This window comes from Synechococcus sp. Minos11 (genome assembly GCF_014279855.1).
Taxonomy (GTDB): Bacteria; Cyanobacteriota; Cyanobacteriia; order PCC-6307; family Cyanobiaceae; genus RCC307.
Genome location: NZ_CP047953.1, coordinates 1 through 110,809, shown reverse-complemented (window position 1 = coordinate 110,809; position 110,809 = coordinate 1). Strand labels below are relative to the sequence as shown.

General features: G+C 61.4%; 112 protein-coding genes and 2 tRNA genes (1 of these 114 cut by a window edge). 47 read left to right on the top strand and 67 right to left on the bottom strand.

Going from position 1 to position 110,809, the window contains the following annotated elements:
• From lysS to SynMINOS11_RS00545, 6 genes are all read right to left on the bottom strand, one after another.
• Nucleotides 1–1,191 carry the 5' portion of a lysine--tRNA ligase gene (gene lysS / locus SynMINOS11_RS00570; RefSeq protein WP_186549109.1) on the bottom strand. Its footprint begins 318 nt before the window's first position, so only the first 1,191 of its 1,509 coding nucleotides appear in the window; its start codon is at nt 1,189–1,191; its stop codon lies beyond the left edge, outside the window.
• A gap of 2 nt (nt 1,192–1,193) precedes the next feature.
• Complete coding sequence (gene rpaB / locus SynMINOS11_RS00565) at nt 1,194–1,964, bottom strand: response regulator transcription factor RpaB (RefSeq protein ID WP_186549107.1); 771 nt, start codon at nt 1,962–1,964, stop codon at nt 1,194–1,196.
• A gap of 114 nt (nt 1,965–2,078) precedes the next feature.
• On the bottom strand, nt 2,079–3,353 hold the full coding sequence (locus tag SynMINOS11_RS00560; RefSeq protein ID WP_186549105.1) for an ABC transporter substrate-binding protein: 1,275 nt from the start codon (nt 3,351–3,353) through the stop codon (nt 2,079–2,081).
• Nucleotides 3,343–3,849 carry a hypothetical protein gene (locus SynMINOS11_RS00555; protein ID WP_050815424.1) on the bottom strand — a complete coding sequence of 169 codons (507 nt, stop codon included), beginning with the start codon at nt 3,847–3,849 and terminating at the stop codon, nt 3,343–3,345. The genes SynMINOS11_RS00560 and SynMINOS11_RS00555 overlap by 11 nt, the downstream gene beginning before the upstream one ends.
• Nucleotides 3,849–4,586, bottom strand: a complete 738-nt coding sequence (gene mreC, locus SynMINOS11_RS00550) for a rod shape-determining protein MreC (RefSeq protein WP_186549104.1) — start codon at nt 4,584–4,586, stop codon at nt 3,849–3,851. The genes SynMINOS11_RS00555 and mreC overlap by 1 nt, the downstream gene beginning before the upstream one ends.
• Nucleotides 4,587–4,589: 3 nt before the next feature.
• On the bottom strand, nt 4,590–5,636 hold the full coding sequence (locus SynMINOS11_RS00545) for a rod shape-determining protein (protein WP_043737577.1): 1,047 nt from the start codon (nt 5,634–5,636) through the stop codon (nt 4,590–4,592).
• A 154-nt stretch (nt 5,637–5,790) separates the two neighbouring features.
• Between SynMINOS11_RS00545 and SynMINOS11_RS00540 the strand changes: the two genes are divergently transcribed.
• Nucleotides 5,791–6,165, top strand: coding sequence for a single-stranded DNA-binding protein (locus SynMINOS11_RS00540; RefSeq protein ID WP_011934526.1), 375 nt, complete (start codon nt 5,791–5,793; stop codon nt 6,163–6,165).
• A 2-nt stretch (nt 6,166–6,167) separates the two neighbouring features.
• On the opposite strand, the gene SynMINOS11_RS00535 is transcribed toward SynMINOS11_RS00540, so the two are convergent.
• Nucleotides 6,168–6,827, bottom strand: a complete 660-nt coding sequence (locus SynMINOS11_RS00535) for a DedA family protein (protein ID WP_011934525.1) — start codon at nt 6,825–6,827, stop codon at nt 6,168–6,170.
• Between the two features lie 50 nt (nt 6,828–6,877).
• A complete protein-coding gene (ahcY, locus tag SynMINOS11_RS00530; protein WP_186549102.1) occupies nt 6,878–8,314 on the bottom strand; it encodes an adenosylhomocysteinase in 1,437 nt (478 codons plus the stop codon).
• 71 nt (nt 8,315–8,385) lie between these two features.
• Between ahcY and tsaE the strand changes: the two genes are divergently transcribed.
• Complete coding sequence (tsaE, locus tag SynMINOS11_RS00525) at nt 8,386–8,829, top strand: tRNA (adenosine(37)-N6)-threonylcarbamoyltransferase complex ATPase subunit type 1 TsaE (protein ID WP_186549100.1); 444 nt, start codon at nt 8,386–8,388, stop codon at nt 8,827–8,829.
• Here tsaE and SynMINOS11_RS00520 read toward each other — a convergent pair.
• Nucleotides 8,804–9,775 (bottom strand): carbohydrate kinase family protein, encoded by a 972-nt coding sequence (locus SynMINOS11_RS00520; protein WP_186549098.1) that lies wholly within the window; start codon nt 9,773–9,775, stop codon nt 8,804–8,806. The two genes, tsaE and SynMINOS11_RS00520, sit on opposite strands and share 26 nt — an antisense overlap.
• Nucleotides 9,775–10,878, bottom strand: coding sequence for an A/G-specific adenine glycosylase (mutY, locus tag SynMINOS11_RS00515; RefSeq protein WP_186549096.1), 1,104 nt, complete (start codon nt 10,876–10,878; stop codon nt 9,775–9,777). Before mutY ends, SynMINOS11_RS00520 begins: the two co-directional genes overlap by 1 nt.
• Before the next feature lie 20 nt (nt 10,879–10,898).
• Between mutY and SynMINOS11_RS00510 the strand changes: the two genes are divergently transcribed.
• A complete protein-coding gene (locus SynMINOS11_RS00510) occupies nt 10,899–11,792 on the top strand; it encodes a DMT family transporter (protein WP_186549094.1) in 894 nt (297 codons plus the stop codon).
• Here the strand turns inward: SynMINOS11_RS00510 and SynMINOS11_RS00505 are convergent.
• Together SynMINOS11_RS00505 and mgtE are read right to left on the bottom strand one after the other, a co-directional pair.
• Nucleotides 11,758–12,732 (bottom strand): RpoD/SigA family RNA polymerase sigma factor, encoded by a 975-nt coding sequence (locus SynMINOS11_RS00505; protein ID WP_011934516.1) that lies wholly within the window; start codon nt 12,730–12,732, stop codon nt 11,758–11,760. The genes SynMINOS11_RS00510 and SynMINOS11_RS00505 overlap by 35 nt on opposite strands.
• Nucleotides 12,733–12,811: 79 nt before the next feature.
• On the bottom strand, nt 12,812–14,194 hold the full coding sequence (gene mgtE / locus SynMINOS11_RS00500) for a magnesium transporter (RefSeq protein ID WP_186549092.1): 1,383 nt from the start codon (nt 14,192–14,194) through the stop codon (nt 12,812–12,814).
• 71 nt (nt 14,195–14,265) lie between these two features.
• Here mgtE and SynMINOS11_RS00495 point away from each other — a divergent pair, with 71 nt between their 5' ends.
• Nucleotides 14,266–14,736 (top strand): glutathione peroxidase, encoded by a 471-nt coding sequence (locus SynMINOS11_RS00495; RefSeq protein ID WP_186549090.1) that lies wholly within the window; start codon nt 14,266–14,268, stop codon nt 14,734–14,736.
• Here the strand turns inward: SynMINOS11_RS00495 and SynMINOS11_RS00490 are convergent.
• Genes SynMINOS11_RS00490 through gyrB form a run of 4 tightly spaced genes read right to left on the bottom strand, consistent with a single transcriptional unit; the run spans nt 14,705 to nt 17,819 of the window.
• Complete coding sequence (locus SynMINOS11_RS00490) at nt 14,705–15,118, bottom strand: fluoride efflux transporter FluC (protein WP_186549088.1); 414 nt, start codon at nt 15,116–15,118, stop codon at nt 14,705–14,707. The genes SynMINOS11_RS00495 and SynMINOS11_RS00490 overlap by 32 nt on opposite strands.
• Nucleotides 15,111–15,533 carry a fluoride efflux transporter FluC gene (locus tag SynMINOS11_RS00485; protein ID WP_186549086.1) on the bottom strand — a complete coding sequence of 141 codons (423 nt, stop codon included), beginning with the start codon at nt 15,531–15,533 and terminating at the stop codon, nt 15,111–15,113. The genes SynMINOS11_RS00490 and SynMINOS11_RS00485 overlap by 8 nt, the downstream gene beginning before the upstream one ends.
• Nucleotides 15,526–15,846, bottom strand: coding sequence for an SH3 domain-containing protein (locus SynMINOS11_RS00480; RefSeq protein WP_186549084.1), 321 nt, complete (start codon nt 15,844–15,846; stop codon nt 15,526–15,528). Before SynMINOS11_RS00480 ends, SynMINOS11_RS00485 begins: the two co-directional genes overlap by 8 nt.
• Complete coding sequence (gyrB, locus tag SynMINOS11_RS00475) at nt 15,846–17,819, bottom strand: DNA topoisomerase (ATP-hydrolyzing) subunit B (RefSeq protein WP_186549082.1); 1,974 nt, start codon at nt 17,817–17,819, stop codon at nt 15,846–15,848. The genes SynMINOS11_RS00480 and gyrB overlap by 1 nt, the downstream gene beginning before the upstream one ends.
• Before the next feature lie 131 nt (nt 17,820–17,950).
• Here gyrB and miaA point away from each other — a divergent pair, with 131 nt between their 5' ends.
• The gene (miaA, locus tag SynMINOS11_RS00470) at nt 17,951–18,841 is read left to right on the top strand and encodes a tRNA (adenosine(37)-N6)-dimethylallyltransferase MiaA (RefSeq protein ID WP_186549080.1); all 891 of its coding nucleotides are present in this window, start codon (nt 17,951–17,953) and stop codon (nt 18,839–18,841) included.
• A gap of 47 nt (nt 18,842–18,888) precedes the next feature.
• On the top strand, nt 18,889–19,536 hold the full coding sequence (gene infC, locus SynMINOS11_RS00465) for a translation initiation factor IF-3 (protein WP_011934508.1): 648 nt from the start codon (nt 18,889–18,891) through the stop codon (nt 19,534–19,536).
• On the opposite strand, the gene SynMINOS11_RS00460 is transcribed toward infC, so the two are convergent.
• On the bottom strand, nt 19,533–20,261 hold the full coding sequence (locus SynMINOS11_RS00460; protein ID WP_255445427.1) for a dienelactone hydrolase family protein: 729 nt from the start codon (nt 20,259–20,261) through the stop codon (nt 19,533–19,535). The two genes, infC and SynMINOS11_RS00460, sit on opposite strands and share 4 nt — an antisense overlap.
• A gap of 91 nt (nt 20,262–20,352) precedes the next feature.
• On the opposite strand from SynMINOS11_RS00460, the gene SynMINOS11_RS00455 reads away from it, so the two are divergent.
• A complete protein-coding gene (locus SynMINOS11_RS00455) occupies nt 20,353–21,360 on the top strand; it encodes a GntR family transcriptional regulator (protein ID WP_043736386.1) in 1,008 nt (335 codons plus the stop codon).
• A 2-nt stretch (nt 21,361–21,362) separates the two neighbouring features.
• Nucleotides 21,363–22,064 carry a serine O-acetyltransferase gene (gene cysE / locus SynMINOS11_RS00450; protein WP_186549078.1) on the top strand — a complete coding sequence of 234 codons (702 nt, stop codon included), beginning with the start codon at nt 21,363–21,365 and terminating at the stop codon, nt 22,062–22,064.
• 7 nt (nt 22,065–22,071) lie between these two features.
• Here the strand turns inward: cysE and secA are convergent, their stop codons facing one another.
• On the bottom strand, nt 22,072–24,912 hold the full coding sequence (gene secA / locus SynMINOS11_RS00445) for a preprotein translocase subunit SecA (RefSeq protein ID WP_186549076.1): 2,841 nt from the start codon (nt 24,910–24,912) through the stop codon (nt 22,072–22,074).
• Nucleotides 24,913–24,968: 56 nt separating this feature from the next.
• Here secA and SynMINOS11_RS00440 point away from each other — a divergent pair, with 56 nt between their 5' ends.
• Nucleotides 24,969–25,430: a GNAT family N-acetyltransferase gene (locus SynMINOS11_RS00440; RefSeq protein ID WP_186549075.1), complete on the top strand. Its 462-nt coding sequence runs from the start codon at nt 24,969–24,971 to the stop codon at nt 25,428–25,430.
• Here SynMINOS11_RS00440 and SynMINOS11_RS00435 read toward each other — a convergent pair.
• The 7 genes from SynMINOS11_RS00435 to psbZ all read right to left on the bottom strand — a co-directional run bounded on the left by SynMINOS11_RS00435 (nt 25,422) and on the right by psbZ (nt 29,721).
• Nucleotides 25,422–25,493: transfer RNA gene (locus tag SynMINOS11_RS00435), tRNA-Gly, on the bottom strand. The genes SynMINOS11_RS00440 and SynMINOS11_RS00435 overlap by 9 nt on opposite strands.
• Nucleotides 25,494–25,559: 66 nt before the next feature.
• Nucleotides 25,560–26,645, bottom strand: a complete 1,086-nt coding sequence (gene rfbB / locus SynMINOS11_RS00430) for a dTDP-glucose 4,6-dehydratase (protein ID WP_186549074.1) — start codon at nt 26,643–26,645, stop codon at nt 25,560–25,562.
• 25 nt (nt 26,646–26,670) lie between these two features.
• Nucleotides 26,671–27,549: a dTDP-4-dehydrorhamnose reductase gene (rfbD, locus tag SynMINOS11_RS00425; protein WP_186549072.1), complete on the bottom strand. Its 879-nt coding sequence runs from the start codon at nt 27,547–27,549 to the stop codon at nt 26,671–26,673.
• Complete coding sequence (rfbC, locus tag SynMINOS11_RS00420) at nt 27,546–28,127, bottom strand: dTDP-4-dehydrorhamnose 3,5-epimerase (RefSeq protein WP_186549070.1); 582 nt, start codon at nt 28,125–28,127, stop codon at nt 27,546–27,548. Before rfbC ends, rfbD begins: the two co-directional genes overlap by 4 nt.
• Entirely contained in the window at nt 28,117–29,007 is an 891-nt protein-coding gene (rfbA, locus tag SynMINOS11_RS00415; RefSeq protein ID WP_186549068.1) for a glucose-1-phosphate thymidylyltransferase RfbA, read from the bottom strand. Before rfbA ends, rfbC begins: the two co-directional genes overlap by 11 nt.
• A complete protein-coding gene (gene ribH / locus SynMINOS11_RS00410) occupies nt 29,004–29,483 on the bottom strand; it encodes a 6,7-dimethyl-8-ribityllumazine synthase (RefSeq protein ID WP_011934498.1) in 480 nt (159 codons plus the stop codon). The genes rfbA and ribH overlap by 4 nt, the downstream gene beginning before the upstream one ends.
• Before the next feature lie 49 nt (nt 29,484–29,532).
• A complete protein-coding gene (gene psbZ / locus SynMINOS11_RS00405) occupies nt 29,533–29,721 on the bottom strand; it encodes a photosystem II reaction center protein PsbZ (RefSeq protein WP_011934497.1) in 189 nt (62 codons plus the stop codon).
• Nucleotides 29,722–29,852: 131 nt separating this feature from the next.
• Here psbZ and mutS point away from each other — a divergent pair, with 131 nt between their 5' ends.
• Entirely contained in the window at nt 29,853–32,510 is a 2,658-nt protein-coding gene (gene mutS / locus SynMINOS11_RS00400; protein ID WP_186549066.1) for a DNA mismatch repair protein MutS, read from the top strand.
• Here the strand turns inward: mutS and SynMINOS11_RS00395 are convergent.
• A complete protein-coding gene (locus tag SynMINOS11_RS00395) occupies nt 32,492–33,127 on the bottom strand; it encodes a precorrin-8X methylmutase (protein WP_186549064.1) in 636 nt (211 codons plus the stop codon). The genes mutS and SynMINOS11_RS00395 overlap by 19 nt on opposite strands.
• Between SynMINOS11_RS00395 and holA the strand changes: the two genes are divergently transcribed.
• Together holA and SynMINOS11_RS00385 are read left to right on the top strand one after the other, a co-directional pair.
• Nucleotides 33,121–34,086: a DNA polymerase III subunit delta gene (holA, locus tag SynMINOS11_RS00390; protein WP_186549062.1), complete on the top strand. Its 966-nt coding sequence runs from the start codon at nt 33,121–33,123 to the stop codon at nt 34,084–34,086. The two genes, SynMINOS11_RS00395 and holA, sit on opposite strands and share 7 nt — an antisense overlap.
• A gap of 23 nt (nt 34,087–34,109) precedes the next feature.
• A complete protein-coding gene (locus SynMINOS11_RS00385; RefSeq protein ID WP_186549060.1) occupies nt 34,110–35,912 on the top strand; it encodes an aspartate kinase in 1,803 nt (600 codons plus the stop codon).
• A gap of 3 nt (nt 35,913–35,915) precedes the next feature.
• Here SynMINOS11_RS00385 and uvrB read toward each other — a convergent pair whose 3' ends face one another.
• Nucleotides 35,916–37,922, bottom strand: coding sequence for an excinuclease ABC subunit UvrB (gene uvrB, locus SynMINOS11_RS00380; RefSeq protein WP_186549058.1), 2,007 nt, complete (start codon nt 37,920–37,922; stop codon nt 35,916–35,918).
• Between the two features lie 33 nt (nt 37,923–37,955).
• Complete coding sequence (locus SynMINOS11_RS00375; RefSeq protein WP_186549056.1) at nt 37,956–38,711, bottom strand: DUF561 domain-containing protein; 756 nt, start codon at nt 38,709–38,711, stop codon at nt 37,956–37,958.
• A 15-nt stretch (nt 38,712–38,726) separates the two neighbouring features.
• Between SynMINOS11_RS00375 and tilS the strand changes: the two genes are divergently transcribed.
• Nucleotides 38,727–39,740 (top strand): tRNA lysidine(34) synthetase TilS, encoded by a 1,014-nt coding sequence (gene tilS, locus SynMINOS11_RS00370; protein ID WP_186549054.1) that lies wholly within the window; start codon nt 38,727–38,729, stop codon nt 39,738–39,740.
• Nucleotides 39,740–40,660 (top strand): hypothetical protein, encoded by a 921-nt coding sequence (locus SynMINOS11_RS00365; protein ID WP_186549052.1) that lies wholly within the window; start codon nt 39,740–39,742, stop codon nt 40,658–40,660. The genes tilS and SynMINOS11_RS00365 overlap by 1 nt, the downstream gene beginning before the upstream one ends.
• Here SynMINOS11_RS00365 and SynMINOS11_RS00360 read toward each other — a convergent pair.
• From SynMINOS11_RS00360 to SynMINOS11_RS00350, 3 genes are all read right to left on the bottom strand, one after another.
• On the bottom strand, nt 40,657–42,516 hold the full coding sequence (locus SynMINOS11_RS00360; protein WP_186549051.1) for a ribonuclease J: 1,860 nt from the start codon (nt 42,514–42,516) through the stop codon (nt 40,657–40,659). The genes SynMINOS11_RS00365 and SynMINOS11_RS00360 overlap by 4 nt on opposite strands.
• Nucleotides 42,517–42,577: 61 nt before the next feature.
• On the bottom strand, nt 42,578–43,477 hold the full coding sequence (dapA, locus tag SynMINOS11_RS00355) for a 4-hydroxy-tetrahydrodipicolinate synthase (RefSeq protein ID WP_186549049.1): 900 nt from the start codon (nt 43,475–43,477) through the stop codon (nt 42,578–42,580).
• Nucleotides 43,474–44,502 (bottom strand): aspartate-semialdehyde dehydrogenase, encoded by a 1,029-nt coding sequence (locus SynMINOS11_RS00350; RefSeq protein ID WP_186549047.1) that lies wholly within the window; start codon nt 44,500–44,502, stop codon nt 43,474–43,476. The genes dapA and SynMINOS11_RS00350 overlap by 4 nt, the downstream gene beginning before the upstream one ends.
• A 154-nt stretch (nt 44,503–44,656) precedes the next feature.
• Between SynMINOS11_RS00350 and tig the strand changes: the two genes are divergently transcribed.
• The 5 genes from tig to SynMINOS11_RS00325 all read left to right on the top strand — a co-directional run bounded on the left by tig (nt 44,657) and on the right by SynMINOS11_RS00325 (nt 50,689).
• Nucleotides 44,657–46,111, top strand: coding sequence for a trigger factor (tig, locus tag SynMINOS11_RS00345; protein ID WP_186549045.1), 1,455 nt, complete (start codon nt 44,657–44,659; stop codon nt 46,109–46,111).
• Nucleotides 46,112–46,152: 41 nt separating this feature from the next.
• On the top strand, nt 46,153–46,776 hold the full coding sequence (clpP, locus tag SynMINOS11_RS00340) for an ATP-dependent Clp endopeptidase proteolytic subunit ClpP (RefSeq protein WP_011934484.1): 624 nt from the start codon (nt 46,153–46,155) through the stop codon (nt 46,774–46,776).
• 84 nt (nt 46,777–46,860) lie between these two features.
• Nucleotides 46,861–48,210, top strand: a complete 1,350-nt coding sequence (gene clpX, locus SynMINOS11_RS00335; RefSeq protein ID WP_186549043.1) for an ATP-dependent protease ATP-binding subunit ClpX — start codon at nt 46,861–46,863, stop codon at nt 48,208–48,210.
• Nucleotides 48,211–48,214: 4 nt separating this feature from the next.
• A complete protein-coding gene (locus SynMINOS11_RS00330) occupies nt 48,215–48,865 on the top strand; it encodes a lecithin retinol acyltransferase family protein (RefSeq protein WP_186549041.1) in 651 nt (216 codons plus the stop codon).
• Between the two features lie 9 nt (nt 48,866–48,874).
• A complete protein-coding gene (locus tag SynMINOS11_RS00325) occupies nt 48,875–50,689 on the top strand; it encodes a DNA polymerase III subunit gamma/tau (protein ID WP_186549040.1) in 1,815 nt (604 codons plus the stop codon).
• Here the strand turns inward: SynMINOS11_RS00325 and SynMINOS11_RS00320 are convergent.
• Both SynMINOS11_RS00320 and SynMINOS11_RS00315 read right to left on the bottom strand, forming a co-directional pair.
• Nucleotides 50,686–52,008: a glycosyltransferase gene (locus SynMINOS11_RS00320; protein WP_186549038.1), complete on the bottom strand. Its 1,323-nt coding sequence runs from the start codon at nt 52,006–52,008 to the stop codon at nt 50,686–50,688. The two genes, SynMINOS11_RS00325 and SynMINOS11_RS00320, sit on opposite strands and share 4 nt — an antisense overlap.
• Nucleotides 52,009–52,070: 62 nt before the next feature.
• Entirely contained in the window at nt 52,071–53,669 is a 1,599-nt protein-coding gene (locus tag SynMINOS11_RS00315) for a SpoIID/LytB domain-containing protein (protein WP_255445426.1), read from the bottom strand.
• On the opposite strand from SynMINOS11_RS00315, the gene rpmI reads away from it, so the two are divergent.
• The 3 genes from rpmI to SynMINOS11_RS00300 are packed head-to-tail and all read left to right on the top strand — an operon-like array spanning nt 53,668 to nt 54,788.
• The gene (rpmI, locus tag SynMINOS11_RS00310; protein WP_011934478.1) at nt 53,668–53,868 is read left to right on the top strand and encodes a 50S ribosomal protein L35; all 201 of its coding nucleotides are present in this window, start codon (nt 53,668–53,670) and stop codon (nt 53,866–53,868) included. The genes SynMINOS11_RS00315 and rpmI overlap by 2 nt on opposite strands.
• 42 nt (nt 53,869–53,910) lie before the next feature.
• The gene (gene rplT / locus SynMINOS11_RS00305) at nt 53,911–54,258 is read left to right on the top strand and encodes a 50S ribosomal protein L20 (RefSeq protein WP_011934477.1); all 348 of its coding nucleotides are present in this window, start codon (nt 53,911–53,913) and stop codon (nt 54,256–54,258) included.
• Nucleotides 54,259–54,269: 11 nt separating this feature from the next.
• Complete coding sequence (locus tag SynMINOS11_RS00300) at nt 54,270–54,788, top strand: tetratricopeptide repeat protein (RefSeq protein WP_011934476.1); 519 nt, start codon at nt 54,270–54,272, stop codon at nt 54,786–54,788.
• A 3-nt stretch (nt 54,789–54,791) separates the two neighbouring features.
• On the opposite strand, the gene SynMINOS11_RS00295 is transcribed toward SynMINOS11_RS00300, so the two are convergent.
• Nucleotides 54,792–55,331: a hypothetical protein gene (locus SynMINOS11_RS00295; RefSeq protein ID WP_186549034.1), complete on the bottom strand. Its 540-nt coding sequence runs from the start codon at nt 55,329–55,331 to the stop codon at nt 54,792–54,794.
• Nucleotides 55,332–55,465: 134 nt separating this feature from the next.
• On the opposite strand from SynMINOS11_RS00295, the gene SynMINOS11_RS00290 reads away from it, so the two are divergent.
• The 4 genes from SynMINOS11_RS00290 (at nt 55,466) to SynMINOS11_RS00275 (ending at nt 58,919) form a co-directional block, all read left to right on the top strand.
• Nucleotides 55,466–56,272: a thiazole synthase gene (locus SynMINOS11_RS00290; protein WP_186549032.1), complete on the top strand. Its 807-nt coding sequence runs from the start codon at nt 55,466–55,468 to the stop codon at nt 56,270–56,272.
• A gap of 69 nt (nt 56,273–56,341) precedes the next feature.
• Entirely contained in the window at nt 56,342–56,512 is a 171-nt protein-coding gene (gene psb34 / locus SynMINOS11_RS00285) for a photosystem II assembly protein Psb34 (protein ID WP_011934473.1), read from the top strand.
• Between the two features lie 64 nt (nt 56,513–56,576).
• A complete protein-coding gene (locus tag SynMINOS11_RS00280) occupies nt 56,577–57,767 on the top strand; it encodes an NAD-dependent epimerase/dehydratase family protein (protein WP_043736370.1) in 1,191 nt (396 codons plus the stop codon).
• A gap of 6 nt (nt 57,768–57,773) precedes the next feature.
• Entirely contained in the window at nt 57,774–58,919 is a 1,146-nt protein-coding gene (locus tag SynMINOS11_RS00275) for a glycosyltransferase family 4 protein (RefSeq protein ID WP_186549030.1), read from the top strand.
• Between the two features lie 10 nt (nt 58,920–58,929).
• Here SynMINOS11_RS00275 and mrdA read toward each other — a convergent pair whose 3' ends face one another.
• From mrdA to cbiD, 6 genes are all read right to left on the bottom strand, one after another.
• Complete coding sequence (mrdA, locus tag SynMINOS11_RS00270; RefSeq protein WP_186549029.1) at nt 58,930–60,729, bottom strand: penicillin-binding protein 2; 1,800 nt, start codon at nt 60,727–60,729, stop codon at nt 58,930–58,932.
• Nucleotides 60,726–60,938: a hypothetical protein gene (locus SynMINOS11_RS00265; protein ID WP_011934469.1), complete on the bottom strand. Its 213-nt coding sequence runs from the start codon at nt 60,936–60,938 to the stop codon at nt 60,726–60,728. The genes mrdA and SynMINOS11_RS00265 overlap by 4 nt, the downstream gene beginning before the upstream one ends.
• 42 nt (nt 60,939–60,980) lie before the next feature.
• A complete protein-coding gene (locus SynMINOS11_RS00260) occupies nt 60,981–61,595 on the bottom strand; it encodes a hypothetical protein (RefSeq protein WP_186549027.1) in 615 nt (204 codons plus the stop codon).
• A 1,235-nt stretch (nt 61,596–62,830) separates the two neighbouring features.
• Entirely contained in the window at nt 62,831–63,931 is a 1,101-nt protein-coding gene (locus tag SynMINOS11_RS00255) for a hypothetical protein (protein ID WP_186549025.1), read from the bottom strand.
• Nucleotides 63,932–64,179: 248 nt separating this feature from the next.
• Nucleotides 64,180–65,775, bottom strand: a complete 1,596-nt coding sequence (guaA, locus tag SynMINOS11_RS00250; RefSeq protein ID WP_186549023.1) for a glutamine-hydrolyzing GMP synthase — start codon at nt 65,773–65,775, stop codon at nt 64,180–64,182.
• Between the two features lie 25 nt (nt 65,776–65,800).
• On the bottom strand, nt 65,801–66,922 hold the full coding sequence (gene cbiD / locus SynMINOS11_RS00245) for a cobalt-precorrin-5B (C(1))-methyltransferase CbiD (RefSeq protein WP_222929709.1): 1,122 nt from the start codon (nt 66,920–66,922) through the stop codon (nt 65,801–65,803).
• 68 nt (nt 66,923–66,990) lie between these two features.
• Between cbiD and SynMINOS11_RS00240 the strand changes: the two genes are divergently transcribed.
• The 3 genes from SynMINOS11_RS00240 (at nt 66,991) to SynMINOS11_RS00230 (ending at nt 68,800) form a co-directional block, all read left to right on the top strand.
• On the top strand, nt 66,991–68,142 hold the full coding sequence (locus tag SynMINOS11_RS00240) for a pyridoxal-phosphate-dependent aminotransferase family protein (RefSeq protein ID WP_186549019.1): 1,152 nt from the start codon (nt 66,991–66,993) through the stop codon (nt 68,140–68,142).
• Between the two features lie 59 nt (nt 68,143–68,201).
• Nucleotides 68,202–68,645 carry a hypothetical protein gene (locus SynMINOS11_RS00235; protein ID WP_186549018.1) on the top strand — a complete coding sequence of 148 codons (444 nt, stop codon included), beginning with the start codon at nt 68,202–68,204 and terminating at the stop codon, nt 68,643–68,645.
• Nucleotides 68,646–68,728: 83 nt separating this feature from the next.
• Nucleotides 68,729–68,800: transfer RNA gene (locus SynMINOS11_RS00230), tRNA-Gly, on the top strand.
• A gap of 16 nt (nt 68,801–68,816) precedes the next feature.
• Here the strand turns inward: SynMINOS11_RS00230 and SynMINOS11_RS00225 are convergent.
• From SynMINOS11_RS00225 to SynMINOS11_RS00205, 5 genes are all read right to left on the bottom strand, one after another.
• The gene (locus SynMINOS11_RS00225; RefSeq protein ID WP_255445425.1) at nt 68,817–69,056 is read right to left on the bottom strand and encodes a hypothetical protein; all 240 of its coding nucleotides are present in this window, start codon (nt 69,054–69,056) and stop codon (nt 68,817–68,819) included.
• Nucleotides 69,057–69,159: 103 nt separating this feature from the next.
• Nucleotides 69,160–69,366 (bottom strand): hypothetical protein, encoded by a 207-nt coding sequence (locus SynMINOS11_RS00220; protein WP_050815422.1) that lies wholly within the window; start codon nt 69,364–69,366, stop codon nt 69,160–69,162.
• A gap of 91 nt (nt 69,367–69,457) precedes the next feature.
• Nucleotides 69,458–70,738: a Y-family DNA polymerase gene (locus tag SynMINOS11_RS00215; RefSeq protein ID WP_186549016.1), complete on the bottom strand. Its 1,281-nt coding sequence runs from the start codon at nt 70,736–70,738 to the stop codon at nt 69,458–69,460.
• Between the two features lie 6 nt (nt 70,739–70,744).
• Complete coding sequence (locus tag SynMINOS11_RS00210) at nt 70,745–71,110, bottom strand: LexA family protein (RefSeq protein WP_011934460.1); 366 nt, start codon at nt 71,108–71,110, stop codon at nt 70,745–70,747.
• A gap of 24 nt (nt 71,111–71,134) precedes the next feature.
• Nucleotides 71,135–71,374, bottom strand: a complete 240-nt coding sequence (locus SynMINOS11_RS00205; RefSeq protein WP_011934459.1) for a hypothetical protein — start codon at nt 71,372–71,374, stop codon at nt 71,135–71,137.
• Between the two features lie 131 nt (nt 71,375–71,505).
• Between SynMINOS11_RS00205 and SynMINOS11_RS00200 the strand changes: the two genes are divergently transcribed.
• A complete protein-coding gene (locus SynMINOS11_RS00200; RefSeq protein WP_186549014.1) occupies nt 71,506–71,886 on the top strand; it encodes a DUF6554 family protein in 381 nt (126 codons plus the stop codon).
• Between the two features lie 6 nt (nt 71,887–71,892).
• Nucleotides 71,893–72,231 (top strand): hypothetical protein, encoded by a 339-nt coding sequence (locus SynMINOS11_RS00195; protein WP_186549012.1) that lies wholly within the window; start codon nt 71,893–71,895, stop codon nt 72,229–72,231.
• On the opposite strand, the gene SynMINOS11_RS00190 is transcribed toward SynMINOS11_RS00195, so the two are convergent.
• Nucleotides 72,228–73,826, bottom strand: a complete 1,599-nt coding sequence (locus SynMINOS11_RS00190) for an SNF2-related protein (protein ID WP_186549010.1) — start codon at nt 73,824–73,826, stop codon at nt 72,228–72,230. The genes SynMINOS11_RS00195 and SynMINOS11_RS00190 overlap by 4 nt on opposite strands.
• A 124-nt stretch (nt 73,827–73,950) precedes the next feature.
• Here SynMINOS11_RS00190 and SynMINOS11_RS00185 point away from each other — a divergent pair, with 124 nt between their 5' ends.
• Complete coding sequence (locus SynMINOS11_RS00185; RefSeq protein WP_050815502.1) at nt 73,951–74,373, top strand: HNH endonuclease; 423 nt, start codon at nt 73,951–73,953, stop codon at nt 74,371–74,373.
• 5 nt (nt 74,374–74,378) lie between these two features.
• Here the strand turns inward: SynMINOS11_RS00185 and SynMINOS11_RS00180 are convergent, their stop codons facing one another.
• Nucleotides 74,379–74,549, bottom strand: a complete 171-nt coding sequence (locus SynMINOS11_RS00180; protein ID WP_011934454.1) for a hypothetical protein — start codon at nt 74,547–74,549, stop codon at nt 74,379–74,381.
• A 15-nt stretch (nt 74,550–74,564) separates the two neighbouring features.
• Between SynMINOS11_RS00180 and SynMINOS11_RS00175 the strand changes: the two genes are divergently transcribed.
• From SynMINOS11_RS00175 to pdxA, 3 genes are all read left to right on the top strand, one after another.
• The gene (locus tag SynMINOS11_RS00175) at nt 74,565–75,476 is read left to right on the top strand and encodes an SDR family oxidoreductase (protein WP_186549008.1); all 912 of its coding nucleotides are present in this window, start codon (nt 74,565–74,567) and stop codon (nt 75,474–75,476) included.
• A gap of 210 nt (nt 75,477–75,686) precedes the next feature.
• A complete protein-coding gene (locus SynMINOS11_RS00170; RefSeq protein ID WP_186549006.1) occupies nt 75,687–76,025 on the top strand; it encodes a hypothetical protein in 339 nt (112 codons plus the stop codon).
• 3 nt (nt 76,026–76,028) lie between these two features.
• Entirely contained in the window at nt 76,029–77,015 is a 987-nt protein-coding gene (pdxA, locus tag SynMINOS11_RS00165; RefSeq protein WP_186549004.1) for a 4-hydroxythreonine-4-phosphate dehydrogenase PdxA, read from the top strand.
• On the opposite strand, the gene accB is transcribed toward pdxA, so the two are convergent.
• Both accB and efp read right to left on the bottom strand, forming a co-directional pair.
• Nucleotides 77,012–77,485 carry an acetyl-CoA carboxylase biotin carboxyl carrier protein gene (gene accB, locus SynMINOS11_RS00160; protein ID WP_011934450.1) on the bottom strand — a complete coding sequence of 158 codons (474 nt, stop codon included), beginning with the start codon at nt 77,483–77,485 and terminating at the stop codon, nt 77,012–77,014. The genes pdxA and accB overlap by 4 nt on opposite strands.
• Nucleotides 77,486–77,490: 5 nt before the next feature.
• Complete coding sequence (efp, locus tag SynMINOS11_RS00155) at nt 77,491–78,051, bottom strand: elongation factor P (protein WP_011934449.1); 561 nt, start codon at nt 78,049–78,051, stop codon at nt 77,491–77,493.
• 58 nt (nt 78,052–78,109) lie between these two features.
• Between efp and SynMINOS11_RS00150 the strand changes: the two genes are divergently transcribed.
• Nucleotides 78,110–79,186, top strand: coding sequence for a peptidylprolyl isomerase (locus SynMINOS11_RS00150; RefSeq protein ID WP_043737547.1), 1,077 nt, complete (start codon nt 78,110–78,112; stop codon nt 79,184–79,186).
• Nucleotides 79,179–80,156, top strand: a complete 978-nt coding sequence (gene thiL / locus SynMINOS11_RS00145; protein WP_011934447.1) for a thiamine-phosphate kinase — start codon at nt 79,179–79,181, stop codon at nt 80,154–80,156. Before SynMINOS11_RS00150 ends, thiL begins: the two co-directional genes overlap by 8 nt.
• Nucleotides 80,157–80,171: 15 nt before the next feature.
• On the opposite strand, the gene gap is transcribed toward thiL, so the two are convergent.
• A complete protein-coding gene (gene gap, locus SynMINOS11_RS00140; RefSeq protein ID WP_011934446.1) occupies nt 80,172–81,197 on the bottom strand; it encodes a type I glyceraldehyde-3-phosphate dehydrogenase in 1,026 nt (341 codons plus the stop codon).
• A gap of 209 nt (nt 81,198–81,406) precedes the next feature.
• On the opposite strand from gap, the gene murC reads away from it, so the two are divergent.
• From murC to SynMINOS11_RS00125, 3 genes are read left to right on the top strand one after another with little or no spacing between them, the layout of a single operon-like run.
• Nucleotides 81,407–82,780, top strand: a complete 1,374-nt coding sequence (gene murC, locus SynMINOS11_RS00135; protein ID WP_370586206.1) for a UDP-N-acetylmuramate--L-alanine ligase — start codon at nt 81,407–81,409, stop codon at nt 82,778–82,780.
• A gap of 3 nt (nt 82,781–82,783) precedes the next feature.
• The gene (murB, locus tag SynMINOS11_RS00130; protein WP_186549000.1) at nt 82,784–83,701 is read left to right on the top strand and encodes a UDP-N-acetylmuramate dehydrogenase; all 918 of its coding nucleotides are present in this window, start codon (nt 82,784–82,786) and stop codon (nt 83,699–83,701) included.
• Nucleotides 83,702–83,725: 24 nt separating this feature from the next.
• The gene (locus SynMINOS11_RS00125; protein WP_011934443.1) at nt 83,726–84,061 is read left to right on the top strand and encodes a YbaB/EbfC family nucleoid-associated protein; all 336 of its coding nucleotides are present in this window, start codon (nt 83,726–83,728) and stop codon (nt 84,059–84,061) included.
• Between the two features lies 1 nt (nt 84,062).
• Here SynMINOS11_RS00125 and rsgA read toward each other — a convergent pair whose 3' ends face one another.
• The 4 genes from rsgA to grpE are packed head-to-tail and all read right to left on the bottom strand — an operon-like array spanning nt 84,063 to nt 86,939.
• Nucleotides 84,063–84,923 (bottom strand): ribosome small subunit-dependent GTPase A, encoded by an 861-nt coding sequence (rsgA, locus tag SynMINOS11_RS00120; RefSeq protein WP_186548998.1) that lies wholly within the window; start codon nt 84,921–84,923, stop codon nt 84,063–84,065.
• Nucleotides 84,916–85,143 (bottom strand): sulfurtransferase TusA family protein, encoded by a 228-nt coding sequence (locus SynMINOS11_RS00115; protein WP_011934441.1) that lies wholly within the window; start codon nt 85,141–85,143, stop codon nt 84,916–84,918. The genes rsgA and SynMINOS11_RS00115 overlap by 8 nt, the downstream gene beginning before the upstream one ends.
• A complete protein-coding gene (gene dnaJ / locus SynMINOS11_RS00110; protein WP_186548996.1) occupies nt 85,144–86,253 on the bottom strand; it encodes a molecular chaperone DnaJ in 1,110 nt (369 codons plus the stop codon).
• The gene (gene grpE, locus SynMINOS11_RS00105; RefSeq protein ID WP_186548994.1) at nt 86,253–86,939 is read right to left on the bottom strand and encodes a nucleotide exchange factor GrpE; all 687 of its coding nucleotides are present in this window, start codon (nt 86,937–86,939) and stop codon (nt 86,253–86,255) included. The genes dnaJ and grpE overlap by 1 nt, the downstream gene beginning before the upstream one ends.
• Nucleotides 86,940–86,950: 11 nt before the next feature.
• Here grpE and SynMINOS11_RS00100 point away from each other — a divergent pair, with 11 nt between their 5' ends.
• From SynMINOS11_RS00100 to SynMINOS11_RS00090, 3 genes are read left to right on the top strand one after another with little or no spacing between them, the layout of a single operon-like run.
• Complete coding sequence (locus SynMINOS11_RS00100) at nt 86,951–88,444, top strand: GspE/PulE family protein (RefSeq protein ID WP_186548992.1); 1,494 nt, start codon at nt 86,951–86,953, stop codon at nt 88,442–88,444.
• Between the two features lie 17 nt (nt 88,445–88,461).
• On the top strand, nt 88,462–89,538 hold the full coding sequence (locus tag SynMINOS11_RS00095; protein WP_043736353.1) for a type IV pilus twitching motility protein PilT: 1,077 nt from the start codon (nt 88,462–88,464) through the stop codon (nt 89,536–89,538).
• Nucleotides 89,538–90,767, top strand: a complete 1,230-nt coding sequence (locus SynMINOS11_RS00090) for a type II secretion system F family protein (RefSeq protein WP_186548990.1) — start codon at nt 89,538–89,540, stop codon at nt 90,765–90,767. Before SynMINOS11_RS00095 ends, SynMINOS11_RS00090 begins: the two co-directional genes overlap by 1 nt.
• Here the strand turns inward: SynMINOS11_RS00090 and SynMINOS11_RS00085 are convergent.
• Nucleotides 90,760–92,016 (bottom strand): NAD(P)/FAD-dependent oxidoreductase, encoded by a 1,257-nt coding sequence (locus tag SynMINOS11_RS00085; RefSeq protein WP_186548988.1) that lies wholly within the window; start codon nt 92,014–92,016, stop codon nt 90,760–90,762. The two genes, SynMINOS11_RS00090 and SynMINOS11_RS00085, sit on opposite strands and share 8 nt — an antisense overlap.
• Nucleotides 92,009–92,497 carry a peptide-methionine (R)-S-oxide reductase MsrB gene (msrB, locus tag SynMINOS11_RS00080; protein ID WP_255445424.1) on the bottom strand — a complete coding sequence of 163 codons (489 nt, stop codon included), beginning with the start codon at nt 92,495–92,497 and terminating at the stop codon, nt 92,009–92,011. Before msrB ends, SynMINOS11_RS00085 begins: the two co-directional genes overlap by 8 nt.
• Before the next feature lie 33 nt (nt 92,498–92,530).
• On the opposite strand from msrB, the gene dusA reads away from it, so the two are divergent.
• The gene (dusA, locus tag SynMINOS11_RS00075; RefSeq protein WP_186548985.1) at nt 92,531–93,538 is read left to right on the top strand and encodes a tRNA dihydrouridine(20/20a) synthase DusA; all 1,008 of its coding nucleotides are present in this window, start codon (nt 92,531–92,533) and stop codon (nt 93,536–93,538) included.
• Between the two features lie 3 nt (nt 93,539–93,541).
• Here the strand turns inward: dusA and SynMINOS11_RS00070 are convergent, their stop codons facing one another.
• The 7 genes from SynMINOS11_RS00070 to SynMINOS11_RS00040 all read right to left on the bottom strand — a co-directional run bounded on the left by SynMINOS11_RS00070 (nt 93,542) and on the right by SynMINOS11_RS00040 (nt 100,480).
• Entirely contained in the window at nt 93,542–93,997 is a 456-nt protein-coding gene (locus tag SynMINOS11_RS00070; RefSeq protein ID WP_186548983.1) for an RNA recognition motif domain-containing protein, read from the bottom strand.
• A 112-nt stretch (nt 93,998–94,109) separates the two neighbouring features.
• Entirely contained in the window at nt 94,110–95,516 is a 1,407-nt protein-coding gene (argH, locus tag SynMINOS11_RS00065; protein WP_255445423.1) for an argininosuccinate lyase, read from the bottom strand.
• A 9-nt stretch (nt 95,517–95,525) separates the two neighbouring features.
• Nucleotides 95,526–96,899, bottom strand: a complete 1,374-nt coding sequence (locus SynMINOS11_RS00060; RefSeq protein WP_011934430.1) for a PP2C family protein-serine/threonine phosphatase — start codon at nt 96,897–96,899, stop codon at nt 95,526–95,528.
• Nucleotides 96,900–96,941: 42 nt separating this feature from the next.
• Complete coding sequence (gene ftsY, locus SynMINOS11_RS00055) at nt 96,942–98,414, bottom strand: signal recognition particle-docking protein FtsY (RefSeq protein WP_186548981.1); 1,473 nt, start codon at nt 98,412–98,414, stop codon at nt 96,942–96,944.
• Between the two features lie 3 nt (nt 98,415–98,417).
• Complete coding sequence (gene nusB, locus SynMINOS11_RS00050; RefSeq protein WP_186548979.1) at nt 98,418–99,029, bottom strand: transcription antitermination factor NusB; 612 nt, start codon at nt 99,027–99,029, stop codon at nt 98,418–98,420.
• 3 nt (nt 99,030–99,032) lie between these two features.
• The gene (locus SynMINOS11_RS00045; RefSeq protein WP_011934427.1) at nt 99,033–99,776 is read right to left on the bottom strand and encodes a DUF502 domain-containing protein; all 744 of its coding nucleotides are present in this window, start codon (nt 99,774–99,776) and stop codon (nt 99,033–99,035) included.
• Between the two features lie 53 nt (nt 99,777–99,829).
• Nucleotides 99,830–100,480 (bottom strand): HpsJ family protein, encoded by a 651-nt coding sequence (locus SynMINOS11_RS00040; protein ID WP_011934426.1) that lies wholly within the window; start codon nt 100,478–100,480, stop codon nt 99,830–99,832.
• Here SynMINOS11_RS00040 and queG point away from each other — a divergent pair.
• Genes queG through SynMINOS11_RS00025 form a run of 3 tightly spaced genes read left to right on the top strand, consistent with a single transcriptional unit; the run spans nt 100,464 to nt 104,840 of the window.
• A complete protein-coding gene (gene queG / locus SynMINOS11_RS00035; RefSeq protein ID WP_186548977.1) occupies nt 100,464–101,423 on the top strand; it encodes a tRNA epoxyqueuosine(34) reductase QueG in 960 nt (319 codons plus the stop codon). The two genes, SynMINOS11_RS00040 and queG, sit on opposite strands and share 17 nt — an antisense overlap.
• A gap of 20 nt (nt 101,424–101,443) precedes the next feature.
• A complete protein-coding gene (locus SynMINOS11_RS00030) occupies nt 101,444–102,328 on the top strand; it encodes a tetratricopeptide repeat protein (RefSeq protein ID WP_186548975.1) in 885 nt (294 codons plus the stop codon).
• A gap of 49 nt (nt 102,329–102,377) precedes the next feature.
• Nucleotides 102,378–104,840 (top strand): DNA gyrase/topoisomerase IV subunit A, encoded by a 2,463-nt coding sequence (locus SynMINOS11_RS00025; RefSeq protein WP_186548974.1) that lies wholly within the window; start codon nt 102,378–102,380, stop codon nt 104,838–104,840.
• A gap of 9 nt (nt 104,841–104,849) precedes the next feature.
• Here the strand turns inward: SynMINOS11_RS00025 and purF are convergent, their stop codons facing one another.
• From purF to dnaN, 4 genes are read right to left on the bottom strand one after another with little or no spacing between them, the layout of a single operon-like run.
• Nucleotides 104,850–106,349: an amidophosphoribosyltransferase gene (gene purF, locus SynMINOS11_RS00020; RefSeq protein ID WP_186548972.1), complete on the bottom strand. Its 1,500-nt coding sequence runs from the start codon at nt 106,347–106,349 to the stop codon at nt 104,850–104,852.
• Nucleotides 106,350–106,355: 6 nt separating this feature from the next.
• Complete coding sequence (gene purL, locus SynMINOS11_RS00015) at nt 106,356–108,728, bottom strand: phosphoribosylformylglycinamidine synthase subunit PurL (protein WP_370586169.1); 2,373 nt, start codon at nt 108,726–108,728, stop codon at nt 106,356–106,358.
• A 39-nt stretch (nt 108,729–108,767) separates the two neighbouring features.
• Nucleotides 108,768–109,496 (bottom strand): hypothetical protein, encoded by a 729-nt coding sequence (locus SynMINOS11_RS00010; protein WP_011934420.1) that lies wholly within the window; start codon nt 109,494–109,496, stop codon nt 108,768–108,770.
• A complete protein-coding gene (gene dnaN / locus SynMINOS11_RS00005) occupies nt 109,497–110,636 on the bottom strand; it encodes a DNA polymerase III subunit beta (RefSeq protein WP_186548970.1) in 1,140 nt (379 codons plus the stop codon). It abuts the gene before it with no gap.
• Between the last annotated feature and the right edge of the window lie 173 nt (nt 110,637–110,809).

Here is a 110,809-nt window from a genome sequence, read left to right as displayed (position 1 = left end):
ACGCTCCACCAACCCTGGCTTGCTGCGGTGGGGGCGCGCCAACGGTGATATCTCAACGGGATAGTCAGTGACGAAGGTGGGCTGAATCAGGGTTTCTTCAACGGCCTGCTCAAAGGCCTCATTCAGCAAACGGCCCACCGAATCCGCCAAGGCCTGGGTCTGCAGACCCTTGGCTTCCATCGCTGCGGCGGCATCTTCGCGGCTACTGAAGCCCGTGAAATCAAGCCCAGTCGCTTCTTTCACCAGCTCATGCATGGTGGCCCGGCGCCAACCGGGGGCCAAATTGATCTCGGTGCCTTGGTAGTTGATCAGGGTGCTGCCGCAGACCTGCTGGGTCACCGAGCTGATCAGCTCCTCGGTGAGATCCATCATGTCGTTGTAATCAGCGAAGGCTTGATAGATCTCCACTGAGGTGAATTCAGGGTTGTGGCGCGTGCTGACGCCCTCATTTCTGAAAATCCGGCCCAGCTCATAGACGCGCTCAAAACCACCCACCACCAAGCGCTTGAGGTGGAGCTCGGTCGCAATGCGCAGCGTTAAAGGCAGATCGAGCGCGTTGTGGTGCGTTTCAAATGGCCGGGCATCGGCGCCTCCGGGCTCGCTTTGCAGCACAGGGGTTTCGATCTCCAGGAAATCGCGCTCATCCAGCCAGCGGCGGATGCCGCTCACCAGCTGCGCGCGGCGGCGAAAGGTGTCGCGGGTATCAGGAGAAACGATCAGATCGAGGTAGCGCTGGCGGTAGCGCTTCTCGACATCAGCCAGGCCATGCCATTTGTCCGGTAGCGGCTGCAGGCTTTTGCTGAGCATCTGCCATTCGGCTGCCTTCACCGACAATTCACCGCGATCGGTGCGGCGCAAGGTGCCCTTGACTCCGATCCAGTCGCCGGCATCCACCAGGCTGGTGATCTGCTTGAACGCATCTCCCAGCGCTGCTTTTTCCAGAAACAGCTGAATGGGGCCGCTCTCATCGGCCAGGGTGAAAAACGCCAACTTGCCCATGACCCGGCGCGTCATCACTCGGCCAGCCACAGCAACTGAGACGTCACGCTCTTCGCCATTGGGCAGATCGGCGTGGGCTTGCTGCAGCTCAGCGGTGCGATGGCTGGGCTCAAAACGCAGGGCGTATGGCACTTGGCCGCACTCAATCAGTGCCTGGGCTTTCTCCAGGCGGGTATCACGCAGCTCGCTCACGCTCAGGCTCCGGCTGCGCTGAGTTCGCCGAGACGCTGAGAGGCATAACCCGTGCCCCGCACCGTGAGGATCAATTCAGGATTCCGGGGGTCCGGCTCAAGCTTGCCCCGCAGGCGAGCCACATACACATCCACGACGCGTAGATCAGCTGTGCGTCTGGGAGGGTAACCCCACAGCTGCTCAAGGATCTCCGCGCGAGGCACCACCCGGCCCGGTTCACGGAACAGAAGCTCCAGCAAACTGAATTCGGTGTAGGTGAGGGCAATCCGTTCGCCACCACGGCTCACTTGGCGGCGATTGGTGTCCACCACCAAATCGCCAAGGCGGAGCACACCCAGGCCAGCCACGGGCTCACGGGGATCTTGGCTCGCTGTGCCGCGGCCAACACGACCCAGAATCCGGCTAATGCGCGCCTCGAGCTCTTTAGGGCTGAAGGGTTTGGAGAGGTAATCGTCAGCGCCGAGATCCAAACCAGCCACCTTTTCGGCAATGGCATCAAGAGAAGAGAGGAAAACGATCGGCACAGCCGATTCAGCGCGAAGCCTGCGGCACACCGCAAAGCCATCGAGCTTCGGCATCATTACGTCGAGCACCACTAAGTCAGGCTGCTCACTGGCAAAGAGCTCGAGCGCTTGCTCGCCGTCTTCAGCGCACACCACCCGATAACCCGAGAGCTGCAGACGCATCGAAAGGACGCGACGCACTGCCGGCTCATCGTCGACCACCAACAACGTTGCGGTCGGCTGATTGGGAGTGGACTCTCCCGATTGCATCAGCGAGCGGAATATTTACAGGACGCAACCCTACAGATGCGCAGACCCTGACCGAGCCGAAAAAAGAGGAGATATGGCTGTAACGGACACAACTCTTCCGATTCTCTTAAGGGATTAAGGCCAGCGGGCGGCCGCATAGGCATTCCACTGCCGCTCGGCCTCCGCGATGGCGGCATCACTGCTCATACGACCCAACATGGCCCTTTGCAGCTGTCCATAAATGATGGCTTGCAAGCGCTTAATGCCTGGATCAGCCGGCACCAGCACCCGCGCCCGGGCCAGGGTCTCAGCGCTCATCAACCGGGCTGCTCCGACCAGGCCATCACGGCCTTGGGCTCCAGCCAACTCCTGCTCGAGCTCCTTCAACGCAGGCTCACTGGATGGCAACACACGCGCTGCCTGGGCAAAGCGCAATTGATTCGCTGGGTTGGTGATGAAGCTGGCCAAATCCACTGCTAGCTGCGGCCGGCGGCTCTGGCGGCTCACCGCCAGATTCATCACAGCAACGTTGGCTGCCCCATCGGCGCCGGTCACCGGCGGATACGGCACCGTGTCAGCCGCCACCTGGGGTGCATTGGTCTGGATCGTGGCCAAGAATTCAGCTCCACTGGCCAATTGCGCCAACTCGCCGCTCTGATAGAGCTCAATCGCGCGCCGGAAGCCTTGGCTCACCACCTCTCTAGGCAGCAGGCCGCGCCGGTAGAGATCGGTCCAAAACGCAAACGCGCGTCGGCCTTCAGGACTGTTAAAGGTCGCTCGGTAGCGCTCATCGACGAGCTGCACACCCATCTGCACCATCGACTCCAGCAGCTCAGCTGAGCCATCAGGCACCACCGTCACAAAGAGGGCATAACGGCCCGTGCGCTTTTTCACAGCCTCGGCATAGGCCGGAACCTCCGCCCAGGTGGCAGGAGGCTGGCTGTAGCCCGCGGCTTTGAGCAGCCTCTGGTTGGCCAGGGTGATGCGAGCCGTGAGATACCAGGGCAGCGCATAGAGCTCACCGTCTTGCTCAGCGGCCTTCAGCACCCTGGGCAGATAGGACGCTTTGACCTCAGGGGTGAGCCGTTGCTGCAACGGCAGCAAACCACCTTTGCTGGCGAGATTGGCTGAAAACAGGGGGTTGAGGTTCACCACATCGGGCGCTGTGCGGGCAAAGACAGCCGCCAGCAACTTGCGCTCCACCGAGCCAAACGGCAGATCTGTCCAGCGCACGTTCACACCAGGGTTCTGCTCTTCCCACTCCGCCAACATCGAGCGGATCAAGGGATCGAATTTGGGCGACAGCTGAATCGTCCAGAACTGCAATTCATTGGGCTTGGGCCCAGGGCTACAGCCCCCCAATAGAGCCGCCAGCAAACCCAGCAACAGCAGCCTTTTTTTAACGGCCATCGTCAGGGGTGAGGCGCCTCCAAAGCAAAACCTGCACAGAGCAAACCACCGGCGCTAATAGGGCCGTGAGCAGCGCCTGCGCCAGGCTCACCTGCCACGCCAAAGCCACCGATCCACCGCGCCAGTGCAGCTGCAGCGCAAAGCTGGCACTCAGCAGCAAGCTTCCAAGCAAGGCCTGCAATCCAAGCGTGGTGCTGCGCTCCAAAGGCCGGCGCGCATCGCGGAACTGGCCCCACCACAGGGCCAACAACACGAGCACGGGGATGGAGCTGATGCCCTGGCCATAGAACGAATCAAAGCCAAGGCCCACCAACACCGCCGCCAGTGCCCCAGCGATCGGGCCTTCCACCACCGCCCACGGCAGCAGCCAAAGCACCGGCCAACTGGGAGGCATGCCATCGAGCCGCAGCCAAGCCGGGGTGGCGATCGTGAGCAGGAGCAACAGCAGGCTGGTGAGGATCAACGCCTGCAGCCGCCACCAGGAGCGATCAGCCATCAGCGCACCCGCACCCAATCGATCTGATCAGCTGGAGCTGAGAGCTGCACCAAGCCCTGAGGAGCTGGTCCGGCTTGGGTGTTGACGCTCTGCACAACGCCAATGATCAAGTTGGCGGGAAATACCGAGCTGGCCCTAGATGTGACCACCACATCACCGGGCTGAACGGTCGCATCGTTATTGAGGAATTTGACGAGCGGCCGGCTGGAGCCTTCACCAAAGAGCAGGCCATGGCCTTTGCCGCCCTGCAGCTCGACGCCCACACGGCTAGAGGGGTCGGTCAGCAACTGCACCCTGGAGGTGCTCGGAGTCACGCTGCTGATGCGGCCCAACACACCGCCAGGGCCGGTGACGACCGCACCGGTTTTGATGCCCTGCACCCGACCAGCACCCAATTCCAGTTGCTGCCACCAGCCTTCAATGCGGCGGCTGATCACAGGAGCGGTGATCCAATCACCGGCTTGATTGCGCAGCGGCTGATCTTGCTCAAGGCGAGCCAAGCGGCCCTCAAGGGTGGCAATGCGCTGCTGATCTTCCAATTGCTGGGACTCTTTGAGCCATTCCGATTGGGCTGAACCAGGCCAAAACGGGCGACTCAGCTGCGCATAGAGATCAGCCAACGGGGCGCCTTTAGAAACGCGCACCACCAGAAAGAAGAGCAGCAGAACCAGCCAAGGCCCTGTGCTCAGCAATAGAGACCGATCCAGCAGACGCGACAGCCGCCGACCCATCGCCATGGCTTAGTTGGCCAAACGGCTGAACTCGGAGGCATCCAGCACGCGACCGAGGCGCTTGAAGTCCTCCAGCACACGGCCGCAGCCATTCACCACACACAGCAGCGGGTCTTCCGCCACGTGGGTGAGGATCCCGGTTTCATTGCTCACCAGATCGCTGATGCCGCGCACCAGCGCGCCGCCGCCGGCCAGCATGATGCCGCGATCAACAATGTCAGCAGCCAGTTCAGGGGGAGTGCGCTCCAAGGTGCGCTTCACCGCCTCAACGATCACGTTGAGCGGCTCGATCATGGCTTCGCGGATATCGCCAGCGCGCACGTTGATGGTGCGGGGCAAACCAGAGAGCAGGTGCAGACCACGCACATCCATGGCGGTCTGATCGAACTCATCGTCGGGGAAGGCCGAGCCGATGCGGATCTTGATCTCTTCCGCGGTGCGCTCACCCACCACCAGGTTGTGGACCTTTTTCAGGTAGCTGGTGATCGAGTCACTGAGTTCATCACCGGCGACGCGCACCGATTCAGAGATCACAGTGCCTTGGAGGCTGAGCACAGCCACCTCGGTGGTGCCACCGCCGATGTCAACAATCATCGAGCCAACGGGTTCGGTCACCGGCAGACCGGCACCGATAGCAGCAGCCACCGGTTCATCAATCAAATGCACTTCCCGGGCGCCGCCCAAACCGGCTTCGCGCACAGCACGGCGCTCCACACCGGTGACGCCACTGGGGATGCCGATCACCAAGCGGGGGGCCACCATGCCGCGGCCTTCATTCCCCTTCTGGATGAAGTACTTGATCATCTGCTCAGCAGCGTCGAAGTCAGCGATGACGCCATCACGCAGGGGACGCACTGCGCGGATGTTTCCCGGCGTACGGCCGAGCATCAACTTGGCTTCTTCGCCAACCGCCAAAGGAACGCCTTTGTCGAGGTCGATGGCAACCACCGACGGTTCACGCAACACGATCCCCTTGCCTGTGGCATAGATCAGGGTGTTGGCGGTGCCCAGGTCAATCCCGATATCGCGGGAAAGCTGAAAACGACGCCAAAACATGAGATGTCAAGCCATTAAGCCGGCGAATCATAGATGTGATTTTCAATGCTGTTTGGGTACTGACATGCAACAACCGGACGCAGCGGTGGAACCACTGGGGATAGGCGCCCCTACCAGGTGGCGCATCATTGATCCATCGACAAAGGAGAGACCCATGGGCGTCAATTCCGTCACCCTCGTTGGCCGCGCTGGCCGCGACCCCGAGGTGCGTTACTTCGAATCCGGCAGCGTTGTTGCCAACCTGACCATGGCCGTCAACCGCCGCAGCCGCGACGACGAGCCCGACTGGTTCAACCTGGAGATCTGGGGCAAGCAAGCCCAAGTGGCTGCTGACTACGTCAAAAAAGGTTCCCTGCTGGGAATCATCGGCTCACTGAAATTGGATCGTTGGACCGACCGGGCCAGTGGCGAGGAGCGCTCCAAGCCAGTGGTTCGCGTTGATCGGCTCGAACTGCTCGGCTCCAGGCGCGATAGCGAGCAGAACGCCAACTTCGGCGGCGGCGCAAGCGACGACGACGTGCCGTTCTGAGCTCAATCGGCGGTGTGGCGGCGACGCCAAATGCGCAAGCCCAGCCACACCGCCACCGCCACGGCGGCCACCACCAGGCCCACTTTGATGACCTTGGAGACTGGCTCGATCCAGACCTCAACGTTGCTGTAGCCCTCACCGAGGGCAAAGCCAGCCAAGGTGAGTAACAACGTCCAAATCAAGCTTCCGGCCGTTGTCCACAGCAGAAACGGAACAAACGGCATCAACTCAATTCCCGCGGGCACGGAGATCAACGTGCGAATCCCGGGCAGCAAGCGACCCCAGAACACCAGCAAGGTGCCGTAACGGCTGAACCATTTGCGGCTGCGCACCAAATCAGCAGGGCTGATGCCAATCCAACGGCCATGGCGCTCAAGCCAGTGCTCAATGCGCTCTTCATTGATCAATCTGCCGATGCCATACCAAGGCAGGGTGCCGATCACCGTGCCGATCAAGCCCGCCAACACCACAGGGATGAAGCTCAGCTGACCCTGCTGCACATAAAACCCCCCCAGAGGCATGATCAGCTCTGAGGGGATGGGCGGAAACAGGTTTTCCAGAAACATGGCCGCCCCGATGGCGGTGTAACCCAACCACTGATTGGCTTCAACGGCCTGACCGATGAGCTCCGGTAGTTGGGTGACCAGCTCAGTGAGCCCCATGGAGCCTGCGCGATGTGAAACCGCGCAAGTCTTCCATGGGTTTAGCCCAATCAGTAGCGGTAGTGATCCACCTTGTAAGGGCCTTCCACCGGCACATTGATGTAGGCGGCCTGCTCGCTGGTCAGTTCGGTGAGCTTGGCGCCGATCTTGTCGAGGTGGAGGCGAGCCACCATCTCATCGAGGTGCTTGGGCAGCACATACACCTTGTTCTCGTACTGATCCCGCTTGGTGAACAGCTCAATTTGAGCCAGGGTCTGGTTGGTGAAGGAGTTGCTCATCACGAAGCTGGGGTGGCCGGTGGCGCAGCCCAGATTCACCAGACGACCCTCGGCCAGAAGGATGATCTTGTTGCCGCTAGGCAGGGTGATGTGGTCCACCTGCGGCTTGATGTTGTCCCACTCGTACTGCTTGAGGGAAGCCACATCGATCTCGTTGTCGAAGTGGCCGATGTTGCAAACGATGGCCTCATCCTTCATGCGCACCAGGTGCTCATGGCGAATCACCTGGAAGTTGCCAGTCGCCGTCACAAAGATGTCCATCTGATCGACCACGTCTTCGAGGCGAACAACGCGGAAGCCTTCCATGGCGGCCTGCAGAGCGCAGATCGGATCCACTTCAGCGATGCAAACGGTGGCCCCGAGGCCGCGCAAGGACTGGGCAGAACCCTTGCCCACATCGCCGTAGCCCATGACCAAGGCTTGCTTGCCAGCCACCATCACATCGGTGGCACGCTTGATGCTGTCGACCAAGGACTCACGGCAGCCGTAGAGGTTGTCGAACTTGCTCTTGGTGACCGAGTCGTTGACGTTGATGGCCGGGAAGGGCAGCTCACCGGTTTCCACCATTTGATAGAGACGGGCCACACCGGTGGTGGTTTCTTCCGTCACACCAAGGATGTTGGCCTTGATGCGGGAATAGAAGGTGGGATCAACGGCCAGACGGGCCTTGATGCTCTTAAAGAGAGCAATCTCCTCTTCATTGGAGGGGTTATCCAGCACCGAGATGTCTTGCTCGGCCTTGGAGCCCAGCATAATCAGGCCGGTGGCATCACCACCGTCATCCAAAATCATGTTGGGGGTGCCGCCATCGGACCACTCCATGATCCGGTGGGTGAAAGCCCAGTACTCATCTAGGGTCTCGCCCTTGTAAGCGAACACGGGGATGCCCCGCTCAGCAATGGCTGCCGCAGCGTGATCCTGGGTGGAGAAGATGTTGCAGGAGGCCCAACGCACATCAGCGCCCAGGGCCACCAGGGTCTCGATCAGAACAGCCGTCTGAATCGTCATGTGGAGGCTGCCGCAGATGCGCGCACCCTTGAGGGGCTGCTGGGCGCCGTACTTGTTGCGCAGCTCCACCAGACCGGGCATCTCGGTCTCGGCGATGGCAATTTCCTTGCGGCCAAAGGCGGCCTGAGCGATATCGGCGATTACATAAGTGTCTGTTGCTTGCAGGCCAGCAAACGACAGAGCTTCAGGTGCAGCGACCATGGAAAGAATGGGTAAGGGATTCTCTGCGGAGTCGCCGAGGCTTCGGGCTCGCGTCGGAGGAATCTACAGAGATGGATCTTTTTCTCGCTGACGCCGGTCAAACCCATGCCCGCGGCATCGCCTTAGCCCGCGAGCTGCCCAAAGGCTCGGTGCTGCTGCTCAGCGGTGAACTGGGTGCTGGCAAAACCTCTTTAGTGCAGGGGCTGGCCGCAGGCCTTGGCATCACAGAAGCAGTGACCAGCCCCACCTTTGCTTTGGCCCAGCACTACAGCCGGCCAGATGCACCCCAGCAGCCGGTGTTGGTGCACCTGGATCTCTACAGGCTCGAGCTGACCGAAGCCGCTGATGAGCTCTTCGCCCAGGAGGAGGAACTGGCCGCTGAAAGCGGAGCCTTGCTGGCGGTGGAATGGCCGCAACGGCTGAGCTTCACCCCTTCCCAGGCTTGGCAGCTGCAACTGCTCTATTTCGATGGCGGCCGCCAGCTGACGATCAGCCCGCCGGCTGCTGCTCAATAAACGCCAACACCGCTGCCTCGGCGGGCTGAGGATCAATGGCGCCAGCGCCTCGACACACCAGAGCGCCGCAGGCACTGGCGAATTGCAAAGCCTGTTTGACCCGATCGGGATCAGAACCAGCCAAGAGAGCCGGCTCTTTCACCAAGCGATGCAGCAAGCCAGCCAAAAACGCATCGCCGGCACCCGTGGTGTCGACAACGGGCACCCGGTAAGCGGGCAAAGCACCAGAGGCTGCCCCCATCGACCAACTCACCCCTTTGCCGCCATCGGTGACCACCACCGCAGGGCGTTGGGGCAACGCAGCGGCCACCGCTTGGGGGTCACGGCTGGAAAACAGGCCCTCGGCCTCCTCGGCAGCCAACTTGAGCAAATCGGCTTGCTGCAGCAGCGGCTGCATCTGCTGCTGGATCTCAGCGGTGGGTTCAGCATCTGCGGCCAAAGCCCAGAACGTGGGCCTCCAGTTCACATCCAGCACCAAGCGCCCGCCGCCAGCGCGATGCCGGCTGATGGCCTGCTCCAGAGCCAGCGCTGAGGCGGAAGTGGCCAAAGGAATGGTGCCGCAAGCCAGCCAGCCACTTCCAAGCCCAGCTGGCAGCTGATCGGCGGCCAAGGCTGTATCGGCAAAGCCTGCCCCAAGATCGCCATCAAAGCCGCCAAAACAGCGATCACCGCTGGCATCACGCTCGACCAACACCACCCGGCTCGGGCGCTGCTCATCCCACTGCAGACCGCTGGTATCCAGGCCCCGCTGCTCAAAGAGTTCTGCAAAAGCTGCACCGATGGGATCACGCCCCAGGCGTCCAACAAAGCCTGCGGCAGTTCCCAACCGAGCCAAAGCGCAGGCCCCATTGGCGGGCGCACCACCGAGACAATCGCGGCCAGGATCATCGCCCCAGGGGAGCAGACGATCGATCAAGGCCTCACCGAGGCAGAACACCTGGGCCATCAGGCCACCTTGCTGCTCTCCTCAGAGTGGCCAAAGCGCTGCAGTAAGGCAGCAATGATGCGCGCATTGGCGGCTGGGAACGGGAAGGCAGCCAAGCCCGTGGGGTGGACCCAACGCACCTGCTGACTGGCCAAAGGTTGCGGCTCGCCGCTGATCCAGCGGCAGAGGAAGACCTCAAAACGCAAGCGTTTGTGGCTGTAGGCGTGATCAAGGCTGATCAGGGGCTCCGTCACCTCCACCTCGATCGCCAACTCTTCCTGCAGTTCACGAACCACCGTGGCCTCAATGGCCTCACCGGGTTCCTGCTTGCCGCCAGGAAATTCCCAGAGGCCGCCCAAGAGACCTTCATTGAGGCGCTGATCAATCAAGACCTCGCCGGCTTCATTGAGCACCACACCCACACCAATGACCTGCAAGGGCAGCGGCTTGGGCGACTCCTTCACGGGGAATTGTTCGGGGGAGCCGGCAGCGTAAGCAGCGCAGTGGGATTGCCAGGGGCAGCGGGGGCAGTCCGGCTGGCGGGGGGTGCACAGCGTGGCCCCCAAATCCATCAGAGCCTGGTTGAAATCACGGGGCCTTTGCCGATCCAGCAGCTGCTCAGAAAGGCTCCAAAAGTGGGCGCTATGGCGAGCAGGCGGCTGCTCAAAGGCGGTCAGCCGCGCCAAGACGCGTTTGACATTGCCATCGAGGATCGCGAAGGGCCGATCAAAGGCTGAACTCAAAATGCTGCCGGCGGTGCTGCGGCCAATGCCGGGGAGCGCAAGCCAATCTTCAAGATCTTGGGGCCACAGCTGGCCTTGCAGTTGCTGCGCTGCCTGGTGCAAGCGCCGCGCCCGTGAGTAGTAGCCAAGGCCCTGCCAGAACAAGAGAACCTGCTGCTCATCAGCAGAGGCCAATGCATCAAGGGTTGGCAGCGCCTGCATCCAGCGCTGCCAATAGGGCAGCGCCACCTGCAGCTGGGTTTGCTGCAGCATCACCTCGGCAATCCAAATGCCATAAGGATCCGGCTGAGCGGAAGCAATCGCCTGCTTCCAAGGAATGTCGTGACGGCCATGCTCGTCCCACCAGGCGAGCAACAGGGCGCAAAGTGGGCCGGTAGGCATCAGCAAGCAACAAAGAGCGCATGGCACCCGGGAAGCTCCCGCCAGCTCAGGTGATGGTGGCGAGCGCCTTCAGCTTCAGCCTGATGAGCCTGTGCGTCAAACAGCTGGGAGGCCGCATCCCCGTTGCTGAGGTGGTGTTCATCCGGGCGTTGATCAGCTTGGGGCTCAGTTGGTGGGTGATCCAACGCCAGGGCGTGAGCCCCTGGGGCAATCGGCGGCCCATGCTGGTTTGGCGCGGGGTGGTGGGCACCCTGGCGCTGTTCTGCTTCTACGGCGCCATCAGCCAGTTGCCCTTGGCTGCCGCCACGGTGCTGCAATACCTCTACCCAACCTTCACTGCGGCCTTGGCGTGGGGTGCTTTGGGGGAGCGAGCAGGCAAACGGATCCTGCTGGCCATGGCGCTGGGCTGGCTTGGGGTGTTGCTCGTTGCCCAACCCGATTGGTTGGCGCAGCTCACAGGCGATAGCGCCATGGATCCCCTCCCCGCGGTCGCCGTCACGATCGGCATCACCGGTGCACTGCTCACCGCCTTGGCCTACGTCACTGTTAGGCACCTAGCCACTGACGAGCATCGCTCGGTGATCATTTTTTATTTCCCGCTGATGTCAGTGCCCATGGCGCTGCCCTTTGTGCTGGCCAATCCGGTGTGGCCGAACGCAGTGGACTGGGCCTGGCTGATCGGGGTTGGCCTCTTCACCCAATTGGGGCAAATTTTTCTCACTCAAGGGCTGGCGTCGATGCCGGCGGCACGGGCGACAGCCATTAACTACGTGCAGGTTGTGTTCGCTGCCCTTTGGGGACTGCTCTTTCTTGGCGAGAGCATCAACGAACTGATGGTGATGGGTGCTGTCTTGGTGCTGGGAGCCACCTTGATCAGCATCAAGCCACCACGTAGGCCTCAACCGCTTCACTAAGCCGGCGCAAACCAGCCAAGCCATCACGCTCCAGGTTGCGTACGCGATCGCGGCTCATGCCCAGCTCACGGCCAATGCCCGTGAGGCTCATCGGCTCTTCCACATCGATGCCGTAACGCATCTTCAACACGCGACCCTGCAGCGGAGGCAGCTGCTCAAGCAAAGAGCGCATGTCGCCCTTGAGGCAGTCGCCATCAACCAGCTCATGGGGCATGGGCGCGTCGTTCTGCAGCAATTCGCAGAGCTCGGTGTCGTCGCTATCGCCCACCTTCATCTCGAGGCTGACGGGCTGACGCGCACGGCTGAGCAGATCTTTCACCTCAGGCTCAGGAAGCTCAAGGAATTCGGCCAATTCACCCACCGTTGGCGTGCGGCCCAGCTCTTGGGACAGCTCACGCTGACCTTTCTTGAGCTTGTTGAGGGTTTCAGTGATGTGTATTGGCAGCCGGATCGTGCGGCTCTTTTCAGCGATGGCGCGGGTGATGCCCTGACGGATCCACCAATAGGCATAGGTGGAGAATTTGTAGCCGCGGGTGGGGTCGAACTTTTCGACGCCACGCACCAAACCGATCGTGCCCTCTTGAATCAAATCCAAGAGCTCCATGTTCCGCTTGGTGTATTTCTTGGCGACGCTCACCACCAGGCGCAGGTTGGCTGCCACCATCCGCTCTTTGGCCCGTCGGCCGTTGATCAGCCGGCGGCGTAACACAGCCGGCGAAATCCCAAAGCTGGAGGCCAGCTCTTCGCGACTGGGCTCATGGCCCTGACGCATCTTGAATTCAGCTTCGGCCTCTTCCAAGCGAACGAGTTCCTGAACCTGTCGGCCCAAGGTGATTTCCTGTTCGTGGCTGAGCAGCGGGACGCGGCCGATATCGCGTAAATAGGAGCGAACCAGGTCCCCATCGACGGGGGGACGCTGGTCGACGGCGGTGGTAGCCATGACCAGTTCGATAAAGATATGTAAACCGTAGCATTAAGAAGCGTAAATTCGCTCTCAGAAAACTCTGGTCTCTGGGGTCTCACGAGGCCGATGAGAACCGTTCCAGCAGGATCATCGCGGTACGCAAATAGATGAAAACGCCGGCCACGTCTGTGGCTGTGGCAATAAAAGGAGCCGACATCAAGGCTGGATCCAAGCCCAGACGGTTAAACAACAAGGGCAAGGCGGCACCAGCTGTGGCAGCCAGGGTGGTGATGCCCACCAGGGAAATGCCCGCGGCCCAAGCCACCAACCAGTTGCCGCCGCTGACATAGGCCGCCCAAGGAATCACCACCAGCATCAGCAGGAATCCCAGCAAGGCCCCAGCCACCGCCTCTCGCCAAATCGCCCGCCAGCTGCCGAGGCTTTGCAGCCTCTGGGTGCTGAGGCCACGAATGATCACCGTTGAGCTTTGCGCGCCCACATTGCCGCCGGTGCCAATCAGTAGCGGAATAAAGGCCGCCAACACCACCACCTGTTTCAGCACACCATCCATCGAGGCAATCACCGCTGCGGTGCCGCTGTTGGCCAGCAGCAACACCACGAGCCACACCACCCTGCGGCGAGCCACAGTGAACAAATTGCTCTTGAAGTAATCGTCCTCATCACCGGCCTGCACAGCGCCAGCGGCATAGAGGTCACGGGTGGCCTCCTGCTCGATCACATCGATGACGTCATCGACGGTGACGATGCCCACCAATCGGTCTTCGCTATCGACCACGGGCAACGCCAAAAAGTCGTAGCGCTGGATGAGCCGCGCCACCTCCTCTTGATCGGTGCCGGTTTGAACCCGCACCACATCACGGGTCATCACCTCACCGACGGTGGCCTGGAGATCGGAGACCACCAACTGCCGCAACGACAGGATGCCGGTCAGGCGGCGAGCCGCATCGGTGACATAGAGGGTGTAAACGGTTTCAGTCGCGCTGGCCTGACGGCGCACGATCTCCAGGGCCTGGGCTGCGGTGGTGAATTCCTTGAGGCCAATGAACTCGGTCGTCATCAGACGACCGGCCGTTTCACTTTCGTATCCGAGTAGCTCAGCGGTCACCCGGCGCTCATCGGGGCTGAGCTGCTGCAACAGATTGCGCACCACCTTGGCGGGCAGCTCATCAAAGAGACGCACCCGATCATCCGGGGACATCTCCTCCACCAATTCGAGCACCTCACTGGATCGCATGCGCTCCAGCAGCGATTGCTGCACAGCGGGTTCGAGGTACTCGTAGACCTCAATCGCCTCGTCTTTCGGCAGCAAGCGAAAGGCGATGGCTTGCTGCAACGTGGGCAGGTTGCTGATCGCTTCAGCGGCATCCACCGGTTGCTCCGGGTTGAGCAACTGCTTGACGGCGTCGTAATTGCCGGCGTCGATCAAACGCTGCAGATACTCGGTCAGCTCAGGAATCGCGGTCGCCGAATCGGACATTGGGCCGCAGCAAAGCACCCGAACTTTATGGAGCAGACCTAGGGTCGCGCAGCAGTTTTGCCGCAATCCCCATGGCCCTCAGCCTCAACGGCGTCAGCGTGACCTCAGCCGATGGATCCAGCCGTGATCTGGCCACCGACAACGGCAGCGTCCTGCTGATCGTGAATGTGGCCAGCCAGTGCGGGTTCACCAAGCAATACGCCGGACTGCAACAGCTCCACGAGCGCTACGGCAAGCAGGGCCTCAAAGTGATTGGCTTCCCTTGCAATGACTTCGGCGCCCAAGAGCCCGGCACGATCGAAGAGATCAAAACCTTCTGCTCCAGCAACTACGGCGTCAGCTTTGAGCTGATGAGCAAGGTGGGCTCTGACGCTGCCCCCTTCGACACCCTCACCCAGGCCGAGCCCGCTGGCCCGATCGCCTGGAATTTCGAGAAATTCCTGGTGGGCAAAGACGGAGGGGTGATCGCCCGCTTTAAAAGCGGCGTTGAGCCAGAGAGCAGTGAGCTGACTACGGCGATTGAGACGGCCTTGGCCGCCTAAGCAGCCGACCGAGCAAGACGCCGAGGGCTCCAAATCCCAATCCCAGGCCCAGGGTGATGCCAAGCAACCCTGCGGCCTGGAGCCACTGGCCAGCGGCCATCAACACCACGCAATCCACCATCCAGGCACTGAAGGTGGTGAGCGAACCGCAGAACCCTGTGCCCACCAGCAGCTGCCAGCGGGCATCAACGCCGCGGCCAACCAGCAGGCCCAAAATGAAAGCCCCAGCCACGTTGACGACGACGTTGTCGCCATCGCCGAAATAGACCCCAGCGGCTTGCCAGCGGATCAAGGCACCGGGTACAGCACCAATCGCTACCAGGATCAGCTCCAACAGGCGCCAATCCAAATTCGGGCTGTCCTGAGTTGGAGACTCAGCCATGGCTCAACCCCAGCTGATATCCCGCTGCTGCCGCCAGCAAACCAATCACCAGCGAGAACACCATCAAGCCCACAAACTGCAGGAACTGACGGCTCTGCAGGGTGTTGAGCAGCTCCACCACAAAGGTGGAAAAGGTGCTGAGGCTGCCGAAAAAACCAACACCCACGATCAGCATCAGCGGAGCTGTGCCATCAACACCGCTGCAGGCTTTGAGCTGCAACGTGTGCAATCCAGAAAAGAGCCCCAGAAAGAAGGCGGCCGACACATTCACAAAGAAGGTGCCCCAGTGCTTATGGGGCACCACAGGCTCAAAGTGATTCACCACCCGCAGGCGCAACCAGGCCCCTGGCACGGCGCCTAAAGCCACCAAAATCGCCTCCCAATAAAAAGGAGCTGGGGCGACAACCTCAGACATTGATCCAGCCGCGTTTATGCACCTGACCAACGCCTAAGCCCGAGCCAGTCAGCACCTGCACATAGGCCCAGCGGCGGCCATCCGAGCTGTTCCAATGGCGCAGCACCGTCATGGGTGTCTCTCGGCCAAGGGTGAGCAGCGAAGGCGCTTTTGAGGCCGGGCTGCTCTTGAGCTGATCGCGCCCGCCGGAGAGCAAAGGACCACTGGAGCCGCGGCGCCGGGGATCGGGATGCCGCAGATCAGCACCACCGGCCGGCAACGCCACCGGAGCCATCAAGGCCAAGCCCAACACCCAGGCCCAACGCAAGACCATCAGATGTCGAGGTCAGCCAGGTTGAGCTCAGCGCTGTGGGTTTCGATGAACTCGCGGCGTGGTGCCACCTTGTCGCCCATCAAGATCGTGAAAATGCGATCGGCTTGAGCAGCATCTTCAATCTCAACCCGCTTCATCGTGCGCGTTGTGGGATCCATCGTGGTTTCCCACAATTGCTGCGGCATCATTTCACCCAAACCCTTAAATCGCTGGATCGTGTAATTCGCTTTTTCGCCGAAACCATCGAGCGTTGTTTTGAGATCTTGCTCGTTGTAGCAATAGGTGTGGTTCTTGCCCCGCTCAACTTTGTACAGCGGCGGACATGCAATATAGATGTAGCCACCCTCCACAAGTTCGCGTTGATAGCGGTAGAAGAAGGTGAGAATCAGCGTTCGGATGTGAGCGCCATCCACATCAGCATCGGTCATGATCACGACACGGTGATAGCGAAGATTGCTGACATCAAATTCTTCGCCCTTAATGCCCAAACCGAGAGCCGTAATCAGGGCCTGAATCTCAGTGTTTTTGTAGATCTTGGCGTCATCCGTCTTCTCAATGTTGAGAATCTTGCCCCGCAAGGGAAGAATCGCCTGATTGCGGCGATCGCGGCCCTGTTTGGCCGAGCCACCAGCAGAATCACCCTCAACGATGTAGATCTCCGATTCAGAGGGATCACGGGAGCTGCAATCGGCGAGCTTGCCGGGAAGGGTTGAGCTCTCCAGCACGCTCTTGCGGCGCACCAATTCGCGGGCGCGGCGGGCTGCCTCGGCAGCATTGAAGGCCTGAATCGCCTTCTCCAGGATCAGATCAATGACCTGGGGATGAAACTCGAGATATTCACTGAGCGCCTCACCAACACAGGTGTCGACGATGCCGCGCACCTCGGTGTTACCAAGCTTGGTTTTGGTTTGGCCTTCAAATTCTGGATCGGGAACCTTGACCGACAGCACCGCTGTCAGGCCCTCACGGATGTTTTCACCGGCCAGGTTCCCGTCGCTGTCTTTGCGCTTGCCGCGCTTGCGGGCAAAGGTGTTGAGGGTGCGGGTGAGAACGGTTTTAAGGCCTTCAATGTGAGTGCCGCCATCAACGGTGCGGATGTTGTTGGCAAAGCCAAGGATGCTGTCGGAATAGGCATCAACACACCACTGCAGTGCGGCTTCCACTTGAACGCCGTCTTTCTCAGAATTGACGTAAATGATGTCGGGATGAAGGGGATCCTTCTCTGCATTCATGTAGTTGACGTACTCACGAATGCCGCCTTCGTAGAAGTAGGTCTCTTCGTGGGGCTGGCCATCCTCGCCAGCAGCTTCGGGGCGCTCGTCGCGGAAGACGATCTTGACCCCACCATTGAGGTAGGCCAGCTCCCGCAAACGCCCCGACAGGGTGGCGTAATCAAAGCTGATCCCGCCCGTGAAAATCTCAATATCGGGCTTGAAGCAAACCGAGGTGCCGGTGCGGCCTTTATCGCCAACTTCCGAAGCCAAGCTGCCGATGGGAGCACCGCGCTCAAAGCGCTGACGGTGCACCTTGTCCTGACGGTGAACGGTGACCTCCACCCATTCACTCAGGGCATTGACCACAGAAACGCCAACGCCATGGAGGCCACCAGAAACCTTGTAACCGCCGGAGCCGAACTTGCCGCCGGCGTGCAACACGGTGAGCACGGTCTCCAGAGCGCTCTTGCCGGTGCGGGGGTGCACATCGGTGGGGATGCCGCGTCCGTTATCGGCCACGCTGCAGGACCCATCGGCCCTCAGGCAGACATCAATGGTGTTGCAATGCCCGGCCAGGGCTTCATCCACCGAGTTATCCACCACCTCGTAAACGAGATGGTGCAAACCGCGGGGCCCTGTACTGCCGATGTACATGCCCGGGCGTTTCCGCACCGGTTCAAGACCCTCCAGAACCTGGATCTGCTCGGCGCCGTAGGCGGCCTGAACCTGCGAGGACGAGGGACGGGTGGCTTCGCTCATGCTGATAACCGTCGGATAGCCCTGTGCAGAAGCAAAGGTCTGCCAGACACTTCCGATGACATCTCAGACTACCACCGGCTGCCATGGGCGGTCCTGGAGCTGTCTCCGGGTGAATTCAGGCAGGGGATGCAATGACCCCATTAATGATCCTGGTTTTGGGCCCAACCGCCAGCGGCAAGACCAGCCTTGGCATTGCCCTGGCCCAACAGCTCGATTGCCGGGTTCTCTCGATTGATTCGCGCCAGCTCTATGCGGGCATGGACATCGGCACGGCCAAACCCACGCGCGACGAGCAGCAGCAGGCCCGCCACGAGCTGTTGAACCTGAGCACGCCCGATCAGCCCATCAACCTGCAGCAGTTCTGCTCCCATGCCCAGCCGCTGATTGAGCAAGAGCAACAGCGGGGGCGGCCCGCGTTGCTGGTGGGCGGCAGCGGGCTGTATTTGCAAGCCTTGAGCCAAGGGCTGCAGCCCCCTGCCCTACCGCCGCAACCAGGTCTGCGTCAGCAACTGCAGCAACTGGGGCAGTCCTGTTGCCATCAGCTGCTGCGCCAGGCGGACCCTCACGCCGCAGCCAAGATCCAGCCCAATGATCCAGTCCGCACCCAGCGGGCCTTGGAGGTGCTCTACGGAACCGGTCAAACCATCTCCAGCCAACAGGGGCGCTGCCCGCCGGCCTGCCGGGTGCTGGAACTGGGGCTCAATCCCAGCGACCTCAAAGAGCGCATTGAGCAACGCACAGCTGCCCTCTATGCCAGGGGCCTAGTGGCCGAAACCGAAACGCTCAGCAGGCGCTACGGAGCTGATCTGCCCCTTCTGCAGACCATTGGTTACAGCGAAGCCCTGGCGGTACTCGCCGGCAAACTCAGCGAGTCCGAAGCACAAGCACTCACCAGCCGGCGCACCTGGCTGTTTGCCAAACGCCAACGCACCTGGTTCCGCAACCGCCATCAGCCCCTTTGGCTAAACCCGGAATCCGCACTTGAAGAAGCATTGGAAGCCATTGCAGCGGCCAGGTCTTAGGCTGAAGAGTCTCTCGTTCCTTGCTGAACGGCCCCCAACCCGACTGAATGGCTCCACGTCCTCGCTTTGATCGCCGCGCGCCGGTTCGGGAACTTCCCAATATCAACGATCGAATTAATTACCCCAAGCTGCGGGTCGTTGATGCCGATGGCACCCAGCTCGGTGTGATTTCCAGGGACGAAGCCCTTGATGTGGCTCGCGAGAGGGAACTGGATCTGGTGCTGGTGAGCGAAAAAGCTGATCCGCCCGTTTGCCGGATCATGGACTACGGCAAGTTCAAATTCGAGCAGGAAAAGAAAGCCAAAGAAGCCAAGAAAAAGTCGCACCAGACCGAAGTTAAAGAGGTCAAGATGCGCTACAAAATCGATGCCCACGACTACCAAGTGCGCATCGGGCAAGCGGTTCGTTTTCTCAAGGCCGGCGACAAGGTGAAGTGCACCGTGATCTTCCGCGGCCGGGAGATTCAGCACACCGCACTAGCTGAAAAGTTGCTGATGCGCATGGCCAAAGACCTCGAGGAATCGGCCGAAGTGCAGCAGCCCCCCAAGCGGGAAGGCCGCAACATGATCATGTTTCTGGGACCCCGCAAAACGCCGCTGCAAAAGGACAAGCCCGAGCAAGCCACCAAGGCTGAGCGCACGCTGCCGATTGCCAAGCCCCCAGGCAAAACAGCTGCCCCTGCCGCCGCGAACTAAACCTCGGCGATTTGCCCAAATAGCTCCAGCAGGCTTTGCCAACCCTGCTGGGCAGCTCCTGGCTGGAAATCAGAGCGCTGTGAACACATAAAGCCATGACCCGCAGCAGGGGCGATGCGGCACTGCAGGCGCTCAGCGGATGGATCAGCAGCTCGCAAGGCTGAGCCGATGGCCTGCTGTTCATCCGCTGGCATCAGCGGATCATCAGCCCCCAACCAAACGAGCAAGCGCCCAGGAATCTCTGCTGCCAGCTGCAGGGTGGGCGGACCGCCTCCAGGGGAGAAGGTCGACACTCGGGCGCCATAGAAGCTCACGGTGGCCTTGAGCTCAGGCCGCGCGGCCAGATGCCACGCCAAATGCCCCCCAAAGCAGAACCCCAAACCCGCCAGGGGCAGGTGAGCCAGCTCAGGCTCTTGCGCCAACCAGCTCATCACCGCATCCACATCGCTCTGGAAACCAGCTGCGGTGACCGCATCGCGGTGCTGTCGTCCTTCCGCCAAGCCGGCTGCGTCGTATCCCACATCCAGCGCAGGGGCTGTGCGCGCGAACAGGGGCATAACCAGCACCCCATGGCCAGCCGCCACTAGCCGGCTTGCCACATCACGCAACCAGCTGTTGATCCCAAATACCTCAGGCAACACGAGCACCAGGCTGCGGGGCTGCGGTGGACGCTCAAACCAACAGCGCAGCGGGACCTGGGAGCCAGAAATCGCTAACCAAGCCATGGCCAAGCCCACACAGAGGACACGCCAGGAATTGTCACGCGGGGCATGTGCCACTACGGTGGCACGGTCGATCTGCTGTCACACCCCAGGCGTGCGTTTTCATATCCAACAGGAGAGCGACATTCCCGCGTCGACCCAGCTCTACAACCAGATCTGTTTCGCGATCGCGGCGCGTCACTTTCCACCGGGTCACCGGCTGCCCAGCACCCGCCAACTGGCGATGCAAACGGGCCTGCACCGCAACACCATCAGCAAGGTCTACCGCCAGCTGGAAAACGATGGTGTGGTCGAGGCCATGGCCGGCTCAGGCATCTATGTGCGCGACCAGCAAAAACCCCGGGAAGTCAAAGCACCCAGCGGCCCGCGCCATCGCATCCGGCCGGACATTGATCAGGAAGTGCGCCGCAGCATCGATGGACTGCTCAATGCCGGCTGCACGCTGCAGCAGGCCCGTGAACTGCTCACCCGTGAAATCGACTGGCGCCTGCGCTGCGGTGCTCGCGTTTTAGTGAGCACCCCGCGCGAGGACCTGGGCGCCTCGCTGCTGATCGCCGAAGAACTCACCCCCAAACTTGAGGTGCCGGTGGAAGTGGTGCCCCTGGAAGAACTGGAAGCCGTGCTGGAGAGCTCCAACAACGGCACCGTCGTCACCAGCCGCTATTTCCTGCAGCCCGTTGAGGAGCTAGCCAAACAACACGGCGTGCGTGCTGTGGCTGTTGACCTCAACGACTTCCGCCACGAGCTGGCCATGCTCAAGGAATTGCGCGCCGGCAGTTGCGTTGGCCTGGTGAGCATCAGCCCGGGCATCCTGCGGGCCGCTGAGGTGATCCTGCACTCGATGCGAGGTCAGGAGCTGCTGGTGATGACCGCTTCACCGGATGTGGGCAGCCGCTTGCTGGCCCTCTGCCGCGCAGCCAGTCACGTGCTCTGCGACCGTCCCAGCTTGCCGCTGGTGGAGCAGACCTTGCGGCAAAATCGCTCGCAACTGATGCGTCTGCCGCAGGTGCACTGCGCCCAGAGTTATCTCGGGGCCAGCACGATCGACATGCTCTGCAAAGAGATCGGCCTCGATAGCAGCGCCAACGCCCCCAGCCCCTGAGGATGCTGCACAGCCTGCGCGCGGACATCGCCATCATTCGCGACCGCGATCCCGCTGCCCGGGGCGTGCTGGAGATCCTGCTCTGCTACCCAGGGCTGCATGCCCTTTGCTTGCACAGGCTGAGCCATCGCCTCTGGACTGAGGGCCTGCCGCTGATCCCTAGGTTGATGTCCCAGCTGGGACGACTGGTCACTGGGGTTGAAATCCATCCCGGGGCGCGCATTGGCCAAGGCGTGTTCATCGACCACGGCATGGGCGTGGTGATTGGCGAAACCGCCGTGGTAGGCAACCGCTGCTTGCTCTACCAAGGCGTCACCTTGGGCGGGACGGGTAAACAAAGCGGCCAACGCCACCCGGTGCTGGGCGAAAACGTGGTGGTGGGAGCAGGCGCCAAGGTGCTAGGCGGCATCTCCGTGGGAGCCAACACCCGCATCGGCGCTGGTTCGGTGCTGCTGCGCGATGTCGATGCCGACTGCACCGTGGTGGGCGTTCCAGGACGCGTCATTCACCAATCCGGCGTGCGCATCAACCCCTTGGCCCACTCCCAGCTGCCTGATGCAGAAGCCCAAGTGATCCGCAACCTGATGGAGCGGATCGACGCACTGGAAAACGCCCTAGCCCGAGGCGGTCAAGCTCCCGCCGCTCAGGCGCAAAGCCTGCGGGATCGGGAGATTCTTGAGTTCCTCGAAGGAAGCGGGATCTGAGCCAGGCTCAGACCACTGCTTCGTCTTCCTGTGCCGGCGCGGGCTGGGGCTGGAACATGAACATCGAATAGATCACGTTGCGGCGCACCTGGGTCATCATCTCCAGGAACATGTCGTAGCCCTCGTTCTTGTATTCGATCAGGGGATCTTTCTGGCCGTAGCCGCGCAGACCCACTGATTCCCTGAGGGCATCCATGCTCTGCAGGTGCTCGCGCCAGAGGCTGTCGATCTGCTGAAGAATGAAGAAGCGCTCAGCCTCCCGCATCAAGCCTGGCTTGAGCTGCTCAATCTCCGCCTCCTTGAGGTCGTAGGCGATGCGCAGCTGCTCATGCAGAAAGGCCTTGAGCTCCTCCATCGACAGACCAGCCAACTGCTGGGGCTCAAGGTCCTGCAGCAGGTAGACGAATTCCTTGACCTTGTTGGTCAGGTGGCTGAGATCCCATTCCTCCGGCGGTAGTTCCGGGTTGACGTAGGCCTCAACGATGTCGTCCATGGTGCGCTCGCCGTAGCCAAGCACCTGTTTCTTGAGATCACGGCCTTCCAACACGCGACGGCGTTCGACGTACACAGCGCGCCGTTGGTTGTTCATCACCTCGTCGTACTCGAAGACCTGCTTGCGCATGTCGTAGTAGTACGTCTCAACCTTTTTCTGGGCTCCCTCCAGTGAGCGGGTGAGCATGCCGGATTCAATTGGCATGTCTTCCTCCACCCGGAAGGCATTCATCAAGCCAGCCACGCGGTCACCACCAAAGATGCGCAGCAGGTTGTCTTCCAGCGACAGGAAGAAGCGGGTGCTGCCTGGGTCGCCTTGGCGGCCAGCACGACCCCGCAACTGGTTGTCAACGCGGCGCGATTCATGGCGCTCGGTACCGATCACATGCAGACCGCCGGTTTCACGAACACTGGCCTGCTCAGTGGAGATCACCGCGTCGTAGTCGGCGCGGATCTGCGCCAACACCTGACGCAATTGCATGATTCCCGCATCCTCACTGGGCGCTTTCTCAGCGGCGCTACTGATGCGATCTTCAAGCTCCAGCACCGTCAAGGTGCGATCACCCCACAGCTTCACGAGCTCACGGGCCACATCCGCCAAGGCCGCATCGGTGTCGGGAGAAAGCTCGCAGGGGTAAAGGCGTCCGAGCGCGCGGGCCTCGCTCGGGGGCTTAGCGGGCGCCGAGGTTGCAGCGGCAAAACCACTGCTGGCTTCCCGTTGCAATGGAACAGGCGGACGATGACCCTCTTCCGGACGCACCAGCCTGGGCAGCAGCGCTTCACGCACCTTGAGGCGCGCCATGTAGTCGGTGTTGCCACCGAGAATGATGTCAGTGCCGCGGCCCGCCATGTTGGTGGCGATGGTCACCGCCCCGGTGCGGCCAGCCTGGGCAACGATTTCTGCCTCCCGTTCAACGTTCTCAGGCTTGGCATTGAGCAGGTTGTGGGGGATGCCCTCTTCCTGCAGCAGCGCTGAGAGCACCTCACTTTTCTCAACACTGGTGGTGCCCACCAACACAGGACGGCCAGTGCGGTGCACCTCGGCGGTCTCTTGGGCGACGGCGCGCCACTTCCCCGTTTCCGTTTTGTAGACCTGATCCACCAGGTCCCGGCGGGCTCGGGTGCGGTTGGTGGGAACAACGGTGACTTCCAGCTTGTAGGTCTTCTCGAATTCCACCTCCTCGGTTTTGGCTGTGCCGGTCATGCCAGCTAGACGGGGATACAGAAGAAAGAAGTTTTGGTAGGTGATCGAAGCCAGGGTTTGGGTTTCTGGCTGGATCGGCATGCTCTCTTTGGCCTCCACCGCCTGGTGCAGGCCATCGCTCCAACGGCGACCCGGCATCACCCGACCGGTGAATTCATCGACGATCACCACCTCGTTGTCGCGGGTGATGTAGTTGACGTCTTTGATGAACAGCTCCTTGGCCTTCAGAGCGTTGGTGACGTAGTGGGCCCAGGGATCGGCTGCATTGAAGAGATCCTCCACGCCAAGAATGGATTCCGCCTTGGCATAACCCTCATCGGTGAGGATCACGCTGCGCTGTTTTTCATCAACTTCGTAATCGCCTTCTGGGTCGATGCCGTCTTTGCTCATCTCAGCAGCACGATCCAGTTGCAACGCCAACGCTGCAGCCTGGTTGTATTTCTCCTGGGGGCGTTCCACCTGACCGGAAATGATCAGCGGCGTCCTGGCTTCATCCACCAAGATGGAATCGACTTCGTCGATGACGCAGTACTGAAACTCGCGCTGCACCACCTCACTGATGTCGGTGGCCATGTTGTCGCGGAGGTAATCAAACCCCAGCTCACTGTTGGTGGCGTAGGTGACATCGCAGCCATAGTTCTGGCGGCGCTCTGCCGGACTCATGTCCTGCTGGATCAAGCCCACGCTTAATCCCAAGAAGCGATGAACCTGGCCCATCCATTCGGCATCACGCCGAGCCAGGTAGTCGTTCACCGTCACCACATGAACGCCGCGGCCGGTGAGGGCATTGAGGTACGACGGCAGGGTGGCCACCAGGGTCTTGCCTTCCCCGGTCTTCATCTCGGCGATTTGGCCGTCGTGCAGGACCATCCCGCCCAGCAGCTGCACATCGAAGTGGCGCATGCCAAGCACGCGCTTACCGGCCTCGCGCACGATCGCGAACGCCTCGGGCAATAACTGATCGAGTACGGGGCGCTGGCGCTCCAAGCTGCCGGCATTTTCAAGCTGCTGACGGAATTCCGAGGTGCGCCGGCGCAGGTCCTCATCCGAGAGGGGCGCGATGTCCTCCTCAAGCAAATTGATGTCGCTCACCAAGGGCTGGTAGCGCTTCAGCTTGCGGGCATTGGGATCACCCAGCAGCAGCTTGAGCATGGGACAGTGACAGAAGGGAGAACGAGGACTTGGAGAGGCCTTTGGAGGATGTTGCCATGAACGGCACAAGGCTTCTAATGCATGCGCCCGGTGCACCGGGGCTCCGGCTGCTGGGACTCGGGCCTGGACTGCGTCCCACCCGAGGCCTTTACAAGCTGCAGCGGCTGCTCAATCAACACGCGTTTTGGGCCCAGGGCCGCTCCATTTCCCAGCTGCGGAGGATGTTGGCCGGCAGTGCGGCGGTGGCCAGCCTCTGGCGCGGCAAACGCTTGGTGGGCTTTGCCAGGGCCAGCAGCGATGGCGCTTTCCGGGCTGTGCTCTGGGATGTGGTGATCCCAGAAGACGTCCAAGGGCGGGGCTTGGGGCGGCAACTGGTGGAGGCCCTGCTGCAACATCCCAGCCTGCAAGGGGTGGAGCGCATCTATTTGATGACCACCAATGGCGAAGGCTTCTACACCCAACTGGATTTCCGCCGCAGCAATGGGCAGACGCTGATGCTTAAAGAATCAAGCGGATGAAGAGATTCGAACTCTCGACCCTCTCCTTGGCAAGGAGATGCTCTACCACTGAGCTACATCCGCATTCGGAGCTTTTTCAAGCGCCGATCGGATGATCATGCATGACCACCCTGCCGGCGGTCAATCACTTCAGGCGCGGGTGCCAATGCGCTCACCGCTGTAGCCAGCGCGCTGCCGCACGGAGTTGCACCACTGCTGGTTTTGCAGGTACCAATCCACTGTTGCAGCCAGTCCTGCGTTGAAGTCATGGCGAGGCTGCCAGCCCAATTCAGCACTAATCCGCGCCGGATCAATGGCATAGCGGCGGTCATGGCCTGGGCGATCCGCCACCCGCGTAATCAAGCGGGCGTGAGGTGCTCCCTCGGGCCGGCGTTCATCCAGCAACAGGCAGATAGTCTCCACCACCTCGCGGTTGCTGCGCTCGCCATGGCCACCCACGCAATAGCTCGCCCCCAGCTGACCGCGCGTAGCCGCCAGCAGCAGCGCATCAACGTGGTCTTCGACATACAGCCAATCGCGCACGTTGGCGCCATCGCCATAGAGGGGGATTGGCTCACCCGCGATCGCCTTGAGGATCACAACGGGAATCAGTTTTTCGGGAAACTGCCAGGGCCCGTAATTGTTGCTGCAGTTGGTCAGCACCACAGGAAGGCCATAGGTGTGGTGCCAAGCATTCACTAGATGATCACTGGCCGCTTTGCTGGCGGAATACGGGCTGCGGGGGTCGTAGGGCGTGCTCTCGGAAAAACGCCCCGTGGCACCCAAGGAGCCAAATACCTCATCGGTGCTGATGTGGTGAAAGCGAAAACGGCTGCGGCGCTCTTCACTGAGCCCCTCCCAATGGCTGCGCGCGGCCTGCAACAGGGCAAAAGTGCCATTCACGTTGCTGCTGATGAAGGCTCCAGGCCCATCAATGGAGCGGTCCACATGGCTCTCAGCGGCCAAATGCATCACCAGATCTGGGTCGGCCTGCTGCACCGCTGCTGCCGTGGCTTCGGCATCGGCCAAATCAAGTTGCAGCAGCTGATGGCGCCCCTTGGCTTCGGGCAAGGCCTCAATGCTGGCCAGATCGCTGGCGTAGCCGCATTTATCGAGATTGAACACCAGGGCGTCGCTGCCGCTCAGCAGCCTGCGCACCACTGCACCGCCGATGAACCCGGCACCACCAGTGACCAGCACACGATTGATACCAGCGGGCAGAAGCGAATCGGGCATGCCGGATGTCAACGGTGGCGGCAGATTACTGAGCGCGGGCCAACACCTCGGCTAAGGCATCGCGCCAATGCACCGCTGGCAGACCCAGGGCCTGGCGCGATGCGGTGCAGTCCAGCAGCGAGTAGCTGGGGCGTGTGGCTGGGGTCGGGTAGTCAGCGGTGGTGATGGGCTCAACCCTGGCTGCCTGGCTCAAGAGGCCATGGGCTTGAGCCAGCTCGCCAATGGCCACAGCGAAGTCATACCAACTGGCCGCACCGGCATCACTCCAATGCATTACCCGCGGCCCATCAGGATCGGCACCAATGCCAATCGCCCGCCAACAGGCCGTCGCCAGCGTCAGGGTGCTGGTGGGGCAGCCCACCTGATCGGCCACCACCCGCAGGGGCTCACCCGCTGCGGCTTTGGCGGCATGCAGCCGCAGCATCGTGCGGCAGAAGTTTTTACCCACCGGGCCATACACCCAACTGGTGCGCAGCAGCCGCGCTTGAGGGTGCTGCAAGGCGGCTTGTTCACCGCGCGCCTTGCTGGCGCCATACACCCCCAGGGGATCACGGGGCTGCTCAGGGCCATAGGGATGGCCCTGGGCACCGTTAAAGACAAAGTCGGTGCTGAGCTGGAGCAATCGGCCGCCTGTTTGCTGCAGGGCAGCGGCAAATGCCGCTGGAGCCTTGGCATTCACCGCCTCAGCCAACGCAGGCTCCTGTTCGGCTTGATCCACCGCGGTGTAGGCCCCGGCATTGAGCACCCAATCCGGGCGCTGCTCTTCCACGATGCGGCAGCAGGCCGCTAGATCAGCCAAATCAAGTTCCGCACGGCTGGTGGCCACCAGCTCAACGCCCTCAGGGGCTGAGGCCACCAAGGCCTGGCCCAACTGACCATCACGGCCGGTGAGCAAGACCTTCATCCGAACAGATCTCCGGCCTGCTGCGCTTGGGCCAGCGATGGCGCCAACCCATCTTTTTCAGAGACCTGAACCGTGAGCCCCTCCAGCGGCCAGGCGATGGCGAGGGCCGGATCATCCCAACGGATGGCGCGCTCACAGCCTTTGTTCCAGAAGCCACGAGTCTTGTATTGCACCTCAGCCACAGCACTGAGGGTGAGGAAGCCATGGGCAAACCCTTCCGGCACCCAGAGTTGCTGGTGGTTCTCCGCACTCAACTGGGCACCAACCCACTGGCCATAGGTGGCGGAGCTTTGGCGCAGATCGATTGCCACATCAAAAATCGCTCCAGAGGTGGCGCGCACCAACTTCGCCTGGGGCTCAGGAGGCAACTGGTAGTGAAGCCCGCGTAACACCCCTTGGGCTGAGCGGGAGTGGTTGTCTTGAGCGAATGTGACCGCTTCGCCGGCAGCCTCATCAAAGCGGCGCTGGTTCCAGCTTTCAAAAAACCAGCCCCTCTCATCACCGAAGACTTGGGGCGTGATCAGCAGGGGGCCCTCCAAGGTGGCTCCAGTCGCCGAGCGCAGCTGTTCAACCTGCAATGGGCACCTCCAGCAGCTGCAGCAAATAGTTGCCGTAGCCGCTTTTGCGCAGCGGCCCAGCCAAGGCAGCGAGCTGATCGCTGCTGATCCAGCCCAAACGCCAGGCCACCTCCTCGGGGCAAGCCACCTTGAGGCCCTGACGGTGCTCCAGGGTGCGGATGTAAGCCCCGGCCTCCTGCAGCGAGTCGTAGGTGCCGGTGTCGAGCCAGGCCATGCCACGACCCATCAACTCCACCTGCAGCTGACCGTCATTGAGATAGCTGGCATTGAGATCAGTGATCTCCAACTCCCCCCGCGGCGATGGCTTCACCTGACGCGCTCGCTCCACAACGGTGTCGTCATAGAAGTAGAGACCCGTGACGGCGTAGCGGGATTTCGGCTGCTTGGGCTTTTCCTCAATACTGAGCACCTGGCCGTCATCAGCGAATTCCACAACGCCGTAACGCTCAGGATCACTGACCGGATAGGCAAACACCGTGGCCCCCTGCTGCTGCTGGTTGCTGGCCTGCAGCTGCAGCACCAGATCGTGGCCGTGGAAAAGGTTGTCCCCGAGCACCAAAGCGGCCGGAGCACCAGCCAGGAAATCAGCGCCGATCAGAAAGGCCTGCGCCAAGCCATCAGGACTGGGCTGGACGGCGTACTGGATCTCCATGCCCCAGGCGATGCCATCACCCAGCAAACGCTCAAAACTCGGCTGGTCATGGGGCGTGGTAATCACCAGCACCTCCCGGATGCCCGCCAGCATCAAGGTGGTGAGGGGGTAATACACCATGGGCTTGTCGTACACAGGCAGCAACTGCTTGCTGACTGCCCGCGTGATGGGGTGCAGGCGGGTACCGCTGCCCCCCGCCAGGATGATTCCCTTGCGCACAGCACTCATGCAGGCACCGAACGCATCAGGCTGCCCATCTCCAGAGCCTGCAGGCCGTAATTCCAGCCGAGATTGCTCTTAATGCCTGCTCGCTCGAGGGCCTGTTGCAGGGTGTCGGTGGTGAGCACCCCAAAAATCACGGGCACACCGCTCTCGCGAGCCACAGCGGCTACACCTTTGCTGACTTCAGCCACCACCACATCGAAATGCGGGGTATCGCCGCGAATCACCGCGCCCAGGGTGATCACCACGTCGTAGCGGCCTGAACTGGCCAAGCGCTTGGCCAATAAAGGAATTTCAAAACTGCCCGGCACCCAAGCCAGATCGAGCTGACTGCTGGTCTCAGCCACATCAATGCCGTGGCGTGACAGGCAGTCCAGGCAGCCACTCAGCAGCTTGCCGGTGACTAAATCATTGAAACGGGCCACAACCACGGCAATGCGCAAGCCGCCGGCATCGGTAAAGCGCCCTTCAAAAACGGTCATGACTCAGGACGGCCGTACTGGCATCCAGTATCCGCCTTAAAGCGGTGCTTCAGACCACAAAGAAGCTCATGCCCCAGTTGAGCAGCACCAGGCCAACCCAGGCCAAACCACCGAACAGGATCAAACGGTTGCTGTTGCCGCTCTCGTCGTTGCTGGCATAAAGCACCGGTACAGCGACGATCAAGGCAAACGACATCACCACCAGCGCCAGGACAGTGAGGGTGTTGAGGATCTGCATGGCGTGGCCGCAACCAGTCGATTGGCTCGCCGGATTCTCCCATGTGATCGCCTGCAACTGACGAAGGTGTTCACAGCTTGTGGTGAGCCGCTGCAGGCTGCCTACGATCCCCGCTCCTGCTGCAGCCGTCCGTGGCGCCTGGCGAACAACAGTTGTCCCTGGTGCCCGACGACACGATCCAGGGGAGCCTGTTCGCTCCAGAACCCAGTGGGGACGAGGCTGAAGAGAGCGAAACGCCCAAGCAGAGGCGCAGCCATCCCGGACGACGCCCCGCACCTACTGCGCAATACACCGAGGACAGCAACAACAACGACGACGAGGGATTACCCCGCTGGCACCACCACGGCTTGGTGGATCCGCTGGCGCTCACCCCGATGTTGCGGCATTACGTCGAACTCAAAGCCGCCCACCCAGAGCGGGTGCTGCTGTATCGCCTGGGGGACTTCTTCGAGTGTTTCTTCGAAGACGCCCTGCTGACCAGCCGACTGCTGGAGCTCACCCTCACTGGCAAAGAAGGGGGCAAAAGCATTGGCAGGGTGCCAATGGCAGGGATCCCCCACCACGCTGCCGAGCGTTATTGCAGTGAACTGGTGCGCCGCGGCCATGCCGTGGCCCTCTGCGATCAGCTGGAAACCACTGCAGCCAAAGGGGCGTTGCTGAAGCGGGACATCACGCGTGTCCTCACCCCTGGAACCGTTTTAGAAGAAGGGATGCTGGCGGCCAGACGCAACAACTGGCTCGCAGCTGTTGTGCTCGATGACGAGCAGCGCTGGGGGCTTGCTGTCGCTGATGTTTCGACGGGCGAGCTGCTGCTGCATGAGCGCCAAGGAACCACTGAGCTGCAACAGGAACTGCTGCAACTCGAAGCAGCCGAACTGCTGCTGCCTGGCATCGAAGCTGCGGAGTGGTGCCCCGATGGGCTCGGCCTCACCCAACAGCCCCGCACTCCCTTTGAAGCCGCCAGCGCCGATCGCGCCCTCAAACAGCGCTTTGGGGTTCGCAACCTGGAGGGGCTTGGCCTGGCCGATCACCCCCTGGCCCGGCGCGCCGCCGGTGGGCTGATCGCCTATCTCGATGCCAGCCAACCCGGCAGCACCGTGCCGTTGGAGCGGCCGCAGCTGGTGTTTGCCGGTGATGCCTTGGTGCTGGATCACCAAACGCGCCGCAATCTCGAGCTGACCGCCACCCAACGGGATGGACAGTTTCAGGGCTCGCTGCTGTGGGCGATTGACCGCAGCCACACCGCCATGGGCGGGCGGGCCCTACGCCGCTGGCTGGAAGCACCCCTGTTGGATGCCACCGCGATTCGAGGGCGGCAGGACGCCATTGCCGAACTGGTGGAGCAGCGTCCACTGCGGCTGTCCGTGCGGCGCTTGCTGCGGCCCATGGCTGATCTCGAGCGGCTCGCTGGCCGCTGTGGGGCTGGCCGCGCCAGTGCCCGCGATCTGGTGGCCCTGGCTGATGGGCTCGAGCGCTTACCGCTGCTGGCTGATCTGCTCAAAGGCAGCAGCGCGGCTCCACTCGCTGATCTGCAGCAACCCAGACCTGATCTGCAGCAACTGGCCGAGCTGCTGCGCTTCCAACTGGTGGACAGCCCACCGATGTCGCTCAGTGAAGGCGGCCTGATTCACGACGGGGTGGATGAAGACCTCGATGATCTACGCAACCGATTGGATGAGCAGGAGAACTGGCTAGCTGGCGTTGAAAAGCGGGAGCGCAAAGCCAGCGGCAACCCCAACCTGCGGCTGCAATTTCACCGCAGCTTTGGTTATTTCCTCGCCGTCAGCCGCGCGAAGGCAACGGCGGTGCCCGATCACTGGATCCGCCGGCAAACCCTGAGCAATGAAGAGCGCTTCGTCACCCCCGAACTGAAGGAGCGAGAAGGACGGATCCTGCAGCTCAAGGCACGCAGCCACCAGCGGGAATACGACCTGTTTTGCCGCCTGCGCGACCAAGTTGGCGAACAAGCCACAGCCATCCGCGATGCAGCCCGGGCCGTCGCCAGCCTCGATGCCTTGGCTGGACTGGCTGAGTTGGCTGCAACCCAGGGCTATTGCAGACCCGAACTGACCGATGGCCGCTGCTTGGAGATCGAGGGTGGCCGCCATCCGGTGGTGGAGCAACTGCTGAGCGAGAGCGCCTTTGTGCCCAATTCGGTGGCCTTAGGTCACGGCGACAAACCAGATCTGGTGGTGCTCACCGGACCCAACGCCAGCGGCAAGAGCTGTTATTTGCGTCAGTGCGGGGTGCTGCAGCTGATGGCGCAGATGGGCAGCTGGATTCCGGCTGAGCGTGCCGCCATCGGACTGGCCGATCGGATCTTCACGCGCGTTGGCGCCGTGGATGATCTCGCCAGTGGCCAATCCACCTTCATGGTGGAGATGGCCGAAACGGCGAACATCCTTCAACACGCCAGTGAGCGGTCCCTGGTGTTGCTCGATGAAATTGGCCGCGGCACGGCCACCTTTGATGGCCTCTCGATTGCTTGGGCTGTGGCCGAGCATCTGGCCAGCGCGCCACCCCATGGCCTCGGGGCACGCAGCATCTTTGCCACGCACTACCACGAGCTCAATGCGCTCGCCGGCAGCCACAGCAACGTGGCCAACTTCCAAGTCGTCGTGGAAGAACAAGACGCCGAACTGGTGTTTTTGCACAAAGTCATGCCTGGCGGGGCTGATCGCAGCTACGGGATCGAGGCTGCCCGGCTGGCTGGGGTGCCGCCATCGGTGGTGCAACGGGCCCGCCAAGTGCTGGAACGCATCGAAGGGGGTCAGCCGTTGGCCTGCTGATCTAGCCAAGCGCGCCGCAACAAGGCATTCACAGCAGCAGCCACCAAGCCTGCGCCGCCGCGGCTGCCCTCCAAACGGATCTGCGGCAGACCACTGGCTGCCAAACGGCGCTTGCTATCGGCCACACCAACAAAACCAACCGGCATGCCAATCACCAAAGCTGGCGCCCGGTCCCCCTGGGCCACACGATCCAGCAGCAGCTCCAACGCCGTGGGAGCGCTGCCAATCAACACCACCGCCCCAGGGTGGGCCTGCAGGGCAGAGGCCATTCCTAGCGCCGCTCGGGTCTGTCCTTCGGGAGCCTGCGGGGGTGCCCACTGCAAAACGCTATGGACAGGATTGGAAAAAGTGCGTGCCGCCATTGGCGCCGCGGCCGCCGCGGCCATCGCGGTGTCGGTGAGGATCACAGCCCCTTGAGCCAGGTCGCTTGCCGCCGCGGTGCAGGCGCCAGGCGTGAAACGCAGCAGCGGGGCCAAGGCCAGATCACCACTGCTATGAATCAAACGCTCCAGCACCTCCTGCTCCAACAGCGGCAGCCCAGTGGGACCCAACAGGGCCTGGATCCGCTGGATGCTTTCCGTGAAGATCGGATGGTCCAAGCCCGCCGCTGATGCCAATCCATCTCTACTGGGGGGACGACGCCACAGCCCGTGAGCGCGCTGTGCAGGAGCTGATTGATCAGATCATTGAGCCGGCCTGGGTGAGCCTCAATCTCAGCCGGCTGGATGGCAGCAGCGCTGATCAAGCGACCCAAGCCCTCAATGAAGCGCGAACGGCTCCCTTTGGTGGGGGAGGGCGTGTCGTGCTGCTGCAGCGCAGCCCCTTTTGCGAACGCTGCCCGGCTGAGCTGGCTGAGCAACTGGAGTCGGCTCTGCCGCTGATCCCTGAGCAGAGTCATCTGGTGTTGGTCAGTACCGGCAAGCCCGATGCCCGGCTTCGCACCACCAAAGCGCTGCGCAAAGTGGCTGAGGAAAAAAAGTTCCCATTGCCAGCGATCTGGGATGGGGCCGGCCTGATCGAGTTGGTGCAACGCAGCGCGGCTGCAGCCCAACTGCAACTGGAACCCGCCGCAGCTGAACTACTTGCCGACACCATCGGCAACGACAGCAGCCGTCTGGCCGGTGAGCTGGAAAAGCTTGCGCTCTACTGCGGCGAGAAGGCTGTTGATGTGGCGGCTGTCAAAGCCTTAGCGGGGCCTGCGCAGCACAACGCCCTCGCCGTAGGGGAAGCCTTACTCGCTGGTGATGTGGGCGGCGCACTCACGCAAATCGACGGGCTGATGGCAGCCAATGAGCCGCCCCTGCGTTTAGTGGCCTCCTTGGTGAGTCAGCTGCGGGGTTGGCTCTGGCTGACCCTGCTGGAGCAAAGCGGTGAGCAAGACCCAATGGTGATTGCCAAAGCTGCAGGGATTGGCAACCCCAAACGCATTTACGTGATGCGCAAACAGTTGCGTGGCGTCAGGCCGCAACGGCTGCTCAAGTTGCTCGGCCGGCTGCTGGATGTTGAAGCCGCCTTAAAGCTCGGCAGCCCAGCGGATGTGGCCTTTCGTGATGGGCTGCTGGGCCAGAGCGGATAATCGGCAGCTGGATCGCTTGATCAATGGCGCTGCTGGTTCAGAAATACGGGGGCACCTCCGTGGGCAGCGTGGAGCGCATCCAGGCCGTTGCTAAGCGCGTCGCTGCAGCTCGCCTCGATGGCCATGACCTGGTGGTGGTGGTCTCCGCGATGGGCCACACCACTGATGAGCTCACAGCCCTGGCCCGCGCCCTCAATCCCGATCCCCCCCAGAGGGAAATGGACATGCTGCTGGCCACCGGTGAGCAGGTGTCGATTGCCTTGCTCTCGATGGCCCTTCAGGCCGAAGGTGTTGCAGCGACGTCGATGACGGGGCCCCAGGTGGGGATCGTCACCGAGTCGGCCCATGGCCGCGCCCGGATCTTGGAAGTGCGCACCGAACGGGTCAAACGCCGGCTGCACGATGGCCATGTGGTGGTGGTGGCTGGCTTTCAAGGCACCAGCACCGGCAGCGCGGGAACCCCGGAAATCACAACCCTGGGCCGCGGAGGCTCGGACACATCAGCGGTGGCCTTAGCGGCAGCACTGGGAGCTGATGCCTGTGAGATCTACACCGACGTGCCGGGTGTGCTGACCACCGATCCCCGCAAGGTGCCGGAAGCCCAGCTGATGACTCAGGTGAGCTGCGATGAAATGTTGGAACTGGCCAGCCTGGGTGCGGCTGTTCTGCACCCAAGGGCGGTGGAAATCGCCAGAAACTACGGCGTTCCTCTGATCGTGCGATCCAGTTGGAGCGACGAGCCAGGAACACGCCTGTTCAGTCAACCGAGCCGGCGGATTGGCAGTGAAGGATTGGAGCTGGGCAAACCCGTGGACCGGGCCGAACTGCTGGAAGGCCAGGCCGTGGTGGCCCTGGCCCATGTACCCGATGAACCCGGGGTAGCCGCTCGCTTGTTTGAAGGGCTCGGCGCCGCTGGCCTGAACGTCGACCTGATCGTGCAAGCCACCCACGACGGCAGCAGCAATGACATCGCCTTCACCCTGGCGGAGGCTGAGCTGCCGGCCGCTGAGGCCTTCTGCCGCGAGCACCTAGGAGAGGGAAGTCAGCTGCAGGTGCAAAGCGGGCTCGCCAAACTCAGCATTGGCGGTGCCGGGATCATGGGGCGACCTGGAGTTGCCGCCCAACTGTTTGACGGGCTCAGCAAGGTGGGCATCAGCCTGCGCATGATCGCCACCAGCGAGGTGAAGGTGAGCTGCCTGATTCAGGGCGAACAAGCCGCCAAAGCCCTGCGCACTGCTGCTCAAGTGTTTGAACTGGATGACCACCAGCTCCAGCACAACCCCTTACCGGGTGGGGAAGGGGAGCCTGATGTGCGAGGTGTGGCCCTCGATCGCGATCAAGCCCAACTCACGGTGACCGCCGTACCGGATCGCCCGGGATCAGCGGCGGCCCTCTGCCGGGCCTTGGCCGATGGCGGCATCAGCCTCGACACCATCGTGCAGTCCGAGCGTCAACGCCAAACCGATCTGGGGCTCTGCCGCGACATTGCTTTCACGCTGCCGCGAGACGATCTGAGCCGAGCCAGTGAGGCCCTGCGGCCCTTGCTCAAACTCTGGCCTGGTGCTGAGCTCGTTGAAGGCAAGGCGATTGCCCGGGTCAGTGCCGTCGGAGCTGGCATGCCCTCAACGCCTGGCAGTGCCGCAAAAATGTTCCGGGCATTAGCAGACGCTGGGATCAATATCGAGATGATCGCCACTAGCGAAATCCGCATCAGTTGCGTGGTTCCTGAAGACGATGGAATCGGTGCTCTGCAAGCGGTGCACCAGGCCTTTGGCCTCAATGGGGAGAGCCAACATCAAGCGCAAGGCAGCGAATGGAACGGCTAAGGCTCAGGCTTTGCCCACCAGTTTTTGGCGCAGCTGCTTGATGCGATCGCGCAAATTGGCGGCTTCCTCAAAATCAAGCTTGGAGGCCGCTCCTTTCATGCGCTCTTCCAGCTGCTGAATGAGCTCAGGAAGGTTCTCCAGGGGCACGGCATCTTGCTTGGCCTCTTCCACCGCCTCATCGAGCTGCTCATCATTGAGCTTCCGCGACATCTCAAGGAACGCCAGGATCGGGTTGTGGGTTGATTTCTTACCGGCAGCATGCGGCGTAATGCCGTGTTTTTCGTTGTAGGCCATCTGAATGGCGCGCCGCCGTTCCGTTTCACTGATGGCCTTGACCATCGAATCGGTCATGTTGTCGGCGTAGAGCAAAGCAACGCCACTGACGTGGCGGGCCGCTCGGCCAATGGTCTGGATCAACGAGCGTTCCGCCCGCAGGAAGCCTTCTTTGTCGGCATCCAAGATCGCCACCAGGGAGACCTCGGGTAGATCCAAGCCTTCCCGCAGCAGGTTGACACCCACCAAGACGTCGTACTCGCCATTGCGCAGGTCCTGAATGATCTCGATGCGCTCAATGGAGTGAATCTCCGAGTGCATGTAGCGCACCTTGACCTGGTTTTCCGCCAGGTAGTCGCTGAGGTCCTCCGCCATGCGTTTGGTGAGCGTGGTCACCAAAACCCGCTCATTGCGCTCAGCGCGCACACGGATCTCACCGAGCAGATCATCCACCTGCCCACCCGAGGGCCGCACTTCAATGAGGGGATCAAGCACCCCGGTGGGGCGAATCACCTGCTCCGCCACCTGCCCATCGCTGACCTCCATCTCCCAGTCGCCGGGCGTGGCGCTGACAAAGATGGTTTGTTTGGCTTTGTCCCAGAACTCAGTGCCTTTCAAAGGGCGGTTGTCGGCAGCGCTGGGAAGACGGAAGCCATGGTCGATCAGCACCTGCTTGCGCGAGCGGTCGCCGTTGTACATGGCCTGCAGCTGCGAGCAGGTGACATGGCTTTCATCAACGACCAGCAACCAATCATCAGGGAAGTAATCGATTAGGCACTCCGGAGGGGTTCCTGCTTCCCTCCCAGCCAAGTGACGTGCATAGTTTTCAACGCCGTTGCAGTAGCCAACCTGCTGCAACATCTCGATGTCGTAGACGGTGCGCTGCTCGAGCCGCTGGGCTTCCAGCAACTTGCCATTGGCGTTGAGCCAATCGAGTCGATCGCGCAGCTCCTGGCGAATCGCGCCAACGGCTGATTCCAGCCGATCTTTAGGGGTCACAAAGTGCTTGGCCGGATAGATGTTGATCGTCTCCAGGCTCTGCAAGATCTCGCCCGTGGTGGGGTCGACATAGCGAATCGCTTCCACCTCGTCGCCAAAGAGCTCAATGCGCACCAAGCGGTCTTCGTAGGCGGGCCCGATCTCCAGCACATCCCCTTTGACGCGAAAACGACCGCGGGCGATTTCGGTGTCGTTGCGGCTGTATTGGTTGTTGACCAACTCCCGCAGCGAACCACGCAGATTCAAGGTTTCGCCAACGCTGAATGGCACGGCCGCCTTGAGGTATTCCGAGGGGATACCAAGGCCGTAGATACAGCTGATCGAGGCAACGACGATCACATCGCGACGCTCAAACAGCGAGCGGGTTGCTGAGTGGCGCAGCATGTCGATCTCTTCGTTAATCGACGCGGTCTTGGCGATGTAGGTGTCCGAGACCGGCACATAGGCCTCGGGCTGGTAATAGTCGTAGTAAGAGATGAAATATTCGACCGCGTTGTGCGGAAAGAATTGGCGCAGCTCGTTGCAGAGCTGCGCCGCCAGGGTTTTGTTGTGGGCCAGCACCAGCGCCGGACGGCCGGTGCGCTGAATCACATTGGCGATCGAAAACGTTTTGCCCGTGCCCGTGGCACCCAGCAGGGTCTGATAGCGCTGCCCCCCTTCGACACCCTGCACCAGGGTCTCGATCGCCGTCGGTTGATCGCCGTTGGGGCTGTAGGGGGCTTCGAGGCGGAAATCCACCGACTCAGGACCGGGGCCGCGACTCTAGGCAGTTCAGACCTGCACAGGGTTCAGAGCGGACAGAGCATCACGCAGAGCGCGCACCACCGCCACCATGGCCAGCTCATCGCTAAGGCGGTTGATGGCAGAGCCCACACCCACACCAGCCGCTCCAGCAGCCTGAGCCAACGGCAGCGTCACCGCCGAAAGGCCAGAAGCGCAGAGCACCGGCACAGCAACAGCCCTGCTGATCACATGAGCGGCAGCCAAGGTTGGTGACGCCTTTTCAATCAGGCCCTGAACCCCTGGACTGAGGGGGTTGGCACTGGTGCCGCCTTCGGTCTGAATCCAATCAGCGCCAGCATCCACCAGATCAATGGCCAGTAGCTCTTGCTGATCCAGGGGCAGGGTGTGGGGCACTGTCACCGACAGGGTGACCTCAGGCAGCAGCTGACGGGTGCGGCGGGTGAGTTCCAGCACCTCCGCAGCATCAAACAGGCGGCCCTGGGGATAAAAGCTGTCGTAGTTGCCGATCTCCACCATGGCGGCACCGGCCGCGACAGCCGCCGGAAACAGTTCAGGATCCACAGCTGACACGCAGATCGGCAGACCGGATTCAGCCGCAGCTAACGCCACCAGCTTGGGGTCGCAGGCCACATCCACCAAATCAGCACCACCAGCGGCGGCGGCCCGTGCCACGCGCGCCACGGATGCAGAGTCAAAGTTGGCGAGACCGGCGATCACCTTGAGCAGACGACGTTGCTCAAGTGCACGCTGCAAGGAAGTTGGCAGGCTGGCAGCAGGGGACATACCCAACGGCATCGGATGAGAACCATCCTCCCATCTGGCAAGCAACCCTGGAGCCGCTGGCACCACAGGCTGCACCAACTCCTGCTGGATGATCCAAGCCTGCTGCCCCAAGGCAGCGGCCTACTGATTGCCATCTCCGGCGGCCAGGATTCCCTAGCGCTCACGCGCCTGCTGCTGGATCTGCGCGAGCAGCACCACTGGCAGCTACAGCTCTGGCATGGCAACCACAACTGGCGCCAAGACGCCGCAGCCAATGCCCAGCATCTGCAGCAATTGGCGGCCCAATGGGGTCTGCCCTTAACGGTGGACTGCGCTGAGCCCGCTCCCAAAAGCGAAGCGGCAGCTCGCCAATGGCGTTACGAACGCCTGCAGCGGCAGGCGGAAACCAGCAGCTGCCCGCTGGTGCTCACCGGACACACCGCCACTGATCGGGCTGAAACCCTGCTGTTTCACCTGATCCGCGGTGCCGATCTCACGGGGCTCTCGAGCCTGCGGCACACGCGGCCCCTGGGCGCCGGCATCACAGTGGTGAGGCCCCTGCTGGCCTTTAGCCGCGCCGACACCCAAGCCTGCTGCGAGCAACTGGGCCTGCCTGTATGGCACGACAGCACCAACGCCGATCGCCAATTCAGCCGCAATCGCCTGCGGCTGGATGTAATTCCTGAGCTGGAAGCCTTGAACCCTGGAGCCACACAGCATTTGGCACGCGCGGCTCAACTGCTGGAGGAGCTGGAGGGCCAGCACAGCGCACTAGAGGCTTTAGCCCTTGAAGCCATCCGCAGAGAACCGGGCCGTACTGATCTCAACCGCCAACGCTGGCAGGAGCAACCCATCGAGCTACAAAAACGTCTGCTGCATCGCTGGGTGCAGCAGACCAGCCAGCAGCAGCTCAGCGCCGCACTCACCACAGAAATCTGGCGGCAACTGCAAAAGCCAGGGCGACGGCCGCCCATTGCCTTGAGCCATGGCTGGCAGCTGCAGGCTGAAGCCTGCATGCTGAAACTGATCCCCCCGGCAGCCTCTGATTGATGGGCTACGACGCCGCTGAGCAGGCCTATGGCGAGCACCGCTTTGCTGAGGCTCAAGAGCTACTCAACGAGCACCTAACAGAGCAGCCTGATGATCCCCGCGCTCTGCTGCTGCAGGCCTACATCCACTTCTATGGCTTTCAAGACACCGCCGCGGCCGCCAGCAGCTACCGCCGGGTGCTGGAACTGGCAACTGAGGGGCCCTATCACGACTTGGCCCTTGAGGGCCTGAAGCATTGCCCCGTCAGTGAGCGGCAAGCCAAGACGGCAGAGCCCACCGTTGAGCCAGCCCAAACACAAGAACCAGCAGACGAGAACGAACAGCCGGCGGCAGCGCCCTGGCTCGCTGAACTCAAGCCGCGGCCTGAGCAACCAAGACAGACCACAGCAAAACCAGATCCAGAGCCTGAACCAGAGCCGGCCAAGCTCCAACAAGAACCCCAAACAGAGGTCAGCTACGTCATGGCCGAGCAGGCCTATCAGGAGCGTGACTTCACAGCGGCGCAACAGCTGCTCAACACCTTGTTGGCCGAATCACCCAACGACCTGCGCTGCCTTTTGCTGCAGGGCTACGTGAGCAGTTTTGGCTTGCATGATGAGCCAGCTGCCATCACCAGCTACCAGCGGGTGTTGGAACTGGAAGCCGAAGGGCCTTACCGCGATCTCGCCATCGAGGGCTTAAGCCAGTGCGGCGTCAACCTGGAGCCCGCACCTGCTGAACCGGGGGAATCTGCACCAGAACCAGATCCCGCTGATGATGCCGCCGACCTCAGCAGCCTGGCCGACGCGGCGGCGGAACCCGAAACCCCACAGCCCGAACCCAAGCCAGCACAGGCTGAAGACAAGCGAGCAACAAAAACGGCCAGCGAACAAGCGCTGGCCGATGGGTGGTTATTGGTGGATCTCAGCGCCGAGGCTTAACCCGCCACAGCGGTGGAACGGCGGCGGCGCTGGCGGTTGTCGTTGTTGCGATCGCCACCGCGGTCGTTGTTGCGCTGGTGACGCGGTGCCGGACGGTCGTCCTTTTCCTCCATCGCCTTGGACTTGTATGGCGGCGTGCCGGCCGGAGCGGGCTGCACCAGGCAAATGATCAGCGGCTCAATCTGAAGCTCACGGCGCAAGCGGCGCTGCAGCCCCACTTCAATCTCCCGCTGCACACCAATCCAATCCACCTCAGGAGCCTTGCCGCCGGTGTTGCGGCACAGCTGCTTCCAGCGGTTGTCCAGCACCCAGTTCACCTCGCGCTCGGCCCACATCGAGAGCTTGCGGGGCTCAGCGGTGGTGACCACACCACGCAGATTGACCCGGGGCGGGGCCACCATCTTTCCGTCAACGCTGACAGCAGCCAGCAGGGTGATAACACCGTCTTCGGCGAGCTGCTGACGCTCTTTAAGCACCCGCGCATCAACGATGCCGGTGCGGGAGTTATCGAGCAGCTCGATGCCCGCTTTCACCGGATCACCCTTGCGGATCGAATCAGCGGTGAGCTCCACCACATCACCGTTGTCGATGATCAGGGTGTTGTTTTCTGGCACACCCATGGAATGGGCCGTGCGGGCGTGTTGCACCAACATCCGGTGCTCGCCGTGCACGGGCACCATGAACTTGGGCCTGGTCAGCGCCAGCATCAGCTTCTGGTCTTCCTGGAAGCCGTGACCGGACACGTGGATGCCCTCGCCTTTGCCATACACAACCTTGGCGCCCAGCATCATCAGGCGGTCAATGGTGTTGACCACCGAGATGGTGTTCCCGGGGATGGGGCTGGCCGAGAAGATGATCGTGTCGGTGCTCTTGACCTGAACTTGGGGATGCTCACCGCGTGAAATCCGGCTCAAAGCGGCCAGCGGCTCCCCTTGGCTACCGGTCATCAGCAGCAGGGTTTCGCGATCCGGCAGGTCACGGATCTGCTTGATCGGCACGAACAGATCATCGGGGCAGCGCATGTAGCCGAGCTCCCGTGCTTTGGCGATCACATTCAGCATCGAGCGACCCAACAAGCTCACCTTGCGGCCGTTTTTCATTGCCAGTTCCAGCACCATGGCCACCCGGTGAATCGAGCTGGCGAAGGTGGTGATGATCACGCGACCTTCGGCTTCAGCAATGCGGCGATCCAGGCAGGGGAACACCGAGCGCTCGGGCGGGCAGAAGCCCGGCACTTCCGAGTTGGTCGAATCACTGAACAGGCAAAGCACACCCTGATCACCGTGGTGGGCTAGGCGAGCCATATCAAAGTGCTCACCATCGACCGGGGTGTGGTCGAACTTGAAGTCACCGGTGAAGATCACCGTGCCCACAGGAGTGGTCACCGCAAGCGAATAGCTGTCGGCCATCGAGTGGGTGTTGCGAATGAACTCAATCTTGAAGTGCTGGCCGAGCTTGACCACTTCACGCGGGGTCACCGTCTGCAGCACCGTGCGGTCAGCGACGCCGGCTTCCGACATCTTTCCCTCGAGCAGGGACAGGGCCAAACGCGGGCCGTAAATGATCGGAATGTTGAAGTGCTTGAGGTGGTGGGAGATGCCACCGATGTGGTCTTCATGACCATGGGTGACGATCATGCCGCGAATGCGCTTTTGGTTCTCGCGCAGGAAGCTGGTGTCTGGCATCACCACGTTCACCCCGTGCATGCCGTCGCTGGGGAACGCCAGACCGGCATCAATCAGAACCAGGTCGTCGCCGAATTCAAAAACACAGGTGTTCTTTCCGATCTCGTGCAAGCCGCCCAGGGGGATCACCCGCAAGGTGGGCTGTTGGGTCTTGGAACCGTTGGAGCTCATATAAAAAAGAGAGAAATTGACGCAAACACAAACGGGGCCAGGGCCCGTCCTTCGCCAGGAGTCAAGTGGGACGCAGGGCGGCCATCAGGGTGGAGAGGGTGTCACGGACGGAGCTATCGGCTGGCATCAAGGGCAGACGGGGAGCACCGACAGGCCATCCCTGAAGTTCCAACGCCGCTTTGACCGGAGTTGGATTGCTGGTGCAAAACAGACCCTCCATTAAAGGGAGGAGCCGCTCATGCAGGGCTAAGGCTTCAGCGTGACGTCCGGCCATGTAGTGATCAATCATCGCGCTGAGTTCAACGCCAGCCAAATGGCTGGTGACGCTGACCACGCCCACCGCTCCTGCGGCCAACATTGGCAACGTCAAGCCATCATCGCCGCTATAGATGGCCAACCGTGAACCACAGGCCAAACGCAACGCACTGACTTCGCTGGTGTTGCCGCTGGCGGCCTTGTAAGCCACAACGTTGTCGCAATCCAGCAAACGAGCCGTTGTGGCTGGATGCAGGCTGCAGCCAGTACGGCCGGGAATGTTGTAAAGCATCAATGGCAGCTCAGGAGCTGAGGCCGCAACTGCGCGGAAATGGGCCTCCAGCCCTTCCTGCGGCGGGCGGTTGTAGTAGGGCACAACCACCAGGGCCCCATGGGCACCCAGGGCAGCGGCTTCGCGGGTGGCTTCCACCGCTTCAGCGGTGCTGTTGCTGCCCGTTCCGGCCAAAACGGGCACCTTCTCTCCCACTGCATCGAGAACGGTTTTGATCAGCGCCAGCTGCTCATCCCAACTGAGGGTGGGGGATTCACCAGTCGTGCCGCAAACCAATAGGCCATCAGAACCATGGGCGACCAGGTGCTGAGCCAGGCGAGCTGCCAAGGGAAGATCCAGGGATCCATCGGCTGCAAACGGCGTCACCATCGCGGTGACAACACGTCCAAAAGGAGCAGCACTAAGACTGCTCATCGGGCTGCCTCCAACAACAGCTCAGCGATTTGCACTGCGTTCAGGGCCGCGCCTTTACGGATCTGATCGCCACAGAGCCAGAGCTCAAGCGCCTGAGGATGACTGAGGTCCTGGCGAATACGGCCCACCGCCACGGGATCACGGCCAGTCACATCGGTCGGCATCGGGAAGCGGTTCGCCTCGAAGTCTTCGATCAACTCAACCCCTGGCGCTTGGGCGAGGGCTGCGCGGGCTTCAGCCACGCTCAAAGGTGCTTCAAATTCAATGTTGACCGCTTCGGAATGGGCCCGAAGCACCGGAACGCGAACGCAAGTGGCCGAAAGGCTCAGCTCCGGCAGCTGCATGATCTTGCGGGTTTCATTGAGCATCTTGAGCTCCTCTTCGCAATAGCCATTGGCCTGCAGCGGAGAGTTATGCAGAAACAAGTTGAACGCCAGGGAATGGGGCAGCACTTCACTGCGCGCTTCACCACCATCGAGCACGGTGCGGCTGAGTTGACGCAGCTCTTCCATGGCGCGCGCACCAGCGCCGCTGGCTGATTGGTAAGTGCTCACCACCACACGCCGCAGCGGGCGCAGGGCGGCCAAGGGGGCCAGGGCCAGGGTCAGCAGGATCGTGGTGCAGTTGGGGTTGGCAATGATTCCTTGGTGGGTCAGCGCAGCTTGTGGGTTCACCTCAGGCACCACCAATGGCACCGCCGGATCCATGCGGAAGGCACTGGAGTTATCGATCACCACAGCGCCCTGCTCAACGGCCACCGGGGCCCACTGACGAGACACAGAGCCGCCGGCGGAGGCCAACACCACATCAACGCCGCTGAGGGCTTCAGCGCTCACCGGCTCCACGGTCAAGGTTTGACCTTTGAACGCCACCGTTTGGCCAGCTGAACGGGGAGAAGCCAGCAAGCGCAACTGCTTCAGCGGGAAGGAGCGCTCCTCAAGCAGGGTCAGCAGTTCCTGTCCAACAGCCCCAGTGGCGCCAAGGATGGCGACGGTGGGGGGAATCGCTGCTGAGGCGAAGGTCAAGCGGGACTAACGGGATAACAACAGGTCTTGGCAACAAGCGAGCGGATCTGCAGCTCTTTGCTTTCGCCAGAGGAACAATACGCAATGGCTCCAAAGCTGGCCATCGGACCATCACTTTCTAGGATCGCTGGCTTGGTTTGCTGCGCCCCACCCGATGACCACCGCTCTCAAGGTCAAGACATCCAGCCTTCCCGGCAGCCGTCTGGCCCTGGAGGTGGGTGTTCCCGCCGGCCGCTGCAAGGCCTCATACGAGGCCGCTGTGGACAGGCTCAGCCGCAGCGTGCGCCTGCCTGGCTTCCGCAAAGGACGTGTTCCCAAACCCGTGCTGTTGCAGCAAATCGGCCCCCTTCGCGTCAAGGCATCCGCCTTGGAAGACCTGGTCGACAGCGTGCTGCGTGATGCGGTCGAACAGGAGAAGGTTGAAGTCCTGGGCCAACCCTCCCTGAGCGGCAACTTTGAGGAGCTGCTGGAGAAATTCGATCCGGCCAAGGAATTGGTCGTCACCCTGGAAATGGATGTGGCCCCCACACCAACGCTGAAGAGCACCAAAGGGCTCAGCGCTGAAGCGGAATCCGTGGCCTACGACCCAGCCCGGGTGGATGAACTGCTCGATCAATCCCGCCGCCAGCTCGCCACCTTGGTTCCGGTGAGCGACCGGGCTGCCGCGATGGGTGATGTGGCCGTCGTGAGCTTCAGCGGCGTGTTCAGCGATGACAAGAGCGCCATCGAAGGTGGCAGCGCCAATGGCCTCGATGTGGAACTCGAAGAGGGCCGCATGATCAGCGGCTTCGTCGAGGGCGTGGTGGGCATGAAGCCCGGCGACAAAAAAGATGTGGACTGCCAATTCCCCGACGACTACCCCGAAGAGACCTGCCGCGGGCGCAAGGCGCTGTTCTCGATCAGCCTCGATGAGCTCAAAGGTCGCGAACTGCCGGCACTCGATGACGCCTTCGCCCAGCAGGCCAGTGACAAAAAGACCCTGAGCGAACTGCGTGAGGACTTAGAGAGCCGGCTCAAGCAAGACGCTGAGCAGCGTCAGAAGAACAACCGCCACGAAGCTCTGCTGAAGGCTCTGGTGGATCAGCTGGAAGTGGAACTGCCCGAAAGCCTGATCAAAGAAGAAATCAACAGCCTGCTGCAGGAAACCGCTGCCCAAATGGCTCAGCAGGGCATGGACGTGAAAAAGCTATTCACGCCAGAAACGGTGCAAAACCTGGCCCAAGCCTCCCGCGGTGAGGCCACCGAGCGACTGCAACGCAGCCTGGCCCTCAAGGCACTGGCCAAAGCTGAGGGCATCAGCGTGGCCGACAAAGACCTCGAAGCCAAAATCAAAGAGGTGAGCGCTGGTTTCAGCGACACCAACAAGATCGATCCTCAACGGCTGCGCGATGCGGTGGCCGAAGACCTGCTGCGCGAAACGCTGCTGAGCTGGCTCGAGGAGAACGCCAAGCTGACCATGGTGGACCCTGCCTCCGAAGACAAACCCGCCAAAGCCAGCAAAGCCAAAAGCAGCAAAGCCAAAGCCGAGAAGGAGCCAGCTGCTGAAGGCCAAGCCAAGGCCAAGCCCGCCGCCAAAACCAGCAAGAGCAAGACCAAAGCAGCCGAGTAGTTGATAACCCCCATAGATTGAGCCGACTCAGCCGACGGTCCGTGATCGAAGCGATCAGTCACCACCCCATCCACAGCTCTTGGCAAAACACGCTGGTGCCAACGGTGGTGGAGCAATCGGGCCGCGGCGAGCGCGCCTTCGACATCTACTCACGCCTGCTGCGTGAGCGGATCATCTTTTTGGGCACCGGCATCGATGACGCCATTGCCGATGCCGTGGTGGCTCAGCTGCTGTACCTCGAAGCCGAGGACCCCGAGAAGGAAATCCAGATTTACGTGAACTCTCCCGGGGGTTCAGTAACCGCTGGCCTGGCCATCTACGACACCATGCAGCAGGTGGCCCCCGATGTGGTGACCATCTGTTATGGACTGGCCGCCAGCATGGGGGCGTTTCTGCTCTCCGGAGGCACCAAAGGCAAGCGTTTGGCCCTGCCCAATGCGCGGATCATGATTCACCAGCCCCTTGGCGGTGCCCAAGGCCAAGCCGTCGATATCGAGATTCAGGCGAAAGAAATCCTTTACCTGAAAGAAACTCTCAACGGTTTGATGGCCTCTCACACGGGCCAAGACCTGGCCAAAGTCTCTGAAGACACTGACAGGGACTACTTTCTCTCTCCGGATGAAGCAGTGGCCTACGGGCTGATCGATCGCGTCGTGCGCGACTGACAATTCCGAAGCAAACCTCTAATTAGGGGTGACGCGGGGCCATTTGGACCCGATCCTGCTGAAAGAGGTTCTCGCGCGGCGGCAATGGCGAAATTTGACGCCCACCTGAAGTGTTCGTTCTGCGGTAAATCGCAGGAACAGGTCCGCAAGCTGATTGCTGGTCCTGGGGTTTACATCTGCGACGAGTGCATCGACCTCTGCAACGAGATTCTCGATGAGGAACTCGTCGACGGTCAGGCTGGTGCGCGTCAAGGCCAAGGGGACGCCAGCCGCAAGCAAGCCGCACCCCGCAAGCCCTCCAAGCCTGCTCCCACCCTCGCCACGATTCCGAAGCCTCAGGAAATCAAGGCTCACCTGGATGAGCAGGTGGTGGGACAAAACGACGCGAAAAAGGTTCTATCGGTTGCGGTCTACAACCACTACAAGCGACTGGCCTGGCAAGGCGATGGCAGCACAGAGCCGGAATCCAGTGCCACCCGCCTGCACAAATCCAACATCCTGCTGATCGGCCCCACCGGTTGCGGCAAGACCCTCCTGGCCCAGACCTTGGCCGAAATGATGGAGGTGCCCTTTGCCGTCGCTGACGCCACAACCCTGACCGAAGCCGGGTACGTGGGCGAAGACGTGGAAAACATCCTGCTGCGCTTGCTGCAAAAGGCTGACGGCGATGTGGAGCAGGCCCAGCGCGGCATCATCTACATCGATGAGATCGACAAAATCGCCCGCAAGAGCGAGAACCCCTCGATCACGCGCGATGTGTCTGGAGAAGGCGTCCAGCAGGCCCTGCTGAAGATGCTGGAAGGCACTGTGGCCAATGTGCCCCCCCAGGGCGGCCGCAAGCATCCCTACCAGGACTGCATCCAGATCGATACGAGCCAGATCTTGTTCATCTGCGGTGGTGCTTTTGTTGGGCTGGACGATGTGATCCAACGCCGCATGGGCCGCAACGCCATCGGCTTTGTGCCCGGTGAAACCCGCAACGGCCGCACCCGTCAGAAGGATCAAGAGGCCAGCCAAGTGCTGCGCAACCTGGAACCCGACGATCTGGTGAAGTACGGCCTGATTCCCGAATTCATCGGCCGGATCCCGGTCAGTGCTGTGCTCGAGCCCCTCGATGAGCAGGCTCTCGAAGCGATCCTCACCGAGCCTCGCGATGCCCTGGTCAAACAGTTCCAGACCCTGCTGTCGATGGACAGCGTGCGCCTGGAATTCCAGCCTGAAGCCGTGCGCGCCATTGCCCGCGAAGCCCACCGCCGCAAGACCGGTGCCAGGGCCCTGCGCGGAATCATTGAAGATCTGATGCTCGATTTGATGTACGACCTGCCCTCTCAAAACGAGGTGCAGAAGTTCGTGATCACCGAGGAGCTGGTGGATGAGTGCCACGGCAACAAGGTGCTGCCTCACCCCAGCAGCCTGGAGCAGCAGAGCGCCTAACGCCGTGGCCGCGGCCGATCACCTGGAGGTGCCGCGGCGCCACGGGCTGTTCATGCACCACGGCATCGATCTTGGCGATGGCAGCGTGGCCCACTACCTCGAAGGGGAAAAGATTCTGCGCAGCACCCTCCAGGAGTTTTGCTTGGGTGAAACTCCTCGGGTGATCAGCTACGACGAAGCTGATCCCAGCGGCCAGACCCTGCGCAGGGCCATGAGCCGCATTGGCGAGCAGCGCTACAACCTGCTGTTCAACAACTGTGAGCACTTCGCGGTCTGGTGCAAGACCGGGCAGCACCGCAGCAGCCAGGTGGAGCGGGCCCTGGGCAGCGGTGCCCTGGGGGCTTTGGCGATGGGTCAGATGCTGCCGGCGGCCCTGTTGGCTGCGGTGAGGCTGCTGCTGCAACGGGGGCTGAGCATGGAGCAGGGGGCTGGTGTGGCCCGCCGGGCCCTCGCTGAACTCACAAGCCTGCGCGAGCGGCTGCAAGCACGACTGGAACGAGAGCTGCAGCAGATGGAGCAGTGGTGGCAGCGCGAGAGCGATAGCGATGCACTGCCGCGGTTGCAGGCCCAATCACTGGCGGATCAGTTGGCTGCAGTCGATGAATTGGAAGGACAGCTCAAACGGCTACTGGGAGAGAGCAACAAGGCTGAGTAGCCTCCCCCCATGGCCTACGAACCGCTGCACCACAAGTACAGGCCCCAGCGGTTTGATCAGCTTGTGGGCCAAGAAGCCATTGCCGCCACCTTGAGCCAGGCGCTGCAACGGGGCCGGATCGCTCCGGCCTATCTATTCAGTGGCCCACGCGGCACCGGCAAAACCTCCAGCGCCCGGATCCTGGCGCGCTCGCTGAATTGCCTCAGCAGTGATGGGCCGACCGCTGAACCGTGCGGGACATGCGAACTCTGCACCGCAATCGCCGCTGGTGGCGCCCTTGATGTCATCGAAATCGACGCCGCCTCCAACACCGGTGTCGACAACATTCGCGACCTAATCGAGCGCTCGCGTTTTGCACCGGTGCAGGCACGCTGGAAGGTCTATGTGGTGGATGAATGCCACATGCTCTCCACCGCAGCGTTCAACGCCCTGCTCAAAACCCTCGAGGAGCCGCCACCGCGGGTGGTGTTTGTGCTGGCCACCACTGATCCCCAGCGGGTGTTGCCAACGATCTTGAGCCGCTGCCAGCGCTTTGATTTCCGCCGCATCCCCCTGCAGGCGCTCGAACAACACCTGCTTTGGATTGCTGAGCAAGAAGCCATCAACATCACCCCAGAGGCGGTGCACCTGGTGGCCCAGCTGGCCCAAGGGGGCCTCAGGGACGCTGAGAGCTTGCTGGATCAACTCAGCCTGCTGCCGCCGCCTGTGGAACCCGAAGCGGTGTGGGAACTGCTGGGTGCCGTCCCGGAGCAGGAACTGCTGCAGCTGGCAGCAGCCCTGCAAGCTTCTGACCCATTGGATTTACTGCAGAGCTGCCGCCAGCTGCTGGATCGCGGCCGCGAACCAGCTGCGGTGCTGCAAGGCCTGGCTGGCTTGCTGAGGGATCTAGTGCTCGCCCTAGCGGCCCCACAACATTTGGAGCTCACCGGCTTCTCCCCGGCCAATCGCGAGGCGCTGCCAGCTCTAGCCCAACAACTCGGGCGTGCACGCCTATTGCGCTGGCAGGAGGGCTTGCGCGGCAGCGAGGTGCAACTGCGTCAAAGCGCTCAGCCGCGGCTGTGGCTCGAAGTGTTGCTGCTGGGCCTGCTGGCTGAACCCCAAGCCGCTGCCATCGCTGCAGCTCCAGCCCCGATTGCCCAAGCAGCCACTCCAGCTCCAGCGCCTCCGGCCGCCGCCGCCGTTCCGGTGCCCGCTCCTGTCGCTGAGCCGGCAGCAGCCTCTGCCCCAGCGGCCAGCACGACGCCAGCTGCAGAACCCACTTCTGCTCCCGCCCCGGCAGCCGCCAATCTCGATCTCAACAGCCTCTGGCAGCAGATCCTGGCCAGCTTGGAGCTCCCCTCCACACGCATGCTGCTGACGCAGCAAGGGGAGCTGGTCCGCCTCGATAACCAGCGGGCCGTGGTGCGCGTGGCCCCCAATTGGGCCGGCATGGTGCAAAGCCGCCTGCCTCTGCTGGAGCAAGCGGCCGCCAAAGTGCTCGGTCAACCCCGCCAAGTGGTGCTGGAAACCGGCGAACCCAGTCAGCAAAAGCAGCCGCCCCAACCTGCCGCGCCTGCTCCAGTGGCTTCACCGGAGGCGCCACCGGCTAACCCCAAGCCAGCGGCCGTTGCCCCAACACCAACACCAGAAGCTCCTGCAACCACGCCAGCCGCACCTCCAACGGCGGCAGCCACGCCAACACCGGCTGCGGAACCTCCAGCTGCCCCCCCCAAAGAGGTACCGGCTCCACCGCTACCCGCCAGTAGCGGTCAACTGGAGCAACAGGCCAAGCGCTTTGCTGATTTCTTCGATGGTGCCGTCGTCAGCGACGACACCGCGGCCTAGCTGCTGACGCTCAAGCCAGCGTGCACGGTCTTGGCCCAAACCAAGCGTTTGGGGCGAAGGGCCATACGAACGGCCACCCAAGGGATCACCAAGAACCAGTGGATCAAATAGGTGTTGGCCACCAGCAGGTTCCAACCGGTGGCCTCTGGAAGCTCAGGTCCTTCTGAATGGCGCCGGCCCGATCGCCACAAGGCCAAAGCACTGAGGCTCAGCGTCGACACCGACAGGGGCCAAAGCAGCGGCCACTGCCGCCACCAAATCATGCCGAAGACATCCCCCACAGTGGCCAATGGTAGGCCGTACTGGAGCAAGAAAAAGACAATCAAATCCAGCTGTTGACGGCCGCTGAGGCGATCGGAGAACAGCGCCGGCCAATAATCCAAAAAGCGCTGCAAACCGCCTTCCGCCCAGCGCTGCCGTTGGCGCCAAAGCGCACCCCAGCGCATCACCGGCTCCTCATCAACGACGGGATTCCACAACACGCTCACCTGTTGCCCAGCCAGCAGCAGGCGGAAGCTGAGATCCAGATCGTCGGTGACGGTGTCTTCGTTGAAGCCGCCGCAATCCAACAGCACCTGACGGCGGATCAGCTGACCGTTGCCGCGCAGTTCACCAATTCCCCCTTGGGCGATGCGGCCCAGCTGCATTTCAGCGTCGAAGGCCATCTCCAAGGCTTGGGAGCGCGTCAGCCAGTTGCTATCAGCGCCGACCACGGCCTTGCGGAGTTGCACAGCTCCCAGGGCGGAATCATGGAGCTGGGGCTGCAGCCGCAACAAGACATCAGGCGTCAGGGCTGCATCGGCATCGAGCACCAGTAACCAATCCCCCTGCAGTTGGGGCAGCAGGGCATTGAGCGCTCCGGATTTGCCGCCACCGGCATTGCGGGGCCGGCGGCGCACCTGCAAGAAGGAATGGGTTGCGCTGAGCTGGTTGAGGATCTCAGGAGTGCGGTCATTGCTGCCGTCATCCATCACCCAGAGCTTGAGGCGATCAGCGGGATACTCCAAGCCAGCGATGGCCTGCACCAACCGGGCGATCACCTGCTCCTCATCGCGGGCAGCCACCAACACATCGATGGCCGGAACAACAGCACCAGCAGGCGGAGCACTGCTTACCGCAGCCGCTGAACTGCGGCCACGCCGCAGGGTGGAGAAGCCGTAGCCCCCCAGCATCAAGGTCAGACCAAAAGCAGGCAGCAGGCCGCGCACTGGCCCCAGCCAGTGGGGAGCTGCACCAGCCCACAAACAAGCCAAGACAACGATCAAAGCCTTGCGCCGGCGACCGTCTGACCACGCCAGATCGTCGATCACAGACGCCATGACGGGCGATTCAGATGCTGGGGAACCGCCGTTCGGCATGCAGGCCTGAACTCCGTCGCACTTTAAGGGGATACCTGCGAAGAAAGATTTTTAACCGGCTGCAGCTCCGCACCTGGGAAGTAGTGGCGCAAAATCCGCTCGCTGCTCCAGCCGCGGCTGGCCAAATCAATGGCTCCGGCCTGGGAAAGCCCAGCGCCATGGCCGAATCCACCACCGTCAAAGAGCCACACAGCTGGGCTCTCTTGCTCAACAACAAACAACGTGCTGGGAAGCGCCCGCAACTGACGGCGAATCTGATCCCGCTCGAGCACCCAACGCCCGTCGGTTCCCACCACGGTGAGCTGAAGCACGCGGCCGCTGGGGCCACGACCTCCCACCGAGACAGCCTCAGCCCCGCCGATGGGGCTACCAGCGGCAGCGGCCAACTGCTCCAGTCGCGTGGCGCTGTAACGGCGCGTCCAACGGAAGCGGGGATGCCCTGCGCCATAGAAGTTGCGGTTTCCCAGCAGCGAACGCACCGAGCCATCCCCTTGGATCGGCAGCGGAAATTGCTGGGGCAACGGAGCGGGGCCATCCACGGCGGGCTTGAGATAGGGCTGGGCTGAGGCCTGCCACACCTCCTCCAAGCCCGACGACACCCCGCCATTACTGGCGCTGTAAACGCCATGCAGAGCTTTGCCATCCCAAGTGAGCACTTGGCCTGCGGTGCTGGCCAGGGCCTGCCGCACGGCGCCGCCTGCGGCTGAGGGATCGCTGTACACCTGGCACTGGGTGTCAGAGCAGAGGTGATACCCATCGACAGCAAAACGCCCGCGATTGGCCATTGCCCAGGTGCGGGCCAAAACGGTTTGGGCCTTCAGGGCTTCCAAGGGCGAGCCAGCACCGATCTCATGGGGCACAACCCCGAGCAAATAGCTCTCCATGGGCACCTGCTGCAGCAGGGTCCAGCTGCCATAGGCATCCCGTTGCAGCCGGAAGCGGCCGCGATACACCGCGCCTCCCCAACGCAACCCCTCAGGAGCATCGATCTGCAGCGGTCCCTGGATCACCGTGGGGGTGCCCTGGCGATCGAGCACGGGTTGCCAAGACTCCGTGTGGGTCTCACTCACCAGGCGGCTGGGCTGCCCTGGATCTGGACTGCCCAGGGGCGCCCAAACCTCCCAATCCGCCGGATGGGCCACCACAGCCTCAGCACCTTGTTGTTGCCAGGCCTCCGCCTGCTGAAGGGCTGATTCATGGGAAGCAAAGGGTCCCAACACCTGCCGTTGGATGGACAGCGGTTGCGCCAGGGGCTCCTGGCTCCAGCGCACTGGAAAGGCTGAGCCCTGCCAACGCTCGCCATCCGCTGTGGTCAGTAGCAGGGTTCCAGCTGCAGCGCGCAGCAACAAATCCGTAGGAACGCCGCCACGAAACTGCGGCAGATGGGGCGCCAAGCTGACCCAGAGCTCGGGGTTATCCCCTTGCAGGGGGGGCGCTGGCTGGGTGGGCCAGTGCAGCGGCACCACCGGCTTGGGGGGCACTTCAGTGGCCCTGGGAGCCGAACGACAACCCGCCACCAGCACCAGCGGAAGCGTCAGGCCAATCCACGGGATAAACGAAAAACTTGGCGAAAGGGAGGTTCGCCCCGTAACTTGATTGTTTGTGCGCAGGGCGTCCGACATGCCAAAGCTCAAGACTCGCCGGGCTGCAGCCAAGCGTTTCCGTGTCACGGGCAGCGGCAAGTTCATGCGTCGGCGCGCGTTCCACAATCACTTGCTCGACCATAAGAGCCCTAAGCGCAAGCGCTACCTGGGCACCATGGCTGTGGTTGATGAGCGCGACCACGACCGGGTGAGCCACATGCTCCCCTACGCCGGCTGAACAGCAGCCCTTTCCGCTTTTAAATCCCCATCTCTTTGAACCATGGCCCGCGTTAAGAGGGGCAACGTCGCCCGCAACCGCCGCAACAAGATCCTCCGCCTCGCGCGCGGCTTCCAGGGAAGCAATGGCACCCTCTTCCGCACCGCCAACCAGCGGGTGATGAAGGCGTTGTGCAACGCCTACCGCGATCGTCGCCGCCGCAAGCGTGATTTCCGTCGTCTCTGGATTGCACGCATCAATGCCGCAGCTCGCATGAACGGCGTGAGCTACAGCCGTTTGATCGGTGGCCTCAAGAAGGCTGATGTGCGCATCAACCGCAAGATGCTGGCCCAACTGGCCGTGCTGGATCCCTCCGGCTTCGAAACCGTGGTGGCTGCCGCCAAGTCCTGAAACCAGCGCTAATGGACTTCGCCCTGCCCCAGGCCTACCTGTTGGGCCTGATCGTGTTGCTCGGCGTGGTCGCTGTGGTGGTGGGCCGGCAGGTCTTGCGTGTCAGGAAGCAAGAAGGGCAGCTAGCGAGCTTGGAAAGCCGCTGCCAAGACTCCAAGGCCGATGCCGCCAGCCTCTACGAGTTGGGCTCAGTGCAACTCGATAAGCGCCTGTTCGCTCAAGCGGCCAGCAGCCTCAAACGCGCCGCCAAGCTCTCGGCCAGCGAACCGGCAGAGGCCAGGGCCTTGATTCAAAACGCCCTTGGCTTTGCATTGGCAGCGCAGCAGAACCACAAGGACGCTGTGCGCCACTACCGGCTGGCGCTCAAGGCCCGTGGGGACTATCCGGTGGCGCTCAACAACCTCGCCTACTCACTGGAAAAACAGCAAAAGGGCGATGAAGCCGTGGAGCTCTATCAACGCTCTTTGGAACTAGAGCCTGGTAACCGCACAGCCACGAAACGACTCAAGCTGCTGCGCCCCAACGGCTAAGGCTCACCAAAGTCCGCGCACTGGCGGTTCCTGGTACTGGGCAACCGGTGCCAAGCGCAGCAAGGCGGCACGGCTGGTCAAACGGGGCCCCACCCACATGCTGATGTTGAACATCTGCAGGCCAAGGAAATTGCCACCCGGCTCCAAATCAGCCGGCAGATCATCCCCGAGCAGGAGCAGATTCAATTGCTCCGTGGCGGCATTGAGGTTGCCCTGCACCGGCACGGTTTGACCAGCAATGGTCAGTTGGCCGAACACATCCACCATCGCCTCCAATGGCACCAGGCGATCGAGCTCCAGATCAGCTGGGATGCGCTCACTGGAGCCAGCCACCCGCAGGGTGCCTTGCCACTGACGCGGCAACGTGTCGGCCAGTTGGCGGGCGCGCTTGATGGGATCAAAGGTTTGAACCTCGATGCGGTCGGCCTCGAGGGGCTCGATTGGCTCCACATCCAGGGGGCTGACCTCCGCCGCAGGGGGTAGATCAAAATCCAAAAACGCCGGCTCAGTCATCGCGAGCAACGGCAGAAATGGCAGCGGCACGACCCAGACAGAGCAATCTCACCTCAACGTAGGGAGATTGGGCACATTTGCGAGCAATCGGAACGCCAGCTCGTCAGCCGTTCGGAGCCAACAGAGGCTTGCGCAAAGCCGGCGCCACGCCGCACGATCAAATCATGGCCACCACCACCCAAGACACGCCGCTGCAGATCGGCAGCAGATGTTTCAACAGCCGGCTGATGACCGGCACCGGCAAATACCCCGACATTCCCTCGTTGCAGCAGAGCATTGAGGCCAGCGGCTGCGAGATCGTCACGGTGGCTGTGCGCCGTGTGCAGAGCGGCGCTCCAGGCCATGGCGGCCTAATGGAAGCCATTGACTGGACCAAGATTTGGATGCTGCCCAACACCGCCGGTTGCACCACCGCAGAAGACGCGGTGCGTGTGGCACGCCTAGGCCGTGAACTGGCGGCTTTGGCTGGCCAAAGCGACAACACCTTCGTGAAGTTGGAGGTGATCCCGGAAGGCTCGTATCTGCTGCCCGATCCGATTGGAACCCTGGAAGCCGCCGAGCAACTGGTGGCTGAGGGATTCACCGTGCTGCCTTACATCAATGCCGATCCCCTGTTGGCGCGCCGACTAGAGGCCGTGGGTTGCGCCACGGTGATGCCCCTGGCCTCCCCCATTGGCAGCGGCCAAGGATTAGCCAATTTGGCCAACATCAAGCTGATCATCGAGGCAGCAAGCGTTCCAGTGGTGGTGGATGCCGGTATTGGCGTCCCAAGCGATGCCGCCCTAGCCATGGAGATCGGTGCGGACGCCCTGCTGATCAACAGCGCCATTGCCCTCAGCGGCCATCCACCCACCACAGCGCGAGCCATGGCCTTAGCCGCTGAAGCCGGGCGCCTGAGCCACCTCAGTGGGGCCATGCCCAAACGGGCCCAAGCCAGTGCCAGCTCACCGCAACAGGGCCGGATCACATAAAGCCTTTTTAAGACTGTGAGCTGAAATGCCTACTGCTCCATAGGGTCTGCTTCAACTGGCTTTAACCCCATGGCAGTCACCGAGGAAGACGGCGGACGGCTCAATCTCTTCGCGTCAGAACCGCGGATGACCTACGCAGAGCCCGCCACCGCTGGCTCCAATTCCAAACGCCTGATGATGATCGGCATGGGTGGGGCGGTTGTGCTGGCAATGATGGCGGTGGCCGTCCGCATCAGCTGAAGCTCCGGAAGCCTGTAGTAGCTTGCCTCGATGGGAGCTCGGCTCCGTTCGTCAGGAGACAGTCGTGAAGGTCCTGGTCCTTGGTGGTGACGGCTTTTGCGGCTGGCCATGCGCCGTGAATTTGGCCGATCAGGGCCACGACGTTCTGATCGTTGACAACCTCAGCCGCCGCAAGATCGACATCGATCTGGAGGTGGAATCCCTCACCCCAATCACCAACATTGGTGAGCGCCTCAAGGCCTGGAGTGAGATCGGCGGCAAGCCGATGCGCTTTGTCCACATGGACATCGCCCATGAGTACCAGCGGCTCCTGGATCTGCTTCTCGAGGAGAAGCCCGACTCGGTGGTGCATTTCGCCGAGCAGCGCGCTGCCCCCTATTCGATGAAGAGCAGCGCCACCAAGCGCTACACCGTTGATAACAACGTCAACGGGACCCACAACCTGCTGGCCGCCATCGTTGAAAGCGGCCTCGATATTCACGTGGTGCACCTCGGCACCATGGGGGTCTACGGCTATGGCTCCCACCGCGGCGCCACCATCCCTGAGGGCTACCTGAAGGTGGAAGTGCCCCAGCCCGATGGCAGCCGTTTCGAGGAGGAGATCCTCCACCCCGCCAGCCCTGGCAGCGTCTATCACATGACCAAGACGCTGGATCAGCTGCTCTTCCTCTACTACAACAAAAACGATCAGGTCCGCATTACCGACCTGCACCAGGGCATCGTTTGGGGCACCAACACTGAAGCCACCGACCGCGATCCACGCCTGACCAATCGCTTTGATTACGACGGCGACTACGGCACGGTCTTGAACCGCTTCTTGATGCAGGCGGCCATTGGCTACCCGCTGACCGTGCATGGCACCGGCGGCCAGACCCGCGCCTTCATCCACATCCGCGACTCGGTGCGCTGCGTGCAGCTGGCCTTGGACAACCCTCCGGTCAAAGGCGAGCGGGTCAAGATCTTCAACCAGATGACCGAAAGCCATCAGGTGGGAGAACTGGCCAAAAAGGTGGCGGCGCTGACTGGCGCTCAGGTCAACAACCTGCCGAATCCCCGCAACGAAGCGGTGGAAAACGATCTGATCGTGGACAACCGCTGCTTCATCGAGCTGGGCCTCAATCCCACAACCCTCGATGATGGGTTGCTGAAGGAAGTGGTGGAGATCGCCACCCGTTATGCCGACCGCTGCGACCGCAACCGAATCCTCTGCACGTCTGCCTGGACCAAGACCCAAGAGCAGGCCATTGCCCGCTAACGCCCCGTGAAGATCGCCTTCTTCACAGAAACTTTCCTGCCCAAGGTGGACGGGATCGTTACCCGTCTCACCAAAACCGTGCGCCACCTGGTGGAAGCCGGCGATGAAGTGGTGGTGTTCTGCCCAGAAGGAGCGCCAAGCCACTACATGGGCGCCAAGGTGGTGGGCGTCCCAGCGATGCCCCTACCGCTATACCCCGAGCTGAAGCTGGCCTTGCCCCGACCAGCCGTCTCCGAAGCCATTGATGCCTTCCAGCCCGACCTGGTGCATGTGGTGAATCCTGCAGTGCTCGGCCTGGGCGGCATCTGGCTGGCCAAGAGCAAAGGCATTCCGCTGATTGCCAGCTACCACACCCACCTGCCCAAGTATTTGGAGCACTACGGCATGGGGATGCTGGAGCCCCTGCTGTGGGAATTGCTCAAAGCTGCCCACAATCAAGCGGTGCTCAACCTCTGCACCTCCACCGCGATGGTTCAAGAGCTGAGCGACAAAGGAATTCAACACACCGCCCTGTGGCAGCGCGGTGTCGACACCGATCTGTTCCGCCCCGAACTGCGCAACGACGCCATGCGCAAGCGCCTGCTGGGAGAACACGACGACCGCGGCGCTCTGCTCGTGTATGTGGGGCGGCTCTCCGCTGAAAAACAAATCGAGCGGATTAAACCCGTTCTGAACGCCCTGCCCGACGCGCGCCTGGCTCTGGTGGGTGATGGGCCCCACCGCCAGCAGCTAGAGAAGCACTTTGAAGGCACCGCCACCACCTTCGTGGGTTATTTGGCTGGTGAAGAACTGGCTAGCGCATACGCCAGCGGTGATGCCTTCTTGTTCCCGTCCAGCACTGAAACCCTCGGCCTGGTGTTGCTTGAAGCCATGGCCGCCGGCTGCCCGGTGGTAGGCGCCAACCGCGGCGGCATCCCCGACATCATTAGCGATGGCACCAACGGGTGCCTCTATGAGCCCGATGGGGCCGACGGTGGTGCCGCCAGCCTGGTCGAAGCCACGCGCAAACTGCTGGGCAACGACATTGAGCGCCAAGGCCTACGCAATGCTGCCCGCAGCGAAGCCGAGCGTTGGGGTTGGGCCGGTGCAACCGAACAACTGCGCGGTTACTACCGCCAAGTCTTGGAAACCAATCTCACCACGGCAGCCTGAAGCCTGCGCGTTAATCAGCTTTCTGCGCATGCCAGGCCAAAAGCACCTTTTTGGCCATCGGCAGGGCATGCACTGATCCACCACCTGGGGTGTTCTGCGCAAAGGCGGCCACCACGATTTCAGGGTTGTCGTAGGGAGAGAAACAGCCAAACCAGGCATGGTCCGGACCGCCCCGTTGGCTGTCTTCTGCTGTTCCTGTTTTCCCAGCCCCAGGGGGGAGTGCAGGATCATTGAGGCCATACCCCGTGCCATCGGCCACCACTTTGCGCAGGCCAGCGCGAATGGTCTCCAGGGTGCTGGGCTTCATGTCCACCTTGGTGCGCAGCGGCGGAGCCGTCCAATCCTGTCCTTGATCAGCCAGGTGGGGCGTCACCAAGTAACCACCATTGGCAAACACGCTGTAGGCGCGGGCCAATTGCAATGGCGTGATCTCAACAATCGACTGGCCAATGGAGGCTGAAGCCATGTCTTCTGGAATCCAAGGGGTGGTTCCAGGTTCCGCCCAACCACGACCTTCGTTGGCCCAATCTTCATTGCCCACCAAACCAGGGCTCTCCTCGTAGCCGATCTCAATCCCGCTGGGAGCGTCAAAACCCAAGAGCTTGGCTGATTTGTAGAGCTCACGGGAACCCACACCAACACCCACTTGATAGAAGAAGGTGTTGCTGGAGAAGCGCAGCGCATCTTCGTAGCCGATGGTGCCAAAACCGGCGCCGTTGTGATCCGGGAAGCAGTGGCCGCCATAGGTGATGCAGCCCATGGTCTGAAGCTTGGTGCCAGCAGGGAACTTGCCCGATTCCATACCCGCCATACCAGTCACCACTTTCCAAGTGCTGCCTGGGTTGTAGGCATTCATCGCCCGGCTAAAGAGCGGCTTATTCGGCGACTTAAAGAGGGCGTCGTATTCCTGCTGGGTGGTGATCAGCTTGGAGAAAAAGTTGGGATCGAAATTGGGCTTGCTGGCCATCGCCAGAATCGCCCCGGTGGTGGGGTTCATGGCCACGATGGCGCCACCACGCTTGTCGGCGAGGGCCTTCTCTGCAGCCCTTTGCAGATCCAAATCGATCGTGAGTATGAGGTCTTTTCCGGCCTTGGAGGGGCGATCACCCAGATAGCGCTGCACCTCACCGTTCGCGTTCACCTCCAACATCTGACCGCCCCATTTGCCGCGCAGATGGCTTTCGTAGGCCGCTTCCACGCCGATACGGCCAATCCGATCGCGGATCTTGTAGCCCTTATCAATCAAGACGTCGTATTCGTCCTCAGTGATCGGCTGGGTATAGCCCAACGTGTGGGACGCCAACATCCCGTGGGGGTAGTACCGCAGGATGTCCATATCCACGCTGGCGCCAGGCAGATCGAGGTTCTGCTCTTGAAAACGCAGCACCTGCTCGGGCTGCAGTCCATTCACCAACGGGATCCGATAACCGTCTTTGCCGGTGCCGCGCTCGCGCGCTTGATCGAGGCCATTGGGATCCAGCTGCAGTAAAGCCGCCAAGCGATCCCGCAAGGCCGGCCATTGCTCATCAGTGACCAGCCGAGGCTCAATGAAAAGTGTGTAAGTGAGTTTGCTGCTTGCCAGCACACGTCCCTTGCGGTCGAGCAACCGACCGCGGATGGGCGAGCGGGGCATCAAACGGATGCGGTTCTCATCAGCAGCAACGCGATTCTCAGCGCCGTGGAGCAATTGCATCCACACCAGCCGCATGCCGATGGCGCTGAAAAACATCAACAGCACCAGCAGGATCACGCCGGGCTGCTGTCCCATGCCACAGAAGCGGGCATCACGGCGGGAGAAACCGAGGCTCATGGCAGCAGCTTGGCCTCCAGTTGCTGCAACCGCGCCGCGATGGCCGTCAGGCGCTCTTGCAGTGCCTCGACACTGGCCGGCTCATCAGGGTCTTCCACCGTCACCTCAACAGGCACCACCGGCTCCGCAGGCGTCGCCAACTTCTGGCGCGCAACGTCCATGAGCTGCATGCCAAGACTGAGCCAGGGATTGGTGGAAGGTTCAGCCATCAGCGAGAGGAATTAGATCCAGGCTGCCACGCTCTGGCGGTTTTAGCGGCTTCTTTGAACCCCAGGTTGAAGAATCAACTCACGGCAAAACTGCTGGGAACCCAGATGCCAACCAAGAAAACCGGCGGTGAGGATGAGCCCGGTCAACGGCAGTAAGGCGCGTCCGGTGGTGGGATCGGCTAACCACTCCCGCCACTCGCGAACCCAGCGCTGGCGGCTGAAACGCCGCTTCTCAGCCTTTTCCTCCTGGCTGCGGCGACGTAGGGACTTGCCCACCCAATGCTCGAAGGCCTTCTTCTTGGTGACCGCCATCTTGCGCTCCAGCTCAAGCAGCTGGCCGGCTGTCAGCTCCGGGTTGAAGGTGCTGATCAGCTCAAGGCTCTTGAGGAACATCTCCACAGAGCCATCTTTGACGGCACGCTCCTCATCACTGAGGCTGTCCCACACCAGCTCCGGGTAGAAACGCACGCGATTCGTACTGATCTGGTCCTCATTGAGTTGACCGGGCTCGCGCAGCCAACGGTCGGTATTGGCATCGAAACGCCGCCAATACAGGAAAGGGTTGAGATAGATCGTCTTGCCGGCGAGCTCAATGCTGTCCTGTTGCAACCGCCGTTGCAGCTGCGGGTTTTGCTGGAGGGGCGCTGAGCTGGCCACAACACATCGGCTGGTGCCCGATGGTATCGGTGCTGGCAAGGCGTTTCCAGGCTTGACAAGCGCCGCACTCTCTAGGTGGGCCACCCGAGCTGTCGCGCCACGCGCCACCGCTAAGTCCCGGTGATCACGACCACCGGGCAAACAAGTGAGATTTGACGAAATAAGAGATCTCCCTTAGCCCAAACTAATGTTTTGCTCTTAATTTGCTACAAAAATATGAATTGACGGTACAATGAATGCAGTTGTGGACATCTAAACTTCAGAGAAAACTATCAAAACACTGTCCAAAACATTTGAATTTTTTAAATTTTCTATCCCATACTTTGCAAGCAATGAACTATCGATAAAAAACAGGCTTAATTCTTTTGCACGAATCCTGCAACTATAATTTTCTTTGGCTACTAGAGTAAAAAATTTACTTAGGGTGGACAGGAGAATTGGAGACCCATTGCTGCCCATTGAAGGGGTGACAATGGGCTAACAGACGATTACTACTGACTCCCGCATGAATTTAATGATGTGGGGCTTAAACTCCATCTCTTGGAGGAAAGAGATTACTTTGCGGATATTCGGTCTAATCTAGGGTCCTACTCTTTATTGGTCAATGGAATTTATAGCGCAAACAGCCTTGCCGTTGAGACTGCTCCAAGAGCCTTTAAAAAGTCTAATCAAAACATTAAAGTCAATAATATTGACCACAGAATAAGTGCAAAATGCAGTGCTTTGACCGATACATCCAACGGCCTAGAGCAGAAAAACTTAGATTTTTAAATGATAAAGAATGCAAGAATTCATTTGCAAGTGATTCTACAGGTCATAAAGCATACAAGCAAATGTCTAAACATTGGACGATGATTGCAAGGAAATCTTCCCAGGGACTTTAACAATTGACGTGGAAAGATTTAAAGAGGATGTTTTAAAAAGGAGCAACACAACGCCAGAAAGCCGAAATCTGTTTGGTGTAACAAAAGAAGGGCAGACACAAACAATGAGTAACTTTTTCAAGCCAAGATATTCTACTGATGTCAATTATTAATCACTAAGCAAAGGCAATAGACTGCATTCTGGATTTACAGCAAATTATATACAGAAAAAGGCAAAAAATAAATGGGATAAACAGGCTCAGCCGTACAAAAAATAACCATATACATTGATTTATTTTAACATTATTTAGCAGTATTTGAGGATTTAAGGAGAGGCTTTTATATCCTAGAAAAGCAAATTTTTAGATTTACTCACTCACTTAAAATGGAATAAATCTTTTGGGAAATCCTTTCATTTCCCTCTGGTGTTATGTGATGGTCATCAATAAATACATGATCATGGCCTAGAAGCCATTTATCACCGAAATGTATTGATTTGCAGAAGGCTGACGCAACAGAACAATTAGTCTTGACTGTAGACTTGAATAGATCATATAAAAATACAATTTGTAAGCGCGCAGTCTCAGAATATTCAGGGTGCTCAATTAATTGAGCAAGGCTTGATGATGTACTGTACAAAGTTGGCTGGAGGATAAAGATTGCTTCAGACCCAACAGATTTAGCAAGAATATATGCTGTTAACCAATTTTGATACCAGTTATCAACGATTGCCTGTGCCTTTTGACTGTTAATATGACAATCATAGGGAATATAAGCAGAGTTTAAAAAAGAATTAAATTGTTGCGCAAATTGTTTATAGGGCCTAAGAAAAATATATTCAAACAAAAACTCATAGGTTATTTTGGCTTGATTGTGTCTTCCATGGGTAAAAATCAAATAGCTGGCTCTTCCATGGGAAGGGACAATACTGTGCTCTGTTCTACATGGATGCATAACATCATTTACACCATCATAGAACACTATTTTTCTGGGAAAGTTAGATGAACTGATTAGCGTAATAAATTCGTTTAAAGATTGCCTTGAACTCCAACCTGATTGGCCAAAGTTTGCAGACTCATCCCCTGAAAACTGCTGGTAGTAAGATGGAATTGTACTTGAATCTGAGACCAAGTGGCCAAAAATTGTTGAGCCACCAAAAAACCATATTTTCTGGGAACCAATATCAACAGGCTTATTATTTGTATATCTTGACCTAAAAACTGGATCAATATTTAAAACCTCACTTCTTACTGGCAGTGGCTTCCAACCAACATACGAAACATAATCAAATCTAAGAGGTGGCATATTTCCAACTATTCCAGGATATTTTCCAGAAGCTGATGATCGCAGGGCCTTAGGATTATTATTCAATATTTCTACGGCGATTAATATAAGACCAGGCGTTATAAGCAAGGTCAAAATAACTAAGCAATTAATCGCTAGCAATTTAATTGGCTTGCGATACTTAATCATACTTTATACTATGGTTATTAGTGAGACATGAAAATAAGAAATAAAAGAGCTATTGCTGACACCATCTTGAATAGATTGATATGACCAATGCATAAATATTCAATCAATTCTAAATGTAATTTTTATTGTCTACTCCCACTCAATACATGTCTTAACAATTATTTTAGTATTAATCAGGGGGTTTATGTAACAACTTTGCCACGTGAAATGTCATTTTTGCAAGAGCAACTGAGGTTTGTATCCCAGAACTATTCCCACTCGATGGTTCCGGGCGGCTTGCTTGTGATGTCGTAGACAACGCGGTTAACTCCATTCACCTCATTGACGATTCGATTGGAGATGCGCTCCATCAAGTCGTAGGGCAAGCGCGACCAATCCGCGGTCATGCCATCTTCACTGCCCACGCAACGCAACACGATTGGGTAGGCGTAGGTGCGCTTGTCGCCCATCACGCCAACGCTGCGCACCGGCAACAGCACAGCAAACGCCTGCCAAATGTCGTGATAGAGGCCCGCATCGCGCACCTCTTCACGCACGATCAGATCGGCATCGCGCAAGATGTCGAGCTTCTCTTCGCTCACCTCGCCAAGAATCCTGATCGCTAGGCCCGGCCCAGGAAAGGGATGCCGCCGGACGATCTCCTCTGGCAAGCCAAGGCTGCGGCCCACTTTGCGCACCTCGTCTTTAAACAGACGCCGCAGGGGCTCCACCAACTTGAACTGAAGGTCCTTGGGTAAACCACCCACGTTGTGGTGGCTCTTGATCTTCACCGCCACGCGCTCGCCGGTTTTGGGGTCGACGTTGGTGCCAGCGCTCTCAATCACATCGGGATAGAGCGTGCCCTGGGCGAGGTAATCAAAAGGGCCAAGCCGCTTGCTCTCCTCTTCAAATACGCGAATGAATTCGGTGCCGATGATGCGGCGCTTTTCCTCGGGGTCGGTAATGCCAGCGAGCTTGTTGATGAAGCGCTCCCGGGCATTGATGTACTCCACATTGATGTGGAAGCGCTTATCGAAAAACTCGACCAAAAACTCGGGCTCGCCTTTACGCATGAAGCCCTGGTCGATGAACATGCAGGTGAGCTGATCACCGATGGCCTTGTGCAGCAAAAAGGCCAAGGTTGAGGAGTCCACGCCACCGGAGAGGGCCAGCAGCACGCGTTTGCTCCCCACCCGGGCGCGCACATCGGCAATCGCCTCATCAATGAAGGCCTCGGTGGTCCAATCGGGCTCACAACCACACACGTGGTAGATGAAATTGCGGACCAGGGCCATGCCGCAGGTGGAGTGCACCACCTCCGGATGGAACTGAACGCCATAGAGCTTGCGGCCGTGGTGGGCAATCGCCGCTTCTGGGGTGTTGTCGGTGTGGGCCAGGCGCGTGAAGCCATCGGGGAGGGCTTGCACCGAATCCCCATGGCTCATCCACATCGTCGAACCGTCGTCGACGTTGGTGAGCAGATCGGTGGGATCGTCAACAAACAGCGGAGCCTTGCCGTATTCACCCCGTTCTGATGCTTCAACGGAACCGCCCAGCTGCTGCACCATCAGCTGCATGCCATAGCAAACCCCCAGCACCGGGATCCCCAGATCCCAGATGCCTGGATCGCACAACGGAGCTCCAGCGGCATACACCGAGCTGGGCCCGCCGCTGAGGATGATTCCGCGCGGTCCCAGGGCCTTCAACTGCTCGAGGGTGGTGGTGTGGCTGACCACCAAGGAATAGACCTCGGTCTCCCGCACACGCCGGGCAATCAGCTCGGAGTACTGCGAGCCGAAATCAAGGATGACGATCGCTGGGCGGCGCCCATCTGCTCCCTCCAGGCCAGCTAGAGCAGCGGACATCGGCACGTAAGGCAATCGAAAGAGCCTAAAACGCAGCCTCAGCGAACCAGGACTGACCCCGCGGTCCAACCGCCCACAACTGACGGGAGCGATCAAATAGCGCGACCCCTGGCTCGAGGGTCAAACCGGTGGTGGCCTGAATACTGGCCGCTGCGCGCTCTTCGATGGCCGCTGTGATGCGCTGCCGCAACCGCTGCTCCAGCTCGGGTTCCCGCTGCCGCAGCAGCTGCAACGCGGCTTCGGTGGTGGCGCTGCTGTGCAGCTCACGAAGCAACTCGCCCTGCACCCCCTCCAAAGCCGCTAATGCGGTGAGCACCTCGGCGCGACCATCGGCCAAGTGGTGGTGGGTGTGAAAGATGCCGCCCGCCAGCTTGAGCAATTTGCCGTGGTAGCCAAACAACAGCAGCCGCTGCACCCCCTGCTCCGCTGCCGCGGCCAGCAGCGGACCAATCCAATTGCCGCTTTTCAGGAGCACTTCAGCTGGCAAGCCCAAGCGAGGGGCCAAATCCAAACCGTTTTCCCCCACCACCAACACCAACTCAGGGCAACCCTGCGGCCGCTCTGCGCGCCGACGCAACTCATCCAAAGCGCCCTGCAACTGATCCGGCGCCGCACTGCGCTGCACCTCCGCTTGGGTGCCGATCAAGGCCAATCCCTCCACAACCCCAAAGGCGGCATTGGAGGTGCGCAGGGCCCTTTCGCGCCCTTGCGGCATCACCACCTCCAGCGCCACCGAACGATCAGACGGCACCAAGGCAGCCAAGTTGTGCTGCAGCAGGTCGCGGGCAAAGCCCGAGAGGCACACCTCACCTCCCTCCGCGAGGCGACCCACACCAACACCAGCTTGCAACTGAAAACAAGACCCCGCGAGCGGCTCAGCCCAGCGGGCCCGCACCCACACCGCCAACCCCCGGGTGAGATCCATGCCAGGGCCTGGATCACAGCGGCTGATGGCCAAGGCACTGCCATCGGCGAAGGGAGCTACCGCCTCAATCGGCAGCTCCCGTTGCCCTGCCGGCTGCAGCAGCTCAAGGCCAACCCGCTCGGCCGATGGATCCCCGCGGAGTTGCCGCACGGCGGCCACCGCGGCCACCGCCACCCAGACCGGAAGGGTGTAGCCGGAGTCGAGGGCGGACGAGGCGGACAAAGGGGATAACCGGCTGCTTTTTAAGGTGAATGATCCACCAGCCGGATTCCGGCCCCCCACCCAGCGGCATGAAGGACAAGCTTCAACTGATGATCCCCGGCCCCACTCCGGTGCCGGAACGGGTGCTCCTGGCGATGGCACGCCATCCCATCGGCCACCGCAGCGGGGAGTTCCAACAAATCGTGGCCCGCACCACCGAGCAGCTGCAATGGCTGCACCAAACCAAGGGCGATGTGCTGGTGCTCGCTGGCAGCGGCACGGCGGCCATGGAAGCCGGAATCATCAACGTGCTCAGCCGCGGCGACAAGGTGATCTGCGGCGACAACGGCAAATTCGGCGAGCGCTGGGTGAAGGTGGCCAAGGCCTATGGCCTTGAAGTGGAGGTGATCAAAGCGGAATGGGGCCAGCCCTTGGATCCCGAAGCCTTCCGCAACGCTTTGGAAGCCGACACCGCCAAAGCGATTAAGGCAGTGATCCTCACCCACTCGGAAACCTCCACCGGCGTCATCAACGACCTCGAGACCATCAACCGCCACGTCAAAGCCCATGGGGAGGCCTTGATCGTGGTGGATGCGGTCACCAGCCTCGGCGCCTGCTCGGTGCCAGTGGATGCCTGGGGGCTGGATGTGGTCTGCTCGGGCTCACAGAAGGGCTACATGATTCCGCCAGGCCTGGGCTTTGTGGCCATGGGCGAGCGGGCCTGGGCCGCTCAAAAGCAATCCGATTTGCCGAAGTTTTATCTGGATCTCGAGCGCTACCGCAAAGCAGCGGCGGGCAATAGCAACCCCTTCACCCCCCCGGTCAACCTCTACTTCGCTCTGGAGGCTGCCCTGGATCTGATGCAAGACGAAGGTCTGGAGGCGATTTTTGCCCGCCATGACCGGCACCGCCGCGCCAGTCAAGCCGCCATGCGCGCCCTTGGCTTGCCCCTGTTCGCCGCCGATGGTTACGGAAGCCCTGCCATCACCGCCGTGGCACCAGCTGGCCTGGATGCTGAGGCCCTGCGCAAAGCCGTCAAAGGCCGCTACGACATCCTGCTGGCGGGGGGCCAAGATCACCTCAAAGGGAAGGTGTTCCGCATCGGCCACCTGGGCTTTGTGTGCGATCGCGACCTACTCACCGCCGTGGCCGCCATCGAAGGTGCGCTGGCGGATCTCGGCGCGGCTTCAGCCCAACCGGGGGCCGGTGTTGCTGCCGCCGCTGCGGTGCTTCAGGGCTAAAACCTGGGGCAGGTCACCACAGGGGTGGCTACCACTTGAGGTGAGCAACCCCTCACCCGATGCGTCGTCCTGCCTTGCTGCTGGGATCTGCCCTGGTAGCCCTTGCACTGGCTGCCTGCCAAAGCAAACCAACGCCTCAGCAAAGCGAGCAAAAGGCTGAATCAGCGGTGTGCGCCAACCTGGCCGCTGTCGGCAAGGCCCTCGAAGCGGTTGGCGAGCTCGGCCCCACCTCCACCGTTGGTGATGCCGAACAAGCCCGCAACAACCTGGCCAAAGCCGTGGCCAAGCTCCAGGACTCCGAAGCCGCCCTGGAAAAACTGCGGATTCAGGAACTGCAAAAACAAGTGATGGCCTTCAACAAGGAGGCGAAGACAATCACCGCCAACAAGAGCACCACCCTGGAAGAGGCTGCCAACGAACTGCAAGGCAAGCTGGAACCAGTGCTGGCCGCACGCCAGGCTGCCGTGGCTGATGTGAACTGCGATGCAGGTGGCGCCAACTGATGGTTGGTCGCTACTGAGCCACCAAGCAAAGGCTCCGTTGATGCCATCTTTCACCAACGGAGCCTTTGCTAAGTTGAAAGAATGCGGGTGTAATTCAGTGGTAGAATGTCAGCTTCCCAAGCTGAACGTCGCCGGTTCGAGTCCGGTCACCCGCTTGCTTAATTTCTGATTTCAACCGCGTTTGCGGATCAGGCCCAAAACCTGTGGCCCCTTGGCTTTTGCGCGCCGTTCACAATCCAAACCCTTCAGGATCAAAAGCCCTGCTTCGCTGACCTCTCCAGCCTCTGCTTTCACTTTCGCGGCGTCGTAAAACCCCTGGGCTTGCTGCTTGAGTTGATCCCTCTCTTGATCAATCGAACCATTTCTTTGTGATGTCTCTCTCACATCACTTGAACGTATTTGTGTAAGCATTTCTCAGCGAACGACTTACTGCCTGTCAATCTCTCCTAACCCTGCCAAATGATGGGTCAAAAAGCAATGGCAATAATGACTGGTTGAAGTGGAAAGGAATGGATCAGGTACCCGGCTCTTCGCGGTTGTCACCGAGATCAGCAATGCGTTGACGCAACTCATGAATGCGCTGCTGATCCCCGCGGCCAACGGCAACAGCGAGGGCAAATTCCAACTTTTCGATCTGGTGTCCGCTGTCAACAAATCCGCGACGATTGCTAAGCGGTGTGTAAGGACAGGACTGCGGGTGAACGGAGGCGAGAGAGGCCATGGTTCGCTTTCTTTTTATTCTGCCACCCCTGGCCAGGGGCCATGGCACACCGCAGGCCCCAGAGCGTGTGGATTTCAAAATTTTTTCGCATTTATTCATGGGCAGACACCATGGGCAGATCGGCCTTGCTGGTGGTGAAGTGGGCGGACAAGTGCTGACGCCGCATGCACCAATCCGGCTCCACCCCAACGGCAGCCCACTGCACGGTGCCCGTTCCAAAGCGCTGGTTCAGCCCATCAACGGCCTGCAACAAACGGCTGCGGCGCCGTAGCTGCTGAGGAGAACACGGCACCAACAGGTGGTGCTGCAAATGCTCCTGCGGCTGCAACTGCCCCAGCAGCACGCCGGCTTTTTGAAAGGCATACCCATGGCGAAACAACTGATCCACCAGTGGCAGAGCCCGCTGCAGCAACACGGCGGTGTCCGCTGTCGCCAAAGGCAAGCTCACGCTGATGCTGTTGGCATAAAAACCAGCTGCAAACGGACTCGTGCGCACAAACACCGTCAGCCGGCCCGCCCGTTGACCCTGACGGCGCAGTTTTTCCGCGCCCCGCACCACGTGCGCTGCCACCGCCTCCCGCAGGCTGAGACGGTCCAACACCGCTGTGCCAAAACTGCGGCTCACGCAGGTTTCCTGCTTGGCCGCGGGCTCACTCTCCAAGGCCAGACAGCTGATCCCGCGCAACTCCTGCTGCAGGCGCAGCCCCACCACCCCCCAGCCCTGGCGAATCAACGCGGAATCAGCCTGCGCCAGATCCAGTGCTGTCGCCAAGCCGCGTAAACGGCACCAGCGCGCCAAGCGGCGACCAACACCCCAGAGATCCTCAACGGCCACCTCCGCCAAACGATCGGGCAGCTGCGGCTCCAGCAGCAGATTGCAAACCCCCGTCCGCGCGGGATCCCGCTTGGCCAAACGATTGGCCAACTTGGCCAACACCTTCGAGGGGGCCATGCCAAGGGCAATGGGCAAGCCCAACTGCTGACGCACCAGCACCCGCAGCTCCGCAGCCCAGCTGCTCAGCTCATGGGCGGGCAGGGCGGGCAAACGCGCGAAGGCTTCATCGATGGAATACACCTCCAACTCCGGCACCCGCTGCTTCAAGAGCGCCATCACCCGCTGGCTCATGTCGCCATAGAGGGCGTAGTTGGAACTGCGCACCACCACCTGCTGATCGCGCAGCCGATCCGCCACCTGGAAATAGGGCGTGCCCATGGCAATCCCCAGCTGCCTGGCCTCACGGCTGCGGGCGACGATGCAGCCATCGTTATTGGAGAGCACCACCACCGGCCGTCCCTGCAGCGCTGGATCAAACAGCTGCTCGCAAGAGGCATAGAAGTTGTTGCAATCAATCAGGGCCAGCGCTGCTGCCATGGGGGCTCACAGGGGATGGATCACATGGGTGGCCACACCCCAGATCTGAACCGCAATGCAAGCGTCCAATTCCAAGGGGGGGTAACCGGGATGGGCCGCCTGTAAACGCAAGCGGCCGCCATGGCACTCCAACCGTTTAAGCGTGAAGGCGCCATCGAGCACCGCCACCACCACCCGACCCGGCTGGGGCTGCAAGCTGCGATCCACCAGGAGCAAGTCGCCGTGGTGAATGCCATCGGCCAGCATCGAATCACCACTCACCTGCAACAAAAACGTGCTGAGGGGGCGAGCAATGAGCTGGCGATTGAGATCAACCCCCGCTTCGAGGTAGTCATCGGCAGGACTGGGGAAGCCCGCCGCAACGACCGCCATGCAATCAGTACAGATGTACTAATTCTAAGCCGCTTGGTCCATTTCGGGAGCCGATGTGGCCAGGAGCTCGCGGCAATCGGCCAGCAAGCTATCCACCGATTGCAAAGCTTCGAGCTCCTGCGGATGGGGAGCCATCTGGTTTTGCAGCTGAAGCTCCATGGCCGCCAAGCGCTGCTCCAGCTTGATCAGGCGATGGGACAAGGTGGCCAAGGTTTCGGCCAACCCCTCAGTGCTGCGCGTGATGCGGAAGGACAGCGGTTCCACAAGCTGAACCCAGACGTCATGCGGATGACAACACAGAGACGGCCTTTGCTCAAGGGACGCCGGCTCAACCGCTCTGGACAGACGGGAAGGGATCGATACCTTTGGCCCAGTTCATCAAGCTGGGGAAAGGTATGGCTGCTACGCGCTACCAACTCATGGCATTGGCCCTAGGGCTGAGCTGCATGGGCAGCCTGCCGGCTGAAGCCAATGAAGCCGGGGATAAAGGAGCCGAGATCTATTGCTTCATGCGCAAGACGGGCAATTCCCACAACGTCAGCTGGAAAGCGGCCTACGAGCGCATCAAGCGTCAGAGCACTGGCCTGTTCAAGACCTCGCCGAAGCACGCAGCCGTGATGGTCACAGAAAGCGTGGTAGCCAAGCAGGACAAGTACCAAGACTGCGGCAAGTACCTGGGAGCCCTCTATTCAGGCAGCGAAACTGCAGGCAAGGATTTTGATGCCGGCCTGAGCAACGAGAGCAGCACCACCGACGACGACCGCTACAGCTACTGACGCGTCATGGGCAAGGGTCAGCTGACCAAAGCCATCGGTGTGGGGATGGGGTTGGTGATCTTGGGTGCTTGCCGCTCCAGCCATTTGGAGGCGGACAGTTGCTTAGCCGATGTGGAAGCCAATGCTTTGGACCGGGCCTTGCAGCGCTGCAATCGGGTGGTGAAAGCCCATCCCCAGGATCCGCGGCCCCGCAACGATCGCTTTCTTCTGCACACCTTGCTGCAGAACAAGGACGCCGCCTGCCAAGACATCGACCAAGCCGCCGCTCTGCTCCAAGCCAGCGGAGCGAAGAGCCACAACGACCTACGCGCCGAAATTTTGGTGCGGGCCGATAGCTGCCGCTAGTTCTGCAGCAATTCATCGAGCATGCGCGCCAAACCTTGGCGGCGCAGCTGCCGCCGCTGACGACCAAGCACCACTTCAATGCGCTCGGATTTGCTGAGGATCAAGCCATCCACCAAAGCGTCAGCACCGCCGAGCTGAAGCCAATGGCATTCCACGGTGCGGCGGGTGCCAAAACGGTGGCAACGATCCTCCGCCTGCTCAGCATCACCGGGCGTCCAAGGACGCTCAAGCAAGATCACCTGAGAAGCCCGCTGCAAACCGAGACCCAAACCAGCAACGCCATAGGTGGCCAGCAGCAAATTGGAATCGCCCTGTTGAAATCGCTGCAGCCGCTGCAGCCGCTCGGTGGGATCCACCAGGCCGGTAAGCAGCTCACCGCCGCGCAAGCGATGCAGCTGCAGCAGCGGCCCGCGAAAACCGCTGAACACCACCACCGGATCACCCGAGGCTTGCAGCTGATCAAGCAGCTGCTGCAGGGCAGTCAGCTTATGAAAGGAGCTCAGTTGTCTCAGCGCCGTGAGCAGGGCCAAACGCTCCGCATCGGAGCGCACCAAGCCGGCAGCTGCGCGCTTGCGGTAGGCGTCTAAACGCTGCTGCAGGGCCCGATCAAACTGATGCTGTGCCTCAGGCTTGAGCACCACCGCATGGAAGCGGCGCAGCTTCGGGGGCAAATCCAAGCAATCGCGTTTGCGGCGATGCAGCAACTGGGGCCGCAGCAGACGCTGGAGCTCATCAAGCCGGCTGGCCCCTTGGCAGTCCCACACCATGCGCGGGCCGCTTTGACGCCAATGCCCGTTGCAAAACAGGGTTTCGTAGGCAAGCCGATCCCGGGCTAAGGGGTGGCCGATGGCCATGAGCAACGGCAGCAGTTGAACGGGCCGGCCGTTTTTTAAGGGCGTGCCCGTCAACAGCCACACCGCCCGCATGCGTGGATGGCGCGCCAAACGCAACAGCGCCTGAGTTCGCTTGGCCTGACTGTTCTGGGCGAAATGGGCTTCATCCACCACCAACACACAGCCACCATCGGGCGGCTCCTGCGGCAGCCGAGCCCAACTCAGCAATTCGGGGCTGAGCTGCAACCCCAGCGCCTCGCGGCGCCAATGGTCGTGGAGCCCCACAGGGGCCACCACCAGCAAACGGGTGGCACTGCAGCGCAGCAAGGCCCGCGCGGCAGCCAACGCAGTCAGGGTTTTGCCCAGGCCCATTTCATCGGCCAACACCGCCCCGCGGCGTGCCAGTAACCAACGCACCCCAGCCCGTTGATGGGCCAGCAGCTGGCGGCCATCGGAGAGGGGCTGCTGCAAATCAGCCGCAGCAATCAGCTCACGGTGAGCTGGCAAAGGCGGCAATGGGCAGCGCACCTGGTCGAGCCACTGCTGCAGCGCCGGATCAATGGGAAAACGCTCACCGAAGTGATGCGTCAGCTGCCAGGCAGCCTCAAAAGGGAAGACCCAACCGCCTTGGCGTTGCTGCCAGCGGCCGCGCGGTCTGATCCGCCGAATCTGGGCTTGGCTAACAGGATCTGGCGGGCAACGAAATAAGACGTCCCCGGCAGCTGTGAGAGAAAGCCCGATGCTCACAATCTGCTTGGCCATTCATAAATTTAAGCCGCATCAGCCGGAAAACAAGAGCGCCTAACCCGCTGGCCAAAGTGCAATCTGCAGCACATTGACAGCCGAACAATCATCCGCAGACTTGGGCCAAATCCGGGAGATTCGGATGCATCAGAGCGATGCGGTGTTCCTCGAGGAACTCTGTCCCAAGCTCCGCGTCCGACGGTGGCGTCAATCTCTCCACGAATACACCGGGCATACCTGCATCTACTGCGGCAAGCCATCGGAATCAATCGATCATGTCTGGCCCCGCAGCCGCGGTGGCCTCAGCGTGACTGAGAACTGTGTGCCGTCTTGCCTCTCCTGCAACGGGCACAAAAGTGACTCCGATGCCTTCCAGTGGTATCGCCGTCAACGCTTTTACGATCCCCGCCGCGCCATGGCCATCCGCGCCTGGCTCGACGGTGATTTAAGGCTGGCCGTTCGCCTCCTGCAATGGGCAACGCCCAGCGAGTCATCCAACACGCAAGAGACCAGCGGCAATGGTGTGGTGCCGCTTCAGACGCCAACTAACTACCAAGCCGCGTAAGGGACTCACCAGACCTGACAGGCCTTAACGCTGCTGGTGCGCTGGCACAGCTCCGCCTGCAGTTGGGGCTCTTCGGGCAGCAACAAACCAGCCGCTGCAATGGCTGCAGCCAGCACCACGGGGCTTAACCAAGCACGCCTGGGCTGAGCAGCAGGGATGATGGTGGAGCAGGTCATGGAACAGGTGTATTAGTGAGTGATACAGGTGTACTCACTTCTTTAGGAGCTGTCAACCCGCTGGATCCTGGCCAGCGTCTGCTGGTGGTTGGCGGCGGTTACACGGGCCAACGCTTTGCTGAGCGACTACGCCAGCTAGGCGCCGATGTGGTGGTGACCCACCGCCGGGCACCCGCCGCCGCTGGGGAATTGCCGTTCGATAGCAGCACAGGCCTGCTACCCAGTGCATCGGAGCTCCAAGGAATCAGCCATCTGCTGGTCACAGCCCCTCCTGATCGCCAAGGGCAGGACCCTTGCTTGAGCAGCCTGAAACCACTGCTCGATGGACTGCCTTTGCAATGGACGGGCTACCTCTCCACCACCGGCGTCTACGGCAACCAACGCGGCGAATGGGTGGATGAATCCACGCCTCCAGCGGCAGATCTGCTGCCCCGCAGCCAGGCCCGGCTGCAGTGCGAACAGGCCTGGCTCAACAGTGGCTGGCCGGTGCAAGTGTTCCGCCTGCCAGGCATTTATGGGCCCAGGCGCAACAACTTGTTGGCGCTGCAGCGGGGAGACGCCCGCCATGTGCACAAACCAGGGCAGGTGTTCTGCCGCGTGCATGTCGACGACATCGTTGGCGCCCTGCTGCACTGCCTGCGGCTACCGGCCACGCAACGGCCCAGCATCGTCAACGTCTGCGACAACCGCCCAGCCCCAAGCAGTGAACTGCTGGGCTACTCAGCCCACCTGCTGGGCTGCCCTCTGCCGGAACTGCAATGGTTTGAAGCGGTTGAAGGCAACATGAGCCCGATGGCCCTGAGCTTCTGGCGCGACAACCGGCGCGTCAGTAACCGCAAGCTGACCCAAGCACTGGGCTATGCGTTGACCTATCCCAGCTACCGGGAGGGACTGCAGGCCTGCCTCAAGGCTGAGGCTCTCGATTGACATACGTCTCCAAATCCTGACCCAGCCGATCCCAGCGCACCTCAAGCCAACCGCGCTGCAGCCCGGTTCCAAGGCCTAAAAGCAACAGGGCGAGGAGCAACAAACGCAACATGGTTTATGACGAACAGTGGAACCAGGTGAAAAAGCGAACAATCCTTTAGTGCGTCCTTAATAAGGACTGCCTTGAATTTCCGCAAATTGGTTGAGCCCATGGCCCGATTTGAGTGCTTCAGCCGAACCCAGCGTCCAGATATGGATCTGCTGCCGATCGCTACCGAAGCACTTCAAAGCCAGGGTTTCAAGGTCCGTTCAGCCATTGGTGAGTCCATCAGCCTGGTGGATAGCCAACCGGTCAAACGTCTACGCGATCGAGCAGTGGTGCTCCTCGATCAGCACACCAACCCAGATGGGCGGCGTGAACTGCAGTGTGTGATTAGCAACGACTCGATCAGCAGCAGCCCCGATTGCCGCTGCCATGGCGTGTTTCGCCAGCTGCTGGGCCAGTTCGAATCCATGCCTGATGTAGTGGTGGAAGCTGCTGCTGCTTAAGGCTTGACGCGCCTAGCCATTGCTCTTGGCGACCCCGCTGGCATCGGAGCTGAGGTGGTCCTAAAGGCTTTAGCCCATCGCCCCAGCCTCAATCCCCTGTTGGTGGGTTGCCGCCAGTGGCTGCAAGCCAGCTACGAGCAGCTCCTGCCCTGCTGCCATGAGCCGCTGGCTGATCCGAGCCAGCTGGAGATGGTTGATGAGCCGCTCACAGAAGCCATCACGCCGGGAAGCATCAGCGCCGCTGCTGGAGCCGCTTCATTCGGCTGGCTCACCCGAGCAACGGAGGCCGTGCTCGATGGCCGCGCTCAGGCCTTGGTCACCGCCCCGATCGCCAAGACCGCCTGGCACCAGGCCGGCCACCACTACCCCGGGCAAACCGAGCGGCTGGCTGAACTCTGCGGCTGTGAGGACGCGGCCATGCTGTTCACAGCCCGCTCACCCCAGAGCGGCTGGCGTTTCAACACGCTGCTGGCCACCACCCACATTCCGCTCAGCAGCGTCCCCGCAGCGTTGACGCCAGAGCGACTGGAACGACGCCTGGGCCAGCTCGAGGACTTTTGCCGGCGCTTTCGTCAGCGTCCCCGCCTCAGGGTGGCCGGACTCAACCCCCATGCCGGCGAAGCCGGTCAACTGGGAACCGAAGAGCAGCGCTGGATCACCGCTTGCTTGCAGGCTTATCAACAGCGCCACAACAACCTCCAGCTGGAAGGTCCCGTGCCACCGGACACCTGCTGGCTCGGCGCAGCCCAAGCCTGGAATGATTCCCAACACGTGGAGGAGGGATGTGATGGCTACCTGGCGCTGTATCACGACCAAGGCCTGATCCCAGTCAAAGTGCTGGCCTTTGATCAGGCCGTGAACACCACGCTGGGGTTGCCGTTCCTGCGCACCTCACCGGATCACGGCACAGGGTTTGATCGAGCCGGCCAAGGCAGCGCACGCGGCGCCAGCATGCTGGCGGCCATTGATACGGCGGTGGAGCTGGGCTAGCTGGGGCGCACCAGCATCAGCACCTGGTTGTACTCAACCGGAGTGCCGTTTTCCACAAGGATTTCCACCACTTCGCCAGAGATCTCAGCCTCGAGTTCGTTCATCAACTTCATCGCCTCCAAGATGCAAACGGCTTGGCCGTTGCTGATCTTCGAGCCCACTTCCACAAAGGGAGCCTCACCCGGAGCCGGGGACCGGTAGAAGGTGCCCACCATCGGCGCTTTGACCTCCACCAAATCACCACGGCTGGCCGCAGCGGCTGGCGGTGGTGATGCCGCGGCAGCAGGGGCGGCGGCTGCAACCTCAGCAACCATTGGCGCAGCTGGAGCAGGCAGCATCACCGCCTGGGGCGCTGGCATGTTGCGCCTGACTTCCAAGCGGAAGTCATCACCTTCGAGCTTGAGCTCTTGAATATCGCTGCTTGACAGAAATTCGAGCAGCTCGCGCAGGGCCTGTTGGTCCATTTGCATGATCCTCAGGACTCCCGGCCCAGATAGCTGTCAGAGCGGGTGTCGATCTTGATCTTCTCGCCAATGGAGATGAACAAGGGCACCATCACTTGCGCGCCAGTCTCAACGATGGCTGGCTTGGTGCCACCAGTGGCTGTATCACCTTTCACACCGGGATCGGTTTCGGTGACTTCCAAGACCACGGAATTCGGCAGCTCGACCTCGATGGGGTTGTCCTTCCAGGACACCACGTTCACCTCCATGCCTTCTTTGAGGTATTTGCGGCCTTCACCAATCTGCTTCGCCGTCAGGCGAGTTTCCTCATAGGAGGCCATATCCATAAAGACAAAGTCCTCGCCCTCCATGTAGGTGTGCTGCAGGGTGGACTTCTCCAGCAGCGCTGAGGCAACCATCTCGCCTGCGCGGAAGGTTTTTTCAACAACGTTGCCGCTCTGGGCTGATTTCAGCTTGGTTCTGACAAAGGCCGAGCCCTTGCCTGGCTTCACGTGGAGAAACTCGACCACACGCCACACCTGACCATCCAGCTCGATCGTGGTGCCAGTGCGGAAGTCGTTGCTGGAGATCATTCCCGGCGAATGGATTGAGGCGGATTGTACGGTGGTCGCCGCTACTGAACGGGCAGCCGTGGCTCGCGCTCTGATCCCGCAGTTGCTGGCTTTGATCCTGAGCTTTGGACTGGCTCTGTTGTCGCCAGCAACCGCTTTGGCCGCCTTGCCCCCGGGGAATGCGGTCACTGATCCAGCGGCCATCCTGCGCGACTCCCTGCCCGTTGATCAGGCCGATCTCAGGGACCTTCAGCACCGGTTGGAAGGCACCAGCGATGACCTCCGGGCCCGGCGCTGGAACAGCATCAAAACCAGCTGCGAACGCACCCAGCGCCAGTTCAGCCTCAAACGCGGCGCCATCCTCGAAGCCGTTCCGAGCGAGCTGCAGCCCCAAGCCGAGCAACTGCTCAGCCAACTCGACACCAATCTTGAGGAGCTCTGTGCCAGCAGCGAGCTGCAAGAGCGAGATGGATTCCTCGAGCAGCGCCGCCTGACCCTGGCCGATATTGGCGCCTTGGAGGAGTTGTTTATTGGGGACTTCCCCTACGCCATCCCCTCGGAATTCGATGACCTCCCCAGGCTGTTGGGGCGCGCCACGGTGGAGATTCGCACCAGCCAAGGCGATCTCACCGCCGTCATCGACGGCTACAGCGCACCACTGACCGGTGGAGCCTTCGTGGATCTGGTGCAACGGGGCTTCTATGACGGGCTGCCCTTCTCACGGGCCGAAGACTTCTACGTGCTGCAAAGCGGCAATCCCAAGGGAGACGCCGAGGGCTTCATCGATCCGAAAACCAAGCAAGAACGCCACGTTCCCCTCGAGATTCTGGTGCCAGGGGATGCCTCACCGATCTACAACATGACCTTTGAGGATCTCGGCCTGTTCAAAGCCACGCCGGTGCTGCCCTTTGCCACCTTGGGCACCCTGGGCTGGGCCCACTCCGACAAGGCCTTGGACGATGGTTCGTCTCAGTTTTTCTTCTTCTTGTATGAAGCCGAGCTCACCCCAGCTGGTCTGAACCTGGTGGACGGCCGCAATGCAGCCTTTGGCTATGTGGTTGAGGGGTCCGAGGTACTCAAGGAGATGACCATGGACGACACAATCATCAGCGCCAAGGTGATCAGCGGAGCTGACAACCTCAAGAGCCATGCCTGAGGGGCTAACCCTCAGCCAAATCGGTGAACAGGAGCTGATCAGGCGGTTAGCGGCCTTCGCCAGAGCCGATCAGTGGAACGACGATGCCGCCCTACTGCCTGAGATCAGCCCAGAGCGCTGGGTGATCAGCAGCGACACCCTGGTGGAGGGGGTGCACTTCTCGGCCAAGACCACACCGGCATCAGCCGCAGGGTGGCGCGCTGCTGCGGCCAACCTCTCCGATTTGGCGGCGATGGGATGCCGCCGCTGTGAAGGAATCACCGTGGCACTCAGTGCACCTGGAGACACTCAGGTGCACTGGCTTGAGCAGGCCTATGGGGGCATGCAGGAGTTGCTGCTGCGCCACAAAGGCCATCTGCTGGGAGGTGATTGCAGCAGCGGTGAACAACTGGTGCTGGCGATCACAGCCCTGGGGCCGGTTCATCCTGATCAGCTGATCCAGCGGGGAGCCGGCAAGCCTGGAGATTGGCTGGTTAGCACCGGTGCCCACGGCCGCAGTGCCCTAGGCCTGCAGCTGCTACTCGGTCAAGCCGCCTGGGCCGAGAGCCTGCCCAGCGAGCAGCGGCAAACGGCGATCCGCTGCCATCAACGCCCGCAACCGCGCTTTGATGCCGTTGCGGCGTTGCATGCCAGCCGGCCCGACGGACAACCGTGGCGTGTAGGCGGCACCGACAGCAGCGATGGCCTACGCCGCAGCCTGGAACTCCTAGGCGGCGCCAGCGGCTGCCAGCCTGAGCTCAACCGCCACGCTCTGCCGGAACCCAGCGATCCGTTCTGGAGCCTCTGCCTTGATGGCGGCGAAGACTTTGAGCTGGTGCTGGCCTTAGAGCCGAGCTGGGCTCAAGCCCTGTTGCGCCAGCTTCCGGGCAGCCAACACCTCGGCCAACTCGGTGAAGCTGCTGGCCATCCCTGTTGGGCTGACAACAAAAACCCCCTGCCCGAGGGCAGAGGGTTTGAACACTTCAACTGAGTTGGAAGGCTTGGATCAGGCAGCCCAACGCTGGGCAACGATCTCAGCGAGGTCAACCACACGCTGGCTGTAGCCCCACTCGTTGTCGTACCAGGAGAGGATCTTCACCTGGTCGCCGCCCATCACCTTGGTGAGCTCGGCATCAACAATGGTGGAGTCGTCAGTACCGGCCAGGTCGGAAGACACAAGGGGCAAGGTGGAGTACTTGATGATGCCCTTGTAGGCGCCCTCAGAAGCAGCCTTCAGAACAGCATTGACCTCTTCGCGGGAGGTGTCCTTGCTGACGTTGAACACCATGTCCACCAACGAGACGTTGGGGGTGGGAACGCGCAGAGCCAAACCATCGAGCTTGCCCTTCACCTCGGGGTAAACCAAAGCCACAGCCTTGGCAGCACCGGTGGTGGTGGGAACGATGTTCATGGCTGCGGCGCGGGCGCGGCGCAGGTCGCGGTGGCTGGCATCAAGGATGCGCTGGTCACCGGTGTAGCTGTGCACCGTGGTCATCGAGCCCTTAACGATGCCGAACTCCTGGTCGATCACCTTGACGATCGGAGCCATGCAGTTGGTGGTGCAACTGGCGTTGGAGAGGATGTCGAAATCTTCGTGGCGGTATTGATCCGCGTTCACGCCAACCACGAAGGTGCCCACGCCATCACCTTTGCCAGGGGCGGTCAGGATGACCTTCTTGGCACCAGCCTGGATGTGCATGCTGGCCTTCTCGTCGGTGTTGAACACACCGGTCGACTCGATCACCAGGTCGATGCCCCACTCCTTCCAAGGGAGGTTCAGGGGGTTGCGGTCCGAGAAGCACTTGATCTCATGGCCATTGGCAATGATGGTGTTCTCGGTGTGGCTGATCTCTGCATCCCTGATGCGGCCCAGCATCGTGTCGTAGGTCAGCAGGTGGGAGTTGGTGGCCGGATCGGAGGTGTCGTTCAGGCCCACCACTTCGATACCCGTGTTGGCACCGCGGCTCAGCCAGCAGCGCATGAAGTTGCGCCCGATGCGGCCGAAACCATTAATGGCAACACGAAGGGTCATAGCAATTCGGGATAAATCCCGACTATTGGGGAATTTGGCTGCCGATCATACAGACTCCGAATCGAAGTTTTCGCTGCAATCTGGAGTCTTTTTAGTCCAGGCAGGGAGAACGGTTTTATGGTCTTCGCAGGCCCCTGTTTGCCTTGTCCCAGCCCCTCTCACTGACGGCAGAGCAGCCGGTTCATTTCATCGGGGTGGGTGGCATTGGCATGTCAGCCATCGCCGGGATCCTGGCGGAGCGCAGCTACAACGTCACCGGCTCTGATCCCAAGCAATCGGCGCAATCGCAGTTGCTGCGCCAACAGGGAGCCCGGGTTTTTCAACAGCAGAACGCAGCCACCATCGACGCCATCTGCTCTGGCGTCGACCGCGCGCCCTTGGTTGTTGTCAGCAGCGCTATCCCCGAAACCAATCCCGAGCTGGAAGCGGCTCGTGGGGCAGGTCTGCGGGTGGTGCATCGCTCAGAACTGCTGGCCTGGCTGATCAATGCGCAGCACAGCATCGCGGTTGCTGGCAGTCACGGCAAAACAACCACCAGCAGCTTGATCGCCAGCCTGCTCCACAGCGCTGGACTGGATCCCACGGCGATCATCGGCGGGGTGGTGCCCGCCTTCGGCAGCAATGCCCGCAATGGAGCCGGTGAGTGGCTCGTGGCTGAAGCCGACGAATCCGATGGCTCCCTGGTCCGATTCCATCCCCAACTCGGGCTGATCACCAACCTCGAGCTCGACCACACCGACCACTACCCCAATCTCGACGCCCTGATCGCCACGATGCGCCGTTTCAGCGGGAACTGCAGCAGCGTCTTGGCCAATCGGGACTGTCCGGTCTTGAGCGCCGAGCTGAGCGCCGATCACTGGTGGAGCCTCCAGGAAAACAGCTCGGCGCATTTCCGCGCTGTGCCCCTCAGCCTCGATGGGGCTGGATGCCGGGCCGACTATCTCGAAGACGGCAGGCGGCTCGGTGAGCTGGCCTTGCCCATGCCAGGAATCCACAACCTCAGCAATGCCCTGGCTGCGGTGGCTGCCTGCCGTTTGGCCGGTGCCTCGTTTGCTGATCTGCAGGCGGCACTCACTGAGCTAGTGCCTCCAGGCCGGCGCTTTGACCTGCGCGGCGAATGGCAAGGGCGGCTGATCGTCGATGACTACGCCCACCACCCCAGCGAGGTGGACGCCACCTTGACCATGGCCCAGCTGATGGTGAGCAGCGGCAAGAGCACCCTGCCATGGGTTCCCAAGCGTGTGGTGGCTGTGTTTCAGCCCCATCGCTACAGCCGTACAGCTCAGTTCATGGAGCGTTTCGCCGAAGCCCTGGGCTCCGCCGATGAGGTGCTGGTGGCTCCGCTCTACAGCGCTGGGGAATCCGCGATTGAAGGGATCAGCAGCGCCGCCCTCGCCGAGAAAGTTCAACAAGCGGGCCACTCCGCCAGGGCCTTGGCAGACATGGACAGCCTGGTGGACGCCGTTCAGCAATGCAGCAGCGCAGGCGATCTGGTGCTGGTGATGGGGGCTGGAGATGTCAATCAGCTCTGGAGCCGCCTGCAATCCAGCGCCGATCAACAAGGATTGGCAACGGCCGCCTGAACCATGGAGATCCCCGCCGATCTCAACCTGCGCAAAGACGTGCCCCTGGGGGACTTCACCACCTGGAAGGTGGGCGGAGCTGCCGACTTTTTCGCGGAACCCGACAGCAGCGATCACCTCGAAGCCCTGGTGCATTGGGGCAGGGGGCAGCAGCTGCCGATGCGCTTCATCGGAGCTGGCTCCAACCTGCTGATCAGCGACGAGGGCCTTGCTGGCCTGGTGATCTGCAGCCGCCGATTGCAGGGATCACAGCTGGAGCCCACCACCGGACTCATCGAAGCCCAGGCCGGTGAACCATTGCCAACGCTGGCCCGGCGGGCTGCGAAGGCCGGCTTGAGCGGACTGGAGTGGTCGGTTGGAATCCCCGGAACCGTAGGCGGCGCGGTCGTGATGAACGCTGGAGCCCAAGGGGGTTGCATCGCCGAAAGCCTTATCGATGCCACCGTGCTGGATCCCAGCAGCGGCCAAACCCGGCGCATGAGCTGCAACGAGCTGGATTACGACTACCGCCACAGCGCCCTGCAAAGCGAGCCTCTGGTGGTGCTCTCAGCCCGTTTCAGGCTTCAAGCGGGCGGCGACCCCAGCGAACTCAGCGCTCGCACCAGCAGCAATCTCCACAAACGCACCAGCACCCAGCCCTATCAACTTCCCAGCTGCGGCAGTGTGTTTCGCAACCCCGAGCCTCAAAAAGCAGGGCGGCTGATCGAGGGCCTGGGTTTAAAGGGTCACCGCATTGGTGGCGCGGAAGTCTCCACCCTGCACGCCAATTTCATCGTCAACACCGGCAACGCCCAAGCCGCCGACATGGATGCGCTGATTCGCCATGTTCAGGCGGTGGTAGAGCAGGCCCATGGGCTGCAGTTGCATCCTGAGGTGATGCGGCTGGGTTGCTTCGCCAATTCCCAGGCAGCTGCGGCCTAACCTGGCGGGCCCTTCTTTTTTGGCATGGCTGGATTCGGTCTCCCCAACTTCGGTCAGCTGACAGAAGCGTTCAAAAAAGCTCAGCAAATCCAGCAAGACGCTCAAAAACTGCAAGAAGAGCTCGATGCCATGGAGATCGAGGGCAGCAGCGTCGACGGGAAGGCCAGCATTTGGCTATCCGGCAACCAACAGCCCCTGCGGGTGCGCCTGGCTCCCGAGCTGTTGGCCAGCGGCCAAGAAGCCACCGAAGCAGCCACCCTCGAAGCACTCCAGAACGCCTATGCCCAATCCACCGCGACCATGAAAGAGCGGATGGAAGAACTCACTGGCGGACTGAACCTCCCAGGGCTGGGGGGCTGAATCAGCCCATCAGCTCCACGTAGCTGGGGTAGCGCTCCCATTGCCGCTGCAAGCCGCAACCAGGCTCCTGCAGGTGACGGCAGTTGCGAAATCGGCAGCGCACGCCGGCCTCCAGCTGCTGGCGGATTTCAGGGAAGAGTTGCGCCACAAGCTCAGGATCGGCAGGCAACTCCGGTCGATTGAACCCAGGGGTGTCCGCCAAGAGTCCGCCCGCTGGTAGATCATGCAGTTCCACATGGCGGGTGGTGTGGCGACCGCGCTGCAACTTGCCGGAGACAGCTGCGGTGCGGAGCTGCAATTCAGGAACCAAGGCATTGAGCAGGCTGCTTTTGCCCACACCGCTGGGACCACACAACACAGCCACCCCACGACTCAACCGATCCTCGAGAGCCGCTAAGCCAGCAGGGTCATGGCGGCTGATCGCCAGGGCCTGATACCCCCAGCCCACCAGACGATCCAACCACTGCTGCTGATCGGACACCAAATCCGCCTTACTTAACACCGGGATCACCTCGGCGCCGGCGGTTTCAGCGCTCAGTAAAAAGCGGCTGAGGCTCTCAGGATCGATGGCTGGCTGCGCCAAAGCCATGACCACCAGCACCTGATCCACATTGGCCAAAGCCGGGCGCTGCAATTGATTGCGGCGGGGCTCCAAGGACCCCACTGCCGCGCGGCCTTCAACCCAATCGCAACCCTCGACGCCAACCCGGTCGCCCACCATCACCTTCAAGCCGCCATGGGCCAAGCGAGCCCTGCGCGTGCAAAGCAACAACCGTCGCCCATCGGGGCCGGGATGATCGAGGCGCACCCGCAGGTAGTTGGCCTCCAAGGCCATCACCTGGGCAGCGAAGGGTTCAAGCACGGATGATCAACAACCGCACCGAGCCATCACTCTGTTGTTGCCGCTGCATCTCCTGCACGAGCGCCGCGGCCGCACCATCTCCCTGTAGGGCCGCAGACACCAACGCGTCGGGTTCACCGGCATCCAGGAGCACCTCAAGCTGCTCACCGCTGGCCAACTTCTCAAGGGCCAGCTGCGTGCGGATGAAATTCAACGGGCAAGGGGTGCCCCGTAAGTCCATCTAGCTGAACAGGCCGCCAAACAAACCACCTTTGCCCTTGGGATGGGAGGTGGAGATTGAGGCCAGTTCCTGCAATAGCTCGCGCTCACGGGGTTCGAGCTTGCCGGGCAACTGCACGTTGATGGTGAACAGGTGATTACCCCGCGCCACTGGGTTGCCCAACCGGGGCACGCCGTGATCTTTCAACGTCAGCACCGCACCGGGCTGCGTGCCGGCAGGAATGGGCAACTCCACAGGGCCATCCACCGTGTCGACCTGCACCTTGTCGCCAAGGATTCCTTGCAGGTAACTGATCTTCAGCTCGGAGTGGATGTTGATGCCATCGCGGCGCAGCTTGGAATCGCTCTGGACATACAGCACCACATACAAATCACCCGCCGGAGCTCCCCGCTGGCCGGCATTGCCCTCGCCGCTCACCCGCAGCCGCGTACCGGAATCAACGCCCGCCGGGATGTTGACCCGTAGACGCTTGCGCACCTGCTGCACACCTTGGCCGCTGCAATCGGGGCAAGGATCAGCAATCACCTGACCGGTGCCTTCACAAGCGGGGCAGGGGGCCACTTGGGTGAAGGTGCCAAACGGCGTGCGCGTGGCCCGGCGCACCTGGCCAGCACCACCGCAGGTGCTGCAGGTCACAGGGCCTGAACCCTTCTTGGCGCCGCTGCCATTGCAGGTGCCGCAGGTTTCCAGATGGCGGATCTGAATCTCCTTCTCGCCGCCAAAGACCGCATCGCGGAAGCTGATGTTGAGGTCAAAGCGCAGGTCGTCGCCTTGCCGCGGGCCCCGTTGCCGTTGGGGGCCACCAGCTGAGCCGCCAAAGCCGCTGAAGAACGTTTCAAACAGGTCGGCAAAGCCGCCCATATCGCCCATGTCGGGCATGCCGCCGGCCGCCCCAGACACGCCGGCTTCACCGAACTGGTCGTAACGGGCGCGGGTTTGGGGATCCCCCAGCACCTCATAGGCGCGGCCAATCTCCTTGAACTTCTCCTCAGCGCCAGGATCCTTGTTGACATCCGGGTGGTACTGACGCGCCATGCGCCGGTAGGCGCGCTTCAGCGTGTCGGCATCAGCATCACGATCAACACCCAGCAGCTGGTAGTAATCCGCCATCAGTTGCCCTCAGCCGGAGCTGACTCCGGGGCCGCTGCCGGACCTGGACCCATCGACACCTTGACCATGGCGTGGCGCAGCACGCGGCCATCGAGGTGGTAGCCCCGCTGCAGCTCTTCCATCACCACATCTTCGGAATGGGCATCGCTGGGCTCCCGCAGCACGGCCTCATGCAGGGTGGGATCAAAGGGTTCACCTTCCACGCGCATGGGCGAGACACCCAGCTGCTTCAGCACATCCACCAGCTGCTTGTAGAGCCCCTGATAACTGCGGTGCAGGGCTTGAGCCTCTTCACCCTCAGGATTCAACTGCTGACGGGCCCGCTCAAAGTTGTCGACCACAGGCAAGATCTCACCAAGGGTGCTGCAGGTGAGCTGCAGCTTGAGATCTTCGGCGTCCCGCTGCTGTCGCTTGCGGAAGTTGTCGAAATCAGCGGCGATGCGCATGTATTGACTGCGCACGGTCTCGTGTTCCTGGCGCAGAGCCGTGAGCTCAGCCTCCAAAGCAGCCGCGCGATCACCGCTCTCAGCCGGGGCTTCAGGGGCCTCAGCAGTGGTCTCTGGCTCCGCTGCAGCAGCGTCAGCGGCAGGCTGCTCGACTTGAGCCTCAGCTATGGGTTGTTGCTGATCCTCCACGCTGACTTCAGCCTCGGAGGGAGAGGGGGAAGTAGGAGGCTCGGCGGTCATCGGGGCAACGCGTGCAGTCCTGCCATGTTGCTGGGAGGCCGACCCCTGGATCAAGGTCGGAAAACCCAGCCATCCTGAAAGCAGAGACAGTCCGAGGAGCAGCGTTGGAACGCTTCGAACTCGACGAGAGCTTTGAAAGCTTCGCGCCGCCGCCGCCGCCGGATGGGCCGGACCTGGTGGAGAGCGCCAACGATCGCGACACCTCGCCGGTGATTCAGCTGGCGGATCGCATCTTGGTGCAAGCCCTCAGCCGCCAGGCCAGCGACATCCATATCGAACCGCAGGAGGACGGACTGCATGTGCGGCTGCGGCTTGATGGCGTGCTGCAGAACGCTTTTGAAACCCTGCCGGCCAAGGTGATTCCGGCACTCACCAGCCGCTTCAAAATCATGGCGGACCTGGACATCGCCGAGCGCCGCCAACCCCAAGACGGCCGCATTCGCCGGCGGTATCAAGGCAACACCGTTGATTTCCGCGTCAGCGTGCTGCCGAGCCGCTTCGGCGAAAAAATTGTGCTGCGGCTGCTGGATTCCAGTGCCACCGAACTGGGGCTTGATCTACTGATCACCGACTCCCACGCCTTGGCCGAGGTGCGGGACATGGGCAGCAAGCCCTACGGAATCCTGCTCGTCACAGGGCCAACCGGCTCAGGAAAATCCACCACCCTCTACTCGCTGCTGGCCGAGCGCAACGATCCCGGGCTCAACATCTCCACGGTGGAAGACCCGATCGAATACACCCTGGCTGGGATCACGCAAACCCAGGTCAACCGCGAAAAGGGGGTGGACTTCGCCAAGGCCCTAAGGGCCTTCATGCGCCAAGACCCCGATGTTTTGCTGGTTGGGGAAACGCGCGATCTGGAGACGGCCAAAACCGCGCTGGAGGCCGCGCTCACCGGCCACCTGGTGCTCACAACGTTGCACTGCAACGACGCGCCCAGTGCTGTAGCCCGGCTTGAGGAGATGGGGGTGGAGACCTACCTGCTGAGCGCCTCACTGATCGGCGTGCTCTCCCAGCGTTTGCTGCGCAAGCTCTGCACCCACTGCCGCCAGCCCTACCAACCAAAAGAAGCCACCCTGGCCCGCTTTGGTTTGGAGGCCAGCCAAAACAGCTCCATCAGCTTCTATCAGCCTCCGGCCAACAACACCTGCAGCCATTGCCATGGCCTGGGTTACAAGGGCCGCATCGGCGTGTACGAGGTGATGCGCGTCAATGAGGTGATGGCGGAGGCCATCGGCCAAGGCGCCGGCACCGACCAGCTGCGCCACCTGGCCCTCAGCAATGGCATGAAAACGCTGCTGGGCTACGGGCTGGAACTGGCCCGCCAAGGCCACACCAGCCTGGAGGAGGTGGAGCGGGTGCTGCTGACGGACTCAGGACTCGAGCAGGAGATCAGGGCCCGCAACCTCAGCACCGCCACCTGCGTGGGCTGCGGGGCCGGACTGCGCGATGAATGGCTGGATTGCCCCTATTGCCTAACTCCCAGGGGCACACTGCAGAGATAGGGGCACCAGAGCGAGCCATGGAGCTGCAGATCGAAACCCTGATGGAGCAATTGGTGGAGAAAGGGGGCAGCGATCTGCACCTCTCCGCCGGATTGCCGCCTTATGGCCGCTTCAGTGGTGCCTTGAAGCCCATGCATGAAGCGCCGCTGGCCGAGGAAAGCTGCAACCGCTTGATCTTCAGCCTGCTCAACAACAACCAGCGCAAGCAGCTGGAGCAGAACTGGGAGCTGGACTGCTCCTACGGGCTCAAAGGCGTGGCCCGCTTTCGGGTCAACGTCTACCGGGAAAAGGGTTGCTATGCCGCCTGCCTGCGGGCCCTGGGCAGCAGCATCCCCAGCCTTCAGCAACTCGGCCTGCCTGATGTCGTGCGCGAGATCAGCGAGCGGCCGCGGGGGTTGGTGCTGGTGACCGGGCCCACGGGCTCAGGCAAAACCACCACCCTGGCGGCGCTGCTAAACCACATCAACCAACAGCGGGCCGAACACATCCTCACGGTGGAAGACCCGATTGAGTTTGTGTACAAGTCAGAGCGCAGCGTGATTCACCAGCGTGAGCTCGGTGAAGACACCCGCAGCTTTGCCAATGCCCTCAAGGCCGCCCTGCGGGAAGACCCCGACGTGATCCTGGTGGGGGAACTGCGTGATCTGGAAACCATCCAGCTCGCCATCACCGCCGCAGAAACAGGCCATTTGGTGTTTGGCACCCTGCACACCAGCTCAGCAGCGCAAACGGTGGATCGCATGGTGGATGTGTTTCCACCGGAGCAACAAACCCAGATCCGCGTGCAACTCAGCGGCAGCCTGGTGGCCGTGTTTGCTCAAACCCTCTGCCGCCGGCTCAATCCACCTCCCGGCGCCTTTGGCCGCGTGATGGCCCAAGAAATCATGGTCAACACCCCGGCCCTGGCGAACTTGATTCGCGAAGGCAAAACGGCCCAGATCTATTCGCAGCTGCAAACCGGCGGCCAATACGGCATGCAAACCCTCGAGCGCGCCCTGGCCAACCTGGTGGATGGCGGCCAAGTGGAGCGGGGTGAAGCCTTGAGCAAAGCCAGCAAACCCGATGAACTAATGCGGTTGCTCGGTGAGGCGTGATGGCAGTCCAAGCCTTCATCGCCACCTACAAAGACCGGCGCGGCAAAGAGAAAAGCCTCAAGCTCAAAGCCGCTGATCTAGCCAGCGCCAAGCGCAACCTGCGCAAGCGCGGCATCTTGGCCCTCAGCCTCAAAGCCGATAGCGGCAGCAGCGAGAAGGTCCAGCGCGGCCTCAGCTTGTCGCTGGAGAAAGCACCAGGGGTCAAAGAAAAAGCGGTGTTTGCCAGTCAGATGGCAGCACTGGTGAGCGCCGGGGTGCCGATCGTGCGCAGCCTGGAAATCCTGGCGGAGCAGCAAAAGCTGCCGATGTTCAAGCGGGCGCTGCAGCGCCTGTCGCTGGATGTGAACCAAGGCTCCTCACTGGGGTCGGCCCTACGCCGCTGGCCCCAGGTGTTCGATGCCCTCAGTGTGGCGATGGTGGAAGCCGGGGAAGCCGGCGGCGTGCTGGAGGAGGTGCTCAAACGCCTAGCCAAGCTGCTGGAAGACAACGCCAAGCTGCAGAACCAGATCCGCGGGGCCCTGGGCTATCCGGTGACGGTGCTGGTAATTGCCATCGCCGTGTTCCTCGGCATGACGATTTTCCTGATCCCCACCTTTGCGGGGATCTTTGAAGACCTCGGCGCTGAACTGCCCGCCTTCACCCAGTTGATGGTGAACCTCAGCGCCCTGCTGCGCTCAAGCTTTTCGCTGTATTTGGCCGGCGGACTGCTGCTGCTGCTGTTTGTGTTGAAGCGGGCCTACGGCACCAAGGTTGGCCGCCGGCGCATGGATGGCCTGATGCTCCGGGTGCCCCTGTTTGGGGATCTGATTCGCAAAACCGCAACAGCCCAGTTCTGCCGCACCTTCAGCTCCCTAACGCGAGCAGGGGTGCCGATTTTGATGGCCCTCGACATCGTGCGTGACACCGTCGGCAACCGGGTGCTGGCCGAAGCCATCGAAAGCGCCAAGGTTGAGGTGCAAGAAGGCGGCACCTTGAGCCTGGCCTTAGCTCGCCGCAAGGTGTTCCCTTCGATGGCCATGAGCATGCTGCTGATCGGCGAAGAAAGCGGCGAAGTGGACGCCATGCTCTCGAAGGTGGCGGACTTCTACGAGGACGAAATTGCTGCCACCGTCAAAGCCATGACGGCCATGTTGGAGCCGGCCATGATTGTGGTGGTGGGGGGAATCGTGGGATCGATCCTGCTGGCCATGTATCTGCCGATGTTCAGCGTGTTCGAGAACATCAAGTGAGGCCCATAGCAATCGCCTGACCAGCGATCCAGCCACTGCTCCAACAGTGCTGGAAGTTGAAACCACCGGTAACGCCATCAATGTCCAGCAGTTCACCAGCGAAATAGAGGCCGCCCACCAAGCGGCTCTCCATCGACGACAAATTCACTTCCCCGAGCTCCACACCACCAGCGGTGACAAATTCCTCGCCAAACGGACCCCGGCCCGTGACTGGCAAGCGGCATCGCACCAGCAATTCCAGCAACGCCTGCTCACCGCGGCGCGGCAGTTCCGCCCAGCTCAGCGCTGGATCCAAACCAGCCTGCTGAAGCAACGCCAGCCACAGCCGCCGCCGCAGCGGCATCAACAGTTCCGGGCGGCCATTGGCCAATTGCTTTTTAGCCAGACCCTGACGGGCCTGGCTCAACTGATCGCGCACAACCGATACGTTCACCCCACCGCACCAATTCAGCCGCAACTCAGCCAGGTAACGCTGCTGCTGCAAAGCCCGTGCTGCAAAGGCCGTGAGCCGCAACACCCCTGGGCCACTCAAGCCCCAATGGGTGAGTAGCACGATGCCCTGCTGGCGGAAGCGCTCCTCCCCCACGCTGAGTTCCATAGCCACCGGGCTTTGGCTCAAACCAGCCAAGGCGTTCAACCACGGGGCCTGCACCCGCAAGGTGAACAGCGAGGGCACTGGAGCCACCACCTGATGGCCCAACGCCTGAGCCAATTGCCGCCCGCTGGGGTGGCCGCCTGTGGCCAGCAGCAACCGTTGCGCCACCACTGAGGTGGAATCGCCGCGGGCTTGCAACGCAAATCCACCTCCCTCTATCGGCCGAACCCCCTGCAAGGCGCGCTTGGGCAGCAGCTGCACACCTGCGCTGCGAGCTGCTTGGCGCAACGCCTCAATCACGCTGCTGGAGCGGTTGCTGGCCGGAAACATCCGCCCATCGGCCTCTTCCACCAACTCAACGCCGCGATCGGCAAACCAGGCGACCGCATCACCGGCGGCAAAACGGCTGAATGGACCGCGCAGGGGCCGGCTGCCGCGGGGGTAATGGCCCACCAACTCCCGAGGGTCCCAACAAGCATGGGTGACATTGCAGCGGCCACCGCCACTGATGCGCACCTTGCTCAACGGCTCAGCAGTGGCTTCCCACAGCTGCACCTGGGGCACACCAGCCTCAGCAGCAGTGATCGCGGCCATGAAGCCAGCAGCCCCACCACCGGCCACCACCAAGGGCACTGGCGAGCCCGCCTCAGGCATCCGGCACAAAGGCCAAGGCCACCCCGTTGTTGCAGTAGCGCTGACCGGTGGGGCGCGGTCCGTCATTGAAGACGTGGCCCTGGTGACCACCGCAGCGGCGGCAGTGGTATTCGGTGCGGGGAATGATCAGGCGGAAGTCGACCTGGGTGTCGATCGCATCAGGCAGGGGCTGCCAAAAACTGGGCCAACCGGTGCCGCTATCGAACTTGGTGCTGCTGGCAAACAGGGGCTGCTGACAACCAGCACAAACGAAGGTGCCTGGGCGCTTTTCGTTATTCAACGGGCTACTGAAGGGCGGCTCGGTGCCCTCCTGACGCAGGACCCGAAAGGCCTCTGGGCTCAACCGCTCACGCCATTGCTTATCGCTCAATTGCCAGGCTGGATCAGCAGCGCTGGCTGCCAGGGCCGCTTTAGGGCGAAACAAAGATCCGAAGACAGCAGCAGCTGCCTGCAACAGCGATCGGCGGGGCCACTGAGCCATGGGGCGGGGGAGGTCTGACTGCAGCATGGGGGAGTGAGCAGCACCAGCGCCAGCCCCCAACCGCATCCGGCCTATCGCTTCAGCGTGGCGCCGATGATGGATTACACCGATCGCCACTTCCGGGTGGTGATGCGGCAGGTGAGCCGCCATGCGCTGCTCTACACCGAAATGGTGGTGGCTCAGGCCCTGCATCACGGCCGCCAGGACACCCTGCTGGGCTTTGATCCGCTGGAAAAGCCCATTGCCTTGCAGCTCGGTGGTGATGATCCGGCGCTACTGGCGGAAGCCGCTGAACTGGCTGAACGCTGGGGCTACGACGAAATCAATCTGAATGTGGGCTGCCCCAGCCCCAAGGTGAAAAAGGGGCGATTCGGCGCCTGCCTGATGGCTGAGCCGCAGCAGGTGGCCCGCTGCGTTGAAGCCATGGGCGCAGCCTGCCGGCTACCGGTGACGGTGAAACACCGCATCGGCATTGATGAGCGCGATAGCTACGACGAATTGCTGGACTTCGTCGACACGGTGGCCGCGGCCGGTTGCCAGCGGTTTGCCGTGCACGCCCGTAAAGCCTGGCTTGAGGGACTCGATCCCAAGCAGAACCGCACCGTGCCGCCGTTGCGCTACGACCTGGTGCATGCCCTCAAGCGCGATAGACCCGCGTTGATTGTTGAACTCAATGGCGGCCTCGAAAGCCTGAGCGCCTGCCAAGAGCAACTCCATGCCGTTGATGGAGTGATGGTGGGCCGGGCCGCCTACGCCCACCCTCTGCAATGGAATCGGGTGGATCAGGAGATCTTTGGCGACAGCAACGCCACACCCATCAAGGCATCAGAGGTGTTGCAAGGGGTTCTTCCCCATGCCGAACGCTGGTGCAGCAGCGGCGGCCGGCTCTGGCCCATCGCTCGCCATCTGGTGCACCTGGTCGAAGGCGTCAGCGGCGCTCGCTATTGGCGCCGTCAACTCAGTGTTGAAGCCAGTGATCGCTCGGCTCGCCCCGATGTGCTGGAACGAGCGATGCGGCAACTACAAGAACGCGGGCTCTAAGGCTCAGCCCTCAGCGCCGCCGTAATCGCCCCAGTCTCCCCCGGAGGATTCACCACCGCCACCGCCACCACGGCGACGACGGCTGCGGCCCTCATCAAAGCTGTCGCGGCTGGGCTCACCGCCGCCGCCACCGCCGCCATAGCTGCGATCTTCCCAACCACGGGCACCGGAAGCGCGCTCACCGCCGCCGTAGCCGCCGCCGCCGCCGCCACGGGATCCGCGGGGTTCTGCTTTGTTGATGCGCAGGGGCCGGCCCATCAGCTCAGTGCCCTGCAGTCCTTCAATGGCACGCTCTTCGGTGGCCTCATCAGCCATCTCGACGAAAGCGAAACCACGCTTACGGCCGGTGTCACGCTCCAAAGGAAGCGAACAGTTCGCCACCTCACCGAATGAGGCGAACAACTCAATGATGTCCTCCTGTTCCGCACGGAAGGGGAGGTTGCCGACAAAAATGCTCACTGGCCGTAGGGACCGATTGGACCGCTGAAACAGGGGGGGGTATTCCCGCAAAGGGGAAACATTGGAAATCTAGACCCGCAACCCCCTAACGACCGATGTCATCGTGACGACATCAAGCCAAAACAGGGCGCCAGCGTTGGAGCTGCTTCTCCACCTGGGCAAATCCAGTACCGCCTTCACTGAGCCGAGCAGCCACCACCTGCCGGGGAGCAATGGCGTCATAAATGTCTTGCTCAAAACCTGGATGCAGTTGCTGCCAGCGGTTGAGCGGTAAGTCCCTGAGCAGGATTCCCTCCTCCAAGCACAACTTCACCAAGCGACCCACCAGTTGATAAGCCTCCCGGAACGGCACATCACGGGCCACCAGGTAATCAGCCACATCGGTGGCATTGGAGAAGTCGCTGGCCACAGCCTGCTCAAGCCGTTCAGGGCGGAAACGAATGCCCTCTTCCAGCAAGATCGCCATGGCCTCCAAGCAATCCAAGCTGGTGCGCACGACATCGAACAGGGCTTCTTTGTCTTCTTGAAAATCCTTGTTGTAAGCCAGCGGCAAGCCCTTGATCATCGTCAGCAGCCCCTGCAGATGTCCAAAGACGCGGCCGGTTTTACCGCGCACCAACTCAGGCACATCCGGATTCTTTTTCTGCGGCATCAAGCTGCTGCCCGTGGCGCAGCGATCGGTGAGCCGAACAAAAGCGAACTCCTCACTGGCCCAAAAAATCACCTCTTCACTGAGGCGACTGAGGTGCACCATCACCAACGAAGCCGCCGCACTGAACTCAACGGCGAAGTCGCGGTCACTGACGGCATCCAAGCTGTTGGCGTAGAGGCCTTCAAAGCCCAAGTCGTCCGCCGTCTGTTGGCGGTTGATCGGTAGGGGCGTACCAGCCAAAGCCGCCGCTCCCAAAGGACAACAATTGACCCGCCGGCGCACATCCTGCAGGCGTTGACGATCACGCCCAGCCATCTCGACATAGGCCAGCAGATGGTGGGCCAGGGACAACGGCTGGGCCCGCTGCAAATGGGTGTAACCGGGAATCAGGGTGTGAAGGTGCTCCTCGGCATGGCGAAAGAGCGCGCGTTGAAACCGCAACAGAGCGGCATCGATGGCATCGATTTGCTGGCGCAACCAGAGCCGCAGATCCGTTCCAACTTGGTCATTGCGGCTGCGGCCGGTGTGCAGCTTTTTGCCGAGCGGCCCCAGCAATTCGATCAGGCGGCGCTCAACTGCGAAATGAACGTCCTCGGCTTCCAGGCCTGGGTTGAAATCACCCGCAGCAGCTTCTTGCCGAATGGTTTCAAGGCCTTCGATCAGCTGCTCACTCTCCTGGGGGCTAATCAAGTCGCAACGGCCCAGCATTCGGGCGTGGGCCACCGAGCCATCGAGGTCCTGCTGCAGCAGGGTGATGTCAAAGCCAATCGAGGCGTTGAACCGCTCAATGCTGGGGTGCAAGCCCTCCTCAAAGCGATCGCTCCAGCCCGAGCCAGAACCGCCTGTAACCCCGTCGCTCACGGTCATCGGCACACCTTAAAGGGTGGGTAAAACCACCTCATCACGGACTTTCAAGACCACCATCGAGGCATCGTCCTCCAGCTGCCGGCCGGGCCCGACGAAGCGATCCAATCGCGCAAACAACTGATCAAGAATTCCCTGGGCATCAGGAACGGTTTTGCAGATGGCAAGCAAGGCCCGCATCAACCGTTCCTCATCAAAGCGCTCTCCACCAACGCCGCTGGCTTCAGTGACGCCATCGGTGTAATAAAGCAGCACATCACCAGGCTCCAACTGCACCTGTTCGCAGCCGTAGTCGGCATCAGGCTGCAGGCCAATCAGCAATCCAGGAGCATCCAAGCGCTCAACGCTGTGGCGCTGGCGGCGCCAAATCAGCGGCGGGTTGTGGGCGGCATTGCTGAAACGCAGCACCCGCGTGACTGGATCCAACTCGGAATAAAAGAGCGTCACAAAGCGGTTGGACTGCGCCAAATCCTCCTGAGCCAGTTCATTGAGGTCATGCAGGATTCGATCGGGCGGCAGGCCGGTGAGCACCTCAGCGCGCAACATGCCCCGCAGCAGGGTCATCAACAGACCTGCTGGGATGCCCTTGCCCATCACATCACCCATCACCAAGGCCCAGCGACCCTGCTCACGGCGCTTGCCCAGCAGCTGAGGACGGGTCGGGATGAAGTCGAAGTAGTCGCCACCGACTTGAAACGCCGGCCGGCAGCGGGCAGCCAACTCGACCCCTTCAATCACCGGGCAGCGGCTGGGCAGCAGCTGGGACTGAATCTCACCGCCGATGCTCAGCTGCTGATCGAGGCGCTCATGGCGCCGCATCTCCTCCAGCAGCAATTCGTTCTCGATCGCCACAGCGGTTTGATCAGCCACCAACTGCACATGACGGCGGCGCACTTCACTCCAGGAGAACTGGGGATCGCCACTGAAGACATACAACCGCCCGCGTTGCCGGTTCTTGGCCACCACGGAGGTGCCAAACAACTGCACATCGCCCAGCTGGCGGCGCACCAACTGATCCAGGCGGGTGGCCATGGCTTCATCGCCGGCATCGCGATCGAGGTCGCTGTCTTGCAACCCCGCCAACTGCCGCAACAACTCGCCGCACCGGGACTGGGACGAGCAATGCAGCTGCTCGCGCCAAAGACCACCATCACTGCGGAAGGTGAGCAACACAGCACCTTCGGCTTCCACCAAGCGCGCCGTTAGCAACGGCACCAACTCGAGAAAACGGCTGAGGTTGGTGAAGCTGCGCAGGGCAAACCCCAACGAAGCCAACAGCTCCTGATTGCGCCGCTGTTCACGGTTGAGGCTGTCGATCAGCTGGCGCAGCGAAGCTGCCGGCGTGATCGCCGCAGGAGAGCGATGGGCAGGCGGCGTACCGCCCATGGGGCTGCCGCAGGGGAGCTCAAGCTAGCGAGGGCCTAGCAATTAAGCCCGTGCCAGCAGGGCCTCCACAAATTCAAAGCTGTTGAAGGGCCGCAGATCGCGCAGTCCTTCGCCCGCTCCGATGAAGCGGATCGGCAGGTTGCTCTCGGAGGCCACAGCAAACGCCACACCACCGCGGGCGGTGCCATCGAGCTTGGTGAGCACAACACCGGTGAGGCCAGCGGCCTTGGCGAAAGCCATTGCCTGACGCAGACCGTTCTGACCCTGGCTGGCATCCAGCACCAACAGCGATTCGACAGCGGCATCGGGAGCCAAACGGTCGACAATCCGCCGCACCTTGGCCAGCTCTTCCATCAAGTTGTTTTTGGTCTGCAAGCGACCCGCGGTGTCCACCAACAGCAGTTCAATGTCTTTGGACTGGGCCGCGCCGATGGCGTCAAACACCACAGCAGCGGGATCAGCATTCGCCGAAGGGTTGGCCACCAACGGCACGCCACTGCGATCGGCCCACACCTGCAACTGCTGAACAGCTGCAGCACGGAAGGTGTCGCCAGCAGCCACCAAACAGCTGTAACCACTGCGAACAGCCAAGTTGGCGAGCTTGCCCAACGTGGTGGTCTTACCGACGCCATTGACGCCAACCATCAACCAAATGTTCAAACGGCCCTTCTGGGGTGCCAGTAAAGGGTTGGCGCCCATGGATTTGATCGGCGCATCCAGCAGATTGCGCAGTTGATCCTTGAGCAAGTTGATGGCTTCACTGCCATCCACCACCGCTTCATTCATGCGGCGGCGCAACAGATCCAGCACCTGGTCGGTGGCTTCCACTCCCACATCGGCCTGCAGCAGCAGGGTTTCGATGTCATCGAGAGAGGCCTCCGAGAGCGGGTCATCACCAAGGTTTTCCAGCAGGGTGGTGACGAAGTTCTGGCGGGTCTTCTCCATGCCGCGCCGCAGGCGGCCCAGCCAATCGATCTCTTCCAGCGAAATCTGATCAGCCTGGCGTCCCTGAGCGGCCAGCACCTCCGCAGACCACAGGAAATCCTCATCAAGCTGGCCCAACTTGGGTTCGGCCTCAGGCTCACTGACCTGGACCAACTCGGGTTCAGGTTCCGCTGATGGTTCTTCCTCCACCAACTGCTCAAGACGTTCTTGGCGGCGTGCCGCCGCGGCCTCCAGCCAAGACGAAGCTGATGGAACAGCAGGCTCGGGCTCAGGTTGCGGCGCAGGCTCTGGAACCGCTGCCACGGGTTCGGGTTCCGGTTCAGCCGCCACTGAAGAGTCGGGAACCGCAGCTGCGGCTTCCGGCTGCTCAGGTGCGGCCTCTGGCTCAGACACTGGAGCGGGTTCCGGTGCTGGTTCAGCTGAAGGAGCTGCGGCAGCTGAGTTCTCAGCTTCCTGCTGGGCCTTCAGGCGGGCATAGGCCTGCTTGGCCCAATCGAGGGCATCGTCGGGCTGCTGCGCATCGGAGGACTCGGAGGCGTCCTGCCGCTGAAACCAATCGAACTCAGCCATGGGCTAGTGGGCCGCGGCCGTGGTGTAGCGCCGCAAGACCCCATTGATCATGCGGCGACCGGCTTCATCGCTATAGCGATGGGCGAGTTCCACAGCTTCATTGCAGACCACAGCCGCTGGGGTTTGGAACTCATCAATTTCCACCACAGCCAAGCGCAGGATGTCTTGATCAATCCTCGGCAACCGGGTCAAGCGCCAGCCTTCCATCACCGCATCGATGCCTTGATCCAGCTGCGGTTGAGCCTCAGCCACAGCCTTGGCCCGCAACAACGCCCAATGCCGCAAATCCTGCTGATCAGCCAGCTGCAACAGGCGCGGGTATTCCAGGCTTGAAGAGAGGCGGTTGAGGACCTGTTCTGAGCGCTCCAGCCCCTGGCGCAAATGCTCCCTGACTTGGGGCAATTGGCCTTCGGCCAATTCACTGTCCAGCAGCGCTTGTTGGGCTTGCTGCAGCTCTTCAGCCGCTTGATCCAAGCTCTCGCGCAGATGGCTGTTCAATGACGCCATGGCCTGGGCCAAGAGCTGTTCAGTTGTCGTGGCCTCGGGAGCATGGCGGTCCTGAAGCTGCCCCAGGATCAAGAGGGCAAGCTCCCGGGCAATCGTGCGGTTCTGCATGGGTCAGGCTTTGGGAGGAGCCGAAAGAGGTGTGGGCCGCAGTTGAGCGAGCAGGCTCGAGAAGCTGCGATTGCTGGGGCTGGGCTGCTCGTCGGGGTTGACGATGCCAGCGGAAATAATTGTGCGGAAGGCCTCTTCCACGCTCATGTCCAGGTCCTTCACGGACGCCTCTGGAACGATGCTGTACCAACCAGTGGTGGGGTTCGGAGCTGTGGGGATAAAGACGCTGATCATCGGTTGGGGGAACCCAGCCTGCATGCCGGCGCTGAGCATGCCGGTGACAAAGCCAAGGGCATAAATCCCGTCGCGGGGATACTCGATCAAGACAACGCGCCGAAACCGTGTGCTGTTGTCGCGCAGCACAGTTTCCAGAATCTGCTTGAGGGTCTTGTAAACCGATCCAGCCAAGGGAATTCGGGCGAGGGTGCCCTCACCGAAATCCAACAACCAACGGCCAACGATGTTGCGGGCCATCAAGCCGATCAACAGGATTCCCAGCAGGGGGACCAGCAGCCCCACCGACAGGTTGATCAACTCCTGCAACAGCGGGTTGAGGGTGTTGAACGGGTTGAACTGCTTCGGAACCGAGGTCAGAAAACTGACCACGAAACGGGTGACCAAGGTGGCCAACCAGATGGTGGTGGCCAATGGAATGACCACCAGCAAGCCGGCGATCAGATCGTTTTTCAGATCCTGCTGCAACCGCACGTTGACCGGCGGTTCAGATCGAGAACGGGACTGAACCAAGGCTGGCCGGTCGAAGGATGTCGCTTATGCAACTTAGCGACGGGACAGTCGCTTCAGAGCACAGCGGCCAAAGCCACCGCCAAGCTGGCCAGGGCCAACAACAGAGCCACGGCCGTTCCGCCCCAGCGGCGCTGGCCCAAGGTGAGGTCGCGGGTGCGCTCGGCTTGCACCTGCTGCTGCTTGAGCTGATCGAGGCGCTGATCAATCAGCGCTTGCACCTGCGCTTTTTTGTCTTCCGGCTTGGCCTCAGCAGAGACCTGCCCGGCCTGCTCGAGCTGGGCCTGCAGCATCTCCATCAGCTTGGGATCCTGGCTCTCCTGCTGCGCTTGCTCGAATTCCGAGCGCTTTTGATCAACAGAACGATTCGCCTCCAACTGGATCAGTTGGTTGCCCCCCACCTGAACAGGGATCGCCACGAACAGCGCCAGGGACATCAAGGCCCCCACCACCAAAACGGTCCACCGCAGTGGGCTGCGGCCCTGGGCAGGGAAATCAAGCCGAGAGCCCACCAACATCAGCAACAAGCCCACCAGGGCCATCGGTGCATGGGCGAGCAGCGTGTCCACCAACAACTGATGAAACGCCTCCTCACCCCAGGCGTTGGCCATGAGCACCGCCAGGAGCTCAAAGCCCAGCAGGATGACCAGAACCCCACCGATCCAGCGCAACAGGCCGGAGAGACGGGAGGTGGTGAGTTCCGACACAGGAGAATGCTTCAGCGGCGCAACTGTACGGGTGCCTGCTGATCTGGCCGATGCCCTCAAACAGCAGGCCTTGGAGCAGGGCTTTGCCCTCGCGGGCATCGCTGCGGTGCCAAGCGGTGAGCGAATCGCCATGCGTACCGCAGCGCTGCAGCGGTGGTTAGCCGCAGGCCACCAGGCGGACATGGCCTGGATGCAAGACCCGCGCCGACAGGCGATTGAGCTGCTGCTGCCAGGGGTTCAAAGCGTCCTGGCAGTGGCACTGAACTACTACGTCGATCAGCAGCAAACGCCAGCAAGCCCAAAAATCGCGCGTTACGGCTGGGGCCGGGATTACCACCGGGTGATGGATCAACGGCTCAGGCGACTGGGCCGCTGGCTGGAAGAGCAACAGCCCAGCTGCCGCTGGCGCGCCTGCGTCGATAGCGCGCCGCTGATGGACAAGGTCTGGGCTGAGGAAGCCGGTTTGGGCTGGATTGGCAAAAACGGCAATCTGATCAGCCCAAGCCATGGCTCCTGGTTGCTGCTGGGCCACCTGCTCACCACCGCCAGCCTTCCAGCCGATCAACCAGCCCGCTCCCTCTGCGGCCATTGCCAGCGCTGCCTCCCGGCCTGTCCCACGGCGGCGATTACGGAACCCTTTGTGGTGGATAGCCGCCGCTGCATCGCCTTCCACACCATCGAGAACCGCGATGAGCAAGTGCCCCTGCCATTGCATGGCTGGGTGGCTGGTTGTGATGTCTGTCAGGAGGTTTGCCCCTGGAATCAGCATCACGCCCAAAGCAGTGCTGATCCAGCCGTACAACCCAGGGAGTGGATCTTGAGCAGCACAGCCAACGAAATGGCGAGCTGGAGTGATGACATTTGGAGTGAACGCTTACAGGCCTCAGCCCTGCGGCGCATCAAACCCTGGATGTGGCGACGCAATCTGGCAGACCTAGGCTGAGCCCTCTTTGGGACTCAGGAATGCGTCGTTGGCTGCCCGCTCTCTGCGCCGCGGCGTTGCTCTCCCCCGCGCTGCCAGCACGGGCCCTGGTTCCCTACGTCTATGTGCCCACGAGTGAAGAGCTCAACGATGCGGGGGTGAACATTGCTGGAGCCGCGGCCGGGCTGTTGAGGATCGGCCAGATCGCGGAAGCCCGGCGCTTGGGCCGTTTGGCTGTGCAACTGCTTCCAGATGATCCAAGGGCTTGGCTGGTCTTAGCGGAAGCCGAACTACGCAGCTCCGATGGGAACAACCGCAGCGAACAGACGGCCAAAGCAGAAGCAGCCCTGGCTCGCGCCAAAGAACTCGACCCCAAAAACGCGGGGGTTTGGTTTGCCGAAGGTTCCCTAAACCTGCGCAATGACCGGCCAGCCGCTGCCGAACAACTGCTGAAAGAAGGTCTGCGCTTAGACCCTAAAAACCCTGGCGCATATTTCGATCTGGGCAACGCCCAGATCAAGCAGGGCAACTTGGGCGCGGCCTTGAAATCCTTTGAAAAAGCATCGGGACTGCGTCAGAACTTTTGGGAAGCCGTCAACAACCAAGGCATCGTTTTATTTGAAGAGGACCGGCGTGACGATGCCATCGATCGCTGGCGCCAAGCGGTGGAAATGAGTGACGGCGAAGCCGAGCCAATGCTGGCGCTCGCCGCTGCTCTCTATGCCAACGGCGATGACTCAGCCGACACGCTGGGGCTAGCGGTTCAAGCCCTGATCAAGCAGCCCGATTACGTTCTGGCCGCCTTTCAAGAGGATCAGCTGTGGGGGACAAAACTCGTTGCAGCCACCCAAGAGCTCTTTGAAAATGAGCAAGTCAAAGGTGCTGTGCAGCGTGCCAAGGGGTTGGCGACCTTCCAAAGCAACTAGACGCCATCTGTAGGCTGAGCGCCACTCTTAGCCCCTGAACTCACGCCGCATGGCGGACGAGCGCATCGTTTCGATCTCCCTGCATCAGGAGATGCAGCGCTCGTATCTCGAGTACGCGATGAGCGTGATCGTGGGGCGGGCGCTGCCGGATGTTCGCGACGGCCTCAAGCCAGTTCAGCGGCGGATTCTGTTTGCGATGCACGAGCTGGGGCTGACCCCAGATCGCCCTTACCGCAAGTGCGCCCGTGTGGTGGGCGACGTGCTTGGCAAGTACCACCCCCATGGTGATCAGGCGGTCTACGACGCCTTGGTGCGTCTGGTGCAGACATTCGGCTGCCGCAATCCGCTGCTGGATGGTCATGGCAACTTCGGCTCGGTGGATGACGATCCACCGGCCGCAATGCGGTACACCGAAACCCGCTTAGCGCCGGTCTCCCATCAAGCCCTGCTGGAAGAGATCGGCAGCGACACCGTTGACTTCGCCCCCAACTTCGACGGCTCCCAACAGGAACCCACGGTGCTGCCGGCGCAGCTGCCCTTCCTGCTCCTGAATGGCTGCACGGGCATCGCTGTGGGCATGGCCACCAGCATTCCTCCCCACAACCTCGGCGAAATCGTGGATGCCTTGGTGGCCCTGATCCGCAACCCCAACCTCAGCGATGAGAAGTTGCTGCAGCTGGTGCCTGGGCCTGATTTCCCCACCGGTGGAGTGGTGCTCACCGGCAGTGGATTGCGCGACACCTACCTCCATGGCCGCGGCAGCATCCCGATGCGGGGGGTGGCCCATATCGAGGAGGTGCAACCCGGTAAAGGACGCCACAAGCGCAATGCGGTGGTGATCACCGAGCTGCCCTATCAACTCAGCAAGGCCGGCTGGATTGAGAAACTGGCGGAACAGGTCAACGACGGCAAAGTCGCTGGCATCGCCGACATCCGCGATGAAAGTGATCGCGACGGCATGCGGGTGGTCGTGGAACTCCGCCGCGATGCCAACCCTGAACAAGTGCTGGCGCAGCTGCACAAACGCACAGCCCTGCAAAACAATTTCGGCGCCATCTTGCTGGCGCTAGTCAATGGCCAACCCATCCAGCTGAGCCTGCGCCAGATGCTCCAGCAGTTCCTGGAGTACCGCGAACTCACGATGATGCGGCGCACCCGTTATGCCCTGCGCCGCTGCGAAGAACGCCTGGAAGTGGTGGAGGGTCTGATCAAAGCCCTCGATGACCTGGCCAAGGTGATCCAGATGATTCAGGACGCCCGCGATGCCGCCAGCGCCAAAGCCAGCCTGCAGGTGCACCTCGACATCAGCGAGCGGCAAGCCGACGCCGTTCTCGCCATGCCCCTGCGCCGCCTCACTGGCCTCGAGCAGGAGAGCCTGCGCCAGGAATTGGAGGAATTACGTCAAGAGCAGAGCCGCCTGCGTCACCTGCTCGATGACCGCAAATCGCTGCTCGACACGCTGGTCAGTGAGCTGAAGCACTTGCGCAAGCGCTATGCCACCCCACGGCGGACAGCGCTGCAAGAAGGGGGGGATGAGCTGGTGGCGCAGCGCACCGCAGCCCAGCGGCCCAACACTGAAATGCTGCGCAAGCAAGCGCTGGCCAACGTCAGCAACGATCAACAGCTGCTGTGGCAAAGCGACGGCATCCTGCGACTGGTAACTCCCCAAGTGCTGGGCCGGCTGCACCTGCTCGACGACCTGGACTTTGGCGATCACGGCTGCAGCGCCAAGTTGCTGCTGCCGGTGCAACCGGAACCACAACTGCTGGCCTTCACCAGCGGTGGCCGTGTTGCGGCGCTGCGTTGGGAATTTGCGGCCCAGCAGCCCGGCCCCTTGGAACGCTTCTTGCCTGACAGCGTCGATGGCCAAGCTGAACAGGTGGTGGATGTGCTGGTGGTGCCCCCAGCCGATCAAGACTTCAGCGTTGGTTTGTTGAGCAGCGATGGCCGCTTCAAGCGCCTCGCTGGCCAAGACCTCCGGGAGCTATCCGGACGCGCCACCACCGTGCTCAAGCTCAAGGACGGCGTGCAGCTGCAGCGGGTTGTGATGTGCCGGCCTGGCGATGATCTAGCGGTGGCCAGCAGCACGGGCCGCATGCTGCGCCTGCCCGTTGATGACAGCACCATCCCGGTGATGGGACGCACGGCCCAGGGTCCGGTGTTGATGCGCTTGCTGCCAGGCGAATCGATTGTGGGAGCCGCGGCTGTGGCCGCCGGAGGCGATGTGCTGCTGATCAGCCAGCTGGGCCAGCTCAAACGGCTCGGAATCGACCATCTACGCCGCTGCCAGCGGGGCGCCATTGGTGAAATCGGTCTGCGCTTTGAGCAGCGCAACGACGCCCTCACCGATCTGCGCAGCACCACAGCGCGGCTCAGCGTGGAAACCCAAGCCGGCAGCCTGCGTTTGGCCAGCGACTCACTGCCTGTGGAAGATGGCCGCGGCACTGGTCAACAGCTCAAGCTGCCCAAAGGCCAAACCGTGCAACGGCTGTTGCCCCTGATCGACGGCTAACGCAACGACCTAGGACTTCAGACCCGCCGCAACCCCCGCTGGCTCCAGCATCAACTTGCTCTTGCGCATGCCGTCTTCCACAGGAATCGGGTAGTTGCCGTCAAAACAAGCCGAGCAGAAATTCTCGCTTTGCTCTTGGGCGCAATGGAGCATGCCTTCACGGCTGAGATAAGCCAGCGAATCCACGCCGAGATGGGCTTCAATCTCCTCGAGCTCCAGGCGCGCAGCAATCAACTGATCTTGGGTATCGGTGTCGATTCCGTAGAAGCATGGATGGGTCACGGGCGGTGAACTGATGCGCATGTGCACTTCACTGGCACCGGCATCACGGAAAGCCTGCACCAACTTGCGGCTGGTGGTGCCCCGCACGATCGAGTCATCGATCACAACAATGCGCTGCCCCTCGAGAACATCGGGCAAGGGGTTGAGCTTGACGCGAATGCCCGCCTCACGCATCGCCTTGGTGGGCTGAATGAAGGTGCGGCCCACATAGCGGTTTTTGATCAAGCCATCGCCAAAGGGAATGCCACTGGCTTGGGAGTAACCAATGGCCGCGGGGATCCCGGAATCGGGCACACCAATCACGAGATCAGCTTCCACCGGAGACTCCTGGGCCAACCGCTGGCCGATGCGCTTGCGGTAGCTGTAGAGGGATTCGCCAAAAAAGCGGCTGTCGGGGCGCGCGAAGTAGATCAGCTCAAAGACACAGAGCTTGGGGGTTTCTTCAATCCAGCGGCTGCGGAACGGTTGGGCTTCACCGCTGTGGAAACGCACCAATTCGCCGGCGGCCACATCGTCGTGGAAGCGGGCCCCAACAATGTCGAGGCCGCAGGATTCGCTGCTGAGCACCCATGAGGCCACCTCAGCCTCGGGCAGGGAACCAAACACCAAGGGCCGCAAGCCATGGCCATCACGCAGGCCATAGAGCGCATCAGGCGTTCCGATCACGAGGCTGAAGGCCCCTTGGCACTGACGGGCTGCCGCTTTGATCGCTTCATCCCAATCGAGACCGGCCTCCACCTGGGCCTGCACAGCAAACGCAATCAGCTCGCTATCGGTGGTGCCGGTGGCCTGACAACCCTGCTGTTGCAGCTGATCGCGCAGCTGCATGGCATTGACCAAATTGCCGTTGTGGGCCAAGGCAAAGGGACCCAACCGGGTCATCAACACCAGGGGCTGGGCGTTGCAAACCCGGGAACTTCCGGTTGTGGAATAACGGGTATGTCCGACAGCTAAATCGCCGGGCATGCGCTCCAGCACGTCTTGATCAAACACCTGGCTCACCAGGCCCATGTCTTTGTGAAGACGAACCCGATCGCCCTCAAACACAGCAATCCCAGCGGCTTCCTGGCCGCGGTGCTGCAGGGCATAAAGCCCGAAATAACAAAGGCTTGAGACCTGCTGGCCAGAGGCCAACACGCCAAAGACCCCACAGGCCTCTTCCATCCGATCCGGTGCCCCACCGGATTGTTCGGGCCACTGAATGGTCACAGCAGCTGAGGCCTTCATGGTTGGTTAACCATTGTGCCCGAGTGCCGGCTGCTCCAAACGCCGCGGCAAGCCCTGTTGGTGGGCATGGGCCAAGGCATCGATCGCCACGTCCAGCAGGTCTTGATCCCCAATGCGCAGCTGCAATTGAGGATCAGCCTGAACACGCCCCAAGGCCTGCAGCGGACATCCCGCTTGCTGCAGCGCCGCTTGCAGCGCAGGCCACGAGGCCTCAGGAACGCTGACCACGACGCGGGCCCCTCCTTCGGCAAACAGCAACCGCTCCAAGCGTCCCGCACTTGGGACACTCAGTTGAACGCCGCAACCGGCAGCGATCGCCATTTCAGCCACAGCCACCAACAAACCCCCATCCGATACATCGTGGGCCGCAGTGATCTGACCAGCACGAATCCCTGAGCGCACGGCCTTCTGCACCCGCTGCTCCAGCGCGAGATCCGTCTGGGGTGGCCGTCCGGTGCACAGCCCATGGCAGACCTGCAGAAAACTGCTTCCCGCCAAACCCAGCCGTTCATCGTCCTGGGGTGTGTCCAGGGGCAAGCCCAAGAGCACCAGGTGATCCCCGGCAACACCCGGTGCTGGTTGGGGCCAAGCCAAGCCAACCAAGGTGTTGATGTTGTCCACCAGGCCAACCATGCCCACCACCGGTGTGGGCTGGATTGGTTGGATGCTGCCATCGGGCAGGCGGGTGTCGTTGTAGAGGGAGACATTGCCTCCCGTCACCGGGGTTTGCAGCACCCGGCAGGCTTCCGAGAGGCCGCGGCAGGCCATAGCCAACTGCCAATAGCCCGTGGGCGTTTCCGGCGAAGGGAAGTTGAGGTTGTCAGTGACTGCAATCGGTTCTGCGCCAACGCAGCTGAGATTGCGGGCCGCTTCAGCCACAGCAGCCATGCCACCGCGCTCTGGATCGAGGGCGACCCAACGGTTGGGGCAATCCACGGTGGCCGCCACACCCCGCTGGTTCGACGACAGCGGGTCATGCTCCTGCTGGGAGCGCAACCGCAACACCGCAGCATCAGCGCCACCCGGTCTCACCACCGTGTTGGCCTGCACTTGATGGTCGTACTGACGCCACACCCAGCGCTTGCTGGCAATGGTTGGATCATCCAAAAGCTGCAGCAGGGTGGGCTCCACAGCCTCTGCAGCCAGCGCCGGCAATGAAGTCTCCTGCCACTGCCAGTGCTGTTGCACCACAGCGGGAGGTTCGCTGAGCAGTTCACGGCGATTAATCGGCGTGTCTTCAGCCAGGGCCCGGGAGGGAACCTCCGCAGCCACCGCGCCGTTCTGGAGCACGCGCACCACCGGTTCTTCCAACACCCGGCCGACCACAGCAGCCTGCAACCCCCAGCGCCGGAAGCGCTGCATCAGAGGTTCTTCGCGGCCTGCTTGCACCACAAACAGCATCCGCTCCTGGGATTCCGAGAGCAGGAATTCGTAGGCCGTCATCCCGGTTTCCCGGGCTGGAACCCGGTCGAGATCGAGCTCAATGCCGAGATCGCCCTTGGCGGCCATCTCCGCGCAACTGCAGGTCAGCCCGGCGGCACCCATGTCTTGGGCAGCCACCACATCACCACTTTGGAAAGCCTCGAGGCAGGCCTCGATCAAGCCCTTCTCCAAAAAGGGATCACCCACCTGCACGGCCGGGCGGTCGTCGAGGCTGTCCTCACTGAGCTCAGCGCTCGCAAAGCTGGCGCCCCCCATGCCGTCGCGGCCGGTGGTGCTGCCCACATACACCACAGGATTTCCCACACCGGAGGCCCCCGATCGCACGATCGTTTCGGTCTCCATCAAGCCCAAGGCCATGGCATTGACCAAGGGGTTGCCGCTGTAGCTGGGGTCAAAGGCCACTTCACCAGCAACGGTGGGCACACCCACGCAATTGCCGTAGTGGGCGATGCCAGCCACCACGCCCTCCATCAAGCCGGCATTACGGGACTCCTCGAGAGGCCCAAACCGCAAAGCGTTGAGCAGGGCCATGGGGCGAGCACCCATGGTGAAAATGTCGCGCAGGATCCCGCCCACGCCGGTGGCCGCCCCTTGAAAGGGCTCCACCGCTGAGGGGTGGTTGTGGCTTTCGATCTTGAAGGCCAAACGATGGCCTTCACCCAGATCAACAACACCAGCGTTCTCCCCTGGACCCACCAAGATTCGTGGTCCCTCGGTGGGGAATTGCCCCAGCAGCGGGCGGGAGTTGCGGTAACAGCAATGCTCCGACCACATCACCCCGAACATGCCCAGCTCTGCTCGGTTGGGGTGACGCCCCAGACGCCGCACGATCTCGTTGTAATCCTCTGGTGTCAGACCCTCTTGTTTGACCTGCGCAGCAATGGCTGGCGGCGCTTGATCAAAGGCTGGGGCACCGGAAGCAGGGGTGGAAGCCAAGGCGCTGAGCCATCTAGACAGCCTCCAGTCTGAATGAGCTCAGATCCAAGGATCCTCGCCATCGTCGGGATCATCCCAATCGCGGCTACGCGGACGGCTGCGGCGCTCATCAACGGGCGGTTCCTCATCGCGCCAACGCTCGATTAGATCCTCACCGCCATCCCAGAGGCGCTGGCCAAAGGAACGCAAGCGCCCCTCGAAGTCATCAAAAGAGTCGGGAACTTGATCGCGAATTTGACGGCTACGGCGCAGCATCTGCTGACGGATGCTGGCGCGATCCAAGGGGAGATCATCGAGCTCCTGCAAGGCAGCCTGCACTTGCCCCGGCTGTTGATCGATCAAGCGATCGGGTTCCAACCGCCACCGGCTACTGCCAGGCAAACGGGGATCACTTCGGGCCACCAGGTAGTGATTGATGCGTCCGCTCTGCACATCAACCACCGCATCCACCAGACGGCCTAGGGGCTGCTGCTGCTGACCCAGCAGGGTGGCCTCCATCAAGGTGGGCAGCAAATCCAAGGTGGGCTGTTCGGTGTCGGCGGGCTCTCCCTCCACCTCCACTTGCCCCTCCAACCAATCCACCAGTTGATCGAGACGCCACACCGAGCGCCGCGGGCCAAAGGCCGACGGACGCGAACTCCAGCCCAGCAAGCGATGGCACGGGGGATGCATCCAGACCTGATGACCAACACCCAGGTCTTGCCCCAACTCATCCCGCAAGCGTGAGCGCAACAGCTCACTGATCAAGATCTGGCGGGGAAGCGGCATTCAGCTCCGGATCTGAACGGGCATCACCAGATACGTGAAACCGGCCTCGCCATCTTCATCAGCGGACAGCACAGCCGGACTGGTGGGGCTGTTGAGGTTGAGGCGCACGGTTGCATCGGCCATGGCTTTAAGCCCTTCCAGCAGGTAACGCACGTTGAAGGCCATGGCGATCTCCTCGCCATTGATTTGAGCCGCCAGGGATTCCGAACCACTGCCCACATCCAACGCATCAGCACTGAGCTGCAGCTGACCAGTGGCTGGATCAGCGGTGAGTTTGACCACGTTGTTGTGTTGATCAGCCAGCACCGCAATGCGTTCCAGGGCGGCAATGAACGGCTTGCGCTCCAGGCCGATGGTGCGAGCAAAGCTCTCAGGGATCAGCTGGCCGTAATTGGGGTAAGTGCCCTCCAGGGTGCGACTGGTGAGCACTTGATCAGCCCACAAAAACACCACCTGGCCGCGATCACAGAACAGGCTGATTGATTCTTCCGAGGGGCGGGCAGACAGCAGCCGCTCCAACTCACGCAACGACCGTGCCGGCACGGTGACGGCAAAGGATTCAGCACCCTCTTGACCGCCAGCCCCATTGCGGCGCACGGCCAAACGGTGACCATCGGTTGCCGCAAACTCCAAACCACCGTCTTCCACCTTCAGATGAATGCCGGTGAGGATTTGCTTGGACTCATCACCACTGCTGGCGAACAAGGTGCTGCGTAGGCCTTCGGCGAAGGCTTCTCCACTGAGCAGCAGGGGCTGCCCGTTTTGAGCCAAAGGCAAATCGGGGAAATCCTCCGCCGATAAGCCACGCATTTGATAGCTGCCGGTGAGAGCCGAAAGCTCGGTCTGCTCCTCACCTTCGGGGCAAGCCAGGGTCAGCGGACCATCGGCTGGTAGGCGGCTGACGATATCGGTGAACAGCTTGGCGGGCAGGGTGATGGCGCCACTGGATTCGACAACAGCGGCAAAGCTCGTCTGAATCCCCAGGCTCAAATCAAAGCCCGTGAGGCTGATGCGGCCAGCAGCGGCATCCGCGGTGACCAACACGTTGGCCAACACCGGGTGAGTGGGGCGCCCTGCAATGGCGCGACTGACCAACTGCAGGCTGCCGTTGAGCTCCGCTTGGCTGCAAACCAATTTCATCCGATGCCGCCTCGAGCGATACCAAGCTTCCACACGGTGCCTGAATCTGCAACGCGTTCCACCTTCTCTTCTAGTGAATTGGTTTTGTTCTTAGAAAAGAACTAATAAAACAGCCGTAATAGGGCCTGGGGAAGCCGGGGAAAACGTTCTAATCCTTGGCCCAGCCTGGAATC

What these genes read in the sequence shown, in the direction of transcription:
- SynMINOS11_RS00240 (WP_186549019.1), top strand. Translation starts at nt 66,991, where the DNA reads ATGAAGGACAAGCTTCAACTGATGATCCCCGGCCCCACTCCGGTGCCG.
- ribH (WP_011934498.1), bottom strand. Translation starts at nt 29,483, where the DNA reads ATGACCGTTTTTGAAGGGCGCTTTACCGATGCCGGCGGCTTGCGCATT.
- nusB (WP_186548979.1), bottom strand. Translation starts at nt 99,029, where the DNA reads ATGCAGAACCGCACGATTGCCCGGGAGCTTGCCCTCTTGATCCTGGGG.
- SynMINOS11_RS00320 (WP_186549038.1), bottom strand. Translation starts at nt 52,008, where the DNA reads ATGGCGTCTGTGATCGACGATCTGGCGTGGTCAGACGGTCGCCGGCGC.
- SynMINOS11_RS00025 (WP_186548974.1), top strand. Translation starts at nt 102,378, where the DNA reads ATGGCGGACGAGCGCATCGTTTCGATCTCCCTGCATCAGGAGATGCAG.
- SynMINOS11_RS00540 (WP_011934526.1), top strand. Translation starts at nt 5,791, where the DNA reads ATGGGCGTCAATTCCGTCACCCTCGTTGGCCGCGCTGGCCGCGACCCC.
- SynMINOS11_RS00375 (WP_186549056.1), bottom strand. Translation starts at nt 38,711, where the DNA reads ATGTCCCCTGCTGCCAGCCTGCCAACTTCCTTGCAGCGTGCACTTGAG.
- mutY (WP_186549096.1), bottom strand. Translation starts at nt 10,878, where the DNA reads ATGCCTACCGGCCCACTTTGCGCCCTGTTGCTCGCCTGGTGGGACGAG.
- SynMINOS11_RS00440 (WP_186549075.1), top strand. Translation starts at nt 24,969, where the DNA reads ATGAACGGCACAAGGCTTCTAATGCATGCGCCCGGTGCACCGGGGCTC.
- purF (WP_186548972.1), bottom strand. Translation starts at nt 106,349, where the DNA reads ATGAAGGCCTCAGCTGCTGTGACCATTCAGTGGCCCGAACAATCCGGT.
- SynMINOS11_RS00510 (WP_186549094.1), top strand. Translation starts at nt 10,899, where the DNA reads ATGGCACCCGGGAAGCTCCCGCCAGCTCAGGTGATGGTGGCGAGCGCC.
- infC (WP_011934508.1), top strand. Translation starts at nt 18,889, where the DNA reads ATGGCTCCACGTCCTCGCTTTGATCGCCGCGCGCCGGTTCGGGAACTT.
- SynMINOS11_RS00365 (WP_186549052.1), top strand. Translation starts at nt 39,740, where the DNA reads ATGGGCTACGACGCCGCTGAGCAGGCCTATGGCGAGCACCGCTTTGCT.
- SynMINOS11_RS00560 (WP_186549105.1), bottom strand. Translation starts at nt 3,353, where the DNA reads ATGGCCGTTAAAAAAAGGCTGCTGTTGCTGGGTTTGCTGGCGGCTCTA.
- SynMINOS11_RS00190 (WP_186549010.1), bottom strand. Translation starts at nt 73,826, where the DNA reads ATGGCCAAGCAGATTGTGAGCATCGGGCTTTCTCTCACAGCTGCCGGG.
- SynMINOS11_RS00520 (WP_186549098.1), bottom strand. Translation starts at nt 9,775, where the DNA reads ATGGCCCAGGTGTTCTGCCTCGGTGAGGCCTTGATCGATCGTCTGCTC.
- SynMINOS11_RS00185 (WP_050815502.1), top strand. Translation starts at nt 73,951, where the DNA reads ATGCATCAGAGCGATGCGGTGTTCCTCGAGGAACTCTGTCCCAAGCTC.
- mgtE (WP_186549092.1), bottom strand. Translation starts at nt 14,194, where the DNA reads ATGTCCGATTCGGCGACCGCGATTCCTGAGCTGACCGAGTATCTGCAG.
- SynMINOS11_RS00360 (WP_186549051.1), bottom strand. Translation starts at nt 42,516, where the DNA reads ATGAGCTCCAACGGTTCCAAGACCCAACAGCCCACCTTGCGGGTGATC.
- SynMINOS11_RS00085 (WP_186548988.1), bottom strand. Translation starts at nt 92,016, where the DNA reads ATGCCTGAGGCGGGCTCGCCAGTGCCCTTGGTGGTGGCCGGTGGTGGG.
- SynMINOS11_RS00030 (WP_186548975.1), top strand. Translation starts at nt 101,444, where the DNA reads ATGCGTCGTTGGCTGCCCGCTCTCTGCGCCGCGGCGTTGCTCTCCCCC.
- SynMINOS11_RS00480 (WP_186549084.1), bottom strand. Translation starts at nt 15,846, where the DNA reads ATGGTCTTGCGTTGGGCCTGGGTGTTGGGCTTGGCCTTGATGGCTCCG.
- grpE (WP_186548994.1), bottom strand. Translation starts at nt 86,939, where the DNA reads ATGACCGCCGAGCCTCCTACTTCCCCCTCTCCCTCCGAGGCTGAAGTC.
- SynMINOS11_RS00010 (WP_011934420.1), bottom strand. Translation starts at nt 109,496, where the DNA reads ATGCCGCTTCCCCGCCAGATCTTGATCAGTGAGCTGTTGCGCTCACGC.
- rpmI (WP_011934478.1), top strand. Translation starts at nt 53,668, where the DNA reads ATGCCAAAGCTCAAGACTCGCCGGGCTGCAGCCAAGCGTTTCCGTGTC.
- SynMINOS11_RS00555 (WP_050815424.1), bottom strand. Translation starts at nt 3,849, where the DNA reads ATGGCTGATCGCTCCTGGTGGCGGCTGCAGGCGTTGATCCTCACCAGC.
- rplT (WP_011934477.1), top strand. Translation starts at nt 53,911, where the DNA reads ATGGCCCGCGTTAAGAGGGGCAACGTCGCCCGCAACCGCCGCAACAAG.
- SynMINOS11_RS00385 (WP_186549060.1), top strand. Translation starts at nt 34,110, where the DNA reads ATGGCGCTGCTGGTTCAGAAATACGGGGGCACCTCCGTGGGCAGCGTG.
- SynMINOS11_RS00265 (WP_011934469.1), bottom strand. Translation starts at nt 60,938, where the DNA reads ATGGCTGAACCTTCCACCAATCCCTGGCTCAGTCTTGGCATGCAGCTC.
- thiL (WP_011934447.1), top strand. Translation starts at nt 79,179, where the DNA reads ATGCCTGAGGGGCTAACCCTCAGCCAAATCGGTGAACAGGAGCTGATC.
- accB (WP_011934450.1), bottom strand. Translation starts at nt 77,485, where the DNA reads ATGCAAATGGACCAACAGGCCCTGCGCGAGCTGCTCGAATTTCTGTCA.
- rpaB (WP_186549107.1), bottom strand. Translation starts at nt 1,964, where the DNA reads ATGCAATCGGGAGAGTCCACTCCCAATCAGCCGACCGCAACGTTGTTG.
- mreC (WP_186549104.1), bottom strand. Translation starts at nt 4,586, where the DNA reads ATGGCGATGGGTCGGCGGCTGTCGCGTCTGCTGGATCGGTCTCTATTG.
- argH (WP_255445423.1), bottom strand. Translation starts at nt 95,516, where the DNA reads ATGACCGTGAGCGACGGGGTTACAGGCGGTTCTGGCTCGGGCTGGAGC.
- cysE (WP_186549078.1), top strand. Translation starts at nt 21,363, where the DNA reads ATGCTGCACAGCCTGCGCGCGGACATCGCCATCATTCGCGACCGCGAT.
- SynMINOS11_RS00060 (WP_011934430.1), bottom strand. Translation starts at nt 96,899, where the DNA reads ATGGGCGGTACGCCGCCTGCCCATCGCTCTCCTGCGGCGATCACGCCG.
- SynMINOS11_RS00090 (WP_186548990.1), top strand. Translation starts at nt 89,538, where the DNA reads ATGGCAGTCCAAGCCTTCATCGCCACCTACAAAGACCGGCGCGGCAAA.
- SynMINOS11_RS00225 (WP_255445425.1), bottom strand. Translation starts at nt 69,056, where the DNA reads ATGCTTACACAAATACGTTCAAGTGATGTGAGAGAGACATCACAAAGA.
- murC (WP_370586206.1), top strand. Translation starts at nt 81,407, where the DNA reads ATGTCAGCCATCGCCGGGATCCTGGCGGAGCGCAGCTACAACGTCACC.
- SynMINOS11_RS00255 (WP_186549025.1), bottom strand. Translation starts at nt 63,931, where the DNA reads ATGATTAAGTATCGCAAGCCAATTAAATTGCTAGCGATTAATTGCTTA.
- tilS (WP_186549054.1), top strand. Translation starts at nt 38,727, where the DNA reads ATGAGAACCATCCTCCCATCTGGCAAGCAACCCTGGAGCCGCTGGCAC.
- rfbB (WP_186549074.1), bottom strand. Translation starts at nt 26,645, where the DNA reads ATGCCCGATTCGCTTCTGCCCGCTGGTATCAATCGTGTGCTGGTCACT.
- clpX (WP_186549043.1), top strand. Translation starts at nt 46,861, where the DNA reads ATGGCGAAATTTGACGCCCACCTGAAGTGTTCGTTCTGCGGTAAATCG.
- SynMINOS11_RS00535 (WP_011934525.1), bottom strand. Translation starts at nt 6,827, where the DNA reads ATGGGGCTCACTGAGCTGGTCACCCAACTACCGGAGCTCATCGGTCAG.
- SynMINOS11_RS00180 (WP_011934454.1), bottom strand. Translation starts at nt 74,549, where the DNA reads ATGACCTGCTCCACCATCATCCCTGCTGCTCAGCCCAGGCGTGCTTGG.
- ahcY (WP_186549102.1), bottom strand. Translation starts at nt 8,314, where the DNA reads ATGGTCGCTGCACCTGAAGCTCTGTCGTTTGCTGGCCTGCAAGCAACA.
- murB (WP_186549000.1), top strand. Translation starts at nt 82,784, where the DNA reads ATGGAGATCCCCGCCGATCTCAACCTGCGCAAAGACGTGCCCCTGGGG.
- gap (WP_011934446.1), bottom strand. Translation starts at nt 81,197, where the DNA reads ATGACCCTTCGTGTTGCCATTAATGGTTTCGGCCGCATCGGGCGCAAC.
- tsaE (WP_186549100.1), top strand. Translation starts at nt 8,386, where the DNA reads ATGGATCTTTTTCTCGCTGACGCCGGTCAAACCCATGCCCGCGGCATC.
- rfbA (WP_186549068.1), bottom strand. Translation starts at nt 29,007, where the DNA reads ATGAGTGCTGTGCGCAAGGGAATCATCCTGGCGGGGGGCAGCGGTACC.
- ftsY (WP_186548981.1), bottom strand. Translation starts at nt 98,414, where the DNA reads ATGGCTGAGTTCGATTGGTTTCAGCGGCAGGACGCCTCCGAGTCCTCC.
- SynMINOS11_RS00290 (WP_186549032.1), top strand. Translation starts at nt 55,466, where the DNA reads ATGGCCACCACCACCCAAGACACGCCGCTGCAGATCGGCAGCAGATGT.
- mrdA (WP_186549029.1), bottom strand. Translation starts at nt 60,729, where the DNA reads ATGAGCCTCGGTTTCTCCCGCCGTGATGCCCGCTTCTGTGGCATGGGA.
- SynMINOS11_RS00220 (WP_050815422.1), bottom strand. Translation starts at nt 69,366, where the DNA reads ATGGCCTCTCTCGCCTCCGTTCACCCGCAGTCCTGTCCTTACACACCG.
- SynMINOS11_RS00505 (WP_011934516.1), bottom strand. Translation starts at nt 12,732, where the DNA reads ATGGCTACCACCGCCGTCGACCAGCGTCCCCCCGTCGATGGGGACCTG.
- msrB (WP_255445424.1), bottom strand. Translation starts at nt 92,497, where the DNA reads ATGGCTCAGTGGCCCCGCCGATCGCTGTTGCAGGCAGCTGCTGCTGTC.
- secA (WP_186549076.1), bottom strand. Translation starts at nt 24,912, where the DNA reads ATGCTCAAGCTGCTGCTGGGTGATCCCAATGCCCGCAAGCTGAAGCGC.
- miaA (WP_186549080.1), top strand. Translation starts at nt 17,951, where the DNA reads ATGACCCCATTAATGATCCTGGTTTTGGGCCCAACCGCCAGCGGCAAG.
- SynMINOS11_RS00215 (WP_186549016.1), bottom strand. Translation starts at nt 70,738, where the DNA reads ATGGCAGCAGCGCTGGCCCTGATTGATTGCAACAACTTCTATGCCTCT.
- efp (WP_011934449.1), bottom strand. Translation starts at nt 78,051, where the DNA reads ATGATCTCCAGCAACGACTTCCGCACTGGCACCACGATCGAGCTGGAT.
- SynMINOS11_RS00315 (WP_255445426.1), bottom strand. Translation starts at nt 53,669, where the DNA reads ATGTCGGACGCCCTGCGCACAAACAATCAAGTTACGGGGCGAACCTCC.
- SynMINOS11_RS00195 (WP_186549012.1), top strand. Translation starts at nt 71,893, where the DNA reads ATGGGCAAGGGTCAGCTGACCAAAGCCATCGGTGTGGGGATGGGGTTG.
- gyrB (WP_186549082.1), bottom strand. Translation starts at nt 17,819, where the DNA reads ATGAGCGAAGCCACCCGTCCCTCGTCCTCGCAGGTTCAGGCCGCCTAC.
- SynMINOS11_RS00460 (WP_255445427.1), bottom strand. Translation starts at nt 20,261, where the DNA reads ATGGCTTGGTTAGCGATTTCTGGCTCCCAGGTCCCGCTGCGCTGTTGG.
- dnaJ (WP_186548996.1), bottom strand. Translation starts at nt 86,253, where the DNA reads ATGGCGGATTACTACCAGCTGCTGGGTGTTGATCGTGATGCTGATGCC.
- SynMINOS11_RS00210 (WP_011934460.1), bottom strand. Translation starts at nt 71,110, where the DNA reads ATGGCGGTCGTTGCGGCGGGCTTCCCCAGTCCTGCCGATGACTACCTC.
- SynMINOS11_RS00495 (WP_186549090.1), top strand. Translation starts at nt 14,266, where the DNA reads ATGGCCCTCAGCCTCAACGGCGTCAGCGTGACCTCAGCCGATGGATCC.
- SynMINOS11_RS00200 (WP_186549014.1), top strand. Translation starts at nt 71,506, where the DNA reads ATGGCTGCTACGCGCTACCAACTCATGGCATTGGCCCTAGGGCTGAGC.
- dnaN (WP_186548970.1), bottom strand. Translation starts at nt 110,636, where the DNA reads ATGAAATTGGTTTGCAGCCAAGCGGAGCTCAACGGCAGCCTGCAGTTG.
- holA (WP_186549062.1), top strand. Translation starts at nt 33,121, where the DNA reads ATGCCAATCCATCTCTACTGGGGGGACGACGCCACAGCCCGTGAGCGC.
- psbZ (WP_011934497.1), bottom strand. Translation starts at nt 29,721, where the DNA reads ATGCAGATCCTCAACACCCTCACTGTCCTGGCGCTGGTGGTGATGTCG.
- SynMINOS11_RS00325 (WP_186549040.1), top strand. Translation starts at nt 48,875, where the DNA reads ATGGCCTACGAACCGCTGCACCACAAGTACAGGCCCCAGCGGTTTGAT.
- SynMINOS11_RS00490 (WP_186549088.1), bottom strand. Translation starts at nt 15,118, where the DNA reads ATGGCTGAGTCTCCAACTCAGGACAGCCCGAATTTGGATTGGCGCCTG.
- SynMINOS11_RS00235 (WP_186549018.1), top strand. Translation starts at nt 68,202, where the DNA reads ATGCGTCGTCCTGCCTTGCTGCTGGGATCTGCCCTGGTAGCCCTTGCA.
- SynMINOS11_RS00170 (WP_186549006.1), top strand. Translation starts at nt 75,687, where the DNA reads ATGGCCCGATTTGAGTGCTTCAGCCGAACCCAGCGTCCAGATATGGAT.
- guaA (WP_186549023.1), bottom strand. Translation starts at nt 65,775, where the DNA reads ATGTCCGCTGCTCTAGCTGGCCTGGAGGGAGCAGATGGGCGCCGCCCA.
- SynMINOS11_RS00095 (WP_043736353.1), top strand. Translation starts at nt 88,462, where the DNA reads ATGGAGCTGCAGATCGAAACCCTGATGGAGCAATTGGTGGAGAAAGGG.
- SynMINOS11_RS00485 (WP_186549086.1), bottom strand. Translation starts at nt 15,533, where the DNA reads ATGTCTGAGGTTGTCGCCCCAGCTCCTTTTTATTGGGAGGCGATTTTG.
- tig (WP_186549045.1), top strand. Translation starts at nt 44,657, where the DNA reads ATGACCACCGCTCTCAAGGTCAAGACATCCAGCCTTCCCGGCAGCCGT.
- psb34 (WP_011934473.1), top strand. Translation starts at nt 56,342, where the DNA reads ATGGCAGTCACCGAGGAAGACGGCGGACGGCTCAATCTCTTCGCGTCA.
- SynMINOS11_RS00115 (WP_011934441.1), bottom strand. Translation starts at nt 85,143, where the DNA reads ATGGACTTACGGGGCACCCCTTGCCCGTTGAATTTCATCCGCACGCAG.
- SynMINOS11_RS00125 (WP_011934443.1), top strand. Translation starts at nt 83,726, where the DNA reads ATGGCTGGATTCGGTCTCCCCAACTTCGGTCAGCTGACAGAAGCGTTC.
- rfbD (WP_186549072.1), bottom strand. Translation starts at nt 27,549, where the DNA reads ATGAAGGTCTTGCTCACCGGCCGTGATGGTCAGTTGGGCCAGGCCTTG.
- SynMINOS11_RS00300 (WP_011934476.1), top strand. Translation starts at nt 54,270, where the DNA reads ATGGACTTCGCCCTGCCCCAGGCCTACCTGTTGGGCCTGATCGTGTTG.
- SynMINOS11_RS00545 (WP_043737577.1), bottom strand. Translation starts at nt 5,636, where the DNA reads ATGTTTTGGCGTCGTTTTCAGCTTTCCCGCGATATCGGGATTGACCTG.
- dapA (WP_186549049.1), bottom strand. Translation starts at nt 43,477, where the DNA reads ATGAGCAGTCTTAGTGCTGCTCCTTTTGGACGTGTTGTCACCGCGATG.